This window comes from Akkermansia muciniphila (genome assembly GCF_040616545.1).
Taxonomy (GTDB): domain Bacteria; phylum Verrucomicrobiota; class Verrucomicrobiia; order Verrucomicrobiales; family Akkermansiaceae; genus Akkermansia; species Akkermansia muciniphila_E.
Genome location: NZ_CP156688.1, coordinates 2,592,871 through 2,708,213, shown reverse-complemented (window position 1 = coordinate 2,708,213; position 115,343 = coordinate 2,592,871). Strand labels below are relative to the sequence as shown.

The 115,343-nt window shown below is 59.1% G+C and carries 96 protein-coding genes, 1 tRNA gene, 1 other RNA gene and 1 riboswitch (2 of these 99 only partly in view); of the genes, 53 read left to right on the top strand and 45 right to left on the bottom strand.

All coding sequences use genetic code 11. From position 1 onward, the window contains the following. Window positions 1-335, bottom strand: the beginning of a protein-coding gene (locus ABGM91_RS10980) for a DUF5655 domain-containing protein (protein WP_354832302.1). It extends 592 nt beyond the left edge of the window; 335 of the gene's 927 nt are visible here — the first part of the coding sequence; the start codon lies at window positions 333-335; the stop codon falls past the left edge of the window. 153 nt (window positions 336-488) lie between these two features. Next, window positions 489-563: transfer RNA gene (locus ABGM91_RS10975), tRNA-Val, on the bottom strand. A 213-nt stretch (window positions 564-776) separates the two neighbouring features. Here ABGM91_RS10975 and alr point away from each other — a divergent pair. Next, window positions 777-1,880, top strand: a complete 1,104-nt coding sequence (alr, locus tag ABGM91_RS10970; protein ID WP_295927887.1) for an alanine racemase — start codon at window positions 777-779, stop codon at window positions 1,878-1,880. 104 nt (window positions 1,881-1,984) lie between these two features. Here the strand turns inward: alr and ABGM91_RS10965 are convergent, their stop codons facing one another. The 13 genes from ABGM91_RS10965 to ABGM91_RS10905 form a co-directional block, all read right to left on the bottom strand. Then, window positions 1,985-2,992 (bottom strand): oligopeptide/dipeptide ABC transporter ATP-binding protein, encoded by a 1,008-nt coding sequence (locus ABGM91_RS10965; RefSeq protein WP_354832300.1) that lies wholly within the window; start codon window positions 2,990-2,992, stop codon window positions 1,985-1,987. A gap of 21 nt (window positions 2,993-3,013) precedes the next feature. Further along, the gene (locus ABGM91_RS10960) at window positions 3,014-3,991 is read right to left on the bottom strand and encodes an ABC transporter ATP-binding protein (protein WP_354832298.1); all 978 of its coding nucleotides are present in this window, start codon (window positions 3,989-3,991) and stop codon (window positions 3,014-3,016) included. A 3-nt stretch (window positions 3,992-3,994) separates the two neighbouring features. Further along, window positions 3,995-6,244 (bottom strand): extracellular solute-binding protein, encoded by a 2,250-nt coding sequence (locus ABGM91_RS10955; RefSeq protein ID WP_354832296.1) that lies wholly within the window; start codon window positions 6,242-6,244, stop codon window positions 3,995-3,997. 28 nt (window positions 6,245-6,272) lie between these two features. Next, window positions 6,273-7,880, bottom strand: a complete 1,608-nt coding sequence (locus ABGM91_RS10950) for an ABC transporter permease subunit (RefSeq protein WP_354832294.1) — start codon at window positions 7,878-7,880, stop codon at window positions 6,273-6,275. 5 nt (window positions 7,881-7,885) lie between these two features. After that, on the bottom strand, window positions 7,886-9,274 hold the full coding sequence (locus ABGM91_RS10945) for an ABC transporter permease (protein WP_354832292.1): 1,389 nt from the start codon (window positions 9,272-9,274) through the stop codon (window positions 7,886-7,888). A 188-nt stretch (window positions 9,275-9,462) separates the two neighbouring features. Next, on the bottom strand, window positions 9,463-10,200 hold the full coding sequence (locus ABGM91_RS10940) for a metallophosphoesterase family protein (RefSeq protein ID WP_290565986.1): 738 nt from the start codon (window positions 10,198-10,200) through the stop codon (window positions 9,463-9,465). A 118-nt stretch (window positions 10,201-10,318) separates the two neighbouring features. Further along, the gene (locus ABGM91_RS10935) at window positions 10,319-11,197 is read right to left on the bottom strand and encodes a hypothetical protein (RefSeq protein ID WP_354832290.1); all 879 of its coding nucleotides are present in this window, start codon (window positions 11,195-11,197) and stop codon (window positions 10,319-10,321) included. 56 nt (window positions 11,198-11,253) lie between these two features. Then, on the bottom strand, window positions 11,254-13,215 hold the full coding sequence (locus ABGM91_RS10930; RefSeq protein ID WP_354832288.1) for a DUF2075 domain-containing protein: 1,962 nt from the start codon (window positions 13,213-13,215) through the stop codon (window positions 11,254-11,256). A 44-nt stretch (window positions 13,216-13,259) separates the two neighbouring features. Further along, on the bottom strand, window positions 13,260-14,165 hold the full coding sequence (locus ABGM91_RS10925) for a 2-dehydropantoate 2-reductase (protein WP_354832286.1): 906 nt from the start codon (window positions 14,163-14,165) through the stop codon (window positions 13,260-13,262). Between the two features lie 38 nt (window positions 14,166-14,203). Next, on the bottom strand, window positions 14,204-15,826 hold the full coding sequence (locus tag ABGM91_RS10920) for a formate--tetrahydrofolate ligase (RefSeq protein ID WP_354832284.1): 1,623 nt from the start codon (window positions 15,824-15,826) through the stop codon (window positions 14,204-14,206). A 178-nt stretch (window positions 15,827-16,004) separates the two neighbouring features. Continuing rightward, complete coding sequence (locus tag ABGM91_RS10915; RefSeq protein WP_354832282.1) at window positions 16,005-16,604, bottom strand: DUF1287 domain-containing protein; 600 nt, start codon at window positions 16,602-16,604, stop codon at window positions 16,005-16,007. A 25-nt stretch (window positions 16,605-16,629) separates the two neighbouring features. Beyond that, entirely contained in the window at window positions 16,630-17,886 is a 1,257-nt protein-coding gene (gene purD, locus ABGM91_RS10910; protein ID WP_354832280.1) for a phosphoribosylamine--glycine ligase, read from the bottom strand. Window positions 17,887-18,046: 160 nt separating this feature from the next. Further along, complete coding sequence (locus ABGM91_RS10905) at window positions 18,047-18,553, bottom strand: single-stranded DNA-binding protein (RefSeq protein WP_290565992.1); 507 nt, start codon at window positions 18,551-18,553, stop codon at window positions 18,047-18,049. A gap of 192 nt (window positions 18,554-18,745) precedes the next feature. Here ABGM91_RS10905 and ABGM91_RS10900 point away from each other — a divergent pair, with 192 nt between their 5' ends. From ABGM91_RS10900 to def, 4 genes are read left to right on the top strand one after another with little or no spacing between them, the layout of a single operon-like run. After that, window positions 18,746-19,963, top strand: coding sequence for a hypothetical protein (locus tag ABGM91_RS10900; protein ID WP_354832278.1), 1,218 nt, complete (start codon window positions 18,746-18,748; stop codon window positions 19,961-19,963). Between the two features lie 41 nt (window positions 19,964-20,004). Next, window positions 20,005-20,631 carry a MotA/TolQ/ExbB proton channel family protein gene (locus tag ABGM91_RS10895; RefSeq protein WP_215428218.1) on the top strand — a complete coding sequence of 209 codons (627 nt, stop codon included), beginning with the start codon at window positions 20,005-20,007 and terminating at the stop codon, window positions 20,629-20,631. A gap of 7 nt (window positions 20,632-20,638) precedes the next feature. Then, window positions 20,639-21,067: a biopolymer transporter ExbD gene (locus ABGM91_RS10890; protein ID WP_354832276.1), complete on the top strand. Its 429-nt coding sequence runs from the start codon at window positions 20,639-20,641 to the stop codon at window positions 21,065-21,067. 31 nt (window positions 21,068-21,098) lie between these two features. Further along, on the top strand, window positions 21,099-21,647 hold the full coding sequence (gene def, locus ABGM91_RS10885; RefSeq protein ID WP_215428222.1) for a peptide deformylase: 549 nt from the start codon (window positions 21,099-21,101) through the stop codon (window positions 21,645-21,647). Window positions 21,648-21,812: 165 nt separating this feature from the next. On the opposite strand, the gene ABGM91_RS10880 is transcribed toward def, so the two are convergent. Next, on the bottom strand, window positions 21,813-22,991 hold the full coding sequence (locus ABGM91_RS10880; protein WP_290565995.1) for a glycoside hydrolase family 57 protein: 1,179 nt from the start codon (window positions 22,989-22,991) through the stop codon (window positions 21,813-21,815). A 51-nt stretch (window positions 22,992-23,042) separates the two neighbouring features. Then, a complete protein-coding gene (locus ABGM91_RS10875) occupies window positions 23,043-24,341 on the bottom strand; it encodes a glycosyltransferase (RefSeq protein WP_354832273.1) in 1,299 nt (432 codons plus the stop codon). A gap of 220 nt (window positions 24,342-24,561) precedes the next feature. On the opposite strand from ABGM91_RS10875, the gene ABGM91_RS10870 reads away from it, so the two are divergent. After that, window positions 24,562-26,958 carry a TIM-barrel domain-containing protein gene (locus ABGM91_RS10870; RefSeq protein WP_354832271.1) on the top strand — a complete coding sequence of 799 codons (2,397 nt, stop codon included), beginning with the start codon at window positions 24,562-24,564 and terminating at the stop codon, window positions 26,956-26,958. 31 nt (window positions 26,959-26,989) lie between these two features. Here ABGM91_RS10870 and ABGM91_RS10865 read toward each other — a convergent pair whose 3' ends face one another. Further along, window positions 26,990-28,003 (bottom strand): chorismate-binding protein, encoded by a 1,014-nt coding sequence (locus ABGM91_RS10865; RefSeq protein ID WP_354832269.1) that lies wholly within the window; start codon window positions 28,001-28,003, stop codon window positions 26,990-26,992. A gap of 324 nt (window positions 28,004-28,327) precedes the next feature. Here ABGM91_RS10865 and nrfD point away from each other — a divergent pair, with 324 nt between their 5' ends. Genes nrfD through ABGM91_RS10840 form a run of 5 tightly spaced genes read left to right on the top strand, consistent with a single transcriptional unit; the run spans window position 28,328 to window position 34,458 of the window. Beyond that, window positions 28,328-29,668, top strand: coding sequence for an NrfD/PsrC family molybdoenzyme membrane anchor subunit (gene nrfD, locus ABGM91_RS10860; protein WP_354832267.1), 1,341 nt, complete (start codon window positions 28,328-28,330; stop codon window positions 29,666-29,668). After that, window positions 29,665-30,228 carry a quinol:electron acceptor oxidoreductase subunit ActD gene (locus tag ABGM91_RS10855; RefSeq protein ID WP_354832265.1) on the top strand — a complete coding sequence of 188 codons (564 nt, stop codon included), beginning with the start codon at window positions 29,665-29,667 and terminating at the stop codon, window positions 30,226-30,228. Before nrfD ends, ABGM91_RS10855 begins: the two co-directional genes overlap by 4 nt. Then, complete coding sequence (locus tag ABGM91_RS10850) at window positions 30,225-30,896, top strand: cytochrome c (protein WP_354832263.1); 672 nt, start codon at window positions 30,225-30,227, stop codon at window positions 30,894-30,896. The genes ABGM91_RS10855 and ABGM91_RS10850 overlap by 4 nt, the downstream gene beginning before the upstream one ends. Then, window positions 30,893-32,125, top strand: coding sequence for a hypothetical protein (locus tag ABGM91_RS10845; RefSeq protein ID WP_354832261.1), 1,233 nt, complete (start codon window positions 30,893-30,895; stop codon window positions 32,123-32,125). The genes ABGM91_RS10850 and ABGM91_RS10845 overlap by 4 nt, the downstream gene beginning before the upstream one ends. Continuing rightward, a complete protein-coding gene (locus ABGM91_RS10840; RefSeq protein WP_354832259.1) occupies window positions 32,122-34,458 on the top strand; it encodes a c-type cytochrome in 2,337 nt (778 codons plus the stop codon). The genes ABGM91_RS10845 and ABGM91_RS10840 overlap by 4 nt, the downstream gene beginning before the upstream one ends. Before the next feature lie 125 nt (window positions 34,459-34,583). On the opposite strand, the gene ABGM91_RS10835 is transcribed toward ABGM91_RS10840, so the two are convergent. The 4 genes from ABGM91_RS10835 to ABGM91_RS10820 all read right to left on the bottom strand — a co-directional run bounded on the left by ABGM91_RS10835 (window position 34,584) and on the right by ABGM91_RS10820 (window position 37,478). Beyond that, a complete protein-coding gene (locus ABGM91_RS10835) occupies window positions 34,584-35,015 on the bottom strand; it encodes a VOC family protein (protein ID WP_354832257.1) in 432 nt (143 codons plus the stop codon). Window positions 35,016-35,145: 130 nt separating this feature from the next. Then, entirely contained in the window at window positions 35,146-36,393 is a 1,248-nt protein-coding gene (gene icd, locus ABGM91_RS10830; protein WP_290566398.1) for an NADP-dependent isocitrate dehydrogenase, read from the bottom strand. An 81-nt stretch (window positions 36,394-36,474) separates the two neighbouring features. Further along, window positions 36,475-37,167, bottom strand: coding sequence for a DUF4230 domain-containing protein (locus ABGM91_RS10825; protein ID WP_354832255.1), 693 nt, complete (start codon window positions 37,165-37,167; stop codon window positions 36,475-36,477). A gap of 23 nt (window positions 37,168-37,190) precedes the next feature. Further along, window positions 37,191-37,478 (bottom strand): YkvA family protein, encoded by a 288-nt coding sequence (locus ABGM91_RS10820; protein WP_215428247.1) that lies wholly within the window; start codon window positions 37,476-37,478, stop codon window positions 37,191-37,193. 339 nt (window positions 37,479-37,817) lie between these two features. Between ABGM91_RS10820 and ABGM91_RS10815 the strand changes: the two genes are divergently transcribed. The 4 genes from ABGM91_RS10815 (at window position 37,818) to tmk (ending at window position 41,341) form a co-directional block, all read left to right on the top strand. Further along, window positions 37,818-38,579: a hypothetical protein gene (locus tag ABGM91_RS10815; RefSeq protein ID WP_354832253.1), complete on the top strand. Its 762-nt coding sequence runs from the start codon at window positions 37,818-37,820 to the stop codon at window positions 38,577-38,579. Between the two features lie 86 nt (window positions 38,580-38,665). Further along, on the top strand, window positions 38,666-39,154 hold the full coding sequence (locus tag ABGM91_RS10810) for a GNAT family N-acetyltransferase (protein ID WP_354832251.1): 489 nt from the start codon (window positions 38,666-38,668) through the stop codon (window positions 39,152-39,154). A gap of 139 nt (window positions 39,155-39,293) precedes the next feature. Beyond that, the gene (locus ABGM91_RS10805) at window positions 39,294-40,718 is read left to right on the top strand and encodes an MBL fold metallo-hydrolase (protein ID WP_354832249.1); all 1,425 of its coding nucleotides are present in this window, start codon (window positions 39,294-39,296) and stop codon (window positions 40,716-40,718) included. Beyond that, the gene (gene tmk / locus ABGM91_RS10800) at window positions 40,715-41,341 is read left to right on the top strand and encodes a dTMP kinase (RefSeq protein WP_354832247.1); all 627 of its coding nucleotides are present in this window, start codon (window positions 40,715-40,717) and stop codon (window positions 41,339-41,341) included. The genes ABGM91_RS10805 and tmk overlap by 4 nt, the downstream gene beginning before the upstream one ends. Window positions 41,342-41,375: 34 nt before the next feature. On the opposite strand, the gene queC is transcribed toward tmk, so the two are convergent. From queC to ABGM91_RS10785, 3 genes are read right to left on the bottom strand one after another with little or no spacing between them, the layout of a single operon-like run. Further along, window positions 41,376-42,068, bottom strand: coding sequence for a 7-cyano-7-deazaguanine synthase QueC (queC, locus tag ABGM91_RS10795; RefSeq protein WP_354832245.1), 693 nt, complete (start codon window positions 42,066-42,068; stop codon window positions 41,376-41,378). Between the two features lie 10 nt (window positions 42,069-42,078). Next, the gene (queF, locus tag ABGM91_RS10790; protein WP_290566406.1) at window positions 42,079-42,486 is read right to left on the bottom strand and encodes a preQ(1) synthase; all 408 of its coding nucleotides are present in this window, start codon (window positions 42,484-42,486) and stop codon (window positions 42,079-42,081) included. A 31-nt stretch (window positions 42,487-42,517) separates the two neighbouring features. Further along, window positions 42,518-44,974 (bottom strand): mechanosensitive ion channel domain-containing protein, encoded by a 2,457-nt coding sequence (locus ABGM91_RS10785; protein WP_354832242.1) that lies wholly within the window; start codon window positions 44,972-44,974, stop codon window positions 42,518-42,520. A 218-nt stretch (window positions 44,975-45,192) separates the two neighbouring features. Here ABGM91_RS10785 and ABGM91_RS10780 point away from each other — a divergent pair, with 218 nt between their 5' ends. Next, window positions 45,193-46,506 (top strand): amidohydrolase family protein, encoded by a 1,314-nt coding sequence (locus ABGM91_RS10780; RefSeq protein ID WP_354832240.1) that lies wholly within the window; start codon window positions 45,193-45,195, stop codon window positions 46,504-46,506. Window positions 46,507-46,577: 71 nt separating this feature from the next. Here ABGM91_RS10780 and gltX read toward each other — a convergent pair whose 3' ends face one another. After that, the gene (gene gltX / locus ABGM91_RS10775) at window positions 46,578-47,879 is read right to left on the bottom strand and encodes a glutamate--tRNA ligase (RefSeq protein ID WP_215428266.1); all 1,302 of its coding nucleotides are present in this window, start codon (window positions 47,877-47,879) and stop codon (window positions 46,578-46,580) included. A 152-nt stretch (window positions 47,880-48,031) separates the two neighbouring features. On the opposite strand from gltX, the gene tatC reads away from it, so the two are divergent. The 7 genes from tatC (at window position 48,032) to ABGM91_RS10740 (ending at window position 57,397) form a co-directional block, all read left to right on the top strand. Continuing rightward, window positions 48,032-49,180 (top strand): twin-arginine translocase subunit TatC, encoded by a 1,149-nt coding sequence (gene tatC / locus ABGM91_RS10770; protein ID WP_354832238.1) that lies wholly within the window; start codon window positions 48,032-48,034, stop codon window positions 49,178-49,180. Between the two features lie 24 nt (window positions 49,181-49,204). Further along, the gene (locus tag ABGM91_RS10765) at window positions 49,205-50,041 is read left to right on the top strand and encodes an undecaprenyl-diphosphate phosphatase (RefSeq protein ID WP_215428269.1); all 837 of its coding nucleotides are present in this window, start codon (window positions 49,205-49,207) and stop codon (window positions 50,039-50,041) included. Between the two features lie 146 nt (window positions 50,042-50,187). Further along, on the top strand, window positions 50,188-52,467 hold the full coding sequence (locus tag ABGM91_RS10760; protein WP_354832236.1) for a VWA domain-containing protein: 2,280 nt from the start codon (window positions 50,188-50,190) through the stop codon (window positions 52,465-52,467). Between the two features lie 27 nt (window positions 52,468-52,494). Beyond that, the gene (locus ABGM91_RS10755) at window positions 52,495-54,162 is read left to right on the top strand and encodes a VWA domain-containing protein (protein WP_354832234.1); all 1,668 of its coding nucleotides are present in this window, start codon (window positions 52,495-52,497) and stop codon (window positions 54,160-54,162) included. Between the two features lie 122 nt (window positions 54,163-54,284). After that, a complete protein-coding gene (locus ABGM91_RS10750) occupies window positions 54,285-54,974 on the top strand; it encodes a response regulator transcription factor (RefSeq protein ID WP_354832232.1) in 690 nt (229 codons plus the stop codon). Next, window positions 54,971-57,055: a HAMP domain-containing sensor histidine kinase gene (locus tag ABGM91_RS10745; RefSeq protein ID WP_354832230.1), complete on the top strand. Its 2,085-nt coding sequence runs from the start codon at window positions 54,971-54,973 to the stop codon at window positions 57,053-57,055. Before ABGM91_RS10750 ends, ABGM91_RS10745 begins: the two co-directional genes overlap by 4 nt. Window positions 57,056-57,121: 66 nt before the next feature. Further along, window positions 57,122-57,397, top strand: a complete 276-nt coding sequence (locus ABGM91_RS10740; RefSeq protein ID WP_354832228.1) for a zinc ribbon domain-containing protein — start codon at window positions 57,122-57,124, stop codon at window positions 57,395-57,397. Between the two features lie 142 nt (window positions 57,398-57,539). Here the strand turns inward: ABGM91_RS10740 and ABGM91_RS10735 are convergent, their stop codons facing one another. Continuing rightward, entirely contained in the window at window positions 57,540-58,430 is an 891-nt protein-coding gene (locus tag ABGM91_RS10735) for a hypothetical protein (protein ID WP_354832226.1), read from the bottom strand. Window positions 58,431-58,559: 129 nt separating this feature from the next. On the opposite strand from ABGM91_RS10735, the gene ABGM91_RS10730 reads away from it, so the two are divergent. Continuing rightward, a complete protein-coding gene (locus tag ABGM91_RS10730; protein WP_354832224.1) occupies window positions 58,560-59,393 on the top strand; it encodes a hypothetical protein in 834 nt (277 codons plus the stop codon). A gap of 8 nt (window positions 59,394-59,401) precedes the next feature. Then, window positions 59,402-59,749: a YkgJ family cysteine cluster protein gene (locus ABGM91_RS10725; protein WP_354832222.1), complete on the top strand. Its 348-nt coding sequence runs from the start codon at window positions 59,402-59,404 to the stop codon at window positions 59,747-59,749. Between the two features lie 96 nt (window positions 59,750-59,845). Here the strand turns inward: ABGM91_RS10725 and aroA are convergent, their stop codons facing one another. Next, window positions 59,846-61,153, bottom strand: coding sequence for a 3-phosphoshikimate 1-carboxyvinyltransferase (gene aroA, locus ABGM91_RS10720; protein ID WP_354832220.1), 1,308 nt, complete (start codon window positions 61,151-61,153; stop codon window positions 59,846-59,848). A gap of 335 nt (window positions 61,154-61,488) precedes the next feature. Here aroA and ABGM91_RS10715 point away from each other — a divergent pair, with 335 nt between their 5' ends. The 7 genes from ABGM91_RS10715 to ABGM91_RS10685 all read left to right on the top strand — a co-directional run bounded on the left by ABGM91_RS10715 (window position 61,489) and on the right by ABGM91_RS10685 (window position 68,478). Then, window positions 61,489-61,941, top strand: coding sequence for a hypothetical protein (locus ABGM91_RS10715; protein ID WP_290565866.1), 453 nt, complete (start codon window positions 61,489-61,491; stop codon window positions 61,939-61,941). A 92-nt stretch (window positions 61,942-62,033) separates the two neighbouring features. Further along, window positions 62,034-62,451, top strand: an RNA gene (gene rnpB / locus ABGM91_RS10710) — RNase P RNA component class A. A 139-nt stretch (window positions 62,452-62,590) separates the two neighbouring features. Then, window positions 62,591-63,868: a UDP-N-acetylglucosamine 1-carboxyvinyltransferase gene (gene murA / locus ABGM91_RS10705; RefSeq protein WP_215428290.1), complete on the top strand. Its 1,278-nt coding sequence runs from the start codon at window positions 62,591-62,593 to the stop codon at window positions 63,866-63,868. Window positions 63,869-63,939: 71 nt separating this feature from the next. Next, window positions 63,940-64,209 carry an HU family DNA-binding protein gene (locus ABGM91_RS10700; RefSeq protein ID WP_022398307.1) on the top strand — a complete coding sequence of 90 codons (270 nt, stop codon included), beginning with the start codon at window positions 63,940-63,942 and terminating at the stop codon, window positions 64,207-64,209. Window positions 64,210-64,339: 130 nt separating this feature from the next. Further along, window positions 64,340-65,425 carry a chorismate synthase gene (gene aroC, locus ABGM91_RS10695; protein WP_354832217.1) on the top strand — a complete coding sequence of 362 codons (1,086 nt, stop codon included), beginning with the start codon at window positions 64,340-64,342 and terminating at the stop codon, window positions 65,423-65,425. Window positions 65,426-65,457: 32 nt separating this feature from the next. Then, window positions 65,458-66,354, top strand: a complete 897-nt coding sequence (locus ABGM91_RS10690; RefSeq protein WP_354832215.1) for a hypothetical protein — start codon at window positions 65,458-65,460, stop codon at window positions 66,352-66,354. A 99-nt stretch (window positions 66,355-66,453) separates the two neighbouring features. Continuing rightward, window positions 66,454-68,478, top strand: a complete 2,025-nt coding sequence (locus ABGM91_RS10685; protein ID WP_354832213.1) for a tetratricopeptide repeat protein — start codon at window positions 66,454-66,456, stop codon at window positions 68,476-68,478. On the opposite strand, the gene ABGM91_RS10680 is transcribed toward ABGM91_RS10685, so the two are convergent. Next, complete coding sequence (locus ABGM91_RS10680; RefSeq protein WP_354832211.1) at window positions 68,421-69,011, bottom strand: hypothetical protein; 591 nt, start codon at window positions 69,009-69,011, stop codon at window positions 68,421-68,423. The two genes, ABGM91_RS10685 and ABGM91_RS10680, sit on opposite strands and share 58 nt — an antisense overlap. Window positions 69,012-69,075: 64 nt before the next feature. Next, the gene (locus ABGM91_RS10675; RefSeq protein ID WP_354832209.1) at window positions 69,076-69,870 is read right to left on the bottom strand and encodes a metallophosphoesterase; all 795 of its coding nucleotides are present in this window, start codon (window positions 69,868-69,870) and stop codon (window positions 69,076-69,078) included. 215 nt (window positions 69,871-70,085) lie between these two features. Between ABGM91_RS10675 and ABGM91_RS10670 the strand changes: the two genes are divergently transcribed. Together ABGM91_RS10670 and ABGM91_RS10665 are read left to right on the top strand one after the other, a co-directional pair. After that, window positions 70,086-70,778, top strand: a complete 693-nt coding sequence (locus ABGM91_RS10670) for a hypothetical protein (protein ID WP_102711579.1) — start codon at window positions 70,086-70,088, stop codon at window positions 70,776-70,778. A 45-nt stretch (window positions 70,779-70,823) separates the two neighbouring features. After that, window positions 70,824-71,831 (top strand): GGGtGRT protein, encoded by a 1,008-nt coding sequence (locus ABGM91_RS10665; protein ID WP_215429526.1) that lies wholly within the window; start codon window positions 70,824-70,826, stop codon window positions 71,829-71,831. 128 nt (window positions 71,832-71,959) lie between these two features. Here the strand turns inward: ABGM91_RS10665 and ABGM91_RS10660 are convergent, their stop codons facing one another. After that, complete coding sequence (locus ABGM91_RS10660; RefSeq protein WP_354832207.1) at window positions 71,960-72,550, bottom strand: hypothetical protein; 591 nt, start codon at window positions 72,548-72,550, stop codon at window positions 71,960-71,962. A 118-nt stretch (window positions 72,551-72,668) separates the two neighbouring features. Beyond that, window positions 72,669-73,352, bottom strand: a complete 684-nt coding sequence (locus ABGM91_RS10655; RefSeq protein WP_354832205.1) for a hypothetical protein — start codon at window positions 73,350-73,352, stop codon at window positions 72,669-72,671. Window positions 73,353-73,563: 211 nt separating this feature from the next. Here ABGM91_RS10655 and ABGM91_RS10650 point away from each other — a divergent pair, with 211 nt between their 5' ends. From ABGM91_RS10650 to ABGM91_RS10635, 4 genes are all read left to right on the top strand, one after another. Beyond that, complete coding sequence (locus ABGM91_RS10650) at window positions 73,564-74,697, top strand: DNA adenine methylase (protein WP_354832203.1); 1,134 nt, start codon at window positions 73,564-73,566, stop codon at window positions 74,695-74,697. Window positions 74,698-74,719: 22 nt separating this feature from the next. Next, window positions 74,720-75,607, top strand: coding sequence for a tyrosine recombinase (locus ABGM91_RS10645; protein WP_354832201.1), 888 nt, complete (start codon window positions 74,720-74,722; stop codon window positions 75,605-75,607). Between the two features lie 524 nt (window positions 75,608-76,131). Beyond that, window positions 76,132-77,427: a hypothetical protein gene (locus ABGM91_RS10640; RefSeq protein ID WP_290565876.1), complete on the top strand. Its 1,296-nt coding sequence runs from the start codon at window positions 76,132-76,134 to the stop codon at window positions 77,425-77,427. Between the two features lie 101 nt (window positions 77,428-77,528). Beyond that, window positions 77,529-78,689 (top strand): iron-containing alcohol dehydrogenase, encoded by a 1,161-nt coding sequence (locus ABGM91_RS10635; RefSeq protein WP_354832198.1) that lies wholly within the window; start codon window positions 77,529-77,531, stop codon window positions 78,687-78,689. Here the strand turns inward: ABGM91_RS10635 and ABGM91_RS10630 are convergent. Both ABGM91_RS10630 and crcB read right to left on the bottom strand, forming a co-directional pair. After that, window positions 78,686-79,036 carry a DUF190 domain-containing protein gene (locus ABGM91_RS10630; protein WP_290565877.1) on the bottom strand — a complete coding sequence of 117 codons (351 nt, stop codon included), beginning with the start codon at window positions 79,034-79,036 and terminating at the stop codon, window positions 78,686-78,688. The genes ABGM91_RS10635 and ABGM91_RS10630 overlap by 4 nt on opposite strands. A gap of 11 nt (window positions 79,037-79,047) precedes the next feature. Further along, complete coding sequence (gene crcB / locus ABGM91_RS10625; protein WP_290565878.1) at window positions 79,048-79,416, bottom strand: fluoride efflux transporter CrcB; 369 nt, start codon at window positions 79,414-79,416, stop codon at window positions 79,048-79,050. Between the two features lie 217 nt (window positions 79,417-79,633). Beyond that, window positions 79,634-79,713: riboswitch (Fluoride riboswitch) on the bottom strand. Window positions 79,714-79,796: 83 nt separating this feature from the next. Between crcB and ABGM91_RS10620 the strand changes: the two genes are divergently transcribed. Then, window positions 79,797-80,759, top strand: a complete 963-nt coding sequence (locus ABGM91_RS10620) for a PfkB family carbohydrate kinase (RefSeq protein ID WP_354832196.1) — start codon at window positions 79,797-79,799, stop codon at window positions 80,757-80,759. A gap of 64 nt (window positions 80,760-80,823) precedes the next feature. Here the strand turns inward: ABGM91_RS10620 and ABGM91_RS10615 are convergent, their stop codons facing one another. Next, window positions 80,824-82,140, bottom strand: a complete 1,317-nt coding sequence (locus ABGM91_RS10615; protein ID WP_215429542.1) for a bifunctional UDP-3-O-[3-hydroxymyristoyl] N-acetylglucosamine deacetylase/3-hydroxyacyl-ACP dehydratase — start codon at window positions 82,138-82,140, stop codon at window positions 80,824-80,826. 158 nt (window positions 82,141-82,298) lie between these two features. Here ABGM91_RS10615 and ABGM91_RS10610 point away from each other — a divergent pair, with 158 nt between their 5' ends. Beyond that, entirely contained in the window at window positions 82,299-83,201 is a 903-nt protein-coding gene (locus tag ABGM91_RS10610; protein ID WP_354832193.1) for a sugar phosphate nucleotidyltransferase, read from the top strand. 10 nt (window positions 83,202-83,211) lie between these two features. After that, window positions 83,212-83,955, top strand: a complete 744-nt coding sequence (locus ABGM91_RS10605) for a phosphodiester glycosidase family protein (protein WP_354832191.1) — start codon at window positions 83,212-83,214, stop codon at window positions 83,953-83,955. On the opposite strand, the gene lnt is transcribed toward ABGM91_RS10605, so the two are convergent. Next, the gene (lnt, locus tag ABGM91_RS10600) at window positions 83,928-85,811 is read right to left on the bottom strand and encodes an apolipoprotein N-acyltransferase (RefSeq protein ID WP_354832189.1); all 1,884 of its coding nucleotides are present in this window, start codon (window positions 85,809-85,811) and stop codon (window positions 83,928-83,930) included. The two genes, ABGM91_RS10605 and lnt, sit on opposite strands and share 28 nt — an antisense overlap. A 135-nt stretch (window positions 85,812-85,946) precedes the next feature. Between lnt and ABGM91_RS10595 the strand changes: the two genes are divergently transcribed. The 5 genes from ABGM91_RS10595 (at window position 85,947) to ABGM91_RS10575 (ending at window position 91,920) form a co-directional block, all read left to right on the top strand. Further along, complete coding sequence (locus ABGM91_RS10595; protein ID WP_215429550.1) at window positions 85,947-86,180, top strand: ferredoxin; 234 nt, start codon at window positions 85,947-85,949, stop codon at window positions 86,178-86,180. A gap of 73 nt (window positions 86,181-86,253) precedes the next feature. Continuing rightward, window positions 86,254-86,697 (top strand): DciA family protein, encoded by a 444-nt coding sequence (locus tag ABGM91_RS10590; protein ID WP_354832187.1) that lies wholly within the window; start codon window positions 86,254-86,256, stop codon window positions 86,695-86,697. 352 nt (window positions 86,698-87,049) lie between these two features. Continuing rightward, entirely contained in the window at window positions 87,050-87,802 is a 753-nt protein-coding gene (locus ABGM91_RS10585) for a PEP-CTERM sorting domain-containing protein (protein WP_354832185.1), read from the top strand. 77 nt (window positions 87,803-87,879) lie between these two features. Then, a complete protein-coding gene (locus ABGM91_RS10580; protein ID WP_354832183.1) occupies window positions 87,880-89,850 on the top strand; it encodes a family 20 glycosylhydrolase in 1,971 nt (656 codons plus the stop codon). 21 nt (window positions 89,851-89,871) lie between these two features. After that, window positions 89,872-91,920: a sulfatase-like hydrolase/transferase gene (locus ABGM91_RS10575; RefSeq protein ID WP_354832181.1), complete on the top strand. Its 2,049-nt coding sequence runs from the start codon at window positions 89,872-89,874 to the stop codon at window positions 91,918-91,920. Between the two features lie 58 nt (window positions 91,921-91,978). On the opposite strand, the gene ABGM91_RS10570 is transcribed toward ABGM91_RS10575, so the two are convergent. From ABGM91_RS10570 to ABGM91_RS10555, 4 genes are all read right to left on the bottom strand, one after another. Then, window positions 91,979-92,932: an acyltransferase family protein gene (locus ABGM91_RS10570; protein WP_354832179.1), complete on the bottom strand. Its 954-nt coding sequence runs from the start codon at window positions 92,930-92,932 to the stop codon at window positions 91,979-91,981. 61 nt (window positions 92,933-92,993) lie between these two features. After that, on the bottom strand, window positions 92,994-93,629 hold the full coding sequence (locus ABGM91_RS10565) for an N-acetyltransferase family protein (protein ID WP_354832177.1): 636 nt from the start codon (window positions 93,627-93,629) through the stop codon (window positions 92,994-92,996). A gap of 480 nt (window positions 93,630-94,109) precedes the next feature. After that, complete coding sequence (locus tag ABGM91_RS10560) at window positions 94,110-94,541, bottom strand: hypothetical protein (RefSeq protein WP_290565888.1); 432 nt, start codon at window positions 94,539-94,541, stop codon at window positions 94,110-94,112. Between the two features lie 105 nt (window positions 94,542-94,646). Next, window positions 94,647-95,168, bottom strand: coding sequence for a phosphoribosyltransferase family protein (locus ABGM91_RS10555; protein WP_354832175.1), 522 nt, complete (start codon window positions 95,166-95,168; stop codon window positions 94,647-94,649). A 247-nt stretch (window positions 95,169-95,415) separates the two neighbouring features. On the opposite strand from ABGM91_RS10555, the gene polA reads away from it, so the two are divergent. Together polA and ABGM91_RS10545 are read left to right on the top strand one after the other, a co-directional pair. After that, entirely contained in the window at window positions 95,416-98,250 is a 2,835-nt protein-coding gene (polA, locus tag ABGM91_RS10550) for a DNA polymerase I (protein WP_354832173.1), read from the top strand. Window positions 98,251-98,355: 105 nt separating this feature from the next. After that, complete coding sequence (locus ABGM91_RS10545) at window positions 98,356-100,401, top strand: hypothetical protein (protein WP_354832171.1); 2,046 nt, start codon at window positions 98,356-98,358, stop codon at window positions 100,399-100,401. Window positions 100,402-100,544: 143 nt separating this feature from the next. On the opposite strand, the gene ABGM91_RS10540 is transcribed toward ABGM91_RS10545, so the two are convergent. The 4 genes from ABGM91_RS10540 to pepT form a co-directional block, all read right to left on the bottom strand. Then, complete coding sequence (locus ABGM91_RS10540) at window positions 100,545-101,654, bottom strand: HlyD family efflux transporter periplasmic adaptor subunit (protein ID WP_354832169.1); 1,110 nt, start codon at window positions 101,652-101,654, stop codon at window positions 100,545-100,547. A 27-nt stretch (window positions 101,655-101,681) separates the two neighbouring features. Further along, window positions 101,682-102,137, bottom strand: coding sequence for a YbjN domain-containing protein (locus ABGM91_RS10535; protein WP_354832168.1), 456 nt, complete (start codon window positions 102,135-102,137; stop codon window positions 101,682-101,684). Window positions 102,138-102,362: 225 nt separating this feature from the next. Continuing rightward, window positions 102,363-103,787, bottom strand: a complete 1,425-nt coding sequence (gene purB, locus ABGM91_RS10530; protein ID WP_215429582.1) for an adenylosuccinate lyase — start codon at window positions 103,785-103,787, stop codon at window positions 102,363-102,365. A gap of 201 nt (window positions 103,788-103,988) precedes the next feature. Further along, window positions 103,989-105,251 (bottom strand): peptidase T, encoded by a 1,263-nt coding sequence (pepT, locus tag ABGM91_RS10525; protein ID WP_354832166.1) that lies wholly within the window; start codon window positions 105,249-105,251, stop codon window positions 103,989-103,991. A gap of 116 nt (window positions 105,252-105,367) precedes the next feature. On the opposite strand from pepT, the gene ABGM91_RS10520 reads away from it, so the two are divergent. The 4 genes from ABGM91_RS10520 (at window position 105,368) to ABGM91_RS10505 (ending at window position 114,296) form a co-directional block, all read left to right on the top strand. Further along, a complete protein-coding gene (locus ABGM91_RS10520; RefSeq protein ID WP_354832164.1) occupies window positions 105,368-108,112 on the top strand; it encodes a tetratricopeptide repeat protein in 2,745 nt (914 codons plus the stop codon). Window positions 108,113-108,151: 39 nt separating this feature from the next. Next, complete coding sequence (locus tag ABGM91_RS10515) at window positions 108,152-108,985, top strand: NAD(P)-dependent oxidoreductase (protein ID WP_215429588.1); 834 nt, start codon at window positions 108,152-108,154, stop codon at window positions 108,983-108,985. Between the two features lie 12 nt (window positions 108,986-108,997). After that, entirely contained in the window at window positions 108,998-110,554 is a 1,557-nt protein-coding gene (locus tag ABGM91_RS10510; protein WP_354832162.1) for a hypothetical protein, read from the top strand. A 529-nt stretch (window positions 110,555-111,083) separates the two neighbouring features. After that, the gene (locus tag ABGM91_RS10505; RefSeq protein WP_354832160.1) at window positions 111,084-114,296 is read left to right on the top strand and encodes an autotransporter domain-containing protein; all 3,213 of its coding nucleotides are present in this window, start codon (window positions 111,084-111,086) and stop codon (window positions 114,294-114,296) included. 125 nt (window positions 114,297-114,421) lie between these two features. Here ABGM91_RS10505 and ABGM91_RS10500 read toward each other — a convergent pair whose 3' ends face one another. Next, window positions 114,422-114,622 (bottom strand): hypothetical protein, encoded by a 201-nt coding sequence (locus ABGM91_RS10500; protein WP_354832158.1) that lies wholly within the window; start codon window positions 114,620-114,622, stop codon window positions 114,422-114,424. A 678-nt stretch (window positions 114,623-115,300) separates the two neighbouring features. Between ABGM91_RS10500 and ABGM91_RS10495 the strand changes: the two genes are divergently transcribed. After that, on the top strand, window positions 115,301-115,343 hold the start of the coding sequence (locus ABGM91_RS10495; RefSeq protein WP_354832156.1) for an autotransporter outer membrane beta-barrel domain-containing protein. 3,146 nt of this gene lie beyond the right edge of the window; the window shows 43 of its 3,189 coding nt (coding positions 1-43); it begins with the start codon at window positions 115,301-115,303; its stop codon lies off the right edge, out of view.

The following is a 115,343-nucleotide window of genomic DNA, read 5'->3' as shown; positions in this document are numbered from 1 at the left end:
AACGGCTCGTTCCGGGATTCGTTATATTCCAGAATGAAATCAGCCTTATTGTTAAGCATTACGGAAAGATAGGCGTAGCCCTGGTCGACCACGCTGAAACTCTTGTCCTGCTTGTATTCAATGATGACGAACGCCTTGTTCTTCCTGTCAAAAGCCAGCGTGTCAATTCGCAGTTGCTGAACGGAACCGGAGATCGTGAATTCGGATTTGACGAATTCCAGCCCAAGCAGCGTCTCCAAATTCGCTTCCACCAGATGTTGAATCTCCCGTTCCAGCTTGAACGGAGTTTCCTTGATCTGGTTCAATATTTCCAGTTTTGAATTAAAAAGCGGCATTGCAGAAAATATGGGATATTGAAAACATGCTATCCTTGGAAGGAGTAGATGACAAGACAATCAACATGCAGCAAGACGGGACTGTTTCATCAATCCTGCCCTTACCTGAAAAAAAACGCCCCGGAATACTGGATTCCGGGGCTTTTATAAAGATGGTACGCGGTACTGGTTTCGAACCAGTGACCCCATGCGTGTGAAGCATGTGCTCTACCACTGAGCTAACCGCGCATTTGCAGTGCGGAGGGAATATATCGTTCAAGCAGGAGATTGGCAAGGAGTTTTTTGAAGGCGGGTGAAAAAGAGGCGTTGTTTTTCTTCCGCCAGGGTTTCCGGATTCATTCCTCCGGATGGGGACACATTTTTCCGGGTTCCGTTCCGGAAAGTGGGGAGGTGGCTGATTTCCGGCTTGTACAGCATGGTGCGCCTTTCTACACTCCGGGCATGAGTTGCACAAGCCCTCCCAGAGCCTGGGCCGAGGTTGATACAAATGCGCTGCGGCATAATTTGAGCGTCGTCCGCCGCATTATGCCGGACCAGCGGCAAATGGCCATTGTGAAGGCGGAGGCTTACGGCCACGGTCTTGAGGGAGTGGTGAAGGCTTTGGATAACGAGGGGTGCGCCTTTTTCGGCGTCGCGACCGTGGCGGAAGCCGCCCGGGTGCGGGATACGGGCGTGAAGACGTGCCCTTTTATTCTGGGGCCCTGTTTTGCCGGAGAACGGGAGGAGATTGTGCAGAACGGCTGGCGCGCCGCCCTTTCCAGCATGGAGGAGGCGGAGCATTTCAATTCCCTGGGCGCCCTGTATAACAAGCCCGTACACGTTCATGTGGGCGTGGATACCGGGATGGGGCGCAGCGGTTTCCTTCCCAGTGAACTGCACGGCCTGACGGAGAAACTCAGGAAGCTGGACCACCTTCATCTGGAAGGCGTGTTTTCCCATTTGTCCGCGGCTTCTGATGATATTTCCTTCACGCACGGGCAGATCAGCGGATTCACGGAGGCGGTGAATGAACTTTCCTCCGGCTACCAGTATGAGTTCCGGCACTTGTGCAGCAGCGCAGCCGTGTTCAATTACAAGGTTCCCTGCGCCAACATGGTAAGGCTGGGAAGAATCCTGTACGGTTTTTCCCCCATGCCTTCCCCCTATAACAAGGAATTGAAGCCCACCATGACCCTGTACAGCCGCATCACTCTGATCCGCAGGCTGCCGGGCAACCATGGCGTTTCCTACAACCATTGTTATATCACCAAGGGGAGCACGAAGGTGGCTACCATCGGCATCGGCTATGCGGACGGCTATCTTCAATACCTGTCCAACCAGGGTGCCCGCGTGTATATCAATGGCCAGTACTGCCCCGTGCTGGGCCGCGTGACGATGGACCAGATTATGGTGGACGTCACTTACATGGACCATGTGGAGACCGGAGACCTGGTAGAAATCATGGGCCCGAACGTGAGTTGGGAGGAGCTGACGCGCCGCGCAAATACCATTCCCAGCAACGTGCTGACCAGTATCAGCGCCCGCGTGCCGCGCATTTATGTGTGACGGAGAAGCGGCAGACTTCAGGCGCCCTTGAAAGGCCGCAAATTTTTAAGATGCCGCAGTGGTTTGCGGCGCTCCCGGCGGGAATGGGAAAATTCCGGGAAGGGTTATCGCTGGCGCACCTTGTTCCAGTCCTCCGGTTCCAGGGAGCAGGGGTCCGGGGCTACCCAGTGGCCCGGTTCTATTTCCACGGGGGTGAGGTCCGCCCCCACCGTCTCCGGATAGGAGGGGTGCTGGATGCGGTGGCCGAAGGCGGAGCCGAGCGGCGGGTTGATGGGGGAGGGTACGTCCCCGGGCAAGGGCTGGTGCTTGTTGGCCCTGGCGGGGTCCGGTTCCGGAATGGCATCCAGCAGCGCCTTGGTATAGGCGTGTTTGGGGGATTGGTAGATGGTTTCCGCATCTGACATTTCCACGATTTTCCCCAGGTACATGACCGCCACGCGGTCGGAGATGTGCTTGACCACCGCTAGGTCATGGGCAATGAAGAGGTAGGAGAGCTTGCGTTCTTCCTGAAGCTCCAGCAGCAGGTTGAGCACCTGGGACTGGACGGAGACATCCAGCGCGGAAACGGGTTCGTCCAGAATAATGAGGCTGGGGTTCAGCGTGAGGGCGCGCGCAATGCCGATGCGCTGGCGCTGGCCTCCGGAGAATTCAAAGGGAAAGCGGTCAATGGCGCTGTCCGGCATTCCCACGCGGTCCAGCAGGCCGCGCACCCATTCCCGGCGCGCGGCGGGAGTGCCCATGCGGTGGATGACGAAGGGTTCCGCCACAATCTGGCCGATGGACTGGCGCTGGTTGAGGGATTCCGCCGGGTCCTGGAAAACCATTTGAATGTGCGGCCGCAGGGGGCGCATGCTCCGCTGGGAGAGCCTGGCGATGTTTTTGCCGTTGAACAGGATGGAGCCTCCCGTAGGTTTCAGCAGGCGCACGATGCTTTTCCCGATGGTGGATTTTCCGCAGCCGGATTCCCCCACCAGTCCCAGCGTTTCTCCGGGGTAGATGCTGAAGGAGACGTCGTCCACCGCCTTGACCCAGCCCGCCTGCCGCAGGAATATCCCGGAGCGGACGGGGAAGTACATTTTCAGGTTGTTGACTTGCAAGATTGGTTCCGGCATGGCGAGAGAAGGGGAAAAAGGTTAAAGGTTGGCGCAGCGGGGGCAGGCTTCCACAAAGTGGTCCGGGGATATTTCCACCAGAGGGGGGCGTTCCGTCAGTTCTTCCACGGGGACGCCCTGGCGCTGGCAGAAGCGGCAGCCGGGCACGAAGTCCGCAATGGAGGCCACCTGGCCGGGAATGGTCGGCAGCTTGGTTTTGCGCACGGAGCTTAACTGGGGGATGGAGGCCAGCAGTCCCTTGGTGTAGGCGTGGCGGGGATTGGCAAAGAGTTCCCGGACGGGGGCTTTTTCCACCACGCGGCCGGCATACATGACCACCACGGAGTCACAGCTCTGCGCGATGACGCCCAGGTCATGGGTGATGAGGATGGAGGAGGAGCCCATTTCCGCCTGAAGGTCCTTCAGGAGGGACAGAATTTGCGCCTGCACGGTGACGTCCAGCGCTGTGGTGGGTTCATCCGCAATGATGAGTTCAGGATGGCAGGCCAGAGCGATGGCGATGACGACGCGCTGGCGCATGCCTCCGGAGAGCTGGTGAGGGAATTCGTCCACACGCTGTTCCGGGGCAGGAATGCGGACGCGCTGCAAGAGCTGGATGGCGGCGTCCCGGGCTTCTTTGGCATTCATTCCCCGGTGGAGCATCAGGGATTCCCCGATCTGCCTGCCGATGCTGTGCACGGGGTTGAGCGCCGTCATGGGTTCCTGGAAGATGACGCCGATGTGGCGGCCGCGGATGCCGTGCATGTCCGTCTCCCTGGCCTGGACCAGGTCACGGCCCTTGAAGAGTATTTGCCCGTCCAGAATTTTCCCCATGGGCTGGGGCAGCAGGCGCACGATGGACATGGCCGTAACGCTTTTACCGCAACCGGATTCCCCCACGATGCCTACGCAGGTTCCCTTGGGTACGGTAAAGCTGACGCCGTCCACCGCTTTCAGCAGGCCGGATTCCGTTTCGAATCCGGTGACCAGGTTCTTGATTTCCAACAGGGGTTCGCTCACTTGTTATTTCTCCGTTGCAGAGGGTTCCAGGGGGCTGCCGTTTTCCGGGATGACGGGCACGGACGGCAGTTTGCCGCTCCCTTCCTTGTTGTCAAGGCTGTCGATGGAATCCATGTAACGGTATTGGTCGTACACGGCGTCCACTTCCTCGAAGGTTTTTCCTTCACGCTTGGCTTCCATCGTCTCCTTCTTGATGTCGTTGTCCACCCAGTACAGGTAGCTTTCCATCGGGTCAAACACGACGGGATGGCAGAATTGCGTGGTGGCGCTGTTTGGCCACCTGACCCAGCGCCAGTAGCCCAGCCTGACGAATTCCGTGGTCCAGGCCGGGACCCACAGGGCTTCGTCATGAATTTTCTGCTGTACCTTCCACGTGGCCTTTTGCAGTTCGTCTTCCGTAGCGGCGTTCGTTTCAGCGTCCAGCAGCTTGTCCATCTCCTTGTCCGCGTAGGCGCAGATGTTGTTGGTGTAGGTGATGAGGCTGCCGCGCTCGTCATAGGCGTAGCGGGAATGGAAGCCCTGTTCGTTCATCGGGTGGGGCGGGGTGAAGCCCCAGGCCATGAAGGAGGCCTGAACGCGCTTTTCCATGATCTTGCGGAAGGCCACGGTGGAGTCCAGCGGGTCCAGCTGGATTTCCAGGCCGCATTTGCGGGCGTCTTCCTTCAGCTTGCCCAGCGTGGAGGCCAGGGAGGGGGAGGAGTTGGGAAAGGTAATGGCGGCGGTGAGCCGGGTGCCGTCCGGCTTGCGGAGGATTCCGTCCGGGCACGGGATCGTGTATCCGGCCTTGGCGAAGCAGGCGCGGGCCTGTTCCGGAGAGTAGGGGCGCGCCTTGATGTAGGGGTTGGTGAATTTGCCGAAGCCGGAGTTGTAGGAGTTGAGCCGCTGGTAGTCTCCGCGGAAGGTGATGTCAATGATGTTCTGGATGTTCAGGGCGTACTGGAAGCCCAGGCGCACGTCCAGGTTATTGAAGGGGGCCTTGGAGGTGTTCAGGAAGAGGCCGTAGGGAGGCCGGGGGTAGATGGTGAAAAACGTGCTGCGGTTGATGTAGCCGTTGTGGACTTCCGGAATTTCCATGCGTTCGTGCCACAGCTCCGGTTTTGTGATGTTCATCACGTCCAGCTCGCCGATGCGGAAGAGTTCAATGGCCTTGGACGGTTCCGCGATGAAGTTGTACACGATCTGGTCCACGTTGTACATGTACTTGGTGAACTTTTTGTCCCTGGCCCACCAGTCCGGCACGCGCTGGAGTGTTACCTGGCGCCCGCGGATGATGCCGTCCGGCTTGACCACGTAAGCACCCGTGGTAGGCGGCACGCGCCACTGGTAGCGCTCCACGTAACTGGGGCCGAATTCACAGTAGAAGTGCGGCGGGGACGGGATGAACAGCGTACAGTAGTACGGGAGCAGCGGTTTGGCGAAGGGGAGGGTGATGGAGAAGCGGCTGTCGTCGTAGATGGTGATGTTGGAGGCGTTCTGGTAAAAGAAGTTGTTGTAGAAGACGTCCCGGCTGTATTCCGACGTGCGGATGTACATGTTCACCAGCAGGTCAATGGCCTTCACCCTGGCCCCGTCCGTGTAGCGGGCGTCCGGGTCCAGTTCAAAGTAAACGGTGCGCCTGTCCGCAGTTTCCGCCCATTTGTGGGCAATGCCGGGGATGATTTTTCCGGTGACCGGATGGATGGAGACGAGGCCGATGATGATTTCATCATACAGGGGGCCGCGGAAGCCGCTGTTGCTGTTCGGGCCGTTGGGGCGGAAGGTGTCCGGGTAGGACCCCGGGGCCCACTGGCGCAGCACGCCGCCTTTTTTGGCGGCCGGGTCTCCTATTTCCGGGTTGTCCAGCCCGTCTTCCCATTTAAGGTCCTGGGGGATGTCCGCCGGAGTCTTGAATTTGATGTAGTCCCCTTCCGTCTGCCTGCGGTGGATGACGGAGAGGGCCGCTTCATCCGCAATGAGCTTGCTTTGCAGCTTTTCCCTGATTTTGGGGTCTTCCTCCTTGAAGAATTGGTCACGGAGGCTCTTGATTTCCTTCTGCTTGGCGGCTTCTTCCCTGGCCAGGCGGTCATTGACCTGCTTGTTCCACCGCTCCGGGAAGGAGTCAAACCCCGGAGGAAGCGTACCGAAAGGCACGTTAGGCTGCCAGCCCACCCCCTGGGATTGGGAGGAATCCTTGCAGCCGGCGCCGGCTGTCAGCAGGAGGGACAGCGCCATGGAAGAAAGGAGGGTGCGGAGGATGGTGGACAGCTTGAGCATGGGTATGTGGAGGAACAGGAGTCTTTTATTATTTATAAGTGGTGAATTTCTTGGGATCGAAGGCCTCGCGGATGGCCTCCCCGATGAAGGTGACGAGCAGGAGCGTGATCACCAGGGCGGCGAAGGCGGAGGTGACCACCCAGCTGGCGGAGAGGTCCGCCAGGCCGTCATTGAGCAGGCGACCCCAGCTGGCGTACGTGTCCGGCAGGCCGAAGCCCAGGTAGTCCAGGGAAGCCAGGGCCAGGATCAGGGCGGAAACGCTGAACGGAACCAGCGTGACCAGGATGGCGACCAGGTTCGGAAGGATGTGGATGAAGAGGATGCGGCTGGTGGAAGCGCCCAGCACGCGGGCGGCCGCTACGTAGTCCCGCGCTTTTTCCTTCATAGTGGAGGTCCTGAGCTGGTACGTCATGGACATCCACCCGAACATGATGAGCAGGCTGATGATCAGGAACATGCCCTTCATCTGGAGCGGCACCATGTCTGAAATGATCATGATGATGAACAGGAAGGGAACCTGGGAGAAGATTTCAATGAGGCGCTGCATGCCGAGGTCAAACATGCCGCCGAAGTACCCCATCATCATCCCGAAGGTGATGCCGATGAAGTACACGATGGGGAGATAGAAGATGGCGGCCTTCATGTTCACCTGGAGCCCGCCGTACAGGTACGCCAGGATGTCCGCCCCCTGGGTATTGGTGCCAAGCAGGTGGCCGCCCTTGAGGGGAGGGGCCGGATGGTAGAAGATGCGGCTGATTTTGTTTTCGTCCGTCTGTTTCAGGAAGTCCTCCTTGGTGCCGGGGCCGCTGTAATGTTCCGCCACGATCCGGTTGTTTTCATAGGTGGCGCTGTATACCTCCGTCCGGTCTTCCAGCCAGCCGGTGGCGCGGTCCACCTTTTTCCCCTTGCGGAATTTGTAGCTGATGTGGGGGAGGGCTTCTTCATCCTTGTGCAACCGGGAGGCCAGGCCGGAATACGGCTTGCCATTGGACTCGCACACCAGGCCGTCTTCATTCACCGTCAGGGCTTCTGAACCGGGATTAGTGGAATCCCCCGTGGGATCGTACGGAACCAGGGGCATGATGACCAGGGAGGGCTTGCCGGGCTGTCCGGCCTGCTTTTTCAGTTCGCGGTAATTGGCTTCCGCATCCGCAAAGTCTCCGGTCTGGCCGAAGGTGGAGCCCTGGTACACCTTGCGCATGATGGCGGGGAAGTACCAGGAACCGTCCTGGACTACAAGAAGAGCCCGCTTGCCCACCAGGCACTGGTCCATGCAGGCCAGCAGTGTCAGCGCCAGCAGGATGACCAGGGAAACGTAGCCGCGGGAGATACTTTTAAAGCGCTGAATGCGGCGCTTCGTAATAGGCGTGGGATGGAAGCGGCGCGGGCCTTTCAGCATGATCCAGAAGCCCACCCCGGCCATGACCAGCACGCAGGCCCAGCCGAACCACAGGAATTTTCCCTGAGGCGTCAGGATGCCGCCGTTGTTCTGGTCCGTGCAGACGATGTTGAGCATGCTCATTTCCCGCGAGACGGTGAAGGGCCAGCTCAACGTGGGCAGGAGCAGGCCGCACAGCTCTCCCACGGCAGTGAGGACCGCCAGAATGACCAGAAGGTATGCCAGTTTTCTAACCATGTGTGTTATTCAAATTTAATGCGGGGGTCCACGGCTGCCACGATGATGTCTGAAAGCAGGTTGCCCAGCACCATCAGGAAGGAGGTGAGCAACAGCGTGCCCATGATCAGGGCGTAATCCTTGTCCATCAAGGCCTGGTAGCTCAGCATGCCGAAGCCCTGGATATCAAAGACCTTTTCCACCAGCATGGAGCCGGCCACAATCAGGCTGATCAGGCTCCCCAGCGTGGAGGCGATTGGGATGAAGGAGTTGCGGAAGGCGTGCTTGATCACGGCCCCCTTGAAGCTTACGCCCTTGGCCATGGCCGTCCTGACGTAGTCGGAGGAAAGGTTGTCCATCAGGTTGTTCTTCATCATCATGGTGGTGATGGCGAAGGAGCTGACCACGTAACAGATCAGCGGGAGCACCGTGTGGTGCAGCAGGTCCCCGGCCTGTCCCCAGAAGCCCATGTCCGCAAAGTCCGGCGACGTCAGGCCGCAGAGCGGGAACCATTCCAGCCGCGCGCCCAGATAGACCACCAGCACCGCGCCCAGGGCGAAGCCGGGGACGGAGTACCCCAGGAAAATCAGGACGGAAGAAATGTTATCCACCAGGCTCTTGTGCCGGATGGCCTTCACCACCCCCAGGGGTATGCAGACGGAATACGTGATGATGGCGCTCAGGATGCCGAAGTACAGGGAGACGGGAATGCGCTCCTTAATCATGTCCCACACGGGTTCATTGTACTTGAAGGAGTTGCCCATGGTGCCCTGCAGCAGCCCGTCAAAGCTGGTCTTGTACATCACGGCGCGCCACGCATAGCTCTTGGCCTTGTCCTGGACGGCCGCCGTGTTGTCCGTCTGCCTCATGCGGCGCGCCCAGCGTTCCGCCCGGTCCATGGGGGATTCAATGTCCACGGTCCAGCCTTCCGTGGCGGCTTTCCGGGATGGCGTGCCGGAAAAAAAGGCATCCTTCACGTCGCCGGAATTCTTGTCCGGACGGACGACGACGACCTGTTCCCCGGTTTCATTCAGATTGATCCGGGTGTGAGTATCGGAAATGCCGGAATATTCATCCTCCGTGTCGGACGGTTCCATGCCGCCGATGTCCCCGAACTCCTCGCGGGAAATGAAAATCTTTTTGGGGAGCACCCCCAGCCATTGCAGATAGGCGGTGATGATGGGTTCCTGCAGGCTGTACTGTTCTTCCAACCGCTCCATATCCGCTTCGCTCAGGTTATTGTCTCCGCGCTGGGAGCCCGCCTTCTGACCGGACAGGGCACTCATGCTCTGCTGCTGCATCATCTGTTCAATGGGACCTCCCGGGACAAAACGGGTTATGCAAAAGACGAGGAACGTGACCCCCAGAAGCGTCAGGGGCATGAGAAGGAGTCGTCTGATGATATAGGTCTTCATTCGTCGCGCAGAACTCTACTGGTTTGTGGCATGTGAGGCAAGTAGCAATGCAAATTTGTGAGCCTTTGCTAACATGCAGGCATCCCGGTTTTTCTCAATGCCGGTGCGGATGGGGCGCAGAAACAAGGGACAATGCCGCAGGGTTTCAGAGGCTGAACCCGCATGAACCTGAAAAGGGGAGCGGAACACTAAATGCCTTCCCCCAGGCGGCGTGCCAGCATGTCCGGAAGCCCGGCGGCCAGGATGCGCCTCTGCGCCTCCTCCACGTCGTACTCCACGCGGCGCTGGTAGTAAACCATGCTGTCCACATCCAGCACGCCATAGGCGGCGCGGGGGTCTCCGTCCCGGGGCTGGCCGACGGAACCTACATTGATGAGGTACTTGTTGGTTTTGAGAAGCTGGATGTCCCCGGATTCATATTCCTGGATGCTCCCTTCATGGCGAATGAAAGTGCGGGGGACGTGCGTATGGCCGTTGAAGCACAGGAATTGGTTGTCGCGCAGCATGTTGATGCTGTGCGTGGCCGTATCCACATTCGTGACGTAGGCCCAGGAATTGGGCTTGTCCTGCGTGGCGTGCACCAGAACGATTTCATTGGGCAGGATGCGCTGGAACGGCGCGCGGCGCAGCCACTTCTTCTGTTCGTCGGAAAGCTGCCGGCGCGTCCACATCAGGGCGTTGTACGCTACGGGATTCATGCCTGCGGGATTGTCCTCCCCAATGGCTTCCTCATCATGGTTGCCGCGCACGGTGGGAATCTGGCGTTCGCGGATGAATTCAAGGCATTCGGAAGGATTGGCGTTGTAGCCTACAATATCACCCAGGCAGTAAACGGCATCGCATCGCAACTGTTCTATATCCTTCATTACCGCTTCCAGAGCGGGCAGGTTGGCATGGATGTCACTGATCAGGGCTATTCTACTCATGGTATTGCGGTGAAAAACCATAGCACTTTTCCGGGGCTTTGCCAAGCGCGGCCGGTAAAATAAATACTAAATGGGAAAGACCCCGGACTAAAGTTTTCTCCGTTTAGTATTTTGATTTTCAATCTTTGGTCTTTTCTTCCGGCAAAGACTCCAGCGCCTCCCTCAGGCCGTCCACGGGGTACCTGAGGGAATTGGCCAGGTGGCTGGTCATCAGGTCGCGGGCGATTTCATCCGTAGGGAACAATTCCCGGAAGGGAACGCGGTCCTTCTCCGGCACGTTCAGCCTGTTTTCCAGGACAAAAATGTTGTTCACCAGGCTGGGCGTCCGGTTACGCGGGTCCTTGAACAATTCCCGGCCCAGCTCCAGCGCCTCACGGGATTTGGAAGGAACGCGGACAAGCGCGTAAAACTCCTTGCGGGCCGTCAGGGGCGGGGCTCCCAGCTCCCGGGCCTTGCGGTAGGCTTCCGCGGCCTTTTCAAAATCCGGCTGACGGTAGGTATCACTGTACATGTTGCCCAGCAGGGACTGCAAATACCAGCTTCCGGGGTTGGCGCCGATGCCTTTTTCCAGGAAACGGCGGCCTTTCTGGATGTACTTCCGGAAGCCCTCCCGGCGTTCCATGGGGGAAAGCCGCTTGTTATCCAGGTAGCTGGAGGAGGCATTGTTGCCCAGATGCCACGAACCGTTGTCCCAGTAAAAATCGGAATGGGGGGCGAGAGAAGTAATCTGGTTGTAGCGGCGTTCCAGATTGGCCCAGTCGGAAATCAGGAAACAGTCGAACGCCTCCATGCTCAGCACGGCCGCCACCAGGGAGCGCAGCCCCCCCAGGGAGACCATCGCAAGCTGCTGCTCCAGATAATCGGAAGAGGAAAGCTTCACCGGATCATCCAGCAGCCCCGCCGCCTTCTCCTGTTCCAGGATATGGTTCTGCAAAGGCAGCCGGATCATGCCGAAGCCCAGCAGGGCAATGATGAAAATGATGGTGGTTTTCAGCATGATAATACGCAGAGTTATTTAGCTTTTCATCCCAAGAAAAAGACATCCTGGGATTCTTATAGCTCCTTTATTCCTATTTCTTTTAAATAATAATAAATACCATCATAAAAGGAACATTGCCGAGTCAAATCCGCGTCACAGCCTTCTGGTATAAAGAGCACAAATCCTTGTCGGGCTCGTGTCAATAAGACGCGATAGGTATTTTTAAGATAGAGCTGGGCATCTCTTTGACCTACTGTTTTCCAGCTAGACCCTGTAAAGTTATAAGATTTGAAATGTCCATTTTCAATGCGGTAATCTGCATCCCACGCGACAACGGCCCAATCAATTTCCAGACCTTGAATATCAAATTCCGTGGCCGTATCTTCTAGAAAATAGGAAGATCGGACATCCTCCTTACCATTTAGAAACCAGTTTTCTGCCTGAATGTTACTTTGTACCCAAATTCCAAATTGGCGTAACCGTTTGGCCCCAGAACTGGCAATGATTCCATAACGTTCTGTTCCCCTGGCTTGCTCACGTACCCATTGACGCGCTTTTTGTAGGTTACGAGTAAGCACAATGGGATAGTCAGATGAAAGAGCAGAATAGAGGTGCTGAGCTACTGGCAAGTCTTTGTCTAAAAGAGATTTTACAAATGCTGAAACTTGTTCATTCCGGAAAGAACGGATGGAAACAGAGAGGTGCAGGTCTGTTCTTTCATCAAGAGGTAACCCCTTAAAGAGAGTTTTAAGGGAGGTTCCTCTCGTATATTCCGTATCAGAGATTTGAGGGGATGCATAAACATTCCAATGGGGAAAACGTTCTCTTAATGCGTCAAACCAAGCAGGCAACCCCGCCTCCCCTGTATGGATTTCTTGCCCCCCTCCGATTAAACAGATAATAACCGCCCAATCTTGGTGCCGGTCCATCACACTAATCAAAAATTCAGGTTCCGACATATCCCAGGGAAGGCTGTGACGTTTCAGCATAAACTTGGCCGTTTGTTCTTTTGTCCAGGCACGTTGCGCTTCGTCAAAGATGGCCACTTTCTCTACAGGAGCTTGGGTAGCTGGAGGTAAGCCTGCATTACGAAAGTGATGAATATTCTGAATAAAAGCAGAGACTTTTCTTTTAGATTCTGTTTTTGTAATTTCACCTTTAGAGCGTTTGACTTCATCCCGTGCCAGGGCCTCCCGCAAGACAGAAACTAATGGGCCATTACCAGAAAGAAAAACAGCATGCTCTTGTTCATCATATTGATGCCGTTCATTAGCAATATTAAGGCCTACCAAGGTTTTTCCTGCACCAGGCACTCCGGTGACAAAGCAGATGGATTTTTCATGGTTTTGTTTACTTTGATCAATAATCCTATTCAGTGTCTGTGTGGTGCGGCTCAGATTGTAAGCTCCTGCATCACTTCGTGAAATTTCTTTAACATCATGCCCACGGTAAAGCGCTTGTGCAGCTTCAATAATGGTAGGAGTTGGCATGTATGGTGAAGCTAACCATTGTTCAAAAGAGAACTCCTCATCAAATAACTTATCAGTAAGCTTTCTTAAGGTGGGACCTAAAGTATCAGCATTGCAAAGAAGAGGGTGATATACTCCGTCTTGGTATGCTTTAAGTTCATGCTCCTTAGGGGGGGCTTTCGTGCAAACGACAAGAGGAACAATTTTCCTGTGATGGCTTTCTTGATGAAAATACTTAAGTGCTAAGGCATAGTCTACCACCTGGTCACTGGCGTATCTGGGATAACATGTTTCTCCTACTTTAAATTCAAGGATGTAGAGAACACCTGCATAGGCTATGACCACGTCTATCCGTTCTCCAATACGGGGAATTGTATATTCAAAGGCCAGTGAACCAGTAGGAATATTTTGAAGAACGTGTTGTAGTAATTTGATCTCGTCAACCCATGAATTACGTAAATTTTGCTCTAGGTCAAAGGAGTTATTAACAGCAAGTTGACCTAAAATTTCTTCTAGAGATTGGGTGCAAAATGATTGTATATCATTAGAATAATAGGCTTGTTGCATATTCTCTAGAGTAGTTGAACAAAATCAGGAGAATCAGTCCATGTTCAGGCGCTTGCGGATGTCCCGGTCCAGGCGCTCCCATTCCGGAAGGGAGGCTCCGGCCTGGTGCGCCTTGGCGAGGGGTCACCCCAGATGGCCGTGTATTCAATGGGGCGGCCTGCGTTGTAGTCCACCGCGCTGGACGGGATGAAGGAGCCCATGCTTTCCGTGCGGGAGAGGTGGAATTCCACCAGGTCGTCCGGCAGGGTGTAGCCGCGGGCCTTGGCCGCCTGTACTACTTCTTCCATGATGCGGCGCGCCCGGGCGACGTTTTCCGGGTTTTGATAGAGTTCCGCAATGCTGATGCCCCCCAGCGCCAGGCACAGTCCGTTGAACGGGATGTTCCAGACGAGCTTGTACCACTGGATTTGTTCCGCGGCGTCAAAGGCGCGGGTCTTGATGCCGGCGCTGGCAAACAATTCGGAGAGCTCCCGGGCCTTTTCAGAGCCTTCCGGTGAGGGGACGAAGGGGGCAAACTGAATGTTGCCGCCTTCCAGATGGTTGACATGGCCCGGCTCCGCGCGCATGGCGCAGATGAAGCACAGGCCCACATAGATGCGGTCCGCCGGAATGATGCGGGCAATTTTCTCCGCATTTCCCATGCCGTTTTGCAGGGTCACCACGACCGTGTCCGGTTCCATCAGCGGAGGCAGGGCCTTGGCGAACCCGGCATTTGCCGTGCTTTTCCATGCGACCACGACCAGGTCCACGGGCCCGACTTCCGCGGAGTCCCGGTAGACTTTGACGTGGGGCAGGGAGATGTCTCCGTGCAGGCTTTTCACTTCCAGGCCGTGTTCTTTTAGGTAGCCGTATTCCGAACGTACGATGAAGGAGACGTCCTGGCCCGATTCCTGGAGCCTGGCTCCGTAATAGCAGCCGAGGGCTCCGGCCCCCAGAATGGCGATTTTCATGGTGTGCGGTGAGGTGTTGTGTCTTGCGTTGAGACTGTTCAGAGCCCCTGGACGTTGCCCTTGTTGTCCAGATAGATGTGCATGGCGTTGGGGGAGACGGGCAGGGCGGGCATGCGCATGATTTCCCCGCACAGGGCCACCAGGAAGCCGGCGCCGTTGGCGATTTCAAAGTCGCGCACGGTAACGGTGAATCCGGTGGGGCGTCCGCGCAGGCGTCCGTTGTCGGAAAGGGAGTTCTGGGTTTTTGCCATGCAGACGGGCAGGTCCGTCAGGCGGCTGGCTTCAAACTGGGCCAGCTTCTTTTTGGCCGCGGGCGTCAGTTCCACGCCGTCCGCACCGTAAATGCTGCGGGCAATGATGTTGAGTTTTTCTTCCACTGGCAGGGCGGATTCATACAGGGGCTTGAAGGGGGCGGAGGGCTTTTCCGCGGCTTGCGCTACCATTTGGGCCAGGTCTTTGCCTCCTTCCCCTCCCTGGGAGAAGATGTCCGCAATGGCGCAGGGGATGCCGCGTTCCGCGCAGTGTTCCACGATAGCGTCCAGTTCTTCCCGGGAGTCGTCAAAGAATTTGTTGACGGCCACCACCACGGGCCGTTTGTAGTGGGCAGCGGCGTCCAGATGGGCGTCCAGGTTGGCCAGGCCTTTTTTCAGGGCGGCCACGTCCGTGTTTTTCAGGTCCGCCAGGGCGGTGCCTCCGTGCATTTTCAGCGCGCGCGCCGTGGCTACAATGACGATGGCGGCCGGATCCAGGCCGGACTGGCGGCATTTGATGTCCAGGAATTTTTCCGCTCCCAGGTCAAAGGCGAAGCCGGCTTCCGTGACGGCATAGTCGCCGAAGTGCAGGGCCATTTTAGTAGCCAGCACGGAGTTGCAGCCGTGGGCGATGTTGGCGAACGGGCCGCCGTGCAGGAAGCAGGGCACGCCTTCCACCGTTTGCACCAGGTTGGGCATCAGGGCGTCTTTCAGCAGGGCCATGACGGAACCGGTGATGCCGAGTTCCCGGGCGAATACGGGCTTGTCGTCCGACGTGAAGCCGATCACGATGCGGTTGATGCGGTCTTCCATGTCCTTGTAGGAGGTAGCCAGGCACAAGCACGCCATGATTTCCGAAGCCGGGGTGATGTCGAAGCCCGTTTCACGCGGAAAGCCCTGCTTGTTGAGCCCCACGATGACGGAGCGCAGGGAGCGGTCGTTCATGTCCATGACGCGCTTCCAGGTGACTTTGCGTTCGTCAATGTTCAGCGTGTGGAAGAACATGGCGTTGTCCAGGATGGCGCTGATCAGGTTGTGGGCGGACGTGATGGCATGAAAGTCCCCCGTAAAGTGCATGTTGATTTCATCCGGAGGCGTCAGGGAGCTTTTGCCGCCGCCGGTGGCGCCGCCCTTGCGGCCGAATACCGGACCCATGGAGGGCTGGCGGAGCGCCAGGCAGGCTTTTTTACCGATGGCCTGCAAGCCTTGCGCCAAACCGATGGACACGGTGGTTTTCCCTTCTCCGGAAGGGGTGGGCGTGATGGCGGAGACCAGAATAAGCTTGCCGGGAGAGGCCGGCTTGTTGAGTACATCCAGGGAAATCTTGGCCTTGTTGCGGCCGAAGGGGATCACGTCGTTTTCAGCGACGCCCAGCTTGTTGACACAATCGGAGAATGCAGGTGTGACCATGAATACATGATGACGGAAGCCCCCTCTTTTTGCAAGAAGGTTCATGGGCATTCCAAACCTTGCACAGGGGACCCGCACCGGATGTGCAAATCCGCCTCATGGGCATGCGGCGCTCTTTGCAATTCCGGGGAAAGTCTCCGGGAGCTTGTGGCGGCAGGCTGTGCAAGGACGGGGGAAATCAGGATTGGGAACTCTGTTTCCCCGTGTCCAGTACGGGGCGGTAGTGGCCCGTGATGGTGTAAAGGAACAGGCAGTCTTCCTCCTGCGTGCCGCCGCCGATGTTGTGAATGATCAGCGGCGTGCCTTCCTCCGTCTTTTTGTCGGAAACGATGCCGATATGGGGGACCGAGCCCCCCAGGTTCCAGGTAACCAGATCGCCGGGCTTGTAGTCCGCCGCCGTTTTAGTGATGGGGACGGACCATCCCCGACGGCTGAAGAAGGTGCGGAGGTTGGGCACCCTCCGGTGGTCAATGCTGCGGTCCGTGGTTTTCAGACCCCAGTTTTTGGGGTATTTGGAGAAGTGGGCCTTCATGTCCTCATGCACGGCTTTCTGAAGGTCCAGGCCGAAGGCCCTCATGGCGCGGATGACCACGTCCGTGCACACTCCGGTTTCCTTGGGAACATCCCCGCCAGGGTAGGGGATGGACTGGTAGCCTCCGTTGTAGGAGACCGTTACTCCTATCTGTTCGCGCGCCTTGGCGGCCAGCGCAGCGTTGTCCGCCACTAGGCACGCGGAACAGGAAAGGAACAGGAGGGAGAGAAGGGCAGGGATTTTCATGGGGGCAGTTGGGGGAGGCGAAAAATCAGACGAAGCTGGTGAAGCCTATGTCCGGGCGGCGCTGCATGCCGTCAAATTTGACCTTCTTGGTTTCGTTATGGGCGCGCTGGCGCGCTTCGGACAGGGTTTCTCCCTGCGCCACCACGGCCAGCACGCGGCCGCCGTTGGTTTCAAAACAATTTTTGTCCGCATTCCATTTGGTGCCCGCGTGGTACACGGAGGCGTTCACGACGTCGTTCAACCCCTGGATGCAGTCGCCGGAGTGGGAGGTTTCCGGGTACCCCCGGGAGGCCAGCACGCAGCAGACGCTCCAACCGTTTTGGAAGGAGATTTCTTCCGGGGTGAATTCCCCTTTGGCTCCATGAAGGCAGAAGGAAGCCAGGTCTCCGGAGAGCAGAGGCATGACGGCCTGGCATTCCGGGTCCCCAAAGCGGCAGTTGTATTCAATCACCTTGGGGCCGCCAGGGGTCAGCATCAGGCCGAAGTACAGGAAGCCGCGGTAGGGCAGCCCGTCCTTTTTCAGTCCGGCTACCGTGGGGGCCACGATTTCCTTTTCAATGCGTTCCAGCATGTCCGGCTCCACGAGCCGGCGAGAGGCCACGGCGCCCATGCCGCCCGTGTTGGGGCCCGCGTCGCCTTCCTTGAGGCGCTTGTAGTCGCGCGCCGGGCAGAGAATGAGGTAGTGGTCGTCCACCAAAGCGCCGAAGATGGATACTTCCGGCCCCGTCAGAAATTCTTCCACCAGCAGGCGCCCTTCACCGAAGCGCCTGTCCGTAAACACTTCCTTCAGGAATGCGTCCGCTTCCTCCCTGGTCATGCAGACGGCCACGCCCTTTCCGGCGGCCAGTCCGTCAAATTTCAGCACGGTGGGATAAACGCCGCCAATGAATTGCTGCGCTTCCTCCAGGGTGGCGGCCACACGGGCCTGCCCGGTGGGTATCTGGTGGCGGAGCAGGAACTCCTTGGCAAATTCCTTGCTGGCTTCCAGCTGGGCGCTTTCCTTTACGGGGCCCCAGCAGGGGATGCCTGCACGGGCACAGGCGTTCGCCAAGCCCTCATCCTTCACCAGATAGCTTTCCTCCCCGGCTACGCAGAGGTCCACTTTATTGGAAACCATCCAGTCGATCAGCGTAGGCAGATCCCTGGCAGGGATGGGGGCGGCCAGACGGTTGATGGCGTCGCTGCCCGGAAAACAGTACATTTCCGGGGCGGAAGGGGATTCCTTGAGAGCCTTGACCAGTGCGTGTTCACGCCCACCTTTTCCAATGACGGCTATTTTCATACGCGGGAAGTATGCCGGGACGGACCTGTTTTGCCAAGCTGAAATGAACGGGGAACCGCACTCCGTCAACTGGTGAAGGGCGCCGGGCATTCAGGGCATGAAAAAGCCGCCTGACACGGAGGAAAGGCGGCCTGGAAAAAGAAAGGGAATGCCCTGCAATTTAGAACGGAATTTCGTCGTCCATGTCTCCAAAGTCGTTGGAGGGCTGGTTGTTGGACGGCATGGGGGGAGGGTTGTAGTTCTGGGCCGGGCGGGACTGGGACTGCCCGTAGTTGCTGGAGCGGGGCGCGCCCTGGGACTGCTGGCGCGGAGCGCCGCCCATGTCGCCTTCACCGCCGCGGGGGAAGAGCTGGATGTTTTCACCGATTACCCGCAGCTTGGTGCGCTTCTGGCCGGAGGCCTTGTCTTCCCAGGAGTCCAGTTGCAGGCGTCCTTCCACAAAGACTCCGCGGCCCTTGCTGAGGTAGTTGCCGGCCACTTCCGCCTGACGGTTCCAGAGGGTAACGTCCACGAAGGTGGTTTCTTCCTGGCGTTCGCTGTTGTCTCCCGCATAGTAGCGGTTAATGGCAAGGCGAATGTCCGTGACGGCGGTGCCCTTGGGGGTGTAGCGCAGCTCGGGATCAGCGGTAAGATTGCCCATTAAGAAGACTTTGTTGAGATTGGCCATATGGGTGGGTGTTAACGAGGTGTATATGGTAATAGTATGGGAGGGACGCCTTGCCTGTAGGGGCGTGTGGTTGGTCGCTAGCAACTATGGGCCTGCGCGGGCTCTTGTGCAATACTAAATTGCGGAATCGTCCTTCAATCATGTCTCCTTTCTACATTGCATTTGTCATGGAACCGTGAAAACTTTACCTCCATGAGTTTCAAGCAACGACGGCGAAAAGGGCTGTTCCGGGTTTCCTGGGGCATGTGCCTGCTGCTGTCCGTGCTTGTGCACCTGTTTTTACTGGCGGGGAGCTACCTGGTTCCGGAGGAATGGCTGGCCTCCCCGCGCCCCCCGGCAGCGGAGAAGCGGCAGGTGGTGGTGAGTGCGCGCATGGTAAAGAAGGTGGAGGCCCCGCAGGAGGGCAGGAGACAGGCGCCGGAGGAACGCCTGCCTTCCATCGTGAAGACCAGTGAGGAGCAGGAGAGCGCCACCAGGCCGGAAACGCCCCAATTCCAGAGCAACAGGAATACGCGGGCGGAAGGCGGCCGGAAGGACCCGGACAGCAGCAGGGACATGCCCGCGCAGGACGGCGTGGAGCGTGAGAACGGGGAGATTGTCCTTTTTGACCAGGAGAGGCAGGATGGCGACATGAGCCACGAGCGGGACGGCAACAAGGATGCCGCCCCAGGAGCTTCCGCCAGCGTTCCGCCCCAGCCCCAGGAGCCGTCCATGCCTCCCGCGGGGCATCCGGATTCCATGGACCCTTCCTCCAACAAGACGGGAGCGCCCGGCAAATCAAGCGAGGAAGGGCTGGCCCGGCAGAACCGCCGCCCTGCGCAGGAAAGGGCCGTGCAGCTTCCTCATGCGGTGACGCTGCCCCAGCCCGGCGCGCCGGAAAAGCCGGACCCTCTTGAGGAGCTGGCCAGGAGCATTGCGAAGGGCGCCGAGAATCCTCCCCTGAACCTTCCGAACCTGAACCTTCCCCCCAATACGCGCCCGGTGCAGAAGCAGCCCCTGTATGACCCCATGTTCAATGCGGAGAGCCAGCCCGGCTTCAAGACCCATGAGCAGAAGACCAAGCAGACGGGCAAATTCAGTTTTGGGCGGCGTCCCACGCTGGATGTAGAGGCCACGCCCATGGGCATGTACCAGGCGATGGTTTACCGCGCCATCGGGGAACAGTGGTACCGCCAGTGTGACTTGAACCGGGACCTGATCGTCACCGGGACCGTGCGCATCCGCATCCTGATCGGCAAGAACGGCAAGGTCTCCTCCATGCGGCAGACTTCCCGCGTGGGGGCCAGCGAGGTGCAGAAGTCCTTCACTTTCCTCGCCATCAAGCTCGCGCGGCTTCCCGCGATGCCGCCGGAAGTGAAGAGCGCGCTCATCGGGGAGTCGCTGGAAATGTACTTCGACTTCAATTTCTAACAACCTACCATCCTACAAACACCATTCACTGATACATCATTATGAACTTTATCAAGGATTGCATCATATTCTTCCAGGCAGGCGGCGTCTTCATGTATCCGCTGGCGGCCTGTTCCGTCCTCCTCATTGCGGCCGTCATTTACCGTATGTTCAATATGAAGAGGAGCATCATCTGTCCCGCCAGGCTGATCCGGGCCGTGGAACAGTACACCGGCGGCACCCTGGAGCGCGGTGAGCTGGAGAAGATCGCCGCGGATTCCAATTCCGTGGAAGGCCGTCTGGTGCTGGACGCCCTGAATTCCCCGCTGGAGGATGAAGCCTCCCTGAAGGAGATGATCCAGGTGAAGGCCCGTGAAGAATTCGTGATGCTCCAGGCGGGCCTCCCCCTGCTGGACATGATTGTGATGATCGCCCCCATGTTCGGCATTCTGGGGACCGCCAGCGGCCTGGTGCAGATTTTCAGCGTGTTCGGCATGGATGAGAGCCACGGCATGATTGCCCAGGGGATCGCCCAGGCGCTGAATACGACGATTGCCGGTCTTGCCATCGCCACCCCCGCCGTGATCGCCCACGTTTATTATTCCCGCAAGCTGGAGCGCATCTCGGCCTCCATGGAAGTTCTGCTCACGGAGCTGATTTCCTTCCGCTGCCATCATTCCCAACACTGATCCGGCCATGCAGTTTTACCGCAAGAAAGCAAGGAGCATGGGGGTGCCGATTGTCCCCATGATTGATATTTTAACCATTCTGCTCATCTTTTTCATTGTCCATACCCAGTGGAAAAAGCCGCAGTCCCTGCTGAAGATAGACGTTCCCGGCGCGGAGTTCATGGAAGGGGCTCCTTCCTCGGAACAGCGGGCCGTACTGGCCGTGACGGGGGAATCCTCCATTTCCCTGAATGGTAGCCTGGTGGAGATGAAGGAACTGGCCGCCGCGCTGGAAGCGCTGAAGAAGGAAAATCCGGAGGTCAAATTACAGCTTGATGTTGATAAAAAGGCGGAGTTTGGCGTCATTGTAGGCATTTGGGATGCGCTGACATCTGTGGGTATTGACGCGGGGGATGTTCCTGCCAGAATAGAAATCAACAAGTCCGGCGCTCAGTAAACGCCTTAACATATAACACTTCCTCCTCCCAATGTTATTGGAAATAGCACAGTATGGAAATCCGGTATTGAAGGAAAAATGCCGTCCCGTGGAACATTTTGACGAAGGCCTGAAGGCCCTGGCGGAAAACATGCTGGAAACCATGTACGCCGCGGAGGGAATCGGCCTGGCGGCACCGCAGGTGAGCATTCCCGTGCAACTGGTGGTGATTGATATTCCGCAGGAGGAAGAGTCCGTGACGTGGCTGAAGGTGAACGGGGAAGACAAGAAGTTGTCCGACATCATGCCCCTGATGTTTGCCAATCCCGTTCTGGAGCCTTACGGTCCTATGCACCCCTTCCATGAAGGCTGCCTGAGCGTGCTCAAGATCCGCGCTTCCGTCGTGCGGCCGGATTTTGTCAAAGCCACGGTGCTTCTGATAGACGGCAGGGAAGTGACGATTGACTGCAACGGGCTGCTGGCCAGGTGCCTGCAGCATGAATGCGACCATTTGAACGGCATCCTGTTTGTGGAGCGCGTTTCCTCCGCCCAGAAGATTACCCTGCGCAACAAGCTGAAGCGCCTGGCTGTGGAGTATTAGCCTTCCGGCGCGCTGCAAGCTTTTACGGCAGCCATGAAACCGGATATATCAGAGGAACGGATTTCCCGATGGACCCCGTGCGCTCCGTGAGAACGCACGGGGATTTTTATTGCTGCAAAGGCTTTTGCTGCGCTCCAAACGGGCCAGGGGGCACGGACCAGGAGGTCAGGAAGCTGCCGCGGGAACGGGTTTCCGGGATTCCCGCTTGACCCGGATTTGCAGGTCTGCCAGAGCGTTCATGTAGTAGATGTATGCGTCAAAGGCAGAGGCATACGGGGTGAAGGAGTTTTCCTTCTGCATGTAATGGAAGTGGTCCGCACTCTGAAGCTTGCGCCAGACGTGGGTAAGGTCCTTGTCATCGGCGGCCTTTACCGGTTTTTCCAGCCGGTAGATTTTGCGGATGGCTTCATCCTGCATGACGTTGCCGTTCCAGTGGGACATGGTTCCGAAGGTGGAGCAGGTCATTTCCTGGGTGCATTCACAGACGGAGACGGGCTTGATTTCCTGCGCTACTTCAGACGGGGTCATGAACCGATTGCCTGCTTCCACGCAGGAGAGAATCATGGTGCGCCAGAATTCAAAGACGCCCGTAGCGTCTGACTGGCGTTCGCCAAGCGTTTCATAGTCCATGGACAGGGTGGTGACGCTGCCCTGCTGGTGCGTCAGCCAGTCTGCGAAGGTGGTGGGGGGAAGCGGGTATTCCGGCCATTCCGGATCGGTCCGCATGATCGCCAGGTCATTGGAGAGTTCCCGGTTGCGGAAGATGGTGGTGGTGTTGTACACCCACGGAGCCAGAAATACTTCATTGCTGGTGAATCCCTTGAGCATGGCGGGGTTGCCGTCCGCCATGATTCCCTTGAATCCGAGCGTTTCCGCCTGCGCCGCAATGGCGTTGGAGTAAAGCATTCCGGTGTTCATCAGCACGTCTGATTCCCGGCGGAAGAGTTTTTTGAGAAGCTCCCGGTGTTCTTCAATCTGTTCCGCGAATTCCTGGGGGGAATAGACGGAGGCCAGGGAGTTGTAGTAAGGCATCACCAGAAAGTCCACGCAGCCGGTTTCCGCCAGTTCCTTGAAGGCGGCGATGAGGTCCGGCCTGTGGTACAGGGCCTGTTCCAGAATGACGCCGCTGAGGGCCAGCCCGAAACGGAATTTGCCCTCCGTCAGTTCAATGAGCTGCTTCATCAGCCGGGTGGCCGGGAAATAACAGCGTTCCGCCACCGTGCTGAGCACGCGGGCATTCAGATCGTCATCTTCATAAAAGGCGTGTTCTCCAATTTTGAAGAAATCGTAATGAATCAGCCGGTTGGGCTGGTGTGCCACGAAAGTGAGGGAAATATTGCTCATTGGACGGGGGGAGAGGGCTGTGAGTTATCGTGTGGGTTGAGGGGGGGAGTTTTAGCGGTTCAGCACATGTTCATAAACCCGGATGACCTTGTCCGCGGCGGCGTCCCAGGTGGAGGCCTTAATGTCCTCCGTGCTCTGTTCCACCACTTTCCGGTACAGTTCCTCATCCGTGCAGAGGTGCACGATGTGTTCCGCCATCTTGTTGACGTCCCAGAAGTCCGCTTTCAGGGCTCCCTTCATGACTTCCGCCACGCCGGATTGCTTGGAGATGACGGCGGGAATGTTGAACTGGGCGGCTTCCAGGGCGGAGAGGCCGAAGGGTTCCGAGACGGACGGCATGCAGTAGATGTCCGTGATGGAGAGCAGGTCATTCACCTTGTCCTTGTTCAGGAATCCGGTGAAGTGGAATTTGTCCCCCACGCCCTTGAACGCGCCGGATTCAATCAGCTGGCGGAGTTTTTCTCCGGTACCGGCCATGACGAAGCGCACGTCGTCCGTCTGCTCCAGCACCTTGGCGGCGATTTGCAGGAAGAAGCCCGGGCCTTTCTGGGCCGTGAGGCGCCCCAGGAAGAGCACGAGCTTTTCCGGGAATTTTTTCTTTCCCTTGAACACCTTGACGGGGTCCGCTCCGTTGTGGATGGGGAAAATCTTGTGGGGGTCAATGGCATAGTGACCGCTGGCGATGGTGCCCGTGTACTTGCTGACCGGGATGACGGCGTCCGCCTGTTCCATGCCGAATTTCTCAATGTCGTAAATCCAGCCGCGGGCGTCCGCTCCGGCGCGGTCAAACTGGGAGGCGTGCAGGTGCACCACCAAGGGCTTGCCCGTGGCTTTTTTCACTTCCACCCCGGCCAGGTAGGTCATCCAGTCATGGGCGTGGATGATGTCAAAATCCTGCTGCATGGCCACTTTCACCGCTATTTTGGAGAACTGGATGACTTTCAGGGCCAGGTCTCCGGCATAGAGGTCTTCCTTGTTCTTGAAAAGCTGGAGGTCCGCTTCATGAGTCTTGGAGAAGGTGATGCGGCCTTCCTTGGTGAACTGCACCGTGCCGGACTCCCCTTCCACCGTGGTGTAGGGGTCCAGTTCAATGGGGGCGTGCTCCACCAGGGCGAAGCTGTCATAGGAATATTTCTGGTCCACCTGCTCCACTTCCCGGTAGGAGACATTGTTGAGGCCAGTGAGCTGGAACCCGTCGAAAAGGGCGGAGGGATCGGCCTTGGGAACGATCACCCTTAAATTCACTTTTTTTGCCAGTGCCTTGGAAAGGCCAAGGCAGGCAATGCCCAGCCCCCCGTTAACCAGGGGTGGGAATTCCCATCCTAATGTAAGAACTCGGATTGTGCTCATTGGTTGATGTGGGTTGTCGGTGTCGGGAAGGAAGCGGCGCCATGCCGTGTTGTGCACCAAGGCAATAAAATCAGATTTTTCATGTGTGGTCTAGACGAATATTAGTAATTTTGTCTTAATAATGAAAAGAAAAGCGCTGGTTTAGTTCAATCTTGCGTTCGTCATAAAATGGGTTTAATCTAAACCGAACACCCTTGATACTTTCTTCTGTTTGGCTTCCATGCGTTCCTTTTCCAACATCCCTGAAAAGCGGAAAACGCCTCCTCTCCGGGGGCGTCTGGTCAAGTGGGAATACACGAATGCCGTTTCTAAAATAACTCTCAGCGTGTGCATTGCGGACGCCGGAATTGTCCGTGTGACGTACTTCACCGGACCGGTGCCGGAGGACGAACCCAGTTATGCCGTGAACCCCGCGTACGAGGCCCCGGGAGCGGAGATCCGGGAGCATGACGAAGCGGGAGTGCATGTCATTGAAACGTCCCTGTTGCGGATACGCATCCGCACGGAGGAGCAAAAGGTGGATTTTTACGATCTTGTCACTGATGAACCCCTGCTGGCGGATGAAGGGGGCTTTGGCCGGGAGTCCAAGGACTGGACGGGGGACGCCCGCGTGTGGATACGGAAAAAACTCCAGGAAACGGAGCACTTCTTCGGCCTGGGGGACAAGCCCTGCGCCCTGAACCTGCGGGGCAAGTATTTTTCCATGTGGGGGGCGGACCATTATGATTTTCATGAGGAGTCCGACCCCTTGTACAAGAGCATCCCGTTTTTCCTGAGCCTCCGGGACGGGAAGGCGTACGGCCTGCTTTTTGACAATACGTGCCGCTCCTACTTCGACTTCGGCGCCACGGATGAAAAGGTGCTGACCTTCGGTTCATTCGGGGGCCTGATGAATTACTACTTCATTTACGACCGCCGCCCGCTGGACATCGTGGCCGCCTACACCCGCCTTACCGGCACGCCGGAACTGCCGCCGCTGTGGGCCCTGGGCTACCACCAGTCCAAATGGAGCTATTACCCGGACAAGGCCGTGTACAACCTGGTGGAACGGTTCCGGGACCTGGGGATACCGTGTGACGCCATCCATCTGGACCACCATTACATGGAGAAGAAGGAGGGGTTCACGTGGGACAAGTACAATTTTCCGGATGCGGCGGGAATGGTCCGCTCCCTGGAGGAAGACGGGGTGAAGACGGTCCTGATCGTGAACCCCGGCGTGAAGATCAACCCGGCCAATCCGGTCTGGGCGCAGGGCCTGGAACGGAATTATTTCTGCCGCCGGGCGGAGGGCGCCCTTTTGTCGGAGGAGGTCTGGCCGGGGCTCTGCAATTTCCCGGATTTTACGGCCCCTGCCGTCCGGAGCTGGTGGGCGGACCTGTTGAGGCATGACCTTCAGGAGGTGGGCGTGCGCGGACTTTGGAACGACATGAATGAGCCGGTCATTTTTCCGGACCGCACGTTCCCGATGGATACGCGGCATGAATATGACGGCATGCCCTGTTCCCATGAGAAGGCCCACAACATTTACGGGCAGTGCATGGCGGAGGCCTCCTGGCTGGCCATGAAGCGCCACGCGCCGGACAGGCGCCCCTTCCTGCTGTCCCGCGCGGGTTTTGCCGGACTTCAGCGCTTCGCCGCCACCTGGACGGGGGACAACCGTTCCAACTGGGAGCATTTGAAGCTGGCCAACTTCCAGTGCCAGCGGCTTGCCGCCTCCGGCATTTCCTTTGCGGGGGCGGATGCGGGGGGATTCATGGGCCACCCCACGCCGGAGCTGTTCTGCCGCTGGATGCAGATGGCCGCGTTCCAAGGCCTTTTCCGCAATCATTCCTCCGGGGAATTCGGCGGGCAGGAACCCTGGGTGTTCGGCCAGGAGGTGACCGGATACGTGAAGGCCGCCATTGAAGGGCGGTACCGCCTTCTTCCCTATATTTACACCCAGTTCCGGCGTTATGCGGAAACGGGCATGCCCGTGCTGCACTCCCTGGCGCTCCAATGCTTTGAGAACCGGGATACCTACTGGCGCGGAGCGGAATACTTCCTTGGAGACCATTTGTACGTTGTCCCCATTCATGAGCCGCAGGAGGGAGGGCGCTTCCTGTACATTCCGGAGGGCGTCTGGTATTCCTACCACACGGACAGCCTGATGAAGGACACCGGAAAGGACGTGTGGGTGAAGTGCCCGCTTTCCTTCCTCCCCGTGTACGTCCGCGGCGGGGCGGTAGTGCCTCATTGGCCCGTCCAGCAGCACGTGGGCGAGCTGTCCAGGCCCCCGCTGGCGCTGGACGTCTGGTGGGCGCCGGAGGAGGAAACAGCTTCCCACCTGTATGAAGACGCGGGCGACGGCTACGGGTACAGGAACGGGGAATGCGCCGTGCATGAATTCCTTTACCGCGGCGGCTCCAGTTCCCTGGAACTGGACTGGAAGTGCGAGGGGGATCCCTGCGCGTTCCATGAGTCCGCGGAGGTGGTCCTGCACGGCCTGCCGGCGGGGATTTTCGTCAGCGCGCTGATGGACGGTATTCCGTGCAGCGGCGTGGCCAGGGATGGCCGGGTGTGGAGAATCCCGGTGAGGGCCAAATTTGAAACTCTTTCCGTAAGCTGGACGGAGGAATAAGCCCTTTCCGCAGGAAGGGCGGACGGAAAGCTCACGGAAGCTGGAAACTGTGCCTGACGGTGTCCCTCTTTAATTTCAGCTCACGCCATTCATGCGTCAGCGTGGAGGAGGCCACTACGCCGCCCCCGGTGCAGAGCGCCAGCCGCTGCCCCTGCCAGTACAGGGACCGGATGCCCACCAGGCAGAAGAAGTCCCCGTCCTCCAGGAATCCGAACGGGGCGCCGAAATGGGCCGGGCAGCGGAGGCGTGAACGCCAGTCGTCCAGCTGGGCCAGCGTCTTCTCCGTGCGGGGCTGGGACCCCAGGGCCGGGGTGGGGTGCAGCAGCCGTATCCAGTGGTCCGGGGGCATGGGGGCGTCCGCCTCCAGGGTGAGGTACGTGACGAAGTGGATCAGGGTATCCAGGTTCAGCACGCCGCGGGGCGTTCTGGTGACGCTTCCGTACGGGGACAGGCGGGAAAGGATGCTCCCGGCCACGATTTCATGTTCGCGGATTTCCTTGTCGTCATTGATGAACACCCACTCGTCCTCCGGGCGCGCCGTTCCTGCCAGGGCCATGGTCGTCAGGCGGCGGTCCTGCTGGTGGAACAGGGTTTCCGGAGTGGCCCCGCAGAAGCCTTCCCGCTCCGTCCACCAGGCATAGGGGTAGTGCACCGTGGAGCCGTTGATGGCCCGCAGGATGAGCTCACGGGGAACATGGGGTGCCTCCATTTCTCCGAACTGGGGCGTGGCGGGAACGCTTTTCACCAGATGCCCGGAAGCGATCTGTTCAATGATTTCCGCAAAAACCTGGGCGTACGCGTCCGGTGACGGCTCCGTCCACCGGATTTCCGGAGCGGGGGGCAGGGCGCCCTCCGGTTCAGGAATGGAATGCAGGGCGGAGGGTATCTTCCAGGGCCGCGGGTCGTCCAGCCGGAACGTGTTGACGTAAAAGGCGGTACCGTCTTCCGGGGGCGCGGCTGATTCCCGGAACGGCCCGGTCCCGAGGAGCAGTCCGCGAGCAGGGTGTCTGATCAGGGCTCCGGAATTCAGCGTGCTTATGTCCATGCGCGGCCCATCTTAAAATGCCGTCTGGGGGAATTCCAGCCATTTGAATGTTTGTGAGGGCGGGAAGGGAGGATTGGAACTTCAAGATTTTCTTTCCGTCCAACTGCAAAGGCGGTTTCCGGGCCTTCGTGCCTGAATTGTTACCGCAGCGCAGCGGAGGCATGACGAGTAACAGATTTTTTGAAAGAATCCGGGCTTTCACTCCGCATGATATTCCGTAACGCCGCCATTGACGGGAACCGCGCGTCATGTCACGTGCCTTCCCCTTTTGAATTGACGGAAAAACGCACTCAAGTAAGCTCTAACGAGCTTCCGCCCATGCAGATGATGACCAGACCAGCACCAGCCGCTTCTTCCGCCGCCGTTCCGGTGAAGACCATGCTGGCGGAGGTTCGCAAGCCGCTGGGGCCTGTGTGGTGGTGCGTGTTCCTCGCCAGCGCCTTGCTGGCGGCGTGGGGCGTGGGGTGGAGTTCCTGGCGCATTGCCGCGGAGGGCGTGGGGGTGCTGGGGTTGAACAATAACGTGGTGTGGGGGCTGGACATCGTTCATTTTGTCTTCTGGATAGGCCTCGGCCACGCGGGCACCCTGATTTCCGCCGTCCTGCTGCTGACCCGCCAGTCCTGGAGAAGCCCGATCGCCCGCGGAGCGGAACAGATGACCCTGTGCGCGGTCATCTGCGCCGCCGTCTTTCCCGTGGTGCACGTGGGGCGCGTCTGGATGGCGTGGATGGCCTCCCCGCTGCCGGAGGTGAGCGGCGTCTGGCCGGACATGGCCTCCCCCCTGATGTGGGATGTGATGGCCGTCAGCACCTATTTTCTGCTCTCCGTTTTGTACTGGTACATCGGCCTGGTGCCGGATTTCGCCCTGCTGCGGGATTGCTGCACGGGGCGCCTGCGGCGGCGGTACGGCCGGCTGGCGCTGGGCTGGCAGGGAACGGGCCGCCAGTGGCGCGCCTATGAAAAGGCCAGCCTGCTTTTTGCGGCTGTCCTGACTCCCCTGGTGGTATCCGTCCATTCCGTGGTGAGCTTTGACTTTTCCGTGACGCAGGTGCCGGGCTGGCACCAGAGCATTTTTCCCCCTTATTTCGTAGGCGGGGCCATTTTAAGCGGCATGGCCATGGTCCAGCTGATTTTGCTGGGGGTGCGCCGCCTGATGTCCGGCAGCGGCGTCCGGCAGGCCATCACCCCCGCCATTCTGGATTTGAGCTCCCGGTTTGTCCTGGCCCTGAGCCTGGTGATGGGGGCCATGTATCTGTGGGAGCACATGGCCGTTCTGCTGAACGGAGGCGGTCCGGAGCTGTTCCCGGGCAGGAATCCTGTCAATGCCGTATTCATGGCCGCCATGATCGCCGGGAACGTGCTGCTGCCCCAGCTGTTCTGGTTCCGCTCCCTGCGCACCAGCCGCTGGGTGATTGCCGCCGTGGCCCTGGGCGTGCTGGCGGGCATGTGGATGGAACGTTTCTGGATTGTCGTGAATTCCCTGAAGGCGTCCCTGCTGGCCGCCAACATAGGCGATTATTCCCCCAGCCTGACGGATCTGGCGATGATGGCCGGGAGCGCGGGGCTGTTCACGGCCCTGTACATGGTGCTGGTGCGCGTGACGCCGTTCTTCTCCCTGTGCGACGTGCGGGAACAGCAGTCCCTGAACAAGGAGGGCGGCGCATGAAGAAGGAGCGCATCACCTCCGGCTGGGTGCTTTCTTTCCGGTCGGAAGAAGACCTTTACCAGGCCGTCAGGAAGCTGGTGAAGGAGGAAGGCGTTCACTGGGAGGTTTGCGCGCCCTATCCCTGCGCCGCCGTGCGGCTTGCCAACCGCCATGCCGGAAGGGCCGTGGGCGCAGGCGTGCGCCTGTGGGCCGTGGCGGGCGCCCTGTGCGGGTTCCTGGCCGTGGCGCTGTGGCTTTACTGGACGCAGTTCCGTGCGGACCCCCTGGTGACCCAGGGCAGGGTGCAGGGCTGGGATAACTGGCCCGCGTACGTTCCGCCCCTGTTTGAAGGGACGCTGCTGGGGGCAGGCCTCCTGACCGCCGCCGGATTCCTGAAAGGGGCCGTTCTCCCCAGGTGGAACGACTGGGCGTTTGAATGTGATTTTTTCAGAACAGACGAGCACGGGGACGGTTACTTCATTCTGCTGGAAGGCGGCAGGGAAGAGGCTTCCGCCGCCCTGGCCGCGTCCCTGTTGCCGGAGGCGAGCGAACATGTCCATGCGGAAGGGGGGCCGTCATGAGAGGCGGCGTGGTGGCGGTCGCCGCCCTGGCGGTGCTGGGGGCGGCCTGGTTTCTGGTGCGCGACGGCGGCGGCAGGAATCCCGTTCCCCATTTGTTTGACAATATGAACGAGCGTCCGCTGGCGGACGCCCAGCAGGTGCAGGAGCCCGTCTTCACCCCCGCAGGCCGCAATGTGCGCCTGACGCCGCCCCGCGCCGTGGCCCGCTCCCTGGGCGGGGTGCCCATGGAGCGCGGGGGCGGCCGGGATTCCTTTGCCGCGGACGGCTCCTATTTTTCTTCAGGCCGCATGCAGGGCGGGGAGGAGGATTCCATGCCTCTGGAACTGGGCGGCGTTTCCCGCAGCCGTGACGTGCTGGCGGAAGGCCGCGCGCTGTATCTGGTCCACTGCGCCGTCTGCCACGGAGCGGACGGCAGCGGGCGCGGCAGCATGGCCGCCTATGAAACCTACCCGCAGATAGGCTCCTTCCGGGATGAAAAGTATGCCGCCTATTCTCCCGGAAAGATGTTCCGGAGCATCCGGCTGGGACAGGGGAACATGCCCGCGTTCGGGAACATTCTCACGGCGCGGGAAATCTGGTGCCTGGTGGCGTTCATCCGCCAGCTTCAGGCGCTGCCGGGGCCCCCGGAGGAGCAAAACTTGGTTAAACAGGAGGAACACCGTCCATGAACAGAAATACATCGTCAACCGGAACGGAACGCCGGGACAGGCCGGGATTCGGCTGGGCCGGGCGTTCCGCCGCCCTCGCCCTGTGGATCATCTCCGTCCTGCTCTGGTGCGTGCTGATGCGCCAGTCCTTCACGGCCATGCCGTGGGATGACATGACGGTGGCCGGGGAGCGGCTTCAGGAATTGAGAAAGCCGTTTGCCATTGCCGGAATGGCCGTGGGCGTCCTGGGAACCGGAGTGTGCCTGGGCACGCTGTTCTGGCTCTGCCTGTCTTCCGTGACGGGCGCCCGCTGGGGCATTGAACTGAGGCGCGTGCTGGCGGCGGGATGCTGGGGCTTCCTGCCCGGCGTTCTGGTGCTGGCGGGTACGGCCGGCTGCCTGACCACCGTGATTTTTCCGGAAGCGGCGCGGTACTGGGGCGTGGCGGATGTTTCCCTGCCCGGCGTCCAAGCCTTCGGCGTGCTGGATTTGACGGATGCCTCATGGTGGAATCCGGCTTGGCTGTATGTGCGCATGGGCGTCATGGTGGTGCTGGCCTGGAGCATGGCCCAGGTGTGGGCCGTGCTGGCCGCGGAAAAGGAGGTATGGCAGCCCTCCTTCCACAGGGGAGCGGCGGCCTTCTGCATGATTGCCGCCGTCATGGTGCTGGGCGTGCTGGGCTTTGACCTGCTGGGAGGCGTGGGGAACCCCGTTCTTTCCATGTTTCCCGTGTACATGATTGCCTGCGTCCTGCTGGTTTCCCTGGCCTTCTCCGTGCTGGCCGCCGCGGGATTGAGGAAACTGGACGGGGGGAAAGGCCTGCCGTGGCCCCGCCTGGGCGGCATGCTGATGGCCATGGTGCTGGTAAAGGCGTACATCACGTACTCCCAGTACATGATTACCTGGTACGCCTCCATTCCTGATGAAATGGCCTTTTATGACGCCGCATCCTCCGGCTGGTCCGGGCTTCTGTCCGTGGCGCTGGGGCTGGAACTGCTGCTGCCCTTCCTGGTCCTGCTCTTTCCCGCGTTGAGGCGCCGCCCGTCTGCGCTGGCCGCCGTCTGCGCCTGTATTCTGCTTGGCTTCCTGCTGGAAGCGTGCTGGATGTTCGGCCCCGGACTGGGGCTGGCCCCGGATGCGTGGGGAACGTGGGTCCCCCTGGTCCTGCTCCTGGGGGTAATGGGCTCCATCTGCTGTTTTTCCTTCCTGGGGGCCTTGAGCGTCCGCAGGGTATTTCCCGAATCACGATGAACCTTTCCGCCTCCGTTTCCTCCCTGTTCCGCCGCCGTCCGGGCGAGTGGCTGCCCCTGTTCTGGCTGGCGGCGGCCTGCGTGCTGGGGCTGGCGTGGTCCCTGGTCCATGCCTCCGGACTGGTGGCTGGGGAACCGCTCCCCTGGCCGGCGGGGCGGCTCATGTTTTCCTTTTACGGCGCCCTGGTGTACGGCTGGGCTCTCCCCGTCCTGTTCTCTTTCATGGCGGAACCTGGGGGGCGATGGCTGAAACCCGCGGAATGGCTCTGGCATGCCTGTGTCCTGCTGGGGCTGGGGACGATAGCCGCGGGAGACGGGAGCGGCCTCCTCCTGATGCCTTTTGACTGGTGGGTTTGCCCGGTTTTTGCCCTCCTTTCCGCCGGGATGGCGTGCGCCGCGTGGTTCAAGCCCTTTCCATGGCCCGTGCGCCTGCTGTTCAGTTCTTCCGCGGGTTGCGTGGCGGCGGCTCTCCTGATGCTGGGGGATACGCAGGCCCTGTCCATGAACGGCTTGCTGGACGCCTCCTCCCTGGGCGGCTCCCTGTCCTGCGGGCTGATGTTTGCCGCGCTGGGTGCGGCGGCCCTCCGCATGAACATGGCGCAGGGCCGGATGTTCGGCATTTTGTCTGTCTGGATGGCCGTGGTGTTGCTGGCGGCTCCGGTGATTGGCGGCCTGGCGGGGCTCCGCGGTTTTCCGGTGCCGTGGGCGCTGGTGGAGGCGGGAGCGGTCTGGGCCTGGTGCGCCGCTCTTCCCGCCGTGCTGATGGCTGCAAGGCTTTGGATGAAACCCTGTCCGGAACCGGGAATGGGAACGTGGCTGAAAGCCGGCTGCTCCGTGCTCGCCTTGCTGGCGGCGTGGAATGTTCTCTCCGGCTCCTGGCCGGAACTGATGCAATTCTCCCTGTCCGCGTGGCATGAGGCGGAATTGTGGGTGCTGCTGGGCGCGGGCGTGCTGATGATGGCCGGGAGGAAAGGCCCCGCACGGTTTCCCGTGGCATGGTGGCTGTTTTCTGCGGGCGTTTGCGGCGTGCTGCTGGCTTATGCCGTGGGCGTGGTCGCCGCGGTGGATGTGCAGGCCTTTCCCGTGGCCCGGAGAGCGGAATTGATGAGCGGCTGGGTGGGCATGGCGGCCTGCGTCCATGCCGCCGCCATGGCGCTGTGCCTGGCGGGGAGTCTTTGCCTGTGGCGTCCGGCGCGTACGGAGGCCGGAGCGCCGGAAACGGGAACTCCGGTGACCGGGCGCCTTTTTTCCGTCTTTACCGTTTTTGCGGCGCTTGCGCTGGTGACGGCCGCCGCCGTGCTGCTGCATGCCCCGGCTCCGGATTCCCTGGAGGTGAGGCGCCCCGTCCAGGACGCGGAAGGAGCCCGGATTTATGCCGCGGAGGGGTGCGCCCTGTGCCATACGCAGATGATCCGGCGTTCCATGTCCGGCAGGGACTGGCAGACGGCGATCGACCGCGGGACGGACCCGGATTTTCCCTACCGCGTCAGTGAACCTGAAGACATGGATGCCGAATTCAACAGGGAGGGGGCCCCGCAGGCCGGCGTGGCGGCCATAGGCCCAGACCTGAGCAATGCGGCGGAATACGCCGCCGGAAGGCTGGAATATGAAGACGCCGTATCCGGCGGCACGCTCCGTGCCGCGCAGGTGCGGGAATGGCTGGCCCTGCATCTATACAACCCGCGGGAAGCGCAGTTCAAAAAGCCCTGGACCGTGTGCCCCGCCATGCCCGGCCTGTTTGAGGAACGCCCGGTGGAGGGGAATGCCCCTTCCACGGCTGCCCTGCCTGTCCGGATGGAGAAGGGCCGGGAGCTGGTTCCGTCCCCGCGGGGAGAGCGGCTGCTGAACTACCTGGCTTCCCTCCGGAGGGTGGAGCCCTCCGTGAAGCGCGACCGGATCCATTCCTTCCCGGCCTTGTCACACATTCATCCGGATTATGCCGCCCATCCTCCCGCCGTGGACATGGAACGCCTGAAAAAGGCCCGTGCCGCCGCTGTCATGGAAAAGGGCAGGGGCGTGTACCTTTCCAAATGCGCCATCTGCCACGGCAACGACGGCATGGGGGACAAGGTGACCTATCCGCCCCTGGCCGGGTCCGAATGGCTGAAGGAAAAACCTGACGCGGAAATCGTGAAGATCGTCCTCCAGGGGCTTACCGGACCGATCACGGTGAACGGAAAGGAATGGGATTCCACCATGCTGCCGCCCGGCGTTACTGACTCCCGTGACCTGGCGAACCTGCTCACGTTCCTGCGCCGCCAGTTCGGCGGCCTGGAAAAGGCGGCTTATACGCCGGAACAGATAGACGCCATCCGCCGGAACCCTATGAACTGACGGAAAAGGAGAGCGGCTGGACAAGAGCGGCGGCCTTGAAGGAATGACGCCGTTCCTCAGGAAACATTGCGGTCTGCCGTTGCCTTGATATGGAGCGGCAGCCCTTTTATTTAAATAAATTCCGGTTACAGGACGAGCATGTCCCGGTCGTCAAATTCATCGTTCGGCCCCCAGGCGACCTCCCAGTAATAGCCGTCCGGGTCCGCAAAATAGCCGTGGAAGCCGCCCCAGAAAACATCCTGGGGTTCCTTCACGATCCTGGCCCCCGCATTCCGGGCCAGTTCAATGACTTCAATCACTTCCTCTTTCGTTTTTGCGTTATAGGCAAGCGTGATTCCTCCGAATCCGGAACCGATGGGGGGAGGATTCTCCCCGTTGATGTCTTTTGCCAGCAAATCCAGCGGATACAATTCCAGCTTCGTGCCGGGAGTGCTGAAAAAGACAACGTCCGGGTGGTCGCCCGTCTCGTCCGTTTTAAAACCGAGCCCGTCACGGTAAAATTGCAGGGCCTTCTTCATGTCCCTGACTCCAAGGCAGATGATGTTCATTCTGTTCATGCTCTTCTTCATGGGGTGGTATTTGAAATGTTTGATGGGAATGGCACGGATACTGGTTCCCCTGCAAAAAAGGGCTGCCCTCCGCACAGTGTGCCGGAAGGCAGCCGGATGAAAGCGGCCGGGGAAAAGGTCAGCTCAGGGCTTCCACCAGCTTGTCGCCATAGGCGGAGCAGGAAAGTTCCGTGGAGCCGGGAATCATTTCCGCGAGGTCGAACGTGACGGTTTTTGCGGCAATCACCCGGTCAATGGCCTGAATCAGCAGGTCCGCCGCTTCCGTCCAGCCCATGTAGCGCAGCATCATTTCCGCGGACAGGATGACGGAACTGGGATTGGCCTTGTCCAGTCCGGCCAGTTTGGGGCCGGTGCCGTGCGTGGCTTCAAAGATGGAATGGCCCGTCAGGTAATTGATGTTGCCGCCGGGGGCGATGCCGATGCCGCCCACCTGAGCCGCCAGGGCGTCGGAAATGTAATCCCCGTTCAGGTTCAGCGTGGCGACCACGTCAAAGTTTTCCGGATGCAGCAGGATTTCCTGAAGGAAGGCGTCTGCAATGCAGTCCTTGACCACGATTCCGTTGGGAAGCTTCATCCAGGGGCCGTCTCCGATGGGCTGGGCGCCGTATTCCCGGCGCGCGACGTCGTACCCCCAGTCGCGGAAGCCGCCTTCCGTGAACTTCATAATGTTGCCCTTGTGCACCAGCGTGACGCTCTTGCGGCCGTTCTCCACGGCGTAATCAATGGCGGCGCGCACCAGGCGCTCCGTGCCTTCCCGGGAAACGGGCTTGATGCCGAAGCCGGAGCTTTCCGGGAAGCGCACCTTCTTCATGCGGTCCGGGAAGATGCGGTTCATGGTGTCGAAAAACAGCTTGGCTTCCTCGGAGCCTTCCTTGAACTCGATTCCGGCGTAAATGTCCTCCGTGTTTTCCCGGAAAACGACCATGTCCACCTTCTCCGGGGCTTTCACGGGTGTTTCAATGCCGTTGAAATAACGCACCGGGCGCAGGCAGACGAACAGGTCCAGATCCTGCCGCAGCGTGACGTTCAGGCTGCGGATGCCGCCGCCCACCGGGGTGGTGAGGGGCCCCTTGATGCCTACCAGATACGTGCGGAAGGCTTCCACCGTCTCGTTGGGAAGCCAGGTTCCCAGGTTGTCAAAGGACTTCTGCCCGGCAAAAACTTCATACCAGGCGATGGAACGCTTGCCCCGGTACGCCTTCTTCACAGCCGCGTCAATCACCCGGGAAGCCGCCGCCCAGATTTCAGGCCCGGTTCCGTCACCGATGATGAAGGGGATGACGGGCCTGTCCGGAACGCAAAGCCTGCCGTTCTGCATGGTGACGGCTGCGCCGTCCGTGGGAGGGGTGAATGTTAAATGGGCCATGACGTGCGTTCCTTTATAGGACGCGGACTGTTTTGGCAAGATAAAAGAACGGAATGAGGAGCTGCGCTCCATGAGCATGCATCAGAACCAGCGGTCTTTTCCTGATTGCTCTTCCGGCTGCCGTGCTTCTTCCCGGAGGCGGCGCATGAAATTTTCTTCCGCCTGGCGTTTTAAATCGCTCTCCATGATGTGCTTCCGGGCGCTTTCATTCAACTGGTTGACGGCGATGGCGGAGTCCTCCGGGGTCAGCCTATTCCAAATTCCGGCGTCATCCCTCACGACGCGGAGGGAGCCTTCCACCATCTCGCAGGAAATCAGTTTTCCGTGAAGACCTTCTGCGGTGATGGGACCCTTGTTCTCCGCGGGAATGATGATCCGGAGCGGCTCGGGGCCCTCCAGGTCGATGCCCCCGTGGGCGCGGTAGGCCGCTTTCAGGACCAGCGTCTTTTTGCTCCACCACCAAGTGGTGGAATAGCGGTATTCGTACTCAAACGTCCGTTCCACGGTAACCAGGTTGGCTACTTTTTCATCCTTCTGCACGATCAGGGCCACGCCGCCGTGGTCTGTGGAAAAACCCTTGTTGATCAATGTCAGCCCCAACTCCCTGCCTGCCTCAATCAATTTTCCCGCCACCTCCATCGGTTTTTCCACCGGAGCCGTCAGGCAGGAACGCACCCCCCAGACCAACACGGCCAGCGCGCCAATCAGGACGGCTCCTTTCACCAGGGCGATGACGGAGGGGGAATGGAGGAAGGATGGCGGGGAATCACTCATGAAAAGCTGTACGGGCGGTAAGCTCAGGGTTCCGGGTCTTCATGGGAGCCGTCCTTCTTGATGGGGGGCAGGAACATGGCCAGGAACGCAAAGGCGATGACGGTCAGGTCATCTATCTGGCCTACTCCGGGGATGAAGTCCGGAATCAGGTCAATGGGGGAAAAGGCATAGAGCGCCGTCAGGATAAGAAGAACAAGCTTGCGTTTGGTAAACAGGCGCGGTTCTCCTTCCCGGCTGCGGAAATAATTGACGGCCCTGGCCAGCAATTGCTGTTTGGGGCCTTGGGGCGGAATGGGAAGCTTGCTGCTCATGGGGGCTTGGAAGGGTGACATAAAAATTATCTCATGCGCTCCCGGCGGCGTCCAGAGCAATTCCCGGATGCCGCAGGAGCCAGGTTTTCCATTGTTCGGCAGGGGCTGGGTTGTTGACGGCAATTACGTTGCATCAGGAAAGAACCTTTCCCTGATGCCCTTCTCATGACATGCAAACCGGTAGAAAGGAACGTGATTCAGGCAAATTCCGGAAGGCATGGACGGTATGATCTTCCATCGGAGAAAGCAGCGACAAGGGAAAGGACGGGTTGCGTGCGGAATTTTCGCGCCTCACCGAATCTTGTTGCGTTTTACTTTCCGGTATGCTGGAATTACCTGATGAACAAGTGGCTTTTGTTTTTCCTGTGCATGTTGTCCGGAACGGCATTGCCGCCTTTGCAAGCCGGAGAGAATGGGAGCAACGTCCCTGAAGGACTCAAGGAACGGATTGACTCTTCCGTGTATGGCGAATCTCCGCACGTGGCTCCCGCCTATTTTTCAGGAACCATCCGCAAACGGGATACATGGGAAATAGATATTCTTTCTCTCAATGGCCATAAGCTGCCTGTACCAATAACCGTGGCATTTGAAAGGAAGTCTGTAGAGTTCACTCCTGCAACGGGGATGGGATGCTCCGGGATTATCCCTGTGCTGATTCCACGGGGAAAGGCAGGGTATCCTAAACACTGGCGTGATGCGGGAGCTTCTCCATCCGTGATCGTGGAGGACAAGCCAAGAAATCTTTCTTTGTTGCAGGAGGCCGTCTTGCAGAGCTACCAGCATCACCTTATTAAATCCATGAAAATGTCCATCAAACTTCTGGAACAGATGAAGGATGAGCATCAGGCGCTGGCTCTGGAGAAAAACTGGGCATATGAAATCATGGATTATGTGTTCTGGACGTCTCTGGAAAGCAGTGTGCCTCTGGAGGCAAGAATGGCTTATATCAAAAACCATCCGTCAGTTCCGGAACAATCGCAGAAGGAAGCGGATGCCTATCTTGAAAGGATGCGTGTTCTCCGGAGCAAACCTTGGAGCGCCAAATTACGCTTGCTGCAAGATAAGGAGAATGGTTTCCGTCCCTTACAAGGGAATTTTTAAGTTTGACTTGATTAACGAGCTTTATCCGGAAAAAAGAATGGTTTGGATTCCCGTGAAAATAACGGAATATTGATCAAGGAGGCGCCATGGACATTCATTTCAGAAGAGTGAGCGAGTTTAACCGCGGGATATTGCTTGAATTATTGTCGGACGCCTATTCCTTTGACTCCCGGTGGCAGGATCGCTGCGGGGCGGACTGGAAGGAGTTTGACGACTTTTTCTTTGATAACCCCCGGATTGCAGATAGGTATGGTTTTATTACTGTTTGCAATGGCAGACCCGCCGGGCTGGCGTCATGGGACCCCAGGAAGATGCCCGAATACGTGAAAGTAGGCCATAATTGCATCATATCCTCCCATAAGGGCCGTGGTTACGGCGCGGTACAGCTCCGGGAAGCGCTCCGCCGGATCGCCCGGCAGGAGGCGCGGAAAATAGTCGTCACCACGAATGCCCGGATGCTTCCCGCCCGGCGGATGTATGAAAGCGTGGGGTTCAAGGCCTGCGGGAGAAGGAGGAACGAAAGCCATACCGCCTTTTTCGGGGACTACATTGATTATGAAATGATACTGCCGTAGGAACGTTTGTGCGGAATGGACGGGCCAAACGGGTTCCGGAATTCTTGGGGCCGGACGATTCCTCGGAATAGGGAGCAGGGCGGTTCTTCCCTTGATCCGCGGTCATTTCCGGGAACGGAAACGTCCTGCTCCCGCAAACATGAAGGCGGCATTGACACGGCGGAGGGCACGGGGTACTCTCCTGCGGCATATAATGATCAGTTTTACGAATATCAGCGGGGCCGAGGAAATTGGGGCCAATTGCTATTTGCTTGAGATGGACGGCACCCGGATCATACTTGACAGCGGGATGCACCCCAAGAGGGAGGGGCTGGCGGCCATGCCGGATTTCGATTCCATGGAGCCCAATTCCGTAGAAGCCGTTTTTTTAAGCCATTCCCACCTGGACCACCTGGGAACGCTGCCCGTGCTTCAGGAGAAGCAGCCGGCGGCGGATGTGTTCATGACGCCCGCCGCCGCCGCCCTGTCCGAGGTGATGCTGCACAATTCCGTGAATGTGATGAGCTCCAAGAGGCTGGACCTGGGCATTGTGGAGTATCCCTTTTTCACCCATAACGATCTGGACAGGCTGAGCGACGCCTGGCATGCCAAGTCCTGCAACGAGGTGTTCCGCGTGGGGTTCCGGCAGAACGTGCTGGCCACGTTTTACGATGCCGGGCACATCCTGGGTTCCGCAGGCGTGATGCTGGAGGGCGAGAGCGGCCACACCGTGTTTTACACGGGGGACGTGCAGTTTGAGGACCAGAGCATGATTCCCGGCGCGGATTTTCCGGAGTCCGGCGTGGATACGCTGATCATGGAGTGCACGCGCGGCGGCTTCCAGCGCAGCGCCCATTATTCCCGCCCGGAGGAGATGGTGCGGTTCGGCAAGGCGATTGCGGAGACGCTGGAACGCGGCGGCGCGGTACTGATTCCGGTATTCGCCATCGGCAAGAGCCAGGAGATGCTGTTCAATATCCACCGTTTCAAGCAGCAGGGGGTGATTCCGGCCAATACGCCCGTGTACTTCGGCGGATTGAGCGCCAAGGTTTCCCTGCTGTACGACCGTTTTGCCGGGCTGACCCGCAGGCATGACCATGAGTTCAAGCTGAAGGAGGAGATCAAGACCATGCCCCTGCCGCGCAAGGGCAAGGCTCCCCTGGTGTGTTCCCCCGGGAATATTTACGTGGTTTCCAGCGGCATGATGACGGAGAATACGCTCTCCAACGTGATGGCGGAGCAGGTTCTTCCGCATGAGAAGAACGCCATTCTTTTTGTGGGGTATGCGGATCCGGATTCCCCGGCAGGCCAGTTGAGGGCCGCCCCGGCGGGGGAACTGGTGAAGATGCGGCCCAAGGGCCAGCCGGTGCGCCGCAATTGCACGGTGGATTGTTTTGATTTTTCCGGGCACGCCACCCGTGACGCCCTGGTCAATTATGCCGTGAAGCTGAATCCCAGGCAGGTGGTTCTGGTGCACGGCGACCCGGACGCCGTGGAATGGATGCACGATACGCTTTCCGCCAGAATGCCGGATTCCACCATCATCGCACCCGTGCCGGGACAGCGCTATACGTTTGAGTCATGAGTTTCACCGGAGAGAGAACGGGCCGCCTGATCGTCTTTGAAGGCATTGACGGCACCGGCAAGTCCACCCACATCGGCCGGTTGCGGAAGCATCTGGAAGGGCAGGGCCTGGAAGTGGTGCAGAGTTTTGAGCCCACCCGCGGACAGTGGGGGCGGATGCTCCGGGATTCCGCCGTGACGGGCCGCCTCTCCGTGGAGGAGGAGGTAGAGTTATTCCTGAAGGACAGGCGGGAGCATGTGGAGACGCTGATTGCCCCTGCTCTGGCGCGCGGCGCGTGGGTGCTGCTGGACCGCTATTATCTTTCCATGATGGCCTACCAGGGCGCGCGGGGCGTGGATACTTCCGTCATCCGCGCCGCCAATGAGGAGTTTGCCCCCGTGCCGGACGCCGTGGTCTGGCTGGATATTCCCGTTTCCGTGGCGCTGGAGCGCATCGGGAGCCGCGGGGAACGCGACGCGTTTGAAACGGAGGCGGGCCTGGCGGCCTGCCGCAATGTATTCGCCTCCATCCATGAACCCTGGATGCTCCGCGTGGACGCAGACGCCGGGAAGGAGGAAGTGGCGGCAAGAGTCCGGAAAGCACTTTCCGGGCGTTTTCCTGAAGTGATGGGTAATCAGGAATGAGATGTCTTCAAGGCCGCGAATTCCCCTTTGAGGTTCAGTCTGCGGTATTTGGCCGCTGCGCCGCAGGCGCATAAACCGTCGGGTCCGGGATTCCGGCTTCCCTGAAGGCTTCCCGCCGTTCCATGCAGGTGGAGCAGGTGCCGCAGTGGACGGCGCCGCCCTTGTAGCAGGAGTAGGTGCGGGAGAAGTCCACGCCCAGTTCATGGCCCATGGCGGCGATGCCGCCCTTGGAGGTGTGGATGAAGGGGCGCAGGATGCCCAGCCCGGCATAGGTCCCCAGGCGGACGGCTTCCGTCATGGCGGCCATGAATTCCTCCCGGCAGTCCGGATAAATGCTGTGGTCCCCGGAGTGGGCCGCAATGACGAGCTGCTGCGCTCCGCAGCTTTCCGCCACTCCGGCGGCAATGGACAGGAAGATGCCGTTGCGGAAGGGGACGACGGTCTGCTTCATCAGCTCCTCGTCATAGGAGCCGTCCGGGATGTCTTCCGCGCCGGAGAGGAGGGCGGATTTCAAATGGGCGGAGATGGAGGAGATGTCAATGACGCGGTGCTCAATGCCCAGGCTGGCGGCCTGCCACGCGGCGCATTCCAGCTCCCGTTCCGCGTGGTTGGAGGCGTAGTCAAAGCTGAGGGCCACCCGCACGCGGTGGTTCCGGTACGCCCAGTGCAGGGCCACGCTGGAGTCCAGCCCTCCGCTGAGCAGCACGGCGGTTTCCATTGTTTCCATGGCAGAACGGTTAAAGAGGGCGGTTTTCCGGGTTGTGCTCCGCCATGGCGGTAAGCTGGATGCCGCCGCGGGGGGAGAAGCGGCCTTCCACCTTCAGCCACCGGGGGGAGATGGCGGCCGCCAGGTCATCCGTGATGCGGTTGACGATCTGTTCATTGAAGGCCGGGTAGTTGCGGTAGGAGGCCAGGTAGTATTTAAGGGATTTGGTTTCCACGCATTTTTCATCCGGCACGTAGGTGATCATCAGGTGGCAGGAGTCCGGCTGCCCGGTGACGGGGCAGAGGGAAGAGAATTCATGCGTGTCCAGCGTGATGGTGTAGGGACGCGTGCCGCGGTTGGGGAAGGATTCCAGCTTGGCGTCGTCAGGGCTGGTGAAGAAGGAGCTTTGTGAGCCGAGGAGAGTCAGAGGTTCGGACATTGGATGGTTGATGTTGTGTTATAGTGGAGATTCAGTTTTCCTGCGCGGGGCCGTCTTTTTCCCGAACGGGTTCCCTGCCGGGGAATTCCTTCACGTACAGGTCCTGCTGGGGGAAGGGGATGGAAATGCCGTGTTCGTTGAACGCATTATAGATGTTTTCCCGCACGGTGGAAAGGCTGGATGCCTTCGTCATGACGGGAACCCATACCCACACGCCCAGATTGACGGAGCTGTCCCCAAAGCTGTCCAGCACCACGCTGGTTTTCTTCACCTTGGAAAGGAAGGTCAGGGAGGAGAGCGTTTCCAGGATGATGCCGCGCGCCCGCTCCACATCCGTTCCGTAGGAGATGCCCACTTCCACCTTGGAGCATTCGAACTTGTGGTTGCGGGTCATGTTGCGGAAGTTTTTGTTGAAGAGCTGGGAGTTCTGGAAGGCGATGATGGAGCCGTCCAGCGTTTCAATCATGGTGGAGCGGTAGCCCAGGGAGGAGACGCGCCCCCGGTAGCCGTCGCATTCAATCATGTCCCCCTGGCGCAGGCGCCCCAGCATCAGGGAGAGGCCGCTGATGATGTTTTCAATGGTGTCTTTCAGGGCAAAGCCGATGCCCATGCTCAAGCCGCCCATGACCATCAGCAGCCCGTTGTAGTTGGCGTCCATGATGATGAGGGCCGTGAAGACGAAGAGCCCCCACAGGAACAGGGAGGAGAGGGTGATGAAGGTGGGGATGATGCCCACTTCATACTCCTCCCCGTAGATTTCATACAGGGTGTTTTTACCGATGAAGATCAGGTAGTTGAGCACAATGGCAATCAGGATGACCGTGATGAGGTGGCTCCAGCTGAAGGTGAGCAGGTCCTTGACTTCCGTGGTGGCGAAGATTTTGCTGACGATGAGGTCTCCCATGTCGAAGGTGGCGGCGGGCCAGATGAGGCTGAACAGGATGAGGAAGATGGCCAGGCACGGGAGCACCAGCTTGGAGACGAAGGGGCGGAACCACAGGATGTCCTTTTTATTCCGTTCCTTGCGGTGGTTTTCATAGTGGTGCAGCAGGTCCCAAAGCCCCACCAGGAGCAGGATGCTGGTCATCAGCATGATCCACGTCATCAGCACCAGGAAGGCCATGAAGCTGAACCCGGCCCAGCACAGGCCGCTGCCCAGGATGGTGAGCACCAGGGAGATGGTGGCGAAGAAGCGGTCCAGCCGGGGCAGCTTGTGCCTCTGGCGCACCCAGGTCAGCAGGGAGAAGAGGGAGACCAGCGTGAACAGGATGGGCATGAAGATGTCCACGATGATGTTGGGGGCCATGAACATGCGCAGCAGCATGAAAAAGCCTCCCAGGAGCAGGTAGGGCATGTAGATGCGTATGCCGGCGTTGATGGTGCCGTATTTGAGGCGCGTCACCAGGGAGAACAGGATGGCGCTGACCAGCAGGAGGAATTCCGCGCCCAGGGAGGCCGCGCTTTTCAGCAGGTAGTCCGGCGTGCGCAGGGAGGAGATGACGAGGACCAGCGCCACGATGAGGATGGTGGTGACGTTGGTGAAGGCGTGGCGCTTGTTGACGTGGCCCGTCTTTTCCAGCGTTTTTTTGAAACCAAGAAAGACGATGAAGCGGGAAAGCCAGTAGGAACAGAAGATGATGCCCAGCAGGATGAGGCCGTAATGCTTGAGCGTCTGCGGGTCCGACGGGAGCTGAAACTTGCTGTCCGCGGAGGTTTCCCACGCCGCCATGCACACTTCATAAGTCTTGACCGGCTTCAGGAAGATGTATTTGGCCGCATTGGACGGGGTGTAGAATACCCGGTTGAACAGGGAGGTGAACAGCTTGCCGCTCTCGTTGTTCAGGATTTCTATTTTTACGGTCAGGCTGTTGAACAGCTCCTTGAGGTAGCTGATCTGCTCTTTTTCCTTTTGAAGGGCTTCCTCCAGGGCGCGGCAGGTGTACAGGGCTTCATCCCTCTGCACCAGGGACGGTTCCGAGAGGTTGTCCGTATTGACTTCCTCCAGGGATTCCACCAGTTTTTTGATGCGCTCTATTTCCTTGTCCAGCCGCTCCTCCTGTCCCTGGAAGTCCGGCCTCTCGGAGTAATACTGCTTCACCAGGCTGGTGGCGGCCTTGCAGTAAAAGGCCAGGGTAAAGATTTTCTGGTCGTCCAGCGCGTAAAGCACGGCGGACATTTCATAAACCCTGGTGTCAAAGTAATTGTAGGTGTCGTCAGCCTCCTTCACCAGCGTGTCCCGGATGGCCATCCTCTTTTCTTCATTCTTTTTCAGGATGGCTATTTCATGGCACAGGGCCATGATGACGGTGTCCATTTCCGTATGGTCCGGTTCCGCCTGCGGCTCCGCCGGGGCCGGTTCCTGCGCCTGTTCCGGAACGGCGGCGGGCTCTTCAGCCTGCTGTGCCGCAGCATGGCCCAGGGCCAGGAAACCCGCCAGGAGGAAGGCGGCGCAGCAGCGGAAAAACGTCCGGTAATCAGGGATGCTCATGAACGGTTCCAGTTCTAGGGGCTGGGGGCATTACGGTCAAGGTTATATTCCCGCGCTGCCTGAGACGGCTTTGCGGGGGAAGGCTCGCGCTTTCCGGCGCAGCCCCAGGGTGTTTTTTCGGGACCCGGCTTTCCGTGCCCGGCGTCTGGCCCTTATTGATTTCATGATTGATTTTTTAACGGAATATTGGCTAATATGAGAATAATTCCATGATTTGTATGAAGGAACCGGAAATTTTAACCATAGACGCCCATTGCCATTTGTTTAACCACGAGGTTCTCTCCTGGAGGCTCCTGGCGGATTTCATCCTTTCCCGGATACGCCGCCGGGGAATGCAGGCCCGTCTGGAAACGGCGGGAGGCATCGGCGAACTGAAGAGGATCATCCGCTTTTTCAGGACGGGGTTGATGGACACGGAGGATATTTACGGCAAGCTGCTGGCGGAAGGCGCCTGCAATGCCGTTGTGCCGTTGATGTTTGACCTGGATTACTGCATGAAGGGCGCCGGGTATTCCAACGGGTTCCGGCGGCGCAAGGCCTGCAAGAAGAATATAAAAAGGGCGGCGCGGCAGGAATGGGCCGCGCTCCGGAAAGAACTTGATGAACTGGCGGCGCACGCCGGGAGGAGGGAAAGAAGGGAACTGGGGGAGATGAAGCAGGCCCTCCGCCGCCTGTCCGGAAAGACGGAACGGCTTTCCCTGGGAAAACGGGATGCGTTCCGGATGCAGGAGGAGGCGTTGCTCAAACTGGCGGCGGCGCATCCCGGCAGGGTGCTTCCGTTTTACGCGGTGGACCCGCGCCGCCCCGGCAACTGCATGCACGGTCCGGACGGGACGATTGACATTTCCCCCTTGACGGACAGATTGCTTCCCAGGCTGGGAGGGAAGGGCGGTTTTTACGGCTTCAAGCTATACTGCCCCAATGGCTATTCCCCTACGGACCCCGTGCTGATGGCCCTGTACGAGTATTGCGAACGGCACGGGGTTCCGCTGACGGCCCATTGTTCCGGCGGCGGCTTTGCCAGTTTTTCCCCTTCCATCATGGTGCACGGGCACGTTTACCGGAATGGAGAGGTTGTTCCGCATGACGGCGTTCTGGAATTCAGGCACTACCGCCTGACGGACAAGCTCCGGGTGAAGGAGAAGGCGGAACTTCTGAACCATCCGCGGCTGTGGAAGAAGGTGATGGAAGCTTTTCCGCGCCTCCGGCTGAACCTGGCCCACTTCGGCTGCCGGGACGAGGGCATGGAATGGACGGAACTGATTTACGGCATGATGGAGCAGTTCCCAGGCCTTCATACGGATTTGTCCTGCATCACGGAGGCGCCCAGGCTCAGGGAGATGCGGGAGTATTTCCTCAAGGCCCCGGAACAGGTGCGCCGCAAATTCCTGTTCGGCAGCGATTTTTATCTGAACCTTCTTTTCCTGGACGGGATGAAGGTGTACATGGAGAATTTCCGGAACACCTTTACGGAGCAGGAAAGGCATGAACTGATGACGGCCAATCCGTCTGAATTCTTGGGGCTGCCCTGACGGGGACACGGAAAACGCTCCGGACATCCATCCGGAGCGTTGGAAAGGAAAGCTGTTCCCGGAAGGGGGAATCAGTTCAGGGAGAAGGAGCGGATTCTCTTCACGGATTCCTCCCGGCCCAGCAGGGAGAAGACGGAGGAGAGGTCCGGGCCGCCGCTCAGGCCGGTGAGGGCTACGCGCGCCGGGAACATCACGGCCCCCATCTTCACGCCGTTTTCCTTGGCAAAGGCTTTTAGCACGCCAATGAGTTCATGGCCGTCCCATTCCGGTTCCTGTTCCAGCCTGTCCGCCAGTTTGGAAAGCAGTTCCAGGGCTTCCGGCTGGACCTTGGCGACGGCTTCCGGGTCCATGCTGAGGTCAAAGAAGAAGCGGATTTTGTCCGGCACTTCCGCCAGCGTCTGCACCTTCGTCTGTACGGTGGCGATGGCGTCATCCAGAATGGGGGAGTCCGGCAGCCCGGCGTTCAGGCAGAAGGGCCGCGCCTGGGCCGTGAATTCTTCCGCAGGCAGGGCAATGATGTGCTGCTGGTTGACCCAGCGGCACTTGGTGATGTCAAATTTGGCGGCGGAGTGGTTGACCGCTTCCAGGGAGAAGCGTTCAATGAGCTCCTGCGGGGAGAAGATTTCCGTGTCGTCCTTGGGGGACCAGCCCAGCAGGGCCAGGAAGTTCATCACGCCTTCCGGCAGGAAGCCTTCTTCCGGGTACGTGCCCAGGGCCGCTCCCACGTCGCGCTTGGACATCTTGGAGCCGTCCTGGTTCAGGATCAGCGGCATGTGGGCGAAGACCGGGGGAGTGACGCCGAAGGCCTCAAACAGCTGGATGTGCTTGGGCGTGTTCATGATGTGGTCTTCCCCGCGGATGACGTGGGTCATCTTCATTTCAATGTCGTCCACCACGTTGACGAAGTGGAAAATGTAGGAGCCGTCCGCGCGGCGGATGGCCATGTCCGGCGTGTTGGAGGCGTCCCGGTAGTCAATGGTGATGTCTCCGCAGATCAGGTCATGGAAGGTGACGGGCTTGGAGCGGTCAAAGCGGAAGCGCCATGCGCCGCCGTCCTCGTACACGCGCCCGGCGTCCTGGAGCTTCTTGAAATAGGCGTCGTAAATATCATTGCGCTGGCTCTGGAAGTAGGGGCCGCAGTCGCCACCCTTCATGGGGCCTTCATCCCAGTCCAGTCCCAGCCATTCCATGCCGGTGAAGATTGCGCGGGTGGCTTCCTCCGTGTTGCGGGCATTGTCCGTATCCTCAATGCGGAGGATGAAGGTGCCGCCCATCTTGCGGGCAAACAGCCAGTTGAACAGGGCGGTGCGCGCGCCGCCGATGTGGAGGTAGCCCGTGGGGGAAGGTGCGAATCTTGTTCTGACGTGACTCATGATGGGTAAGAGAGTAAGGGCCTGCCTGCCCGCGTCAAGCAGATACAGGGGGTGCATGCCAAAAAAGGACGGCGCGGGGGACGGGCGTTTTTTACGGGTGTTGTCGGCCTTGCGGCTTGCCTGGAAAGGGTTTTTAGGGTTCATTTAACGCCGTGTTCTTTTTAAAGCACATATTCCGCCTGCGGGAGAAGTGGCAGATTGAGCGGGAGGACGAGGAAAAGCCCTTTCTGGAGCATCTGGACGACCTGCGCACCATGCTGCTGAGGATGGCCCTGTGCCTGACCGTCAGCACGATTCTGTGCGCCGGGTTCGCGTCCAATCTGATGGACATCCTGCGGCGTCCCGTCAACCAGGTGTGGGACATGTTTGAGGAATCCCACCTGCCCGCGGGAATAGGGCTGGACGCCTGGGGAAAGGCCAAGGAAACGGCCACGGCCATGATGAGCCTGGACGGCGCCCAGCGGAAGCTGCTTCTCCGGCAGATTTCCCCGTCCCTGGCGGATTTGACGGAGGCGGCCCTGGTGCTCCGGGGAGCGGAACCTCTGCCGGAGGACAGGAAGGAAATTTTTATCCGGGAGGGAAGCCCCAGCTCCACGGTGCGGGAACTGGCGGAATCCCTGTTTGCCAAGGAGGCCATTCTGACGGACGGGACGGGACGGGGGGCCCTCAAGATGATGAGCGCGTTCCAGCCCGGGGAGGCGTTCATGCTGACCATCAAGCTTTCCCTGTATGCCGGGGTGGTGATCTCCTTCCCCCTGCTGCTGTACTTCCTGCTCCAGTTTATTATTCCGGGGCTGCTGGAGCATGAGCGCAAGCTGCTGTACAAGTGCATGGCGGTCGGCTTCGGCCTGTTCCTGGCCGGAACGCTGTTCTGCTACTTCATCGTGCTTCCCAGGGTGCTGACCTTCTTCTATACGTACTCCCTGGAATTCGGCATTTCCAATGAATGGCGCATCGGCTATTACCTGTCTTTCGCCACGCAGATGATCCTGATGTTCGGCCTGGCGTTTGAACTGCCCGTGGTGGTGATGCCCTTCGTCAAGCTGGGCGTGCTGACCTACGACATGATGAAGGCCACGCGCCGCTACGCCATTGTGGCGATCGCCATTCTGGCCGCGGTCATCACCCCCACGCCGGACGTAGCCACCATGATGCTGATGGCCGTCCCCATGTATGCGCTGTATGAAATATGCATCATCCTGGCCTGGATGCATGAGCGCAAGGAGGCCGCCCGCGCCCGGGAGGAAGTCGCCCGGTTTGAAGAAGACTTCAACAACGACAATTCTCCCTACAACCATTAAACACATCCAACCGACGCTAGTAACATGAATCTCCTGGACATCATCATCCTGGGCATTGTGGAAGGCCTGACCGAGTACCTGCCGGTCAGCTCCACAGGACACCTTCTCCTGACGGAATCCCTGCTGAACATGTCCCAGAGCAAGGAGGCCCTGGACGCCCTGGCCGTCTGCATCCAGGGCGGGGCCATCCTGGCGGTGCTGAGCCTGTACTTCCCCCGGGTGAAGTCCATGGCGCAGGGCTTGCGCGGCAATAATCCCGCCGGGCTGAAGCTGCTGGTGAACCTCATTCTGGCCTTTCTCCCCGCCGCCGTGGTGGGCCTGTGCTGCGCCTCCCTGATCAAGGAGTACCTGTTCAATACGTACACGGTGGCTTATTCCTGGATTGTGGGCGGCGGCGTGATTCTGGCGTACTGCGCCTGGCGCGCCAGGCAGGGGCGTTCCAATGAGGGGAACGCCGGGGCTTCCATTGAAAGCCTTACTCCGGCCAAGGCCCTGACGGTGGGCGCGCTCCAGTGCGTGGCCATGGTCCCCGGCACCAGCCGGAGCCTGATGACCATGCTGGGAGGCATGTTCGTGGGGCTGAGCGTGGAGGCCGCCGTGGAATTCAGCTTCCTGCTGGGCCTGATTACCCTGGGCGCGGCCACGGCGCATGATGCGTACAAGGATGGAGCGCTGATGCTGGAAGCCTTCGGATGGGAGGCCCTGGCCGTGGGAACGGTCGTGAGCTGGCTGTCCGCATGGCTGGCCGTAAAGTGGATGGTCTCCTACCTTCAAAAGCACAGTTTCGCCGTGTTCGGCTGGTACCGCATCGCCATCGGCATCGTGACCCTGGTTCTTTTGGGAGCGGGGCTGATGCATTAAAATTTTATTCCTCTTTGTTGAATGTCAAGAGCCGCTGCCCGGTCCGGGAAGGCGGCCCTTTTATTTTTCCGGCCGCGGGAAAAGAGGTTTTGAAAATGTAACCTGATTGTAACACACGGAATTGGTTTTTCCGGCATCATGGAGGCATGAACATCATGTGGTGCCTGATAGCCGTATGGGCGGGAATAGCCGTTCCGGCGCATTCCCGGGAGGCTGATGACGGGCTGGCTGCCCGGAACATCATCCTGCCGCAGAGGCGCGTCATCCCTCCGGCGGACCGGATGGTCCGGCAGGCGGTGGGCATGGAAAAGGTGAATGCCCGCGTTCTGGTGAACGGACGCAGTGCCGTGACCACCCTGGAGCTGAATGTGCGCAATGACGGTTCCTCCCCCGCGGAGGCGGAGCTGCTGCTGCCCGTGCCGGAAGGCGTGGTGGTGAAGGGATTTTATTACGGTGACGGAAAAACGGCCTGGCAGGCGTCCCTGATGCCCGCGGCGGAAGCCCGCCGCCTGTATGACCGCATTGTAGCGGGCAGAAAAGACCCGGCCCTGCTGGAATTTGCGGGCTACGGCGTCATCCGGACCAGCGTGTTTCCGGTGCCTCCCCGGTCTTCCGTGAAACTGGGCATTGTTTACGAACAACTGCTGGTCCCCGCGGACCACCGCCTGGATTACGTCCTGCCCAGAACGGAAGCCCTGTCCGGCGGCGTGCCGTGGACGGTGAGGGTGGAGCTGGCCCCCGGAAAGGACGGTCCGGGCAATGTTTTCACCCCCTCCCATCAGATGGAGCGCCGTGAGCTGGAGGATGGAACCGTGGTTCTGACCCTGGCGGAGGAGAGGATGAGCCCCGGACCCTTCCGCCTGTCATGGCTGGAAGCACGGGGGCAAAAAGGGCAGGGCCACGCCGCTCCGGATACCAGCATTTACGCTTCTCCTGACGCGGAAGGCGGCAAAAACGGCTACTTTCTGGCGATGGTGGGCAAGGACGGCCCTCCCGGCGCAAACTCCATCCTCCGGGAAGTCACGCTGGTGCTGGACAGGTCCGGCAGCATGCGCGGGGAAAAGCTGGCCAGCATGAAGGAGGCGGCCAAGCAGATCGTTTCCGGCCTGAATCCTGGAGAACGCTTTAACATCATCACTTATAACGAAGGGATCAACCTGTTTGAGGCGGCCCCGGTGGAAAAGAGCGGAGAGTCGGAAAAAGCGGCCCATGCGTGGCTGGACGCCGTGGTGGCGCGGGGCGGCACCAATGTGCATGAGGCCCTGTCCGCCGCGCTGGCCCAGCCCTCCCATGAGGGGATGCTGCCCGTGGTGCTTTTCCTAACGGACGGCCTTCCCACGATTGGCCGCACTTCTGAAAAAGACATTGTGGCCCTGGCGGGAGAGAGGAACAAGGAGGAAAGGCGCATTTTCACCATCGGGGTGGGGGAAGACGTGAATGCCCCCCTGCTGAGGCGCATGGCTGAAATTTCCGGAGGGCTGCCGTCCTACGTCCTTCCCGGGGAAAGTCTTGAGGTCAAGCTGGGGCAGGTATTCCGGCAGTTGTACGGCCCCGTTTTCCGGAAGGTCCGTTATACCGTCTGCTCTCCGGATGGCAGGGAACAGCCGGGAAGGGTGCAGGACGCCATTCCCTCCGGGACTCTGCCGGATATTTATTCCGGAACCCCCGCCGTGCTGGCCGGCAGGTACATAGGCACGGAACCTTTCCTGGTCAAGGGAACCTGCGTGGACCGGAATAACGCGGAACGGGCTTTTTCCATCACTGTGGACCCGCGGCGCATCGCCAGCATGAAGGATGATTTTGTGGCCCGGCTGTGGGCCGCCCGTAAAATAGGCAGTCTGGAAACGGCCCTGATGGATATGGGGGAAGATTCTTCCGGTACGGAAGAGATGAGGAATTATCCCAAAACGCTGGAATTGGCGGAGGAGATCATGCGGCTTTCCCGGGATTTCGGGATCATGAGTTCAGCCACCGCCTTTTTTGCGGATGACGGCAGTTCCGGTTCATGGCGCGTTCCGGGGACTTCCCCGCGGGGCGGACAGATGGGAAGAGTGATGCGGGAGTCGCGTGAAGGTCTGGGTGCGATTGCCCTGCAGGAGAATGCCGTAGCCAAGAAGAAGGAGCTGGCCGTTAACAAGTACAACATTCAGATGGACCGCCGGGGCCGCGCCGTTTCCTTCCATCACACGGCGCAGATTGCGCAGAACGGATATTTTAACAGGAACGGCGTCTGGATGGAGAGCGCCGTGCTTTCCCTCCCGGACGCGGGCCGCGCCGTGAGGACGGTCCAGGTGGGCACGCCGGAATATGCCGCCGTGGCTGACAAGCTGGTTAAGACCAACCGCCAGGGGCTCCTGGCCCTGGATGGCTCCGTGATGCTTCTCCTGGATGGAGAAACCGTGCTGATGCAGAACAGTTTTCCGTAAACAAACAATAAATACTAATCAACAATCATGAACCATATTATTGCATGTACATTGGGGCTGCTGGGCGCCGGAGCATTCTGCGCGCATGGCGAATCCCCGGCCATTCCCGCGGCCGGGCAGCCCGTTCCGCAGGAAAAGGGTAAATCCTCCCTTACTCCGGGACAGCAGGGGAACGCGCAGGAGGTGAAAAAATCCGTGTCTTCCGCTACTGTAAGTTCCGCTGCGGGGCACGCTTCCTGCGTGGTCATAAGCGCGGCTGAACCGGAAAAGGCCGGGGAGATTAAGGGAGCCTCCTATTCCGTCACGGCCAGGAACGGGGCCGTCCTCGGAGAAATGGAGATCAGCGTAACCCCGAAGATGGAAGCTGCCTATTCCATAAGGACCACGGGGAAAGGCAGCTCCGGCATCATCATAAGTACGGTGAAAGCGGAGAAGGCTGACGGTGTGAAGGAGGCCGCGTATTCCATCACCACCGCAAAAGGCGCCGTTCCGGGCGGCATGGAGGTCAGCGTGGTTCCGGTGAAGGAAGAAGCTTCTTGCGGAACGGCCGCCGCGCCGGAGCAGGCGGCTGTAAAAAAGGAAGACCGCGCCGCGGTCCAGATTGCCCTTTTGCTGGATACCTCCGGCAGCATGACCGGACTCATCAACCAGGCGCGCACGTACCTGTGGAAGATTGTCAATGACATGACGCTGGCGCGCCAGAACGGTAAATTGCCCGATATCCAAATTGCCCTTTATGAATATGGAAACGACGGGCTGTCTTCCAAAGACGCGTGGGTCCGCCAGGTGCTTCCGCTCACGGATGATCTGGACAAGGTCTCCGAGGAATTGTTCAAGCTGAAAACCAACGGCGGCACGGAATGCTGCGGCGCCGTCATTGACCGGGCCGTGAAGGAGCTGAAATGGAATACGGAGGACCCCAATGCGCTGAAACTGGTGTTTATTGCCGGCAATGAACCCTTCAACCAGGGCAATGTGCCGTATGCGGAATCTATCGCGCGGGGCCTGGCGAAGGGCATCACCGTCAATACCATTCATTGCGGGAATGCGGGGGACCGGGATACGGCCCTGTGGAAGGACGGCGCCAAGAAGGGGGACGGCAGCTTCCTCAACATTGACCACAATGCCACTCCCCCGGACCCGGAAACGCCCTATGACGGGGAGCTTGCCAAGCTGAGCTCCTCCCTGAACGGGACGTATCTGGCCTACGGTTCCCAGGAAGTTCAGGCTGAACGGCTGAGCAAGCAGGAGGGCCAGGACAGGCTGGCGCGGGAGCTGTCATCCACGGCTTACGCGGGCCGCGTCAAGGCGAAGGCCAACAAGGCGGCGTACCGCAATACCTCCTGGGACCTGGTGGACCTTTACGAACGGGACGGAGCCAAGGCTCTGGGCAAGTTGAATGGCGCCGGACAGCTTCCCAAGGAACTGGAAGGCAAAACCCCGGAAGAATTGGAGGCCGTGGTGAAGAAGAAGGCGGAAGAACGCGGAGCCCTGCAGAAAAAGGTGATGGAGCTGGATGCCCTGCGCAGCGAATGGCTGGCCAGGTGGAAGGCGCAGCAGAGCGTTTCCGGGAATGCCGGGCCGGACAGCCTGGATGACGCCATTATCCAGGCCGTACGGAAGCAGGCTTCCAAAAAGCAGTTTTCCTTTGTGGAAGAGAACGGAGCGGAAGGAAAAAATTCCCCTATGAAATAACAGAGTGAAGAAATGAGTGCCCTGCGGGGCTGCCCGGGAGTACGGGCGGTCCCGCAGGATTGTTCTTTCTGAAAAAACCGGTTTTACCGGAACGTTTATATTTGATAGATTACTCTGCATACATGCACCGCTACCGCATTCTGGTCGTAGAAGACGACCATGCCATCAGAAACGGCCTGGCGGACGCCCTCTCGGTGTCCGGCTATGACGTTTTGTCCGCCGGGGACGGCTATGAAGCTCTGGAAATGATCCACGCAGAAGAGTATGACCTGGCCCTGCTGGATGTAGTGCTGCCCGGAGCGAACGGATTTGACCTGCTGAGGCGCATCCGGGAAGACCGGGCCACGGTTCCCGTGCTGATGCTTACCGCCAAGGGGGCGGAGGCGGACAAGGTGAAGGGGCTGAAGCTGGGGGCGGATGATTACGTGGTGAAGCCCTTCAGCCTGCTGGAGGTTCTTGCCAGGATAGAGGCCGTGCTGAGGCGGTCCCCGGAAAGGCCCAGCGCCGTCAGCCGCGTCATGCTGCCGGAAGGGCACCTGGATTTTGCCACCCGCGCCCTGGTGCTGGAGGAGGGCCCCGTGACGCTGACGACCAAGGAATTTGACCTGGCGCGCCATCTGGCGGCCAATGCCGGAAGAATCATCACCCGTGAGGAAATCCTGGCGAGGGTCTGGAAGATGGACCCCCGGCTGGTGGAAACGCGGAGCATTGACACCACGATCGCCCGCCTGCGGGAAAAAATGGGGAAAAGGAATGCCGCCGTCATCCGCACCCTCAGGGGGCAGGGCTACGTTTGGGAGGATGATGCATGAGCAGCCGTTTTTCCTTCCATTTGCTGCTGTGGTCCTGCCTGCTGATTCTGCTGGGGGTGATGGGGTGGCTCAGCCATTCCATGCTGGACGCAGAGAAGCGCAGGCTGGCGGAGACGCACCAGATACGCCTGGTGGAGCAGAGCCGCCTGGCCCTGTGGCGCATGGATTCCCTGCTGGCCTCCATGATTGCCGGGGAAAACAACCGTTCTCCCGGAGAATATTTCCAGAGGGGCGCTCTGGCGGAATCCCTCAGGAAGGAGGGCTCCATGCCGGATTTATCCGAGTTTGCCAAACTGTATTTCCAGATAGACCCGCAGGGGAAGGTTTCCTCACCCCAGAAAGGTGCGGAGCGTCTGGAATATGTCATCCAACTGGGAAAATCCGGGTGGGGCAGCCATGTGGTGGACGCCATGAAGAATTTGCCGCAGCCTTCCTCCATTTCCAGGGAAGAAGTGACGCAGCCGCAGCCGGATACTTTCTCCGCCCCTCCGCCGGCAGAAGCGGTACAGATATCTTCCGTGACCATCGTGGGCGGAAAGGAACAGCAGAAGAACGGCATGCCGCAGGAACTGGCGGTGGAAAGCCGGAAAGCCTTCCAGCAGGGAATGGAAGACTACAACATGCGCAAAAACCTTTCCAACAGCCAGCAGGAGTACAATGTCAGCGTCAAGGTAAAAAAGAAGGCCGTGGAATCCCTCCAGCGCGGGAAAAGGGATGTTGAGGGGGAAGGCCGGATGACCGTTTCAGGGTCGGTGAATGGCATGGAAAATCTGGAACACAAGGGCCAATGCCTGACTTATGGAGGTCCCTTGAAGACCGGAAAAAAGCAGAAAAGCAAGTCCGGAGATATTGTGGCTCTTCTGGATACCGGAGCCGGGGAATTGACCCTGGACGGGAAGAGGCTTCAGTTTGAAGTCCATGAAGAAAAGGCGCCCCCGGCAAGCGCGCCGCAGGAAAATTTGGCGGAGATAACCGTTCCCCGCCGTGAAAGGATGGCCGGCGCCCCGGAAAGTTACAGGGAGCTCTCCATTTCCTCCCTCCAGCCCAGGTGGCAGGAGGGGAGTGAGTGCTTCCTGACGCGCCGCATTTCAGACCACGGCCAGGTATGGGTGCAGGGCATCTGGCTGGATTGGGACAAATTGTCCGCCTACCTTCTGGAATCCGTGGCTGATATTTTGCCGGATGCCACCCTGGCGCCGGCGGACGGCCGGGAGGAAAGCTATCTGACCCTGGCTGGCATTCCCGCCATGCTGAACCCGGGGAATCTGCCTCCCATGCCTGCCAACTCCCTGCGCACGGTGTGGAACTCCATCGCCATGGCGTGGTTCTGCGGCATTCTGGCCCTGTGCGGGGTCATCGGCTTCATGATTGGCCTTATCCGGTTGAGCGAACGCCGCGCCGTCTTTGTTTCCGCCGTAACCCATGAGCTGAGAACGCCGCTGACCACCTTTAACATGTACACGGAAATGCTCTCCTCCGGCCTGGTGCCCAAGGGCAGGGAAATGGACTATGTGGACATCCTGAAAAACGAGGCAGGCAGGCTGACGCATCTGGTGGATAATGTGCTGAGCTATGCCCGGGTGGAGAAAAATTCTATTTCCCTCCATCCGGAGAAGATTCCCGTGCCGGAGCTGGCCGCCTCCGTCATTGCCCGCATTTCCCCCCGGATGACCGCAGCCGGCATGGACTCCCAGCTTTCCGTGGCGCCGGAGTTGCAGCAGGAGAGCGTGATGGCGGACATGACCGCCGTGGAGCAGATTGTGTATAACCTGGCGGACAACGCCGCCAAGTACGCGCGGTTTGACGGAAGCATCCTGAAGGTGGAGCTGAAAATGGAGAAGCGTTTTCTGGTTATCCGCGTGGAGGATGAAGGGAAAGGCATCTCCGATTCCCTGAAAGGCAAACTGTTCCGCCCCTTTTCCAGGTCTGCGGAGGAAGCCGCCGGAAAACAGCCGGGCGTGGGGCTGGGGCTGGCGTTGTCCCGGGAGCTGGCCAGGAGCATGGGCGGGGATTTGTGCCTGGAGGAAAGTTCCGGACACGGATGCCGGTTTGCCCTCAGGCTCCCTTTTTCCAGGGTGTGAGCCCACCGTTCCGCCAGGAAACATTTTTCTTCAAAAAAGCGGCCGGATAGGTTTTAATCCTTTTTCATGAATACGCCATTCTGCCAAAGCTGCGGCATGCCCCTGAAAAGCAAAGAGGATTGCGGCACCAGTCATGACGGAAGCGCCAGTGAGGAATACTGCTGCTATTGCTTTCAAGGCGGAGCCTTTACCTCAGACTGCACCATGGAGGAGATGATTGCGCATTGCGCCGGATTTGTGGAGGAGTTCAACAAGGAAAATGGCTCTTCTTTTACCAGGGAGGAAGCCGTTGCTCAAATGACCCGGTATTTTCCCACGCTGAAACGCTGGAAAAAGCAATAGGGCGCCCTGCCGTCTTCCAAGCCGTTCACGGTGGGAAGCCCCATTCTTGCCTGTCTTTCCCGGGTAAAAGGCGGGGCTGTCTTTTCCCGGTTTATCAAACCCTTCGCAAGACAGCCCCGCAGGAAGAACCTTGCAGAGGCGGCTATCTCCTGTGCGGACCATGGGCTCCGCCCGGAGCGGAAGGCCGGGGGGAGGGACGGGACGGAGCGGCAGAAGGAGGAGAGGACGGCCTGACAGGCGCGCCGGCGGACGGCGGCGGGGAAGAAGGCCTGGAGACGGACGGCGCGCTGCCGGGACGGCTCATGCCCGGATTGGACGGGGCTGGCCGTGATGACGGCATGGAAGGACGGCCGGAATCCGGTCTGGATGGGCGGCTGCCCTCCGGGCGGCTTATGCCCGGACGATGCGAACCGCCGGGATTATTGCCGCCGGGACGGTGGGGATTGTTTGCGGAAGGGCGTGAAGGACGGCCGGGTTTTCCAAAGTCCGGCTTCCCGTGGCTGCCGCCGGGCTGGCTGATTCCGGGACGGTCCGGGCGGTTGTGGCCGCCGCCGGGATGAATCACGGGGGGACGGGAGGGACTGCCGGGTTTGCCGAAGTCCGGACGGTGGCCCGGCCTCCCTGGCTGGGGAACCGGCCTGTTGTTCCCCGGACGGTGGTCCGGACGGAAATGATCCGGCCTGTACTGGGGTTTCATGGGCGGACGCGCCATGGGGCGGCAGTAATGGGGCCGGATGTAGTGCCCGCGGTAATAGGGAGCGGGGCCCCACGTGGGAATGTAATAATTGGGCCGGATCAGGCTGATGGAGTAAATGGGGCTGCCGAACGTGTCATAGGCATAAATGGGCCTGCCCCCGTAGTACCCGTAAATGGGATAGCCGGCATTGTCATACATGTAGGACGCGCCGGAGCCGCCGCTGCTGTAGGATCCCGATACGCTGAAACTGTCATAATAGGGATCATAGCAACTGGACAGGGCGCAGCCGATGGCTGCCGCCAGCAGAGAATTCTTTAAAATATCGTATGCTTTCATGATGTTGAAATGGAGTGGGCGTTTTTTCCCTTTGCCTGGAAAGCGGCGGGAGAAATGTACATTTGTTTAAAATTATTTTGCTTGGAAACGGGCTTCCTCTTGTCTTAGACTGCAAAAACGTTCTACGTGATGGGAATTCTCTATCAAGATAAAAAAGTTGGTCTGGCCCTGCTGTGCGATAATGCCCCGTATACGCTGGCCATGACGCTGGCGTCCTATGACAGGGCAGGCCTGCTGGAATATTTTGATGAGGCCTGCATCGTTTTTCCGGAGAATGCCACCAAGGTGTGCGAAACGGCCCTCTCCTACGGGCTTTCCGCGGAGGCATCCCCCGCGGACGGCGGCTTTATAGGAACGCTCCACACGGCGGTCAACTCCCTGGATACGGATTATATCCTGCTGGCGGAGGACGACTGCATGATCTGGGAGCATCTGCGTGGGGAAACCCTGGAGAAGCAGTTGAAGCGGGCACTGGAGCTGCTGACGTCCGGCCAGGCGGACATGGTGCGCCTGCGCCATGCATGGCGGGGCAGCACGCGTTACAAGGCCGCCTACACGTACTCCTACTTTTATCCCGTGGAACAGCTGGCTACCATGTGGGTGCATGCGGAAGGGCTGTCCGAGGCCCCGGACTGGGTCAAGAGCCTCCGGCGCTTCTTCCATCCTTTCCGCTCCAAGCGCTCCATCGGCCGCTGCGTTTACGTGGAGCAGAACCCCCACCTGCGCTTCCCCAAATACATCACCAAGATTGATGAAGGCTATATCATTGACAGTGAAGTGTTCCAATGGACGAACCAGCCCACCCTCATTTCCCGCTCCAGGCTCAAGCAGATCCTGACGGGGCTGGCGCAGGCCCCCGGCACCATCGGGAAACTGCCCCAGGACTTTGAAACCGCCGTCAATAATCCGCGGTGGAGGGACGCCCACATGAACATAGGCGTTATCCGGGGAATTTTCACTTAAGGAGGCGCATGACGGAAAGCGGAAAGGCGGCGCGGTATGAATGCGCCCGGTGCGGCGCGTGCTGCCGCTGGGCGGGGGACGTGTGCATAGAAGAGGATGAAGTGCGGGAAATCTCCCGTTTCCTGCACATGGAGGAACAGGCGTTTATCGACGAGTGCTGCCGTTTACGCGCCAACAGGCAGGGATTATCCATCCGGGACGCGGAGGACGGCGCCTGCATGATGCTCACGGAAAACGGCTGCCGGATCAATCCCGTCAAACCGCGCCAGTGCCGGGGCTTCCCAAGCCAATGGAATTTTCCCGGCTGGCGGGAACTGTGCCGCGCCAGGGAAGTGAAGGAGGGACAAGGGGAATAACGTGCCCGGCGACGGGGAGAAAGCCTCCGGGCCTGCGTGAATGAAATTTTTTCCGAAGTACGGCGGAGGGAAATTTTAATGAGAGAGCTTGCAGGATTAAATAAACTGCCCTAAATCCTGTTCAAAACCCGGGTAGGACGTATTAATGCACTCCGCATCCGTCAGCACGGTATCCCCCTGGGCGCTGAACCCGGCCACCAGGAAGCTCATGGCGATGCGGTGGTCCCCGTAGCTGGGAAGTTCTGCGCCTTTCAGCGCGGTGCCGCCGTGAACGATCATGCCGTCGTCAAATTCCTCCACGTTTACGCCCATAAGGCGGAGGTTCGCCGCCGTGGTGGCGATGCGGTCCGTCTCCTTGACGCGCAGTTCATGGGCGTTGCGGACGATGAAATCTCCCTGGCCCAGGGCTCCGGCCACGGCCAGGATGGGAATCTCGTCAATCAGGTTGGGAATCTCCTCCGGAAGCAGGCTGGTTCCGTGCAGGGCGTCCGAGCCGTATACGGTGATATCCCCGTACGGTTCCCCCGCATCCTCCGGGGACGTGGTGGCAATATCCATTCGCACGCCCATCCTCTTCAGCGCGCTGATGACGGCGTTCCGGGTATCGTTCAGGCCCACCTGGCGCAGCGTCAGCCGGGAGCCGGGACGGCTGGCGGCGGCCACCATCCAGAAGGCGGCGGAAGAAATGTCTGCGGGGACCGTCAGGTCATGGGCCATGGGAAGCGCTGGACCTTTTGTACTCACGGTCAGGCCGTCCACGGTGCAGGGCACGCCAAAGTGGCGGAACAGGCGTTCCGTGTGGTCACGGGTGACGGCGGGCTGGCGCACGGTGGTAACGCCGTCCGCAAACATGGCGGCCAGCAGGATGGCGCTTTTCACCTGGGCGCTCGCCATGGGCAGCGTGTAGGAAATGGGGTGAACGCGGCCGCCATGGATATACAGGGGGGCGCAGCCCGGCTTGGCGCCGCGGGCTTCAATCCGCGCGCCCATCTGTTCCAGCGGCTGCATGATGCGGCCCATGGGGCGGGAACTCAGGGAAGCGTCTCCGAACATCTCGGAATCAAAGGGGCAGGCGGCCAGCATGCCGGCAAGCAGCCTCATGCCCGTGCCGGAATTGCCGCAGTCAATGGGCCGGGCGGGGGCCGCGGGCTTCATGGCCACGCCCGTCATGCGGAAGCGGACGGGGCCGTACCCCTCCCGTTCTTCCAGCACCTCCACCTTCGCTCCCAGCTGTTCCATGGCGCGCAGGGTATTCAGGCAGTCTTCACTGCACAGGAAATTATCCACCTCCGTCACCCCTTTCGCCAGACCGCCCAGAATGGCGGCGCGGTGGGAGATGCTCTTGTCTCCGGGCACGGTCAGTACCCCTTGCAGGGAGGGAATGGAATGGGAGTGAAGGTTCATGGCGGCGTCCCGGAAGAACTAACCTGTATTGGCGGCTGAATCAAGCCAATTACGAGAAGCCGGGAGGCGGAATGGATGGCGCCGGGCTTCCGGAAAGGCGCTGGAACTGGAGCGGTGGACGCCCCATAATGGAGTTGATTTTCCGGGGCGGTGACGTATATTTCAACCCGTTATCGGCTGCGTCCTCCGGAAAGGAAGGAGAGAGCCTTTCCGGATCAATGGATCAAGCTGGTTTTCATAGGTAGTAAGTTGGAGCGGCCACGGGAGTGGTCTTGTGGCCGCTCTGCCTTGTTTCAAGGATTGACATTCAAGAGAATGTGAAATAGAAAAGGCCGGTGAGTTTCATTGTCCGGACTGTCATTCTCTGTACCGCGCTGGGCGTCATGGCCGCCTGTTCCCAGCGCCAATCCGTGCAGCCTGTTTCTGAAGCGGCCGTGCATGTCAGCATCGGCGCCCTTGTGTACGACGTCACGTTGAAAGATGACGGAGTGGAGGTGAAGAGACGCCCGTTCGCCTTGTATGCGGATGCGCTGGGGAAGCAGTACCCTGTTAAAAAGGTATTTCTGAAAGGCGACGCCTACAAGGTGGAATCCCTGGCCAAAACCCTCTTAAAGGAAGGATGGACTAAAGGCGCCTCTCTTCAGCCGGAAGAACCGGCCGTTTTCCTGCACGCCGCGGGGGAAAAGAAATTTCATCCGGTACCTGCCGCAAGCGGCAATACCGCCGTCTGCAAGGCTCTTAACAAAGCGTGCTATGAGGCCTGCCTGAAGGAGCCCGGCATTTCCTGAGTCCGGAGGAGAACAGGGAAGGGGAACAAAATGCCCTCCGTACCCGCTTTGGGCTTTACCGCGCGCCGCTGAAGGCGTATGTAGTCCGTGCCGATCAGGTTCGGGTGGTCGCTGTTCCGGTCTTCGGGCCGGGGTAGAGGAAAGTCCGGACATCACAAGGCAGCGTGTCCCGTGAAAGCGGGAGACGGGAACCTCCCAAGGGTTCCCGGACGGAAAGTGCCACAGAAAACAAACCGCCCGGACGGGGTTTACCCCCGTTCAGGCAAGGGTGAAAAGGGGAGGTAAGAGCTCACCGCTCCGAGGGCGACCAAGGAGGCATGGTAAACCCCGCGCGATGCAAGACAAACAGGGGAAGGGTTGCCTGCCCGCCGGATCCCCGGGTATTAGTCGCACCCGTTCCGTAAAACGAACGGGCGCGCGGAATGCTTCACCGCAGTCCGCGTGAGAAAAATGGCCACACAGCCGGCCTGCGCCGGTGGACAAAATCTGGCTTACAGAACCTGATCGGCATCTGTCTTTTTTGCCCCGCGGCTTTCCGCCGCCTTTTCCGGGAAGGGAAACGTCCGGGAAATTGTCCGGTTCCGGGGTCTCTTTGGGGTTGCATGGATGTCTCAAATGTGTAGAATCCGTCACCTAATTGCCACCCACTATGGAGAAGCTTGTTGTACACGGAGGTTTTACGCTGAGGGGAGCCGTCAATATCAGCGGGTCCAAAAATGCGTCCCTGCCCATTCTGGCCGCGTCCCTGCTGACGGATGAGCCTGTGGTGGTGCGCCGTGTGCCGGATGTCTCCGATACCAATTTCATGGTGCAGATCATGGGCCAGCTTGGCGCTTCCGTGGAGAGGTCCAGCGGCAACGTGCGCGTGGAGGCCAGGAACCTGCATTCCGAAGCCACCTATGAACAGGTGCGCAAGATGCGCGCCTCCATCTGCCTGCTGGGGCCCCTGATGGCCCGCATGCAGCGGTGCGTGATTCCGTTGCCGGGCGGCTGCGTCATCGGCGACCGGCCCGTGGACCTGCACATCAGGGCCATCCAGGCGCTCGGCGCCCGGGTGCAGATTGAGCGCGGCAACCTGATTATTGAGGCCCCCGGGGGCCTGAAGGGCGCCACGGTGGATTTGAGCGGGGACCACGGCCCCACCGTTCTGGGAACGGACAACCTGATGATGGCCGCCGTGCTGGCGGAAGGCACCACCGTCATTGAATCCGCCGCTTCCGAGCCGGAAGTGGTGGACCTGGCCAACTTCCTGATCAAGCTGGGCGCCAATATCCAGGGCGCCGGAACGCGCCGCATCGTCATTGAAGGGGTTGAAAAACTCCGCGGCTGCAACCACACCGTCATTCCGGACCGCATTGAAGCTGGCACCTTCATGGTGGCCGCCGCCATGATGGGGGACGGGGTGACCCTGAGGCGCGTTTGTGAAGAGCACATGACCGTGGTGACGGACCTGCTCCGGAAATGCGGGCACCACGTGGAATTCAACGAACGCGGGGACACCGTCACCATCATTGCCGGTAATACGCCCAAATGCGGGGAAATCAAGACGGCCCCTTATCCCGGCTACCCCACGGACATGCAGGCCCAGATGACGGCCCTCTTCGCCACCACGCCGGGCATTTCCGTGGTGAAGGACACCATCTTCCCGCAGCGCTTCATGCACTGCTCTGAGCTCAAGCGCATGGGCGCGAACATCAAGGTGGACAACGGCACCGCCGTCATCTCCGGCGTGGAAACCCTGAGCGGCGCGCCCGTCATGGCGTCCGACCTGCGCGCGTCCGCCGCGCTGGTGCTGGCGGCCCTGAAAGCGGAAGGCACGACGGAAATACACCGTTTGTACCACATTGACCGCGGCTATGAAATGATTGATGAAAAGCTCCTGGCGATCGGCGCTGCCGTGGAAAGACAGCCGGATGACGACAATTAACGCCGTTTTGGGCTTGTGTACCGCATTTTTTCTTTACTGTCAGGATTCCGTATGATATTCACCGAAGTCCTATGAACAAGGCTCAACTGATCGAATTGATTCAAAACAAGCTGGGTGCCGATACCACCAAAAAGCACGCTGAAGAAGCTCTGGCCGCTGTGCTGGAATCCATCAAGGAAGGCGTGCAGGAATCCGGCAAGGTGCAGATCATCGGCTTTGGTACGTTTGCTACCAAGACCCGTGAAGCCCGTACCGGCCGCAACCCGAAGACCGGCAAGGCGATCAATATTCCCGCTTCCAAGACGGTTGCTTTCAAGGCCTCTTCCGCTCTGAAGGACTAAGAAGGCAGTTGCTTCTAAAAATAGCACTTTTCTTTCAGCACCCCGTCCTCCGCGGACCGGGGTGTTTTTTATGTCCCGCTGGGGTTGTCCACGGCTTGACCGGATGCGGTCCGCCGTCTAGAATGCCGCCATGTCCAGCAGTTTTGGTCAGGTGTTCAGAATCTCCACCTGGGGTGAGTCCCATGGAGCCGGGGTGGGTGTGGTGATTGACGGCTGTCCGTCCCTTGTCCCGGTGACGGAAGAAGACATTCAGCGGGAGCTGGACCGGCGCAGGCCGGGGCAGAGCGACATCGTGACCCCCCGCAAGGAGGAAGACTGCGCGGAAATCCTTTCCGGCGTGCTGGACGGCAAAACCCTGGGAACGCCCATCGCCATCAGCGTGCGGAACAAGGACCACCGTTCCTCCGCCTATGATGAAATGGCCCACACGTACCGCCCCTCCCACGCAGACTACACGTATGACGCCAAATACGGCATCCGCGCCTGGGCGGGCGGGGGCAGGGCCTCCGCGCGGGAAACCATCGGCCGCGTGGCCGCCGGAGCCGTGGCCAGGGCCGTGCTGAAGCAGGCCTTTCCGGACATGGACGTCCTGGCCTGGGTGGACCAGGTGCACCAGGTGAAAGCCTCCGTGGACTGGGAGGCCGTCACGGCCTCCGTCATTGAAAGCAACATCGTCCGCACGGCGGACCCCTCCGTGGTGGAGGCCATGATTGCCGCCATCAAGGAGGCGCGGGATGCCGGCAACTCCCTGGGCGGCGTGGTCAAATGCGTGGTGCGCGGCTGCCCTCCCGGACTGGGGGACCCCGTCTTTGACAAGCTGGACGCCACGCTGGCCCACGCCATGATGAGCATTCCCGCCACCAAGGCCTTTGCCGTGGGCTCCGGCTTTGAGGCGGCGGAGATGACCGGGCTGGAACACAACGATCCTTTTTACATGCGGGACGGCCATGTGCACACCGTCACCAACCACTCCGGCGGCATTCAGGGCGGCATCTCCAACGGAGAAGACATCCTGATGCGCATCGGCTTCAAGCCCACCGCCACGCTCATGATTGACCAGCAGACGGTCAACCAGGCAGGGGAGGATGCCCGGCTCAAGGGCAGGGGACGGCATGACGCCTGCGTTCTGCCGCGCGCCGTGCCCATTGTGGAGGCCATGGCGTGGCTCTGCCTGTGCGACCACTACCTGCGCCAGCGCTGCCAGCGGGCGCTGTAACAATCGGTTCCGCGGCTTCTTTCCTGTCATTCATGGACTCCTCCCTCACATTCTACCTGGTACTGGGCGCGCTGCTGGTCGGCTTCATCGTGCTCGGCATGCTGAAAGGGATGATTAAGATGCTCCTGTTCGGCGCGGCGGTGCTATCCGCCGTGGCGGCTTACTTCTGGCTGTCCAAATACGGTTTTACCTATCTCTCCTTCATCACCAGCGACCCACGGGAATGGATGGTCACCGTGCTGTCCGTCGGAGGGGCGGCGGCGGTCTTCTTCATCTTCATGCACGGCCTGTTCTGGTTCAGCGACGTCTTCTCCTGGGGGCGGCGTATGGGCTTCGGCGGGGCCAAAGGCATTGTCACCACCATTCTGATGGCGGCGGTCGTCTGCTGGGTGGGCGTCATGTGCATCTTCTACTACGGCTCCATGGCGGAAATGACGCGCGCCCGTGAACTGGCTCTGTATCACATGGACCCCAACCGCACCATCTCCCTGCCCGCTATTTATTCCGTCAAGAAATCCATCACGGACAATCCCCACCTGAACTGGCTGGTGACCATCTCCCCGGAGCATGATCCGGAACGCCTCTCCCTGGCAAAAATGATTGCCTACCTGGTGACGCTCAGCCCGGAACTCTCCGACCAGCGCCGCACCCAGCTGGACTGCTACATGCCCCGCTCCCGCATCACCAGCCGCGTGCTGAGCCTGAAAAGCCTGAGTGAAGACCCCGCCATCCGCCTGCTGGTGGAGAAGGGGGACATGCAGGGCCTTTACAACGACGTCAAGCTTACCCGCTTCCTGGAAGACCAGGACGTGCGCTCCGTCCTGTCCCAGTTGGACGTGGACCGCGTCCTTGGCTTCGTCACGGAAACCCGCCAGACGGCCCCCTCCGGGAATGAATACATTCCCGAAGCCACGCCTATTGAGGAATAAGCGGCTTCTTCTCTCCACTGAATTACTTTCCTTTCTATTATCTGCTTTTCAAAGGTTTTTGTTTTGGATAGTATTGGATATATTCAAGTTTGATTTGGCATGGATGAAGAAAAGTTGCAGGAGGAATTGGAAAAATGGGAGCGTGAGATTGTTCTTGATCCTGAAAATTTCACAGCTTATGTGAAGAAAGGAAATGTTCTGGATGATCTTGGACGGAGCAGGGAAGCGCTGGACAGCTACAACAAGGCGCTGGAAATCAATCCTGCTTACGATAAAGCCTATTGTAACAGGGGCATTGTGTTGAAAAAATTAGGAAGGCAGGAGGAAGCGCTGTCCAGCTACGACAAATCATTGGAAATCAACCCTCGGAATGATGCTGCCCATTACAATAGGGGATATATTCTGAATGATCTCGGTCGGAAGGAGGAAGCGTTGGTAAGCTATGGCAAAGCGTTACAGATCAACCCTGAGGATTATGCAGCCTATTATAATAAAGGAAATATCCTGAATGATCTCAAGCGGAAGGAAGAAGCGCTGGATAGCTACGACAAGGCGTTGGAAATCAAACCTGATTATGATAAGGCTTATTGTAATAGAGGAATTATCCTGAAAAGTTTAGGGCGGAAGGAGGAGGCTCTTTCCAGCTATAACAAGGCGCTGGAGGCCAATCCTGGTTACGATGCGGCTTATTACAACAGGGGAAACGTCCTGGATGATTTGGGGAGAAAGGAGGAAGCTCTTGCCAGTTACAATAAGGCCCTGGAAATCAATCCTGACTATGGGGCGGCCTATTACAACAGAGGTAATGTGCTGGATGACCTGGGCCGAAAGGAAGAAGCTCTTGCCAGTTACAATAAGGCCCTGGAAATCAATCCTCATCATGATGCATCCCTAAACAATAAAGGACTTTTGTTATCCGGTCTTGGTAAAAGGGAAGAGGCGTTAGCGTGTTATATTCAAGCCATTCAGATTAACGCCAATAACGAAATAGCAAAACGGAACCGAAGGTCTCTGGTAGGAAGCAAGGAATTCTGGGATAGCCTGCCTGAAAATAGCCAGGTGGATTTATGGAGTGGAGACGATGATTTCAATATCCTGGCAAACAAGGAACAACTGGAAGGATGTTCCGGAAAAGATTTATTCCATATCCACCGTCTATGGGTGGAACAATATCGACTCTTGTATCTGCTTAACGCTGATCTTGAGCAAGTGGGGCATTATACATCCTCCATGGTATTTGAGACCTTGCTCCAAAAGCAGACGAAAGCGAACGGGAAAGCAAGCCCCTTGTTGTTATGCAGTCTGGCTGCGGCTAACGATCCTACGGAAGGCACCGTTTTTCAGGCCTTTCTGACGCAGGATTGTCTACCTTCCCAAAGAATCCAGAGTCATCTTGCCGTATTGCAGGCTTCCTTTTCTTCTGCAATTGATTCCCTAAACCAGTTTCGTCTTTACGGAAAGAACAAGGGGGAGGAAGGAACCGGGCTGTGCCTGGTATTTAACCGATCCTTTTTCGCCAAGCCGGGAGAAACGTCCATGATTGCCGTTCAAAAAGAGGACGACGACTCCTCTAAAAAAGAGGCTAACATGTGCCGCAAACTGCCTCTTTACTGGGTATTGTATTATGAATGCTCTTCCGGTCGAATGTATTATACCCCTGCATGTTTTGAATATTCCTTAAACAAGGATTTTGACGTTTGTGAAGACACATTGAAAGAATCTGAGAGGAAGAAATTTCAGGAGATCGGTAAATCATTGAGGAAAATTAGGGAGCATTTTGAGCATATCAGCGAAAAGGCTCAAAAGGCCGCTCTGGAAATGCTTATTTACCTGAGGCATTTAGTAAAGGATGCCGCCTTCAAAGATGAAAAGGAATTGAGGATTCTGTCTTTGCATTCTTATCATGACCAGAATTCTCTCCTCAAGGTATTGCCGGGCAAAAACTGTCTGTCGGTAGGCTATCTGCCGGTCATTCATGATGGGGAGGAATATCTGGAGAAGGTGATTGCCGGACCCAAATTAAGGGATTTTGCCAATCTGGTGGATGTGGCCAAATTCAGGCTTCATCATTTGGGAGGAAAGAAGAAGGTAGTGTTTCGCCAGTCCCAGGCGCCTTTGAGCTGAATTTGAGAGTTGGGTAGAAAAGTCTTCTCCGCCTGCCGGACCGTCAACGTGTGCGGGTGCTGTGGAAAGGTGAAGCACCAGCCGAAGAGGCGTACAAAGCGGTAGTAAAGTCCCTTGCGGCTGGCGTGCTGGGTGGTCATGAGGTCGTAGAAGGCCAGGTCTATCTGGCTTCTGGCGATGGGGGCCCCGTTCATTTTGGCGTGCAGCATGGCGTCGTGGAACAGGGAAGGAAGGAGCATGTCCGGCGGGGTGGTTCCCCAGGTGACGCCGTCCCAGCCGTAGCCGGGAGAGATGGTGAATGTACCGCCCTCCGCTTCCAGGCGGATGGAGGAGTCATACACGCTGACGGCGGTCCAGTCGCCGAAGTCCGCCTTTTTCCTACCGCTGGTCCAGCTGATGGCGTTTTTAGTAATGTAGAAAGGCTTGCCTTCATAAAGGGTTCCTTCATACCATCCGGCCACGGCTTCCGGAGCAGGGGAGGGCGCGGAGCACGATTCCAGCAGCACCGCAACGCACGCCGTTGTGAATAACATGAAAATATCATGTGAATAAAAGGGAGAGGGCATAGGCTGGCAGGGAGGGTTCCGAACGGTTGTTTTATTGGATTTCCAGCACGATGATTTCCGGAGGGCAGCAGAAGCGGAGGGGGAGAACGCTGCATCCTAGTCCGCGGGTGATGAGGAACGGCGTGCCGTTCAGTTGGGACCAGGGATAGGAGAATTTGGCCTTCTCCCGGGAGATGTTTGCCAGGGGTTTGCCTCCGGGCAGGCAGATCTGTCCGCCATGGGTGTGGGCGCTGATAACGGCGTCCGCCGTGCCGGGAGCCAGCAGGGGAAAGATGTCCGGCACGTGGGAGAGCAGGATGTGGGGAATGTCCGGGGAGAAGCGCAGCGGCAGTTCCTCCGGCCTGATTCTCAGGTGGTAGTCATCCCGGACGGAGGAAAGCTGCAAATCCCTGCCGCCGGGGAGGTGCAGCAGCAGGGAATCGTTCCACATGGGCAGGATGCCCAGTTCTGAAAACATGTTCCGCCACAGGTCCCAGCCATAGTACTGGTCATGGTTGCCCTGCACGGCAAAGATGCCCAGGGGGGCCTTCAGCATCTTGAAGTATTCCCGGGCGGTGTCCGGGCTCATGCTGCTCTCCCGGGTGTGGCCGTTGGCATAGTCCCCCATCAGGAAAATCATGTCCGGCTGGGCCTCCATGATTTTTTCCATGTACCGGTGCGCCTGGTCGCCGCCGTTCGGGCGCAGATGGAAGTCTCCGGCAATCACGATCCGGAGCGGGGAGGCGCCTTTTTCCTTCCACTGCGGCACTTCCAGCGCGGTTGTGACGGTTTCCACGCGCCTGGGTTCCACCTGCCACGCCCACATGAATAAGGAAAAGCCGATCATCAGTACTGAGACAGAGATGATTGCAAGTTTGTTGAGAAGGGGATGACGCGGGCGTGACTTCATGCGGGGCGGGCTCCGGACTGATGATGAAGCATTTCGCCCGGTTTTCAATCATTCGTGTTTGCCAATCGGGATTTTGCTGGTATGATCCGTCCCGCTCAAGGTGGGGCTGTCCGATGACTGCAGGCCCATCTTCATATTAACATCCTAATACCATGCAGTTTACACACGAAATCGAACAAATGTGTTGCGTCAAGAAAGGCTGCAACCATGGTCCGGCCCCCATCCCGCAGGAAGGCAACTGGACGCAATCCAAGGAGATCACGGATATTTCCGGCCTGACCCACGGCGTGGGCTGGTGCGCTCCCCAGCAGGGCACCTGCAAGCTGACGCTGAACGTCAAGAACGGCATCGTTGAAGAAGCCCTTGTGGAAACCAGCGGCTGCTCCGGCATGACCCACTCCGCCGCCATGGCCGCGGAAATCCTGCCCGGCAAGACCGTGCTGGAAGCGATGAACACGGACCTCGTGTGCGACGCCATCAACACCGCCATGCGCGAACTGTTCCTGCAGATCGTGTACGGCCGCACCCAGAGCGCTTTCTCCGAAGGCGGCCTGCCCATCGGCGCCGGCCTTGAAGACCTCGGCAAAGGCCTCCGCTCCCAGATCGGCACCCTGTACGGCACCCGCGCCAAGGGCCCCCGCTACCTGGAAATGGCTGAAGGCTACATCACCAAGCTGGCTCTGGACGAAGACGGTGAAATCATCGGCTACGAGTTCGTCCGCATGGGCCCGATGATGGAAATGATCAAGAAGGGCATGGACGCCAATGAAGCCCTCGCCAAGTGCACGGGCAATTACGGTCGTTTTGACGAGGCCGCCAAGTACATCGATCCTCGTCACGAATGAGATTGAATTAAGAAGAGAATATCAACTTCAAGCACTATTACCATTATGCCTCTTTTCGAATCCTACGACCGCCGCATCAAGCAGATCAATGAAGCCCTGGCCAAATACGGCATCGGCTCCATTGAAGAAGCGGAACAACTCTGCCTTTCCAAGGGCATCAACGTTCGCGAAATCGTGAACGGCATCCAGCCCATCGCGTTTGAAAACGCCGGCTGGGCCTATGTGGTGGGCGCCGCCATCGCCATCAAGAAGGGCTGCACGAAGGCCGCCGACGCCGCTGAAGCCATCGGTGAAGGCCTCCAGTCCTTCTGCATCCCCGGTTCCGTTGCGGACGACCGCAAGGTGGGCCTGGGCCACGGCAACCTGGCCGCCATGCTCCTGCGTGATGAAACGGAATGCTTCTGCTTCCTGGCCGGGCACGAATCCTTTGCCGCCGCTGAAGGCGCCATCGGCATTGCCAAATCCGCCAACCGAGTCCGCAAGCAGGACCTCCGCGTCTGCCTGAACGGCCTTGGCAAGGATGCCGCGTACATCATCTCCCGTATCAACGGCTTCACGTACGTGCAGACCAAGTTCGACTACGCCACAGGCAAGCTGAACATCATCCAGGAGAAGGCTTTCTCCAAGGGCCCGAAGGCCGCCGTGCGCGTGTACGGTTGCGACGACGTGCGCGAAGGCGTGGCCGTCATGTGGAATGAAGGCGTGGACGTTTCCATCACCGGGAACTCCACCAACCCCACCCGCTTCCAGCACCCGGTAGCCGGCACCTACAAGAAGGAATGCAACGAGAAGGGCAAGAAGTACTTCTCCGTGGCTTCCGGCGGCGGTACGGGCCGCACCCTGCACCCGGACAACATGGCTGCCGGTCCCGCCTCCTACGGCATGACCGATACCATGGGCCGCATGCACTCCGACGCCCAGTTCGCCGGCTCCTCCTCCGTGCCCGCCCACGTGGAAATGATGGGCCTCATCGGCATGGGCAACAACCCGATGGTCGGCGCTTCCGTAGCGGTGGCCGTGGCTGTTGAAGAAGCCGCCAAGGAAAACGCCTGAGCGCTCCGTTAAAAATTCACAGAGCCGCTTCCCTGATGTGGGGAAGCGGCTCTTTTTATGGCTTGGTAAACAAGGGAAGGACGGAAAAGGGGGAATTACAGGCTCCCGCTGCTATTTCCTTCCGAAAATCAGCTCCCGATGCGGAACCGTCCGTCCCGGTCCGTGCGCGGAGGCAGCCCGCGTGAAGGCGCGGATCTTCTGGAAACAGTCGCCGGTCTGGCTGCGGACGGCCTGACCACGCGTATTTCCGTCCGCCCGGTAGCAGCGGGTACAACAGTTTTCCCGGGTTCCGCGGCATGGACCGGAGCAGGGGCGGGGACTGTCCCGGTCACCAGTTTTTGCTGTTCATGGGCCTTGTAGGCGCGCTGCAGGGTAAAATCTCTCTGTTCCCCGGGTTTCAGGGAGTAGTCCGCCTTCTTGGATTCCCCCGCTTTCCGGGCCAGGGGCTCCACGCGTTGCTGCAATTGCGCGGCGGTTTCCAGCTTGCCGTCCACCCATTCAGGATTCCATTCCGGGGTTGAACTTTTCAGGGATTGAAGGAGTTCCGCGGCCTTTTTGCCGCTTTCCATGGCAGCCTTGTAATCGCCTTCCTTTTCCAGCCGCGCGGCGCGCGTCAGGGAAAGGTTGGCTTCGTAAAACGTGTCTCCGGGATCGCCGAAGGCCGTCATGGACGCCAGGATCATGCAGAGCAGGGAGCAGGGTAGAAGATGTCTTTTCATGATTGTTGGAACTATAGCATGCGGGTCCGTTTTGGAAAGGCCTTTCTTCCGCCATGTCCACATGGAGCAGGGGAAAGCCACGGCCTGGAGATGAGCGGGAGGATGGATGTTTCCTCTTTTATGAACGAAGCCTATCTAATTTGCGGCGAAGCATTTGAAGAATTTCCTGCGGGGTACGGCCGGGTTTCCTGATCCAATCGTAAAACTTTTCCCCATTGACCGGAATCCTCACGTTCCCCAGCTGTTTCAGTCTAATGTCTATGTGTTCAGACCAGCAATTGTTACGATATACCCCTCCGCTTCCAACGCCAAAAAAGTACCTCATTATCATGCTTATTTTAATGTGGAGCATATTCTGCTCTTTTGCTTTCAATATTCTCTTATTGATGGATATACGCCACTCCTTCTCTATTTTGGTCAGATTTCTCTTCCGCCATGTATCAGCATAGAAACGGCATTCATTCTCACTGATGATCTTACTATTTAAAGCTTCCCGCAGGCACGCCGGATTAAAAGGCTTAGTGATGTCTTTCCGGACCCGGCGGATGGCATCAAAGTGTTTTGATATATCAAGGTTCATGAATTTTTTCACACAGTGATTACCTACGGTTAGTTTTTTTCTATTGATCATGTTTTGAATGATACAGTTCTCTTTAATAACGTGCCCGCAAATGCATGTACCTTCTTCCTCCTCCAAAAATGTTTCCACATGTTCCCATTCCCTCAACGCGGACAGGAACCATTTGGATTCGGAATTAGCTACCAGCTCTGAGCAGAATTGATCCATATATGAATTATTCATGATTTTATTTTCTATTCATGAGGCGTGCGTGAATGCGCCCTCACCATTCAGGGAAATTTTCAAAATGGATTTCCCCTTCTATATGTTTCCCCCTCGTCTCTTTCAGCAGGCGCGGATTTCTTCCTTATTCCAAGGGCATATCTTCCATTTCCGTACCCGGCACAACTTGACGGAAAGGCGGGAGTGCCGTATGATGGTTTAGACCTGATATATGACCCGGAACGAGCCATCATCCACTCCCGCTCTGCCGATGGAGGAAGACCCCAGATACCTGACGGAACAGATTGTGACGTATCTGGGCAACAAGCGTTCCCTGCTGCATTTCCTGGGTACGGGGCTGGAGGAGGTGAAAAGTCGCCTGGGGAAGGAGAAATTGAGGGCAGGAGACCTGTTTTCCGGCAGCGGCATTGTAGCCCGTTTCCTGAAGAAGCATTCGGAGGAATTGATTGTCAATGATCTGGAGGAATACAGCCGCATCGTCAACACCTGCTACCTGAGCAACCCGGAGGAAGTGGAGAATCTGGAGCTGGAGAGGCATTACCGGCGCCTGCTGCGGTATATGGAAGAGCATGAATACCAGGGCTTCATCACGGAATTGTACGCTCCCAAAAATCCGGACAGCATCACGCCGGAAGACCGCGTTTTTTATACACGCCGCAATGCCGTGTACCTGGATACGGCCCGGCAGACCATCAACCTGCTTCCGGAAGAAGTAAGGCCGTATTTCATCGCCCCCCTTCTGGCGGAAGCCTCCGTGCATACGAACACGTCCGGCGTGTTCAAGGGGTTTTACAAGGACAGGCAGGGCGTGGGCAAATTCGGCGGCACGGGCGGCAACGCCCTCGCCCGTATCCTGGGGGATATTTCTCTGCCGTTTCCCGTGTTTTCCAGATTTGAATGCCAATATTCCATCCATTGCCGGGATGCCAATGAACTGGTTGCGGAATTGCCGGAGATGGATGTGGTGTATCTGGACCCCCCTTACAACCAGCATCCGTACGGTTCCAATTATTTCATGCTGAACCTGCTGTCTTCCTATGAAAAGCCGGAGGAAACCAGCCGCGTTTCCGGCATTCCCACGGATTGGAAGCGTTCCACGTACAACAGCCGCCAGCACGCCCCGGCGGCCCTGTTCCGGCTGCTGGAAGAGTGCCCGGCCAGGTTTATCCTGCTTTCCTACAGCTCGGAGGGGTTCATCAGCTATGAGGAGATGACGGAGTTCCTGGGGCGCCTGGGCCGCATTGTGACGCTGGAAACGCCGTACGCTACCTTCCGGGGGAGCCGGAATTTGAGGAACCGCCCGCAGAACGTGACGGAGTTCCTGTTCCTGGTGGAACGTTTTTAACGGGAAGGAGAGGTAGAAGGTCATGCAAGCCCATCTGGAACGCTTCATCCGTTTTCTAGCCGCAGAGAAGGGCTTGAGCGCCGCCTACCAGCTTTCCGTGAGGCAGACGCTGGAGGAATTCGCCCGGTTCCTGGGAACGGAGGACGCCGACCTTTCCCAGGTGGACATCGGCAGGCTTACGGAGTTCCTGCGGCATTTGCAGGCCCGCGGCATGGCCCGCAGTTCCATGCGGGTGGAAATGGTGCATTTGCGCATTTTCTTCCGCTGGCTGGCCGGGATGGGGATGCTGGAAAAAGACCCTTCCGCTTTTCTGGAAATGCCCCGGCAGGGGCTGTCCCTTCCCCATGTGCTGGATCAGCAGACCGTTTCAAAATTGCTTGAAAGCATTGACGTTCAAGATGTTTCTCTTGGATGCAGAGACAGGGCGCTGCTGGAGATGATTTATGCCTGCGGCATGCGGGTGAGTGAAGTAATTAACTGTAAATTAGAGAGTTTTGATGCTGATGACGCGTTCGTCAGAGTTCAGGGGAAGGGGGACAAGACGCGGCTGGTTCCCGTGGGAAGATCGGCTCTGGAGGCGTTGAAGGCGTATCTGGAGAAAGGAAGGCCCAAACTGGTCAAGCCGGGAACGAAGAGCCATATTTTCCTGACGGTGCGCGGGAGGCCGCTGACCAGGGAACGGGTGCGCCAGATTCTTCAGGAGCGCGCCAGGGCCGCGGGAATAGACCAGCACGTTTTCCCGCATATTCTGCGGCATTCCTTTGCCACGCATCTGCTGGAGAATGGCGCGGACCTGCGCATCATTCAGGAGATGCTGGGCCACGCGGATATTTCCACCACGCAGATCTACACGCATCTGGAACAGCAGCGGCTGAACGCCATTCATCACCGTTTTCATCCCAGGGGGTGAAGGTGCGGGTGCAGGATTCCTGCATGAGGCATGGCCGGGGGATGGTTTGGGAAGTATCCTGTTTAAAGACAGTATTCAACGGGCTTTGTTCACTGGTTCTATATTTTGCATTACATATATTATGCGAAGTATTAAACAGGGGTATTCTCCAGCCCGTTTTTCTTTTCCACAGGGTTTCCCGGACTGCCCCGTTCATCAGAACCGGCAAGAGGGAGCGCCGCCAGACTTTTGCGGTCATTCGAATCAATATAACTCGGCCCGAAAGGCAGGTTCTCTTTCCAATTGCCTCCTTGGCTCCCATCCAGTCAATTTCTAGAACCCCGCGCGCTCCCTGGATGCCTTCCTTCTTCCCGTTTCCAAGCAGCCAGCCGGGCACTTCCATTCAAACCGTGGGCCCCTATCTTGGCTATCTTGGTAGAACTCTCCCGATCTTCTCTGGGGAAGATAACTACCGGTATTTAGATGTCCCTTCCCTGCGCTTCTCTCTTGCCAGATCATCTTTCATCCGTCATAATGAAAAAAGCATGAATACTTTCGTCTCTCTTTGCCTTATCGGAGGCCTCAGCCTGGGGTCCCTCTGCTATGCCCAGCACATGGATAATGATGCCAAGAAGAAGGTGATCAAGGATTTGGAGAATCTCCTCGCCCTGAACAGGTCTGCGGAAACCAAGGTGATCAATGCCGCCATCAGCAAGCTTAATTCCGCCGGCAGAGACCCCAGCGCCGCGTACGACCTGCTGATCCAGTCCAAGAAGTTCCTCATGGAGGCGGAAAAGGAGAAGGACAAGAGCCAGGGAAAGAGCGCGAAGATCGCCTCCAATTCCCTGAAGGACTGGATGGACCGCGAGGCCAAGAAGTACCAGGACAAGAATGCCCGCAAAGGGTTGATGCTTCAATATCAATGGGGCGTGCTGGTGCTCAGGGCCCGGCTTAAGGAGAACCTGATGAATGCCACGTCAAGCGCCACCAACGGAGCGGAGGAGGAGTCCCTGGACGTGACGGAGTTCCAGAAGCCCGCCATGGATTTGCTGAACGCCTACCTTTCCGCCTGTGCGGACCCGGATTTCATTGATCCCTCCGCCACGGCTTCCTCCAAAAACAACGGAGGAGGAGCCGGCAAATCCGGCGCCCGCATTGCGGAACAGTCCGTCCTGAATACGGAGGTGGGAGAAGCCCTGGGCATCAGCAGCATGTCCTCCAAGGCCTTCCCTGATTCCATGAAGAACCGTGACGAGATTTTTGACAAGCTGTTCTTTACGGGCTACCGCAAGACGCGCAACCTTCCCGCCCTCAGGCAGGCATGGAGCAAGAGAATTTCCATGGAAGTGGCCCTGGGCAAGGTCAGCCATGCCATTTCCACCGGCAAGAAGTCCGGCATGCAGGGCCGCATTGCCAATGCGTCTGAAGACGAGTTCGACGAGCAGGATTCCTCCATCCTGGACCGTTTGCGCTGGCGTTGTGAACTGGATTGCTTTGACCTGGGCGACCAGGCGAACGCCACACGGAACATGATGACGCTGATCCGGACCACGGTGGACCCCGTGCGCCGGGAACAGGGAATCCGGACGCTCCGTGACAAGCTGATCCAGAGCATGAAGAGCATGGTCACAGCCTCGGAGGATGAGAGCATGGCGGACAGTTCTTCTTCATCTTCATCCGCCGCGCCCCGCCCCGCAGTGCGGCCGCCCAGAAGGAAAACCCCTCCCACCACGATCACGACCAGCCGTGAAATGGATGATCCCGGCGCCATCGGTACGGACGTGCCTAAGCCGCCCAAGCCGGACCCCACCCGGAGCGACGATTTTTTTGAAGACGCGTAACAGGTTTTAGCCAAGTCTGTTGCCTGAACGGTGGCTCCGGCGTCCATGGAATGCACAGAGCATCCTTGACGTTTGGAGCCGTCCTTTTATACAGTAGGGGCATGTATCAGCCATTTCAGTTTTTCATGCCCGCGCAGATTTTCTTTGGCGCGGGTTCTTTGGACAATCTTGGTTCCGCCCCCCTGCCCGGCGCCAAGGCCCTGATCGTCATCGGCGGCACGTCCGTCCGGCGTCTCGGTTATCTGGACCGCGTTCAGGACCTGTTGAAACGGCAGGGAGTGGACAGCGTCGTTTTTGACAAGGTCCAGCCCAATCCCGTGGTGGAGCACGTAATGGAAGCGGCCGCCCTGGCCAAGGAGACAGGGTGTGATTTCGTCATCGGCCTGGGCGGAGGCAGCAGCATGGATTCCGCCAAGAGCATTGCCGTGATGGCCGCCAATCCGGGAACCTATTGGGATTACATCCAGGGCGGTTCCGGCAGGGGTTTGCCTATTCCCAACAAGCCCCTTCCCATTGTCTGCATCACCACCACGGCAGGCACGGGAACGGAAGCGGACCCGTGGACCGTCATCACGAAGGAGGATACGCAGGAGAAGATCGGCTTCGGCTTCAAGGGCACCTTCCCCACCATGTCCATCGTGGACCCGGAGCTGATGCTTTCCGTTCCGCCCAAATTGACGGCTTACCAGGGCTTTGACGCCTTTTTCCACGCCGTGGAGGGGTACATGGCCACGATTGCCTCTCCCATGGGGGATATGTTCGCGCTCCAGGCCATTGAATACGTTTCCAAGTATCTTCCCCGCGCCGTGCATAACGGGGATGACCTGGAGGCGCGCGCCTACGTGGCGCTGGCCAATACGTATTCCGGCTTTGTGGAGACGATTTCCTGCTGCACCTCGGAGCATTCCATTGAACACGCCCTGAGCGCCTTCCATCCGTCCCTGCCCCATGGCGCGGGGCTGATCATGATTTCCTGGGCCTATCATGAAGCTTATGCCCCTTCCTGCCCGGAACGTTACGCCAGGGTAGCCGCCGCCATGGGGCAGGGAGCTTCCGTGGACGGCTTCCTGAACGGGCTGAACAAGTTGAAGGAGGCCTGCGGCGTGGACAAGCTGAAGATGTCCGAGTACGGCATTACTCCGGATTTGTTTGAGGAGTACGCCAAAACGGCCTTTTCCACCATGGGCAACCTGTTTGAGCTGGACCGCTGCAAGTTTACTCCGGCGGATGTCGTCAGCATCCTGGAAAAGTCCTATTCCTAAGAGCGGGAACCGCCTACGGAACGAATGCGGACAGGCTGCGTGCACGCCAGGCAGCCGTGCGGCAGCCTGTCCAGCCAGCAGGAGATTTTTTCCAGGAACGTTTCAATGCGTTCGGAGGTGTCCATGATCTCAATGATGACGGGCACCTTCTCGGTAATTTCCCAGAATTTGGGGCTCATCAGGCGCGTATGCCGGCCGAACCCCATCAGTCCCTTGTAAACGGTGCAGCCGGCCATGCCGTAGCGCCGGGCGGCATACGCTACAGCTTCGTGAACGGGGGTGTGCCTGACGGCGTCAGTGCTGCTGACGTAGATGCGCAGCATGAGGGTTTCTTCCGGAGTATTCATCAAGTTGTTTCCTATCTGGCGGCCAGGTATCCCAGGCCAATGGCAATGAGGCCCCCGGCAAAGCTGAGGAGGGTGTAAAGAAAGAAGGCGGGGAAGTTCCCTTCCTTCAGCAGAAGGAAGGATTCATTCATCAGCGTGGAAAAGGTGGTGAAGCCGCCGCACAGCCCCACGGTAAGGAAAAGCCGTGTTTCCGTATGCAGCAGCAGGCCCCGGCTGAACAGCCCGTAGAGAACGCCCAGGACCAGGCATCCCAGCAGGTTGACCGCCGCCGTTCCCCACGGAAAGGAACTCATGGAGCTGGTCTGGACAAAACGGGCCAGCAGGAAGCGCAGCACGCCTCCCGCAAAGCTTCCCAGCCCTACCATCAGCAGCATTTTCATGATAGCGGCTTTTCTCCGGTTGAATGGGAATAAGGCTTCGGGCGCGGTTCCAAAGAGGCCGTGGCCGGATGGTTCAGGAAAAGACGGCGGGAGGCCGGGGAAAACGGCCCGTTTGCTTGAACGGAATGGCGGCGTCCGGCGTTTCCGGGAATGGGTTTAAAGGCGTTCATGTTCGTATGGGGATGTCCTTTACCGGGTACAAGGCTTCTGCATCCGGTGTGATACAGAAGCCATCAGCCTGCCGTGCAGGCGGTTTAGGGAGCGTTCCCAGGGAAGAGCCTCATTTCCTTTAAGCGCGTGCAGGTAAAATAACCCGTTTTTTCCATATCTCCAGCCTTTTATTCTTGATCACGGGTTTAAATCCGTATTCCCTTTCTTCCATGTCCCAGCCCCTGCTTGTCACCGGAACCATCGGAATTGATACCATCCTCACTCCCCACGGGCGTGCGGAGGGCGTGCTGGGCGGTTCCGTTTCCTTTGCGGCCGTGGCGGCCCTGATGTTCGCGGACCGGGTGGACGCCGTCAGCATCATCGGGGAGGATTTTCCCACCCATTATGAAGAGGCCCTGGCGGCCAAGGGATTGCGCATGGACGGCGTGGAGAGGAAGAAGGGGCCGTCCTTTTCCTGGACCGGGGAATATTTTGACAATATGAACAAGCGCAGGACCGTCTGCGCCAATGATTCCGTGATGCTGGAATGGAACGTTCACGTGCCGGAGCCTCTCCGGAACCACCCGGTGCTGGCGTGCTGCTGCATGGTTCCGGCCCAGCAGCTCAAGTGCATGGAACAGTGCCCGGACTCCTCCCTGGTGCTTTCCGATTCCATGGACAAGTGGCTGCGCCGCCAGCCGGAGCTGCTGGACGCCGTGATCAGCCGTTCCCACATCACCATGATGAATGAGGATGAAGCCAAGGAGTACGCCCATGCGTCCACCGTGCTGGAGGCCGGGGAGTTCCTTCTTTCCAAGGGGGCCGTTTATGCGGTGGTGAAGCAGGGGGAATACGGCGCCACGCTCCTCGGACGCGGGCCGGAGGGAGGGACGGACATTTTCCGCTGCCCGGCCTACCCGCTGAAAACCCTGGTGGACCCCACCGGGGCGGGAGATACGTTCCTGGGCGCCCTGGCTGGTTATCTTGCCACCCTGCCGCCGGGCCTTCCTTCCTTTGAGGAGATGAAGAGAGGCATTATTTACGGCACGGTAGCCGCCTCCTTCACCTGCGAGTCCTTTTCCGCGGACGCCCTTCTTTCCATGACGGCGGAGACTTTCTGCAAGCGCCTGGAAGAGTATGTGGCCATGTGCCGCATTCCCACAGGCTGTGTTTCCATACGGGAAATTGATTAAGGAGAAACCCCGGCGCGGGCATGCACACCGGGGTTTTGTAAAGACGGGGCTGCGTTCAGGCAGGTCAGATGTCCTGAAGACCGAATTTGAGCTCTGCTTCCGATACCACCTGGCCGTTCACCAGGCAGCGGCCGAGGGCCTGGCCGATGTTGCCGCGCATCTTGGTCATCTCCGCTTCAATGATGAGCGTATCACCGGGGACCACGGGCCGGCGGAATTTGATCTTGTCCGCGCTCATGAAGTAGCCGAGCTTGGTGGCGTTGCCGGGCTGGCGCAGCATGACGATGGAGGCCACCTGGGCCATGGCTTCCAGTTGCAGGACGCCCGGCATGACCGGATGCCCCGGGAAATGGCCCTGGAAGAAGAGTTCATTCATCGTCAGGTTCTTCAGGCCGCGGCACTTGGTTTCCCCTTCAAAGCCGATGATGCGGTCCACCATCAGGAAGGGATAGCGGTGCGGCAGGAGGTTCATCACTTCATTGATGTCCAGCACGGCGTCTCCGTACGGCACGTTGACCGGGTTGGGGGCCATTTGCTGGTTGCGGCGGTGTTCCTTCTTCAGCTTGGCGGTCAGCTCCGTGTTCGGGCCATGGCCCGGCTTGATGGCGATCACGTGGCCCAGGATGGGCTTTCCGCACAGGCTGAGGTCACCGATGAGGTCCATGGCCTTGTGGCGGGCGAATTCATTGATGAAGCGCATGGGCTCCTTGCTCATGAGTTCCTCTCCGCGGATGACCACGGCGTTTTCCAGGCTGCCGCCCTTGATGAGGCCTTTTTCCAGCAGGGGCTTGATGTCCTCGTAAAAGGTGAAGGTACGGGCCGGGGCCAGTTCCTTTTCATACGTTTCAGGCGTGATGACCGCGTCAAAGTACTGGGTGATGCGGTTTTCCGGGCCCACGCAGGTGACGGAGACGCGGAATTGCTTGGAGGGGAGAATGGTCAGGATGGAACCGCCCTTGGTTTCAATGGTGACGGCTTCCCGCACTTCCAGATAGCGCCGCGGCACATCCAGTTCCACGATGCCGGCGCTCTTGATCAGCTCCACGTAGGGGGCGGAGGAACCGTCCCCGATGGGCGGTTCATTGGCGTCCATTTCAATGACGGCGTTGTCAATCCCCATGCCCGTGAGGGCGGAAAGGATGTGTTCCACGGTGTGTACCTTGACGGAGCCTTCCGCCAGGCTGGTGGCGCGCTCCACGGTCTGCACCTTTTCCACGTCCGCGTTGATGAAGGGCTGGTCCGGAATGTCCACCCGGCGGAATTTAATGCCGAAGTCGGCAGGGGCCGGCTTCAGCGTCAGGGTCACGGGCTGTCCCGTATGCAAAGAGGTACCGGCCAGGGAGGCCGGAGAGCCGACAGTTCTTTGGTTTCCACATGCCATATGCGGGGAATGCTAGTTAATGAGCTCCCGTTTGGAAAGCACGAAATCACGGATTTTCCTGTAAATTCAGGGAATGGACGGTATTCCGGCGTGTCATCCGGAGAGGGAGCGGAGAAAGGGCGCTTGAAAAAACGCCTTTCTCCCGGTAGTGATGTTCCATGCACATCACAGCAGGTCCCGGCATTTCCCGCGCATTCATTCTTGGCGCCGGGCTGGGCACCCGTCTGCGGCCCCTGACCAGCGTGCTTCCCAAGCCGCTGATTCCCTTTTTCCATGAGCCCCTGGTGCTGCATTCCATGCGCCGCTGTTATGACTGCGGCATCCGGGAGTTCATTATCAACACACACCATCTGGCGGAAGCCTGGGACCGCGTGTTCCCGGACCGTTCCTGGAACGGGTGCCCCGTTCATTTCAGCCATGAAGCCGTACTGCTGGATTCAGGCGGCGGCGTCAGGAAGATCAAGCCCTGGGCCTCCGCGGAGGAACCCCTGCTGGTGATGAACGGGGACATGGCGGCCACCTTTGACCTGTACCGGCTGCTGGAGGACCATCTGCGGAACCGCCCCGCCGTGACGCTGGCCCTCCGGACTGCCGGAGACAAGAGGAATGTGGGCTTTGACCCTTCCTCCGGACTGGTGACGGATATGCGGCACGCCCTGGGGCGCGATCCCGGTTCCCGCCAGTTTACCGGGGCATACTGCATGGAACCGGAGGTTTTCAGCCATATCCCTCCCCATGGGGCCGTTTCCATCATTCCCGTTTTTCTGGACTACATCCGCCAGGGACGTCTGCGCGGCGTGCCGGCGGACGACGGCCTGTGGATGGACATGGGCACTCCGGAGTCCTACATCCAGGCCCATCTGGACTTTCCCTCCCCTGCTCCGCGCATTCATCCGGACGCGGAAGTGCCTCCCGGGGCCTCCGTGGACGCTGCCAGCGTGATCGGGCCCCGCGCCGTTGTGGAAGAAGACTGCCGCCTGCGGGAATGCATCGTTTGGCCCGGCGTCCGCGTTCCCGCCGGCACCCGTGCGGCACGGCGGATTTTTCATCTCTCTCTTTGACTGCCCACCCATGCCTTTCCTGCGTTTTCTCCTTCTCCTCTCATTCTTCTGCGGCACGGTCCAGGCGGAACACCGCGTGTTCACCAGAAAAGACGGCTTCCTGTCCATGCGGGACAAGCTGAACGTCTATTTTTTCCAGTCCGGCACGCACCGCCTTCTGGTGCGGGATGAAGGGAGCGTCAGGGCTCCCAGGTACGGCTCCCTGGACAAGGCCATGCGGAAAAGCCCCTGCGTGGCCGGAGTCAACGGCGGATTCTTTGGCGCGGACGCGGAGGGAACCCCGCTGGGCCTCGTCGTCCAGGACGGCAAGCGCCTTTCTCCGCTGGCCACGGGTTCCTTCGTCGTTTCCGGAGTCGTTTATGAGGACGGTAAAAGCGATCTGGCCCTTGTCCGCAGTTCCGTGCTGAAACGCATGAAAAAACTGCCCGCCATGCAGGCGGCCATTCAGGGCGGCCCCTTTCTGGTGGAGAACGGTTCAGCCGTAAAGGGGCTTAACGCGCAGAAGTCCACCTACCGCACCTTCATCGCCACGGACGGCGGCAAGCGATGGTGCATAGGCGTTTCCTCCTCACTGACGCTGAAGGAACTGGCCGACTGGCTGGCTTCTCCCGGAGCGCTGGGGGATTTCAGGGTAAAGACGGCGCTGAACCTGGACGGAGGCTCTTCCTCCGCCTTCTGGTGCCATGAGTCCGGCATTTCCTACCCCGCATTCAAGCAGGTCAGGAATTACCTGGGCGTAGCGCCGCGCCGGTAAACGCCGTCCTTCACGGGGCCGGCGTTTCTCTTTCCCTTATTCATCCTGCGCAGGAGAAGAGCTGCAAACAGCAGGAAACAGGCCAGGACGGCCCAGTCCCCCAGCAGGGCGTACAGGGTTATCTCCGTACAGCCTACGGGCAGCGTGGCGTTCATCACCCCCCGGGTAAACGGGGAACCGGAGGAATCCCTCAAATCCGCAATGACCGCGCCGTTGGGCGCCAGGGCCACGCTGACACCGGTATTGGCGGCACGGACCATGGAGCGGCGCAGTTCAATGCACCGGAACGCCGCATTGCGCCAATGCTGTTCATTGGCGCTGGAGCGGTTGAACCAGCCGTCATTGGTGACGTTCACCATCAGCTGGGGCCCCTGCCGCACGAAGCGGCGCACCCAGCCCCCCACCACGTCCTCAAAGCACACCAGCGGGATGACGCCCACCGTGACGGAGCTTCCCGGCCGGATGGGAACGGGAACGGGCTCCGTGGAGGCGCCCGGCGTGTAATTCAGTCCCATGGCCGTTCCGGCGGAAGCTTCAAAGGCCTTTTCCAGGAACGGGAAGGTTTCGCGCATGGGAATGTATTCTCCGAAGGGGACCAGCATGGCCTTGGCGTGCGGCCTGGCCGTGGAATAGTCCCCCTCAAACACGGTGAGGCAATTGTAGGCCCGTGCCACGCGGCCTTCATCGGAAAGGTAAATGTCATCCGTTCCCGTGAGCAGGATGAAGTTGCCCAGATTGTTCCGGATGGCCTGCACGTAGTCCTCCTCCGCGCTCAGGAAATTGACGTTGTCCTGTTCCGGAAAGAGCTCCCCTGTGGAATCACGGTAAAAGGTGGAGATGGGGAAAGAGCTCTCCGGCCAGATCACCCAGGACGGCAGGTCCAGGGAGGCCTCCGTCCCGTTTCTGGCGGCCTCTTCCAGGGTCCGGGCTTGAAGGTCCAGCAATCCCTGCTCCGTCGTATCCAGCAAAGCCCTGTAAACGGCGCCCCTGTTGGCGGCGTCCCATTTTTCCTTCTGGCTCAGGTTGAGCTGCACGGTCATGACGGGAACGGTCCATTTGCCGTTCCCGGTAACTGCGGAGGAGTGGGGGGAGTAGCGCGCCGTCCAAAGCACGCCCACGACAAACATGACCAGCAGGACGGAGACCAGGGAGAAGAAGTCCCAGGGCACCGTGCGCCTGCCTTCATGCACCACCATGGTTCCGGCCCGGCGGCAAACGCGCCACAGCCAGATGGAAAAGACTACCGGCATAAAGGCCAGGGCCGTCACCCCCGTGTATTCCGCCCACTGGGCCAGGGGATTGCCGTACAGGGCCACGCCCAGGTTGTTCCAGCCGAAGCCCGGTATCAGCCAGCCCCGCACCCATTCCAGGCACACCCACAGGGCCGCTCCGCCCAGCGCGGCGGCGGCGCTGGGCAGCATGTCCGCCATGGCCCAGGCTTTCCAGGCGGCCCGGCGGTCCGTTCCCGTCTGCTGCGCATCCGGCAGGGGCTGGCCGTCCGGGCGGAAGAACACGCCCATGACCAGTGCCCAGACGCCGGGAAACAGGCCCCCGTAAAAAATCATCAGCGGAATGTAGCCCAGCGTGCTGACCTCATTCACCCACCAGAAGGAGATGCCGTAATACGCCACGCCGAAGAGCCAGCCGTACAGGGCATAAGCCAGGGCCCCTTTCCTCCCCTTCCGGCGGGGGCCGTACCACAGCGCCGTGAGCAGCGGCAGGAAGCCTATCCAGACGCAGCCGCTCCAGTCCACGGGAATAAAGGAACAGGCCGTCAATACGCCGGAAAGGGCGGCCAGCAGCAGCCCGGCCCAGACGGGCAGGAGGCGGGGGGGGGAGGGGGAAGCGGTGTTCATGGTAAAAAGCCTTCTTTTCCGGAAAAGGCACGCCGGCATTCTTCCTTATGCTGACTCATTCCTGCAACAAAAAAGATTGCAAAATTCGGCCAAATGCGGAAATAGTGGGAGCAGTTCATACAACCCATCACACATATGGCAGATATCGACGAAAAAACACCTCTTAACGTCCCCGGCAAGTTTTACGTGGACAGCTCCTGCATTGACTGCGACCTTTGCCGTGAAACGGCTCCGGAAAACTTTGGCAGGGATGATGACGAAGGCGTCTCCTACGTCAAGAAGCAGCCTGACAACGACGAAGAAACGGCTGCCTGCGTGGAAGCCATGGAAGGCTGCCCCGTGGAAGCCATCGGTGACGACGGCGAATAATATAATTTCATATTATTTTTCAAACCGCCCGGGGCTGTTGACATTCAACGCTCCGGGCTTTTAATTGATATTCATGCCTTTTCCGCAGTCTCCATACGTCCCTGACCGGGACCGTCCGGATCCCTACGCCTCCCCTGTCCGGTATGAATACCTTTCCCGTGACGAACGGGAGGTGCGGCAGGCGCTGGCGGACTGGTTCCAGGTTTCCCCCGGAACCAGTGAGACGCGGAATCTCCATACGGCGGAGTCCCTGCTGGGGGATATTCTCGCCAAACTGCCCCTGGATGAAGAAGGGATGGATCCGGAACTTCTCCGGAAAGGCTGGATGGCCGCCGCAGGGCCCTTCCTGGGCCAGCAGGCCAACCTGCTGTCCATCGTCAAGGGAGTGGCTACCGTGCAAGTGCTCCAGCCCGCCATGCGCTACCACCTCCAGCAGTGGCAGGGCGCCCTGCTGGGGAAACTGAAGGAGCAGTTCGGCAAGAATGCCGTCCATTCCATCCGCATACGGATAGGATAATTTTTCCTCCGGACAGGCGCCCTACCCTGTCAATCTCCTGATCTTCATTGCGTTAACGGAGATTGGAAACATGTTCGGGATTTGTAATCCGCTGTCAAACGGATTTTTTTCTTTCCTGATTTACGGTCAGGACCTTCCCGCCGTTTCCCGCGGCTTTCCCAAAGGTGAAAGTCGCAGGAAAATAAATGGTGGATATTTTTATCATCATCTTTTAATCAGTAAATTAACCATTTTGTTGCCGTTAATGTTTCTTTAGCGGATTACAAATCCTGTAGCTTCATCATGAACCAAGTGAAATACGCGCCATGGCGGGCGCGGCCCTTTCCCTTTCCAGCAGCAACTTAATATACTGATGAACACGACCTTCTTTCTGGCATTATCCACAGCGGCAGCCCTGGCGGCATCCGGAGCGGAAACATGGAGCTCCCTGGACGGAATCATTCCGGAACTGAAGATGGGGGAAACCGCGGTCACCCGCATTAATTATTCCTCCGGAAGCGCTCTGATCGCGAATGGAGGGCCCTCCGCAAATAACGTGCAGTCCGTCCTTGGCGCCCTGGACGCCGGATGGTATTCCGGCACCAGGAATAACAATACCGGTACGCTTGCTTCCGTGACGGCGGACGGCACTACCAACCTGGTTTCCGCCACCGGCGCAGGCGGAGGGTTTACCGCCGTCAAATTCCATGAAGTGTCCGCAACTACCCTGGCCGGATATGAAGCCCTGAGGATTTCCTTTGATACGGGAGGGCTTTACGACGCCAGCAGAACGGGACAGCCCCAGAATTTCAGCCTTTGGTACAGCCTGGGGGGAGAGGCAGATTCCCTTCTCCAGGCCGGGTCCACGATTTCCGGGCTGGCGGGGAATGTCAGCAACAATTCCTATGGCTGGACGATTTCCAAAGAGGAGTACGGCAGCTTGTTTGACCGGGGAGCCACCTTTTACCTGGTGATGAATACCGGCGTTCTTAATACCAGTTACGCTTACCAGGAGCTTGCCGTGAGCAATTTCAGCATGGAGGGCCTTTTGGTTCCGGAGCCTTCCTCCGCTGCCGTCACGCTGCTCGGGCTTGGTGTCTGCGTCCTCAGAAGGAAAAGAAGGTGAGACAACAGAAAAGACCAGTGTTCCGCGCCATTTAAAGTTTGATGAAAGAGAGGCTTTTATTTAAGTGTATTACTATTATGCGACTGGCATCCTCCCTCCTTTTGCTGGCATCAGGCCTGATGCTCTGTTCCCCCTCTTCCTACGGAGACTGGACTTCCCCGCACCCCCTCCAGCAGGAAAAAGCCGCACCGGTGCCCCTCATCCCCTTCCCGGCCCAGGTAGACTGGAAACCGGGAACATGCCCTAAAAAAGCGCCCGTTTCCGTGAAAAAGAACGCCGCCCTGGCTAAAACGCTGGGCAAGGAAGGCTACGAGCTCCAGATCCGCCCCAACGGCATCCTGATCAGGGCGGCTGCCGACGCAGGCGTTTTTTATGCCCGCAGGACGCTGGACCAGCTGGGCGCCAAGGGGGATTACCCGTGCTGCGACATCAAGGACAGCCCGGCATTCGCCATCCGCTGCTTCATGCACGACGTAGGCCGCAATTTCCGGCCCATTGAAACGCTCAAGGCGGACATTGACGAGATGGCCCGGCTCAAGATAAACGCCTTCCACTGGCACCTGACGGACTACCCCGCATGGCGCATCCAGTGCAAGAAGTACCCTGTTTTAAATGATCCCTCCAAGAGGATCAAGGGGCGGGACGTCAACGACACTTATACCTACGACCAGATCCGGGACCTGTTCCGGTACGCCAAAAAGCGCCACATCCAGATCATTCCGGAAATCGACATGCCGGGGCACAGCACCTATTTCCAGAATTGCTTCGGCTTTCCGATGCACGACCCCAGGGGCGCCAAGATTCTGGAGGAACTGCTGGAAGAATTCTGCCGGGAAATTCCGGTGGAAATGTCCCCCTACCTCCACATAGGCGCGGATGAAATCCACATCCCCAACGGGAAGCAGTTTGCGGACCGGATGGCGGCCAAGGTCAAATCTTTGGGACGCCAGCCCATCCAGTGGGCGGGCAATAACGACCTGCCCGTTTCCGGTGACAGTTACGCCCAGTTGTGGAATGACGAGAATTCCGTAGGCCTGCCGAACCCCGCCAAGCAGAAGAATCCCTATTTTGACTCCACGGCAGGCTACATCAATTCCTTTGACCCCGGCATCCTGGTGCGCAGGAATTTCTTCCGCCAGCCCTGCGGAACGGCGAAGAGCGACGACCATTCCCTGGGCGTCATCCAGTGCCTGTGGCCGGATACCCGGGTGGAGGACAAGAAGAACATCCCCATCCAGAGTCCCCAGTGGCCGGCCATGTTCGCCATGGCGGAACGCAGCTGGAAGGGCATTCCGGAGGACGGCTCCCGCTTTGCCGGAAAATTGCCGGAAAAGGATACGGAGGCCTATCAGGCCTTCTCCCTGTTTGAAAAACGCATGGAAGCCCTGGCCGGAAACAAGCCCTTCCCCTACTGGCGGGATTCCTTTGTGGAATGGACCGTGTCCGGCCCCGTTCCGAAAGACAGGCAGGAGGAAGTGAGGAACGGCCTGCTGGCCGCAAAATCCCCCGCGGGCGTGGAGCAGATCCAGGCGCGCGGCGGCAACCTGTATTTCCGCACGCGTGCGGGAGCGGAAGGCCTGTTCTCCAAGACCAAGCCGGGCAATACCGCCTGGGCGGAGACGACCTTTTACGCGCCCAGGGCAGGCACCATGTACGCCATGGTAGGCTTTGACGCTCCGGCCCGCTCCACACGGCGCTGTTCCGGCGTTCCAGCTGCCGGGGAGTGGTCCCAGTGCGGCACCAGGATATGGGTGAACGGCAAGGAAGTGAAAAACCCCCAGACCTATAAGCTGGCAGGACAGCGGCGTTATGAAAAGCACACCTGGAATTCTCCTGCCAATGAAATATCCTTTGACAATGAGGAATTCTGGTGGGCACGGCCTCCGGTCCCCTTCCAGGTAAAGGCCGGGGAAAATAAAATCCTGATTGAACAGCCGTACACGGGCAGCTTCCAGTCCTGGGGAGTCAGCTTCATTCCGGTGAAAAAATCGGGAGACCGCTGGGTTGCCGATCCAAGCTATTACGTCAAGGCCAGGGGGGAAAAGTAGGATTCCAGCTTTCCGGTTGCCATGAGAAGTAAACATTTATTCCCCCTGCTGGCTTTTCTGCTGGCGGTTCCTTTCGCCACGGCCGCCCAGCGGCCCAATGTCATTCTCATCCTGATGGATGACATGGGCTGGGGGGATCTGCCCTCCTGCCAGGACCAGCGCATGAAGGAGGGGCTTCCCGCCATGGACAACCCCGGCCTGCGCTCCCTGGCCAGAGAGGGAATGACGCTGACGCGCCATTATTCCTCCGCCCCGCTCTGTGCCCCCGCCCGGGGCTCCCTGTTCACGGGCGTGCACCAGGGCCATGCCAAGGTGATCCGGGACAGGTCCTTTGACCTGCCCATTGAAAATGCCCCCACCCTCGGCACGGTCATGCAGTCCGCCGGGTACAGGACGGCTCTCATCGGCAAATGGGGGATAGGCGGCGGCCGGGAGCATGCGGGCACCCCGCAGGAATCCACGGCCTACCCCACCAAACGCGGCTTTGACTATTACTTCGGCTACCTGGACCACGTCAGCGGCCACCACCATTATCCCAAGGAAGACCCCAATCCCATTTCTCCGACCAAAAGAAGCGGCATCTGGGACGGGGACAAGTGCATTACGGCGGATTGCGACAAGGCCTATTCCGTGGACCTGCTGACGGCCCGCGCCAAAAAATGGATGATAGACACAAACCGCCAGAATCCCCGCCAGCCCTTCTTTCTGGCGCTGACCCACATCGCCCCCCACTCCCAGCTTCAAATACCCACCGGCCCGTATCCGGAAGGCCGGGGCGTGAAAGGCGGCGTGCAGTGGCTGGGGAAGCCCCACAAACTGGTCAACACCGCGGAGGGCAAGATCAACTCCTACATCTATCCGCGCTATGCGGACAAGAAATGGCCCATGGCGCAGAAGAGGTACGCCACCATGATCGCTCGCCTGAGCGATTCTTTTGAAGACCTCATCCAGACCCTGAAGGACCTGAACATTGACAAGAACACCGTCATCATCATGACGTCCGACAACGGGCCCCATGACGAGGGCGGCCAGAATCCGCAGTTTTTCCGCAATTACGGGCCTTTTGACGGCATCAAGCAGGATGCGTGGGAGGGCGGCTTCCGCGTTCCTGCCATCGTGCGCTGGCCCGGCCACGTTCCGGCCGGTTCCGTAAGCGACCATCCGTCCCAGTTCCACGACTGGATGGCGACGCTGGCCGCCATCGGCGGCGTCAGGGCGCCCTTCCGCAGCGACGGCGTTTCCCTGCTCCCCACTCTGCTGAACAAGGGGGCCCAGCCGGAAAGCCGCCTGTACATGGAGTACAGCGCCAAGATGTCCCAGAGCAAGAAGACGACGCCCGGCTACAAGGACTTCCTGCCGTCCAGGAGGAACGCCGTCCGTGGTGACGAACAGATGGTTTACATTGGCAAATACAAGGGGGTGCGCACCAACATCCAGTCCCATGCGGACCCGTTTGAGATTTACGATACCGCGAAGGACCCGGCGGAACGCCATGACCTGAAAGACACGCCGGAAGGCAAAAAGATGCAGCCCGTCATGCATGACAGGGTGCTGAGGATGCGGCGCATTTACGATTACACCCACCCGGAACGCGGCACCTTTGCCCAGCGGCCCTATGATGAAGAACCCGTTCCGGCCCTCAGGAAGGAGGAGATGCCCGGAAAACTGGTTCCCCTGACGGCGCAATCCGCCCAGGGCGTCCTCCGGAAGGGCGGCAGCATGAAAAGAGTGCTTTACCTGAACGTTCCGGAAACGGGGAAATACGTCTTTTTCATGAAAACTCCGGCCAAAAAGGGGGCCATGGCATTCGTCAGGCTGCACGACGCTCACCTGCTGGATGCGGAATACGGCTACAGGCCCGGCGCGGAGGTATCCTCCTCCATGGGGGAAAATACCACGGAAGGCGCGCCTGACCAAACGGGCCGGAAACCCATCCCGCTGGAAAAGGGCTGGCATCCCCTCCTGGTGGAGACGGAAGGCTTTTCCGAGCTTCCCACCCTCTTCTGGCAGAAGGAAGGCGGCAAAAAAGAGGCCATTCCGGCCCGGGCCTTCCGCGTGGCGGCCCCCTGAATCTGTGATGCGGGGACGGCCTTCCCTCCCCGCCGCTTTTCCCCTGCGGCCCCGGAAGTCATTTCCCCCCGGTCATCAGGATGAGGGCGCGCGGGAAATACCGCTTGATGAACAAATAAACGCCACGCGCCAGCATGTAAACCACAGGCGCCAGGCACCACCACGCCCAGGCGGGCCATGGAGACGGGAAGCACATTTCCACGCCCGTCAGGGCAATCAGCACAAAGATATGGGAGCAATACACGAAGAAGCTGCCGGAGGCCCATTCTGCCATGCGCCGCGCCGCTCCTGAATTGACGGTTTTCAGCACTATCCCGAAGCTCAGGAAGGCCAGCACGGCCAGCCCTGAAAAAGCAGCGGCCGGAACCGGGAAGGTATCCGTACAGCTTGCCCAGACCAGCGCAGCACAGGCCAGCAGAATGGAGCCGTGGACGGCCAGGGGCAGTTTTTCCCAGCGGTTCAGGCAGTCCGGCACGGAAGACGCCAGCAGGAGGCCGAGCACAAAATCCCCGAACATGTAGGGGCTGGGCCATGCCAGGGAATCATCCCACCGGTTCAGGAAAAGGCACAACAGGCCCAGCGTGTAAAGAGCCCAGCGGACCCTGGAAAGAAGAAACGCGGCCAGCGTGAATATCATCAGGTCACGCAAAAACCACATGGGGGTGAGCATGGGGCACGCCCCCAGGCCGAATACGGAAGCCAGCGCGCCGGGAGAAACGGGCATTCCCGCCAGCAGCCAGTAGGCCGCACACCAGAACAGGTACGGGCGCAGCAGGGACATCAGCCGCCCGGCGGTCCATTTGGCCGCGCCCGCCCCCAGCAGGCGTGGCGCGGAAAAATACCCCGCCAGCAGGAAAAACACCGCCAGCGCAGGCCCGATCAGCCATTGGTTGGGAGGGAATCCCGCGGAAGGGATATGCTGCATGACAACCACCAGCGTGGCCAGCAGGCGCGCAATCTCCACCCAGGGCAAACGGCCCTGAAAGACAGGGGTGGCGGGGAGAGCGGTCATGGCGGCGCCATTCTGGACGAACCGTGCCGCAAAAGCACTATTTTTATTGCCCGTCCGTTTTTTAGCATCCTTCCAGTATCCTGCCGGCCGCGGGTTCAATTTCTCCAAAGCTTTTGACTCCGGGCGGGTTCTCCACATGAAGGCCGAGGTGCTTTTCCATCCAGACCACGTGGTACCAGCGGTGGAATTTATACCCGCACCGGTGGAATTTGCCCGCCATGTGAAAACCCAGCTTTTCATGAAACCTGATGCTGTCCGCGGCAAGGTATTCATCCTCTTTCTCCGGACAGGCAATGCAGGCGTACAGGTTCAGGATTCCCTGCTCCTTCAGAATGAGTTCCAGGGCTTCATACAGCCTGGAGCCTATGCCCAGTCTTTTTCTGTCCGGAGCCACATAGACGGAAAGCTCCGCGTCCCACTCATAAGCCGCCCGTTCATGAAAGGCGCCCGCATAGGCATATCCCAGAATTTTCCCGTCCGCTTCCGCTACCAGCCAGGGATATTTTTCCTGCACGCGCCTGATCCGTGCGGCAAATTCCTCCGTGGAGGGAATTTCATATTCAAAGGTAACCGCCGTAGCTGCCACATAAGGCGCGTAAATGGACAGGAGCGCCTCCGCATCCCGTTCCGTTGCCGCCCGCAGGCTGATTCCGTGCCTGTGTCCGGCAAGAGGCTGTGAAGGCGTGCACGTATCCATGGCCCTTTCTTCATACCGTGCCGGGGCCGTTCTGTCACTCTTTCTATTGACGGAAGACCGCAACTTTTGCGGCGCTCCATGGATTGTTTCCAGCCGCGCCGGAGAATAGGTCCTCTTCCATGTTTTTCTATGGCCCTCCTGCTGGGAACAAGGGGACTTGCCCCCCTTGGAAATTCCCAATGAAAATGGGGAGAGGAAAATTTCCCTCCGCTCCGCTTCGGAACAATTTCCTGGACGAAGGCCGGAGGCCTCCGCTCCCAGCCGGCGGATGAAGGACCATTCCCGGGAACATGCCCTTCCCAGCATTTTTTCACAGCCACCTTGCCGGAAACAAGGGGCCTGATTCATCTCCCCCTGCGGACCTATGCCTCGCATTCCTGTCCAACCGGGAATCCCCGCATTCCCGTCCCATAAAAAACGGCCGGATTCCCGACGGGACCCGGCCATTGGAAAGGATGCCCCGTGCACCAGGGCCTGCGTTCAGGAATAAAAACCGGTGTCCGGTTCCCGTTCCTGCCGCCTGCGCTTGAAGTAGGGGTTGCGGTAGCGGTGGATGCAGTTCCTGGGGGCGCCCGGGGTATAGTGGAGCGGGTCCGCCTCCCTGGCGGCTTCCCGGCTCAATATCTCCACAAAGTCCTTCAGGGACATTTCCAGGTCCGCATCATGGCATGCCAGAGCGGCGGATATGCGCACCATGCCGTTGTCATAATCCACATACATGGCGAACAGCGTGGTCTGGTACAGATGCCACGGTTCGTCATCCGTTTCTCCGGACTGGTGGCCGCTGATGGCCTCCAGCAGCCACGTCAGCGCGTGTTCCAGTTCCAGATTGTCCAAAACATCCCGTATAAGGGACGTTTCATGGCCAAAGACGGCCACACTTTCCTGTTGTCTTGCCCTGTTGATTTTCATGTCTTGGTTCTCCTTTCCGGCTTGCGGGACGGCGGATCATCCTACCGCTCCAACGTACTTGGACACTTTTATTCAGCAGGTTGTTCAATTTGAAACGGGATTATTTCAATTCATGTCCACTTTTCCGATATAGGGCAATTCCCGGTAACGCCCGTCCAGGTCCATTCCGAACCCCACCAGGAAGTCATTTCCCCAGGTAAAAGCGACGTAATCAGCCTCAAAGGGCACTTTGCGGCAGCAATGCTTGTCCACGGCCACGGCGGTGAGCACCCGCTTCACGCCCCTGTTTTTCAATTCCCGGCAGACTTCAGCAAGCGTGGCACCCGTGTCCAGCACGTCGTCCACCACCAGAACGGGTTCCTCCGGATGGAAGGAACCGCAGTCACCCTCCCAGACAATGGAGCCGGAGGCCGCCATTCCCGCATAGCTGGTGACTTTGACGGCTTTCACCGCAGGACGGGATTTCAAATGCCCCGTCAGCAGGGTCGCGAAAGGAAGGGCGCCTTTCAACAACAGGAGCAGGACGTAGTTCCGCCCCGCCATGTCGGCGTCAATGGAAGCGGCCAGTTCCTTGACGCGGTCATTGATGGCCTGCTCCCCAATCAAGGGAGTGATGGTGTAAGTCATGGAAGCGGAGGAATGATAACGCCCCGGACATGGAAATCAACCTTGGAAGAAGAATGATTGGCGGGCGGAAACGCTTCCGGCATGGGTCCCTTCCCGCCTGAACGCGGCGGCGGCCGTTTCTTCCGCTTTCCGCTTACAGGAGTTTGCCCATGAATTTTATGCGTTGTCCAGGGTTTGCGGAAAGTGGCGGACGGGGGCGCATTTAACGGTAGCGTCCCCCTGCACCGCATGGTAAAGTGGGGCAGAAATGACTGATTCCCCTTCCAAACGCCTTTTTATTCTGGATGGAATGGCTCTGGCTTATAGAGCCCATTTTGCCTTTTTCTCCAACCCCATCCGCAATTCCAAGGGAGTCAACACGTCCGCCGTGTACGGCTTTGCCAATACGCTGCTGGGCATTCTGGAGCATGAGCGGCCCACGCACATCGCGGCCTGCTTTGATACTTCCGCTCCCACGGAGCGCCACCAGCTTTACCCGGCCTACAAGGCCAACCGGGAATCCATGCCGGAGGATCTGAGCGCGCAGATGCCGCTGATTTTCCGGCTTCTGGAGGCCATGAATATTCCCATCCTGCGTTATGAGGGATATGAGGCGGACGATACGATAGGCACGCTGGCGCGCCTGGCGGACGAGACAAAGGAGTTCCAGACCTACATGGTCTCCCAGGACAAGGACCTGGGGCAGCTCATTTCCCCCACCTGCTTCCTGTGGCGTCCCGGCAAGCGGGGCAATGACCATGAGGTGATTGACCTGGAAAAGCTTAAAGAGAACTGGGGTATTGAACGCGCGGACCAGGTGATTGACATCCTGGCCCTGATGGGGGACAGCTCCGACAATATTCCGGGGATTCCCGGCGTGGGTGAAAAGACGGCCAAGCTGCTGATCGGGGAGTTCGGTTCCGTGGAAAACCTGCTGTCCAACACGGACAAGCTGAAGGGGAAACGCAGGCAGATGGTGGAGGAGAACGGCGCGCTGGCCACCCTTTCCAAGCAACTGGCCACCATTGACCGGGAAGTGCCCCTGACGGTAAGCCTGCCTGACCTGGTGAAGAAGGAACCGAGCCCGGAGGACCTGCTGGCCCTTCTCCAGGAGCTGGAATTCCGTGCCATGCAGTCCAAGCTGTTCGGTAAAAAAGCCCCGGAGGCCAGAAAAGCCCCCCTCCCCGCGGATGATCTGTTTGCTCCGGCCGGGACGCCGGAGCCCGCGGCGGAAGCGCCTGCCGCTCCCGCCCAGCCCAGGCAGCAGCATGAAGCGGGCCAAATGGATTTGTTTGAGGAACGCCATCTGAAAACGGCGGATGATTTCAAGCATGAATACCTTATTGCGGATACGGCGGAAGCCCGCGCCGCCATGGCGGTGGAACTGGAGAAGCATGATTCCTGGTGTTTCAAGGCGGAGGCCACGGGCCAGAATCCCCTGACGGACGAGCTGCGGGGAATCGCCTTCTGCGCGGAACCGCGCAAGGCATGGTACCTGCCCGTTTCCGGTCCGGAGGCTCTGGAAGCGGTGAGGCCGCTTCTGGAAGGCACTGCGGAAAAGATCGGCCACCACCTGAAGTTTGACTTGGAAATCCTGCGCGCCAACGGCATCCGGGTGAAGGGGCCCTTTTTTGACACGATGCTGGCCCATGCCCTGATCGCCCCCGGCATGAAGCATGACCTGGACCTTCTGGCGGAGAGCTTCCTGCAATATTCCACCATCAAGCTGAAGGACATCGCCGCGCCGGGAGCCAGGAAGCGGGAACTGGATACCAGCGGCATTTCCGTGGAAGTCATGGGCAAGTATTCCGCGGAGGACGCGGATATTACCCTCCAGCTTTCCGGCATCCTGAAAAAGCAGGTGAAGGAGAGCGGCATGCAGGAGCTCTTCCGCACGGTGGAACTGCCCCTGCTGCCCGTGCTGGCGGATATGGAGTTTACCGGAATACGCGTGCTTCCGGAGTCCCTGGAAAAGGCTTCCGTGAAGGTGGGCGCCATCATTGACGGCCTGCGGGAGAGGATTGAAGAAGCCGCGGGCCACCCCCTCAACCTGAATTCCCCCAAGCAGCTCGGAGATTTCCTGTTCGGGGAGCTGGAGCTGGTGAAGAAGCCCAAGAAGACGCGGACGGGCCAGTTCGTGACGGATGAAGACACCCTCTCCGCCCTGGCTCCCGGCCACCCCATTGTGGCGGATATCCTGGCCTACCGGGAGAACATGAAGCTGAAAAGCACGTACCTGGACACGCTGCCCAAGTACATCTGCCCGCGGGACGGCCGCATCCACACCCAGTTCCACCAGATGCTGACCACCACCGGGCGGCTGGCTTCCCAGGACCCCAACTTGCAGAATATTCCGGTAAGGACGGAACAGGGGCGCCTGATCCGCACGGCCTTCGTCCCCGCCTCTGATGAGTACACCATGCTTTCCGCGGACTATTCCCAGATTGAGCTGCGCATCATGGCGGCGCTTTCCGGAGACCCCGCCATGTGCGAGGCGTTCCAGGCCGGCAGGGACATTCACACGGAAACCGCGGCCAGGGTGTACGGCATTTCCCGCGACGAGGTGGAGGTGACCATGCGCCGCGCGGCCAAGACGGTGAACTTCGGCATCATTTACGGCATTTCCGCCTTCGGCCTTTCCCAGCGGCTGGGATGCTCCCGCAGTGAGGCCGCCACCCTGATTGAAAATTACTTCACCCAGTTCCCGGTGGTCAAGTCTTTCATGGAGAACCTGGTGCACAAGGCGGAAAAGACCGGTTACGCGGAAACGCTGCTGGGCCGCAGGAGGATGATTCCGGAAATCAATTCCGCCAACAAGACCATCAAGTCAGCCGCGGAGCGCACCGCCATCAACACCCCCATCCAGGGCACCGCGGCGGACATGATCAAGATAGCCATGATCCATGTGAACAAATTGCTGGAGGGAACCAGGTCCCGGCTGATCCTCCAGATTCACGATGAATTGCTGGTGGACCTGCACAAGGATGAAACGGACCTCATCCCCAAGATTGAGGAGGCCATGATCGGCGCCCTGCCCCTCCCCAACGGCGTCCCCATCCTGGTGGAGGCCAGAACGGGGAGCAACTGGCTGGAAGCCCACTGACCCATTTGCCCGGTCCAGGGGGAACGGAGATGCCGCCGGGTCTTCTCCGTTCCTCCCGTATTTTTAAATTGACGGATGCTTTCAGATGGTGGAAGTTTTCACATCATGCATGTATCATCCCTTCCCGTGATTGCCCTGGCGGCCTGTTCCTGCGTTTGCCTTCAAGACGCCGCCGCGTCCGTCATCTATCCGGGAACGGCCCCCGGAGCTCCCGCCGCCCATCGGGAGGGAGATGTTTACACCTTGAGCAACAAGGTGCTGACTGCCTCATGGAAGGTTTCCGGCAGCAGGCTGGTTCCCCTGGGGATCGTGAACCGGGAACGGGATGGCAAGGGAGAGAAGAACGACGCTTCCGGCGGACAGGCTCCGGAGTTGTTCCGTCTTTCCACGGAGAAGGAAGGCTACAACCTCCCCTCCTCCCGGTTTGTGATGGAGGGAACGCCCACCATCAGCGCGCTGAAAGGCCGCGCCGCGAGTCCCCGGCTGGGGGAACGGCTGGAGGGGGCGGTGATTTCCGCCGTCTTCAGGGACAAGCAGAGCGGGCTCACGGTTTATTGGAAGGCGGAATTGAGGGAAGGTTCCTCCTACGTCAAGGAAACCTACAGGATTGAAGCGTCCAGAGAGGTGGATTTGAAGAAAATCCAGCTGATTGATTTGAAGGACCCCGCCCTGGCCGTGAAGGGCTCCGTACCCGGCAGCCCCCTGGTCAGCGGGAAGGAGGGCACGTTTGCCGGCATAGAACTTCCCGTAGCCAGGGCGCATGTTAGCGGCGGAACGGGGACCGTAGGGTTTGACTGCAACCTGCCCATGGGGCCGGGAAGCGCCCAGACTTTCACCACGGTGCTGGGCGTATGGCCGGAAAACCAGCTGCGCCGCGGCTTTCTTTATTATCTGGAACGGGAGCGGGCCGCGCCCTACCACCAGTTCCTGCATTATAACGGCTGGTATGACGACGGCCTGGACCCTACGGAGGAAACGCTCGTCAAGACCGCCGGAGAATACAGGAAGGAGCTGGGTTCCCGCCAGGTGAAGCTGGACGGCTTTGTCCTGGATGACGGGTGGGACGACGTGAATGAAGACCTCTGGCAGCCATCCACCAAAAAATTTCCGCACGGATTTGGACCTGTGGTCAAGGCGGTGGGGCGGATTCCCTCCGGGTTCGGCATCTGGATTTCCCCGCTGGGCGGGTATTTTGGCCCGGAAAAGCGGGTGCAGCACGCCAAGGAAAAAGGCATTCTGCCCGCGGACGCCGCGGGGTTCGACCTCTCCTTCCCCAAGTATTACGAGTGGTTCAAAAAACGCTGTTCCGACCTGATGAAGAAAGACAAGGTGACATATTTCAAATGGGACAAGGCCGGGGACGGCATCAGCCCCCATTTCATGGCCCTTCTTTCCATCGCCAGCGAGCTTCGCCGGGAAAATCCCCGCCTGTTCATTAATACGACGGTGGGTACCTGGCCCTCCCCCTTCTGGCTCAACCATGTGGATTCCACCTGGCGCAGCGGCACGGCGGACGTGGGCTGGACCGGCAAGGGAAATGACCGTGAACAGTGGATCACGTTCCGTGACGGCGCCTGCTACAACGTCATTGTCAAGCCGGGTCCCCTTTACCCGCTGAACTCCATCATGCACCATGGCATGGTGCTGGGCACCAAGTTCCAGGCGGAGCGCGTCAGCAAGGGGCAGGACGGGAAACAGGATAACAGGGACCTTAAAAACGACGCCCGCATTTATTTTGGTTCCGGAGCCAATCTTCAGGAGCTTTACCTTACCCCTGCCATGATGGACAAAAAGGCATGGGATGACGTAGCGGCGGGGGCACGCTGGGCGCGGCGCTTCCAGGACGTTCTGGCGGACGCGCACTGGGTGGGCGGCAATCCGGACCAACTGGAACCTTACGGTTACGCGGCCTGGAGCCCGCGGGGCTGCACGCTGGCCCTCCGCAATCCGGACGACAGGCCACGGTCGATTGAGCTGGATGCCGGGACCGTCTTTGAGCCCGTTCCAGGGCAGCCCGCTGTTTTCTCCATGAAAGCCTCCTACCCGGACCAGCGCGTCAAGACGCTGAAACTGGAACAGGGCAAGCCCGTGAGCGTGGAGCTCCAGCCCTTTGAGGTGCTGGTGTTTGACATGAGAACGGACGGACGCTGACACATGGGAAGCCCCCATGAATGGAATACCATGCCTTCCCCTCCGGCCGGCATGGTTTTTTACGGGCTGGCTCCGGTGACGGAAAACGTGTTGAAAGAACGGCTTTTCCGGGTGAAGGGAGTGAAGAAATCCTCCCGCGAGCTTTAAAGCACCAGGGCGTCCCCTTCCTGAAATTCCGGGATGGTGACCAGGGATTTGCCGTCCTTCAGCGCCACCACGTGCACCTTGCGCTCCTGCACGCCTTCCGGGGTTTTCACCCGGATGGAGCTCCCATCCCGGACGGCCTGGGAGGGAATCCATACGGAGGCGGGAACGTGAACGTTGATATTCACCTGAAGGGCCATGTTGACGGGGGCCACCTGCCATTCGGAAACGTGGGAGCCGTTAGGCTCCAGGGAGGCGATCAGCACGGCGGAGTTGCGTTCGGAATCCAGCGCGGAGTCTACCGCCGTCACGTGGCCCAGCCATTGCAGGCGTTTGCCGTTGTTCAGCACGCAGGAGGCGGTCAGGGCCGTATTGATTTTACCCTGCTCATCCCTGGGCAGCGCGGAAAATTCTTCCAGCGGCACGGGGACGCGTATCATCCGCTCCTGAAGGGGGATCACCTTTCCCACGGGTTGCCCGGCAACTACGCGGGCCCCGGCGCCTACGGAACATTCCACTACCTGGCAGGTATAGGGGGCTTCCAGCACCGTATCCCGGAGGGCCTGCTCCGCCTCAGCCACGTACGCCTCCGCAGCGTTCAGCCGCGCGTTCACGGCCCGGCGCTGCGGCACCCGGAGCACCAGCTCGGATTCCTTGCCGCTTTTGGAGACGGAGCTGTACGTCTTTTTAATGGCTTTCAGGGCTTCCGCCTGTTCCGTGGAGACGTCCAGGCGAGCCTGTTCCAGTTCCGCTTGGGCATTCGCCAGCCGGGCGCGGTATTCAAATTTTTCCAGCTCCAGCAGGGGGGTTCCCTTCAGGATGATTTCCCCCGCGTTAAAGAGGGGGTGCACCTTGTCCACTTTTCCGGAAACACCGGGAGAAAGCATGGTCAGGTGGGAGGCCTTCACCACGCCGGGCGCGGAAATGGTCAGGACATTTTCCTGCAAATGCAGGGGTTCCGCCGTTCCGGCGGAGGAGGCCTTGTCCCTTTCTCCGGAGGAGGAGAAAGACGGGTCCGTGATAATGGCCGTGCCGATCAAGAGGGCGACGATCCCCAGGCCGATGCCTATGGACCATGATGTTCCCTTTTTGTGAGGGGCCTCGCTCATGAACAGCTCCGGGGGGAACGCGGCCCGTTATTTGGGGTATTCCGTCTCCATGATGTGGGAGTAGGCTTCCGCCGTTTCCACAGCCACGGTTTCAATGTTCTTCATCAACTGGGCAAACTGGGCTTCCGTAAGGTCCATGCCTTCCAGAACGAAGGACTGGCGGTAGTAGACGTATCCGCTGTCGGGGTCCAGCTGGAAGGCGCCTGCCGTCTGGTCCGCATTCAGTTCACTGAGGATGATGCTGACTTCCACACGGCGGTGTTCAGGCACCTTGGCGGCGAAAAGCACGTCAATGACCAGCGTCTCCGGATGATCAATCATCGTGTACAGGAGGCTCACGGGCGTGAACGTATCACAGGGGACGAACGCGATGCCCGTTCTGAGATTGAGGTTGTCTGCGGAAGTGATCCATTCCGTTTCTTCCCCTCTCTTTCTGAGAACGGTGTACACACGGTCCAAAAGGCTGAGCTGCTGGTTTTCCATATTGAAAATTGGTTAACAGGAGGGTTGCTTGCAAAGGCGCATGCAACGTACGCGCCCGTTTACTGGATTCAAGCTTACTGGCAACCTTCTGATTCGTCAAGCTCTCCTGACGCAAAGAAATTGAAAAAGAATGTACGCATCCGGCATGAAAACAGACGCCGCCCGGATGGACGGCGTCTGAAAATACAATGGGTGCCGCAGCGCACGCCTTCTTCCGGCGTTCGCTTACAGGATGTCTCCCGGCATGTAGCAGGCGCCGTCCGGGAACCTGCCCGTCAGCTCCCGCACCATGGCCTGGAATGCCTCCACCTGGGCGTCGGCCATGCCCGTGGCAGAGGAGTTGGAGTCAAAGATGTCCTGGAGAGCCTCCCTGCCGATGCCCAGGCGGCCGTCTGCCGCCAGGCGGTCCAGCAGGTTGTTTTCCATGATCTTTCCGGCCCGCAGGTCGTTGGAGACGGCTACGGCGTGCTCCTTGATGACCTCATGGGCGGTTTCACGGCCAATGCCGCGCTTGACGGCCTCCATCAGGATGGTGGTGGTCATCAGGAAAGGCAGGTAGCGGCGCAGTTCCGCGGCCACCACGGCTTCATACACGCCCATCTGGTTCAGGACGGTCAGGAAGGTTTCAAACAGGCCGTCCGCGGCATAGAAGGAATCAGGCATCACCACGCGGCGCACCACGGAGCAGGATACGTCTCCCTCGTTCCACTGCTCCCCAGCCAGGCCGGAGACCATCATCAGGTAGCCTTTCAGGATGACGTGGAAGCCGTTGACGCGTTCGCAGGAGCGGGCGTTCATCTTGTGCGGCATGGCGCTGGACCCGGTCTGCCCCTTGGCAAAGCCTTCCGTAGCCAGTTCATGGCCGGCCATCAGGCGCAGGGTCTTGGCAAAGGAGGAGCAGCCGGAGGTCAGCTCCACCAGGCCGGAAACCACGGAGAAGTCCAGGGAGCGGGGATATACCTGCCCCACGTTCATCCACTTGGAGGGGATGCCCAGGTGGGCGCACACGCGGTCCTCCAGTTCCAGGACGCGGGCGGCATCCTTCCCGAAGAGGGAGAGCTGGTCAAGCTGGGTGCCCACGGCGCCTTTCAGCCCGCGGACGCTGTAACGGTCCATCAGGGAAATCCAGGTTCCCAGGCCGTGCACGATGTCTTCCCCGAACATGGCCACGCGCTTGCCCATGGTGGTGGTCTGCGCGGCCACGTTATGCGTGCGCCCGGCAATGGTTACGTGCTTCCACTGTTCGGACAGGGCGCTCATGCGGTTCAGCACGGCCACGGCCTTGTCACGGATGATCTGCATGGACTTCCAGATCTGAAGCTGTTCCACGTTTTCCGTCAGGTCGCGGGAGGTCATGCCCTTGTGGATGTGTTCGCACCCGGCCAGCTCGCAGAATTCTTCAATGCGCGCCTTCACGTCGTGGCGCGTGACGCGTTCGCGGGCGTCAATGGCGGGCAGGTTCACCTGGTCCTTCACCCGTTCATAGGCCTCAATCACGCCGTCCGGAATATCCAGCCCCAAATCCTTCTGGGCCTTCATCACGGCAATCCAGAATTCGCGTTCCAGAATGATGCGGCCCTCTGCGGACCAGATGGATTTCATGGCGGAGGATGCGTACCTTTCAGCCAGGACATTGGGAATCACGCTCATATCAAAATGTGTGTATGCGGGGGTTATAAAAAACGGTGGACCGCCATGATCGTGACGAAAGGGAAAAAAGCAAGCACTTTCCCCTTTCAGGAGGCTTCCGGGTTTTACGGTTCATTCCCGGCAACGGGCGGAAAAACCGCCTCTTTACGGGGTTCTTTCCCAAAGGCCGGGGAACCGGGCTTCTGCGGGAAAAGCTCCCCGTTATTCCTGTTTTTCCCGCGCCGGGGGCTCCAGCCCGTACCTGGCGTATCCGGAAACGATTTCCTGAAGGATGGCGGAAATTTTCTCCAGGGACTGGACCGGAACGTATTCATGCCTTCCGTGGAAGTTATGGCCTCCGGCGCACAGGTTGGGACACGGCAGCCCCATGAAGGAAAGCCGGGCGCCGTCCGTGCCGCCCCGCACCGGAATGATTTCCGGCTGCACGCCCACGGCCTCCATGGCCCTGCGGGCGTGTTCCACCAGGTGCATGTGGGGGAGGATTTTTTCCTTCATGTTGTAATAGGAATCCTTTACCTCCACCCGTACCGTTCCCTCCCCGTATTTCCGGTTCAGCAGGGCCGCGCACTCCCGCATGAATTCCTTCTTGCGTTCAAATTCCTCCCTGCCGTGGTCCCGGATCAGGTATTCCCCGGTTGCCTGCTCCACATCCCCGCGGAGGGAGTCCAGATGGTAGAAGCCTTCATAACCTTCCGTAAAGGCCGGGTTCTGGAACACGGGGAGCATCCCCTGGAATTCCATGAGAACCAGGCACGCGTTCAGCATCCGGCCCTTGGCGCTGCCCGGGTGGATGCCGGCGCCCCGCACCGTCACCACGGCGGAGGCCGCATTGAAATTCTCGTACTCAATTTCCCCCAAGGCTCCCCCGTCCACGGTATAGGCAAAATCCGCGCCGAAGCGCGCCACGTCAAACGAGTCCGCGCCGCGGCCTATTTCCTCATCCGGCGTGAAGGCGATCCGGATTTCTCCGTGAGGGCGTTCCGGATGCAGCAGGAAGGAGGCGGCCATGTCCATGATCTCCGCCACTCCCGCCTTGTCGTCCGCGCCCAGCAGGGTGTTCCCGTCCGTCACCACCAGGTCCTGGCCGGCATACCTGCCCAATTCCGGAAAAACGGACGGGGAAAGCACGATTCCCTGTTCCCGGTCCAGAATAATGTCTCCGCCGTCATAGGAGTGCACGATGCGGGGCTTTACGCCGCTGCCGGAGACGCCCGGGGCCGTGTCCACATGGGCCACCCAGCCGATGACGGGCACCTGCCCGTCCACGTTGGACGGGATGGAGGCGTACACGATGCCGGAAGCCCCGTCCAGTTCCGCGTGCGCCCCCAGTTCCTCCAGTTCCGCAACCAGCATCCGGGCCAGGGCCGTCTGGCCGGGCGTGGACGGAACGGCGGCGGAATCCGCATCAGACTGGGAATCTACGGAAACATACTTCAAAAAACGGTCTAAAACGGAGATATTCATCAGGAAAATCAAGGATTGGAAGGAGTCTAGCACCCGCCCCCGCGAACACAAGCACAAGACACGGTTTATCCTTGCGATTCAGGATGGTTTACAGTATGTAAACAAAGCTTCTCCCCATGATGACTCCTCTCCCTCTTGGCATTACCCTGGCTTTGTCCCTGACCTGCGGCGCCCTGCCCCTTCTGGCCCAGGGCACTTATGTGCCGGGTCCCATGCCCGTCTCCGCCGGGGCCAGGCAGGATCCTGCGGACATGTATCTGGAAGCGTTAAAGCTGGTGACCAGAGCCGCGGACCTGGTGGAAAAACGGGACTACATAGGGGCTATCCGCCTGACGCAGCAGGCGGAAGAAAAATTCGGCCGCCTGGTGAAGGAATACCCCCAATGGAAGCCCAACATGCTCCAGACGCGCCGCCAGCTCAACAGGGAGAATCTGGACAAGTGGCAGAAACTGGCCCAGCGGCAGGCCGCCGCCGCGCCCTCCGGCCCCGGGCTGGAACTGGAACGCCCGGCCCGCGCGCCGCGCCCCAGGCCCAATATTGCCCTTCCCCCCGGCTACAAGGGAGTGGAATTCCCCAACCGCCCCGGCGAGCCCCTGGTCAACACCATTCCGTCCTCCTCCGTTGCCCCGGGCGCGGCCCCGGAAGTAGTGGAAAGCAATTACGAGCGCATCCGCAGGCTGCTGGACAAAACCACCATGGAGAACAAGGCCCTGGTCCAGGCGCTCAAGCGCACCCGAAAGGAACAGGAGGACATTCTGGCAAAACTGGCCGTTGCGTCCGCCGGAGAATCCGTCTACCGCGATGAGCTGCTCAAGGTCAAAAAGCAGATGGACGACGAGAGGAAGACCAGCAACAAGCTTCTCAAGACCCTTACCAAGCGCGTGGATGAACTGGAACTGACTGTCGCCACCCTGAGCCGGGAAAAAACCCAGTACCTGGAGCAGATAGCCTCTTTGCAGCTTCAGCTCAAGGAGCATCAGGACAAGCTGGCCCAGGTCACGGATGACAGGAACGCCCTCAAGAAGGAACGCGACCAGCTCGCCGCCCTGGTGGAACTCAACAGCCCGGATAAAACCAAGAACCTGCTGGACCGCAACCTGACGCTGGCGGCCCTGCTCAAGGACGCGCAGAATAAAATAAGCGCCCTGGAGACGGCCAAGTCGGACTCGGAAGAACAGCGGAAGGCCAACCTGAAAGCCCTGGAGGAGGCGCGCGGCGAATCCGCGGACCTGAAGCAGAAGCTCATTGCCATCCGGGATGAAAACATTGGCTACCGCAAGCGCATCACGGAGCTGAATACCAAACTGATCAATGCGGACGTGGAGCTTTCCAAGCTGGAAGCCAATCCGGACAAAAGCCCCCTGCTGCTGGAAGAAAACCAGTTGCTGCGCTCCACCATAGCCAAGCAGCTCCGCATCCTTTCCGTGCAGGACCAGAGCCGCTCCCTCCTCATCAGCACATATAAGCGGCTGCACCAGGAGAACCCGGAAACGGCGGAAATAGCCGCCCTGATGGACAATGAAGAGGCCATCAAGCTCACTCCGGCGGAAAAGCAGATTGTCAACGCCATCGCCAGCGACAACAAGATCAACATCCCCCTGACGGACCAGCAGAAGGAAAAAATCAACAAGCTGGCCCTGGCTCTGTCCGCAGAACGGGACAAGGCCGCCCAGCTGGCAAAGGACCTGGAGCAGGCGCGCACCCAGCCGAAGACCAAGGCGGCCAAGTCCGCCAAAAATGACAAGGCCCAGGCGGAAACCCTGGCCCGCACCCAGAAGGCCCTGGAACAGAAAAACCTCCAGGTGGAGGAACTTACCCGGCAGATGGATGAGCTGAAAACCCGGTTTGCGGAGCAGGCGCGCCTGGCCGCCATTTCCGCCGGAGCCATCACGCCGGACCAGGAAAAAACGCTGAACCGGAGCATGGAAACCACCGTGCGCAGAAAGCTGGAAGCGGAGGCCCTGGGACAGGGCGCCGCGGAAGCCTTCGCCAAAAAGCGTTACGCCGCCGCAGAACAGCTTTACCGCACCCTGCTGGACTTCCAGCCGGCCCACGTTCCGGCCCTGGTCAACCTGGGCACCATCCTGCTCCAGCGCAACAAGGCGGAGGAAGCCATAGAATACCTGAAAAAGGCCACAGAGCTGGACGCATCCTCCTCTCCCGCGTGGTTCATGATGGGCGTGGCCCAGTACCGCTCCGGACAGGACCAGCATGCCATCGCCTCCCTGACGGAAACCGTCCGTCTGGACCCGGCCAACGCCCCGGCCCTGCTTTACCTGGGCAACCTGGAAACCAGCGCCGGCAATTATGAAAAAGCGGTGGGCCACTTTGAAAACGCCCTGAAAATCCAGCCGGAATCATCAGACGCCCATTTCAACCTGGCCTGGACTTATTCCCGCCTGGGCCGCACGGCGCAGGCGCGCAAGAGCTATGATGCCGCCATCCGCTGCGGCGGACTGCCGGATTCCGATCTGGAACTGGCCATCACCGGCGCCACCACCCTCCCCGTCAAAAAAACGGCTCCCGGCAACGCCCCCGCGGGCGCCGCAAATGAACAGGGCATGCAGCTGGCGGCTGTGAGTAATCCGGCGGACATTCCCCATGACGGCCATGAGGTGCCCGCCAGCGTGGCGGAAGACCCCAATGCCGTGGAAAAACCGTCTGCGGGCCCCAAGCAGGTCGTCGTCAGCCACCGTCCGGAAACCGCGGCCGCCTCCCTGGAAACCCAGGTCCGGGAAACAGGCTCCGCGGCTATTCCCACACAGCCGCAGGCGGAGGCCGCGACCGCCGCTGCGGAACAGCCCAGGCCGGAAAAACAGGAACCGCCGCGCAGGAGAAGCCGCTTCCGCATCGGCTCCTGACGCCCGTTTCCCTCCCCACCCTTTTTTCTGAAAACCGCCATGTACCAAGTTTCCATTTTAGGCCTGGGCCTCATCGGCTCGCGAATTGCACGCCACATGACCAGCCTGGGCGACAAGGTTACCGTATGGAACCGCACGCCCCGGGAGGACTTTCCGGAGGCGGTTGCCACGCCGGCGGATGCCGCCCGCGCCTCCAAAATCATCCAGCTCTATCTCAAGGACAGGAACGCCTGCCTGGAAGTGTTTGAACAAATGAGGGGTGCGCTGACCCCGGAACACATCATCCTGAACCATTCCACCATTGACCTGGCCACCGTAGGGAAACTCTCCCTGATGTGCTCCGCCATCGGCTGCACGTATGTGGACTGCCCGTTCACCGGCTCCCGCCTGCCTGCGGAAAAAGGGGAGCTGGTCTATTACGCGGGAACGGATTCCTCCACCCTGGACCGCATACGGCCCATTCTGGAACACAGCTCACGGGACATCCTGCACCTGGGCGGCATCGGGGCCGGCACCGTCGTCAAGCTGGTCACCAACATGGTCTCCGCCACCATGGTGCAGAGCCTGAGCGAGGCCCTGTCCATCACCCAGGCATACGGCATTTCCCCGGAACTGCTGGGCCAGGCCATCTCCCGGAACGTGATCGCCTCCCCGCTGGCGGCCTTCAAGCTCCCCCTGATGGCAGAGCGTGACTTCAGCACTCATTTCTCCCTGGACAACATGAGGAAAGACAGCATCTACGCCCAGGAACTGGCCGCGGAAAAGGGAATCCACCCGCCCGCCGCCGCCCTGGTCTCCTCCATCATGGGGAAGCTGTGCCGTGAAGGGCATGCGGAAAAAGACTTCGGCTGCCTGGCGGAACAATTTGACTAACCTCCCCTGTTCATGAAATTCAGAGGAACATGCGCCGCCCTGCTGCTGGCCCTTCTCCCGCCGCCCGTCCTGGGCCAGGAGAAGAAGGAAGCCCCGGCCGCGGAACCGCAGACGCCTCAGGAAGCGCCTTCCGTCCCCGTTCCGGACACCTCCCTGATTGACGACGCTTCAGACCGGGCCGTTCCGGAGGGCAGCTCCAACGTCAGTCCCGTTCCCCCTGCCCCGCAGCAGCCGGCGGCCCCCCCCGCCGGAGCCGGCAGGGAGGAGCCTTCCATCAAACGCCAGCCATTCACCAGCGTTTCCGCGTCCAAGCAGTTCCACGTCATCGGGATGGACGCCCTGCTTGCCGGAGCCATTGCCACGCGTGCGGATTCCATACGCGCCGCCCTGGTGAAAATCCTCAAGCAGCCTGACGAATGGAAAAATAAAATCATCATCCGCCTGGTGGGGGAGCCGGGAAGCCCCGTTCCCGCCAATCCCATCCGCCTGCAAACCCTGATTGTGGGAAGCAGCCTCTCCTACAACATCTTCATTCACCTGGGCCGCGGCATCAACCAGGACAGGCTCCGCCACGGCATCGTCTCCACCCTGCTTTATGAAATGATGCTGCGTGCCGTGGACGCGGAGGGGCTGCCGGATGAAGTGACGCTCCCCCCGTGGCTCATTTCCGGACTGGAACAGGCCGTCCTATGGCACAATAACGAGGCGGACCGGGCCATGTACTCTACGCTGTTCCAGCAGTCCGGCATCATGACCCCGGAAGAAATCCTGAACTGCAAGGAACCGGAAAAGGAACTGGACGCCACTTCCTACGCCGCCTATCAAACCTCCTGCGGGGCCCTGGTGCTCTGCCTGCTGAACCAGGAAAACGGCCCGGAAGGGATGAAACAGCTTCTGGACCAAGCCATCCTGGGCAATGACGACCCCAAAAACCTTATCAGGCGACATTTTCCGCAGCTCAACCTGACCCCCTCCTCCCTTCACAAATGGTGGACGCTCCAGCTCTCCCGCATGGCCACCCCTCCCCTGACGGAAACCCTGACGATCACGGAAACGGAACGGCACCTTCAGGAAGCCCTCACCCTGGTGAAGTATGACCCGGACACCCGGACCACCGCCACCTTTCCCCTGGATGACCTGGAACAGGCCCATTCCCTGACGGACCTAAACAGGCAGCTCTCCAACATCTCCGGCAGCCTGCTCAATCTCAGCCGCCGCTGTTTCCCGGCTTACCGCCCCGTCATTGTGGAATACGCCAAACTCGCCGCCCTGATGCAGACGGGCAGGATCCACAGCCGGGAAGCCGCACCAAAAATCAGCCAGCTCCGGGAAATCAGGGAACTTTCCATGAAAACCGCCCGGCGCGTGCGGGACTACATGGACTGGTATGAGATCAATACGCGGACCGGAACCGGCAAGACCTTTGCCTCCTACGCGGCAGCCGTCAAGCTGCTCCGCGAACAGGACCAGCCGGCCAACACCCCCATTTCCCGGTACCTGGACGATATTGAGAAATTATACACCCTCCCGGCCAGGGCTCCCATCCCGTCCCTGCACGGAAAGAATTGACGGAAAAACGTTCCATCGCATGGGACATCCATTCTTTCCATGCGAAGCTTCAAAAAGCCGTTCATGCAGCATGGAAGAATTTCTTTCAAAAAAACAGGGGTATTCTTGATATGTTGACTTATCAATCTTGTAACCCATGATTATTTAATTTATTATAAGTTATTCAAGAATAATTGGATAGACTTACGTCGAATTCCTAATCCGTAGTCAAGCCCTTAGCTTGAGGAAGAATGATTTGAAGGAAAAACTCCGGATGGTTCCTGGGCATCCAGTTGGGAACGGAAGCCTTCCCGCTTTCATAGATCATATAACATCCGGGGCGGAATTTCATTTTGGAAGTATGGTTTCTCAAGGGCAGGGAAGCCTTTGTTCCCACCTGGTTATGCCGTGAAGTAACGGGGAAGTTCTGTTGATTCGACGTCTTGGGAATAGCTTCATCCTCCATACTGTTCATGAACACTCCGCGTCGAACGGATTAGGAATACGCTATTTGGGATTGACCACTTATTTACAATAATTATTATTTCGTATGCGCCTAGTCCTCCCCGTATTGTTACGCCGTATTCTGCTGGCCTCCCTGTTGGTTCCCGTGTCCTTGTCCTTCTCCGCCTCCGCTGCGGATTTCATAGTAGACGCCGCCCAGACTTCCGACCCGGCCCATAACATCTATACCACTCTGGATGATCTGGCCCGCTCCGGCTCCCTGGCTGCCGGGGATACGGTGGTTCTGAATAATGACGACGCTTCCTTGACGACCGGCTTGACCGTTCCGGTCAACTTCCGTTCGGATGATCCGGACACGCCGCGCACGGTGGACTTATCCGGACTGGGGAAAAACCCCATGTACAATCTTGCAGAGGGAGAGTACACGCTGGATATGGATTTCGTCATCTGGGCCAATGGCGCCGGAAAGGTGATTCAGGCGCAAGGCGGCGATATATCCCTGGAACTCACCGGTCATGTCCAATTCCTCAATAATAGCGTTTTACTTGATTCTGCCAACATCGGCGGCGGAGCTATTTATATGAGTGGAAAACATTCAAGACTGACTTTTGGGGACCATGCTTCCTTTTCCGGCAATCATGCCCACGGCTCCAGCTATGGCGACGGTTACATCCTCAACAATGGCGGAGCGATTCATTTGAGTGGAAGCAATTCAGCAATAATGACTTTTGGGGACCATGCTTCCTTTTCCGGTAATTATACCTTAACCAACATCTCCGGCAACATCTTCAATTTCTACAACAGCTATGGCGGAGCGATTTATTTGAGTGGAATCAATTCAGCAATAATGGAATTTGGAGACTATGCTTCCTTTTCCGGCAATTATGTCAACGTCAGCAACATCTCCAACAACGACGTCAATCTCTACACCTGCTATGGCGGAGCTATTTTTATGAATGGATCCGATTCAATACTGTCTTTTGGAGACTATGCTTCCTTTTCCGGCAATTATGTCAGCTACAGCAATGTCTCCATGATCTCCAGCAGTGGCGGAGCGATTCATTTGAGTGGATTCAATTCAGCAATAATGGCTTTTGGAGACCATGCTTCTTTTTCCGGCAATTATGCCTATGGATCCAGCAATGGCGGAGCGATCTATATGAGTGGAGGCAATTCAACAATACTGGCCTTTGGAGACTATGCTTCCTTTTCCGGCAATTATGCCCACAGCTCCTCCGATGATGACAATAGAATTGGCACCGGCGGGGCGATTTATATATATAGCACATCCCTAACTATCAGGAACGGAGCCACGTTCACCAATAATTATGCTTCCTCTCACGGCGGAGCTATTTTCCTGGATGGGGACAATACCGACAAGCTCAGCCGGTTTCTGGCCTTCACTCATGACGTCCTCTTCAGCGGAAACATGACTGGGGGAACGTTCACTCAACACAATGACGGCTCCTTCTCCGTGGAAAACGGCGTTGCCAACGCCATTCATGTATACGGAACCAGCCATCTTCAACTGGCAGCCGCCCAAGGAAGGGAGGTTCGCTTCAATGACCCCATCACCAGTTCAGTCAATTTCAGCGACAAGGAAAACATCTCCCTTTCCCTCAACCAATACACGGACGATGAAGGAAACTCCCACGCTACGGACGGCACCGTCATCTTCAGCGGGGAACTCTACCAGGGGGAGGACGCCCACCTCGTGGCCAGCCGCTACAATGACTTCAAGGGACAAACCACCCTCTACGGCGGCACCCTCATTCTGGAACACAATGTCGTCTTCGGCAATGCCGACCTGCGGGACGATACGTCCATGACCCTGGAACACGGCACTCTGGAAATCATAGGGGGCAGCGTCATCAACGCCTCCTCCTTCACCGTCGCCAACGGGGATGTCGTCCTTCGTCCCGGGACCAGCGCCTTCATCAATGCCAAGGACGTGGATCTTTCCCACGGCTTCGTCTTTGACATGCAGAAGCAGGCGCAAGAAGCCGCCTCCCTGGCAAACACCAACGGGCTTTCCATCTCCGCCTCCGGTTCCTTCACCCTGGGCGGCTCTATAGGGATTATGGACACGGGCGTCTCTGCGGACTATTTCTATGCGGATAATTCCTGGGCACAGCAGCGCGCCTTCATCGTCCTGACGGACTCCAACCAGACCCACACGGACGACTTCTCCGGAGCTCATTCCCTGGCTACCGGCTCCAACCGGGTGGATTCTCCCTATACTTATACAGGAGCATGGAGCCACCAGTGGGTGGATGCGGACGGCGACGGCTTCCCGGAACAACTCCAACTGGTCTGGACGCCCAGTGAAGAGGGTGGCATCGGGGACATCCTTCCGGAACTGGCAGGGACCCTGGCCATGAACTCCATGTGGTCCAGCGCCGCCAACGCGCTTGGGATGTCCCGGGCCGCCCTGGGCCATCTGGATGCCCTGCGCTTCATTGCCGGACCGGAAAACAACTACTGGGTCAAGGGCATGGGGGATTTCCTCAACCACGCTTCCGAGGGAACCCGTGACGGCTTTGACTACAACGGGGGAGGTTACTCCGTGGGAGCGGACAGGAAAATCACTTCCCACACCGTCCTTGGCCTGGGCTTCGGTGACCTGTATGGCAAGATGCGCGGGCGCCACTTTGCAGGAGACATTGACCAGCAGACGCGCACCGGCATGCTCTACGGGGGCTGGCACAAGGTTCTCAACCGGAAGAATACGTTGCTGGTGACGGGAACGGCAGGCTATGGCTGGACGGACAACAAGATGAATTCCTTCCACACGGGCGGCCGGTCCCATGGCAAGTGGACCAACGAAACCCTGTTTGGAACGCTGACCGGGAAGTGGAGCCGCCGGGTCAACGAGACCGTGGCGATGGACTTCATGCTGGGGCTGGAGTATACGGACGTGACGCAGGAGGCGTTTACGGAAACGGGCTGGGACGCGAGGCGCTTTGAAAAGGGGCATATGAAGAACCTGAGCGTGCCTGTAGGGGTGGGCCTGACGCACCGCAGTGAGCTGAAAGGGAGGGAATGGATTAACAGCGCGATGGTGAGCTACGTGCCGGACGTGTACCGTAAAAACCCAAATGCGCAGGCGGAGCGGCTGCTCAACGGGTACCGGTGGGAAGCGCAGGGGACGTCTCCGGACCGGAATGCGGTGAGGGTGAACGTGAACAGCGCATTACAGCTGAATGCGCGCTGGAGGACGTATGCGGGGTACGAGTTTGAGGGAAGGAGCAAGGCCACGGCGCACCGGTTTAATGCCGGTGTCAGTTACGCTTATTGACAGAGCCTGATTGCAGGCGCCGGAAAACCGCCGAAGCTACTTTATCTTTGACGGGAGGCCAGCAGCAAAGAGGCTGTGCAGTTGTTCTGCACAGCCTCTTTTTAACGTTAACGGGGAATGTTATTTTACTTTCCGGTCCATTTGCCCAGGAATTCCGCCGCATCCTTCCCTTCTGCAATGTGCCTGAGCAGGGCGCTGCCGAGAACGGCGGCGTCCGGGCGGGCGTCCAGCTGGTCCGGCGTCTGGAAGCCGAAGCCCAGCGCCAGCGGCACGTCAAATTGACCAGCGTGGGGAACGGATGGGGGCACGGCTCCGCACGGACGCATCCGTCTGAAACGCACGAAAAGTGAATGATGATGAAGCCGAACGAATTCTTACAAGGTCTTACAAGGGCTGGGAGACTTTGTGCCCGGCAGCGTACCTGTCAAGGGGTGCGGCGGGGTCAATATGCCACGGCTTGAATGGAATACGGCCAGCAGGGAACGGAGGTTTGATTCGTGCCTCTTTCAGATTCACTCACCCTGCGGGCTTCAAGATCCGCTTCTCTTCAACCGGATGAACACGTTTTCCGGCCTCCATCAATGAATCTCTTACAAAGATCAACATAAGTAACTTACCTGTTCATCCCTTCCGGGGGCCAAGGACCATTTTCTCCGTCTCCTGCATGTGACGGATTTAGAATCCGCATTTTTTCTTCAGTCGTAAAGAGAGACTGAAACAGGTATCAATCGGAGGAATAGGGGCAGTATGATTGATGCTTGGAAATATGAATTTCTCTGTAAGTAATTATTTTTAAGTTCTTAAAAAGTTTGCCGCATCAAAAAAGAAAAGATCCGGACACAGGGCTCTGAAAGGGGAGAGAGGTGCCGTTCAGTGTTCTATTTTAAAAGAGGAATTTACCTTAAATTAATCCCTATCATAATAGTAGGATTGACATCGGATTCTAAATCCGCTACTAGGTTCGTGCTGTTACAGCAAATTCACTACTGATTATTATTATGAGAATGACCATACCTTTGCCGCTGCGCCGCAGCCTGCTGGCCTCCC

Bases quoted from the DNA above. Each gene is read 5' to 3' on its own strand.
- alr (WP_295927887.1), top strand. From the start codon at position 777: ATGAGTTGCACAAGCCCTCCCAGAGCCTGGGCCGAGGTTGATACAAAT.
- ABGM91_RS10965 (WP_354832300.1), bottom strand. From the start codon at position 2,992: ATGCCGGAACCAATCTTGCAAGTCAACAACCTGAAAATGTACTTCCCC.
- ABGM91_RS10955 (WP_354832296.1), bottom strand. From the start codon at position 6,244: ATGCTCAAGCTGTCCACCATCCTCCGCACCCTCCTTTCTTCCATGGCG.
- ABGM91_RS10950 (WP_354832294.1), bottom strand. From the start codon at position 7,880: ATGGTTAGAAAACTGGCATACCTTCTGGTCATTCTGGCGGTCCTCACT.
- ABGM91_RS10945 (WP_354832292.1), bottom strand. From the start codon at position 9,274: ATGAAGACCTATATCATCAGACGACTCCTTCTCATGCCCCTGACGCTT.
- ABGM91_RS10940 (WP_290565986.1), bottom strand. From the start codon at position 10,200: ATGAGTAGAATAGCCCTGATCAGTGACATCCATGCCAACCTGCCCGCT.
- ABGM91_RS10935 (WP_354832290.1), bottom strand. From the start codon at position 11,197: ATGCTGAAAACCACCATCATTTTCATCATTGCCCTGCTGGGCTTCGGC.
- ABGM91_RS10930 (WP_354832288.1), bottom strand. From the start codon at position 13,215: ATGCAACAAGCCTATTATTCTAATGATATACAATCATTTTGCACCCAA.
- ABGM91_RS10925 (WP_354832286.1), bottom strand. From the start codon at position 14,165: ATGAAAATCGCCATTCTGGGGGCCGGAGCCCTCGGCTGCTATTACGGA.
- ABGM91_RS10920 (WP_354832284.1), bottom strand. From the start codon at position 15,826: ATGGTCACACCTGCATTCTCCGATTGTGTCAACAAGCTGGGCGTCGCT.
- ABGM91_RS10915 (WP_354832282.1), bottom strand. From the start codon at position 16,604: ATGAAAATCCCTGCCCTTCTCTCCCTCCTGTTCCTTTCCTGTTCCGCG.
- purD (WP_354832280.1), bottom strand. From the start codon at position 17,886: ATGAAAATAGCCGTCATTGGAAAAGGTGGGCGTGAACACGCACTGGTC.
- ABGM91_RS10905 (WP_290565992.1), bottom strand. From the start codon at position 18,553: ATGGCCAATCTCAACAAAGTCTTCTTAATGGGCAATCTTACCGCTGAT.
- ABGM91_RS10900 (WP_354832278.1), top strand. From the start codon at position 18,746: ATGAGTTTCAAGCAACGACGGCGAAAAGGGCTGTTCCGGGTTTCCTGG.
- ABGM91_RS10895 (WP_215428218.1), top strand. From the start codon at position 20,005: ATGAACTTTATCAAGGATTGCATCATATTCTTCCAGGCAGGCGGCGTC.
- ABGM91_RS10890 (WP_354832276.1), top strand. From the start codon at position 20,639: ATGCAGTTTTACCGCAAGAAAGCAAGGAGCATGGGGGTGCCGATTGTC.
- def (WP_215428222.1), top strand. From the start codon at position 21,099: ATGTTATTGGAAATAGCACAGTATGGAAATCCGGTATTGAAGGAAAAA.
- ABGM91_RS10880 (WP_290565995.1), bottom strand. From the start codon at position 22,991: ATGAGCAATATTTCCCTCACTTTCGTGGCACACCAGCCCAACCGGCTG.
- ABGM91_RS10875 (WP_354832273.1), bottom strand. From the start codon at position 24,341: ATGAGCACAATCCGAGTTCTTACATTAGGATGGGAATTCCCACCCCTG.
- ABGM91_RS10870 (WP_354832271.1), top strand. From the start codon at position 24,562: ATGCGTTCCTTTTCCAACATCCCTGAAAAGCGGAAAACGCCTCCTCTC.
- ABGM91_RS10865 (WP_354832269.1), bottom strand. From the start codon at position 28,003: ATGGACATAAGCACGCTGAATTCCGGAGCCCTGATCAGACACCCTGCT.
- nrfD (WP_354832267.1), top strand. From the start codon at position 28,328: ATGATGACCAGACCAGCACCAGCCGCTTCTTCCGCCGCCGTTCCGGTG.
- ABGM91_RS10855 (WP_354832265.1), top strand. From the start codon at position 29,665: ATGAAGAAGGAGCGCATCACCTCCGGCTGGGTGCTTTCTTTCCGGTCG.
- ABGM91_RS10850 (WP_354832263.1), top strand. From the start codon at position 30,225: ATGAGAGGCGGCGTGGTGGCGGTCGCCGCCCTGGCGGTGCTGGGGGCG.
- ABGM91_RS10845 (WP_354832261.1), top strand. From the start codon at position 30,893: ATGAACAGAAATACATCGTCAACCGGAACGGAACGCCGGGACAGGCCG.
- ABGM91_RS10840 (WP_354832259.1), top strand. From the start codon at position 32,122: ATGAACCTTTCCGCCTCCGTTTCCTCCCTGTTCCGCCGCCGTCCGGGC.
- ABGM91_RS10835 (WP_354832257.1), bottom strand. From the start codon at position 35,015: ATGAACAGAATGAACATCATCTGCCTTGGAGTCAGGGACATGAAGAAG.
- icd (WP_290566398.1), bottom strand. From the start codon at position 36,393: ATGGCCCATTTAACATTCACCCCTCCCACGGACGGCGCAGCCGTCACC.
- ABGM91_RS10825 (WP_354832255.1), bottom strand. From the start codon at position 37,167: ATGAGTGATTCCCCGCCATCCTTCCTCCATTCCCCCTCCGTCATCGCC.
- ABGM91_RS10820 (WP_215428247.1), bottom strand. From the start codon at position 37,478: ATGAGCAGCAAGCTTCCCATTCCGCCCCAAGGCCCCAAACAGCAATTG.
- ABGM91_RS10815 (WP_354832253.1), top strand. From the start codon at position 37,818: ATGAACAAGTGGCTTTTGTTTTTCCTGTGCATGTTGTCCGGAACGGCA.
- ABGM91_RS10810 (WP_354832251.1), top strand. From the start codon at position 38,666: ATGGACATTCATTTCAGAAGAGTGAGCGAGTTTAACCGCGGGATATTG.
- ABGM91_RS10805 (WP_354832249.1), top strand. From the start codon at position 39,294: ATGAAGGCGGCATTGACACGGCGGAGGGCACGGGGTACTCTCCTGCGG.
- tmk (WP_354832247.1), top strand. From the start codon at position 40,715: ATGAGTTTCACCGGAGAGAGAACGGGCCGCCTGATCGTCTTTGAAGGC.
- queC (WP_354832245.1), bottom strand. From the start codon at position 42,068: ATGGAAACAATGGAAACCGCCGTGCTGCTCAGCGGAGGGCTGGACTCC.
- queF (WP_290566406.1), bottom strand. From the start codon at position 42,486: ATGTCCGAACCTCTGACTCTCCTCGGCTCACAAAGCTCCTTCTTCACC.
- ABGM91_RS10785 (WP_354832242.1), bottom strand. From the start codon at position 44,974: ATGAGCATCCCTGATTACCGGACGTTTTTCCGCTGCTGCGCCGCCTTC.
- ABGM91_RS10780 (WP_354832240.1), top strand. From the start codon at position 45,193: ATGAAGGAACCGGAAATTTTAACCATAGACGCCCATTGCCATTTGTTT.
- gltX (WP_215428266.1), bottom strand. From the start codon at position 47,879: ATGAGTCACGTCAGAACAAGATTCGCACCTTCCCCCACGGGCTACCTC.
- ABGM91_RS10765 (WP_215428269.1), top strand. From the start codon at position 49,205: ATGAATCTCCTGGACATCATCATCCTGGGCATTGTGGAAGGCCTGACC.
- ABGM91_RS10760 (WP_354832236.1), top strand. From the start codon at position 50,188: ATGAACATCATGTGGTGCCTGATAGCCGTATGGGCGGGAATAGCCGTT.
- ABGM91_RS10755 (WP_354832234.1), top strand. From the start codon at position 52,495: ATGAACCATATTATTGCATGTACATTGGGGCTGCTGGGCGCCGGAGCA.
- ABGM91_RS10750 (WP_354832232.1), top strand. From the start codon at position 54,285: ATGCACCGCTACCGCATTCTGGTCGTAGAAGACGACCATGCCATCAGA.
- ABGM91_RS10745 (WP_354832230.1), top strand. From the start codon at position 54,971: ATGAGCAGCCGTTTTTCCTTCCATTTGCTGCTGTGGTCCTGCCTGCTG.
- ABGM91_RS10740 (WP_354832228.1), top strand. From the start codon at position 57,122: ATGAATACGCCATTCTGCCAAAGCTGCGGCATGCCCCTGAAAAGCAAA.
- ABGM91_RS10735 (WP_354832226.1), bottom strand. From the start codon at position 58,430: ATGAAAGCATACGATATTTTAAAGAATTCTCTGCTGGCGGCAGCCATC.
- ABGM91_RS10730 (WP_354832224.1), top strand. From the start codon at position 58,560: ATGGGAATTCTCTATCAAGATAAAAAAGTTGGTCTGGCCCTGCTGTGC.
- ABGM91_RS10725 (WP_354832222.1), top strand. From the start codon at position 59,402: ATGACGGAAAGCGGAAAGGCGGCGCGGTATGAATGCGCCCGGTGCGGC.
- aroA (WP_354832220.1), bottom strand. From the start codon at position 61,153: ATGAACCTTCACTCCCATTCCATTCCCTCCCTGCAAGGGGTACTGACC.
- murA (WP_215428290.1), top strand. From the start codon at position 62,591: ATGGAGAAGCTTGTTGTACACGGAGGTTTTACGCTGAGGGGAGCCGTC.
- ABGM91_RS10700 (WP_022398307.1), top strand. From the start codon at position 63,940: ATGAACAAGGCTCAACTGATCGAATTGATTCAAAACAAGCTGGGTGCC.
- aroC (WP_354832217.1), top strand. From the start codon at position 64,340: ATGTCCAGCAGTTTTGGTCAGGTGTTCAGAATCTCCACCTGGGGTGAG.
- ABGM91_RS10690 (WP_354832215.1), top strand. From the start codon at position 65,458: ATGGACTCCTCCCTCACATTCTACCTGGTACTGGGCGCGCTGCTGGTC.
- ABGM91_RS10685 (WP_354832213.1), top strand. From the start codon at position 66,454: ATGGATGAAGAAAAGTTGCAGGAGGAATTGGAAAAATGGGAGCGTGAG.
- ABGM91_RS10680 (WP_354832211.1), bottom strand. From the start codon at position 69,011: ATGTTATTCACAACGGCGTGCGTTGCGGTGCTGCTGGAATCGTGCTCC.
- ABGM91_RS10675 (WP_354832209.1), bottom strand. From the start codon at position 69,870: ATGATCGGCTTTTCCTTATTCATGTGGGCGTGGCAGGTGGAACCCAGG.
- ABGM91_RS10670 (WP_102711579.1), top strand. From the start codon at position 70,086: ATGCAGTTTACACACGAAATCGAACAAATGTGTTGCGTCAAGAAAGGC.
- ABGM91_RS10665 (WP_215429526.1), top strand. From the start codon at position 70,824: ATGCCTCTTTTCGAATCCTACGACCGCCGCATCAAGCAGATCAATGAA.
- ABGM91_RS10660 (WP_354832207.1), bottom strand. From the start codon at position 72,550: ATGAAAAGACATCTTCTACCCTGCTCCCTGCTCTGCATGATCCTGGCG.
- ABGM91_RS10655 (WP_354832205.1), bottom strand. From the start codon at position 73,352: ATGAATAATTCATATATGGATCAATTCTGCTCAGAGCTGGTAGCTAAT.
- ABGM91_RS10650 (WP_354832203.1), top strand. From the start codon at position 73,564: ATGACCCGGAACGAGCCATCATCCACTCCCGCTCTGCCGATGGAGGAA.
- ABGM91_RS10645 (WP_354832201.1), top strand. From the start codon at position 74,720: ATGCAAGCCCATCTGGAACGCTTCATCCGTTTTCTAGCCGCAGAGAAG.
- ABGM91_RS10640 (WP_290565876.1), top strand. From the start codon at position 76,132: ATGAATACTTTCGTCTCTCTTTGCCTTATCGGAGGCCTCAGCCTGGGG.
- ABGM91_RS10635 (WP_354832198.1), top strand. From the start codon at position 77,529: ATGTATCAGCCATTTCAGTTTTTCATGCCCGCGCAGATTTTCTTTGGC.
- ABGM91_RS10630 (WP_290565877.1), bottom strand. From the start codon at position 79,036: ATGAATACTCCGGAAGAAACCCTCATGCTGCGCATCTACGTCAGCAGC.
- crcB (WP_290565878.1), bottom strand. From the start codon at position 79,416: ATGAAAATGCTGCTGATGGTAGGGCTGGGAAGCTTTGCGGGAGGCGTG.
- ABGM91_RS10620 (WP_354832196.1), top strand. From the start codon at position 79,797: ATGTCCCAGCCCCTGCTTGTCACCGGAACCATCGGAATTGATACCATC.
- ABGM91_RS10615 (WP_215429542.1), bottom strand. From the start codon at position 82,140: ATGGCATGTGGAAACCAAAGAACTGTCGGCTCTCCGGCCTCCCTGGCC.
- ABGM91_RS10610 (WP_354832193.1), top strand. From the start codon at position 82,299: ATGCACATCACAGCAGGTCCCGGCATTTCCCGCGCATTCATTCTTGGC.
- ABGM91_RS10605 (WP_354832191.1), top strand. From the start codon at position 83,212: ATGCCTTTCCTGCGTTTTCTCCTTCTCCTCTCATTCTTCTGCGGCACG.
- lnt (WP_354832189.1), bottom strand. From the start codon at position 85,811: ATGAACACCGCTTCCCCCTCCCCCCCCCGCCTCCTGCCCGTCTGGGCC.
- ABGM91_RS10595 (WP_215429550.1), top strand. From the start codon at position 85,947: ATGGCAGATATCGACGAAAAAACACCTCTTAACGTCCCCGGCAAGTTT.
- ABGM91_RS10590 (WP_354832187.1), top strand. From the start codon at position 86,254: ATGCCTTTTCCGCAGTCTCCATACGTCCCTGACCGGGACCGTCCGGAT.
- ABGM91_RS10585 (WP_354832185.1), top strand. From the start codon at position 87,050: ATGAACACGACCTTCTTTCTGGCATTATCCACAGCGGCAGCCCTGGCG.
- ABGM91_RS10580 (WP_354832183.1), top strand. From the start codon at position 87,880: ATGCGACTGGCATCCTCCCTCCTTTTGCTGGCATCAGGCCTGATGCTC.
- ABGM91_RS10575 (WP_354832181.1), top strand. From the start codon at position 89,872: ATGAGAAGTAAACATTTATTCCCCCTGCTGGCTTTTCTGCTGGCGGTT.
- ABGM91_RS10570 (WP_354832179.1), bottom strand. From the start codon at position 92,932: ATGACCGCTCTCCCCGCCACCCCTGTCTTTCAGGGCCGTTTGCCCTGG.
- ABGM91_RS10565 (WP_354832177.1), bottom strand. From the start codon at position 93,629: ATGGATACGTGCACGCCTTCACAGCCTCTTGCCGGACACAGGCACGGA.
- ABGM91_RS10560 (WP_290565888.1), bottom strand. From the start codon at position 94,541: ATGAAAATCAACAGGGCAAGACAACAGGAAAGTGTGGCCGTCTTTGGC.
- ABGM91_RS10555 (WP_354832175.1), bottom strand. From the start codon at position 95,168: ATGACTTACACCATCACTCCCTTGATTGGGGAGCAGGCCATCAATGAC.
- polA (WP_354832173.1), top strand. From the start codon at position 95,416: ATGACTGATTCCCCTTCCAAACGCCTTTTTATTCTGGATGGAATGGCT.
- ABGM91_RS10545 (WP_354832171.1), top strand. From the start codon at position 98,356: ATGCATGTATCATCCCTTCCCGTGATTGCCCTGGCGGCCTGTTCCTGC.
- ABGM91_RS10540 (WP_354832169.1), bottom strand. From the start codon at position 101,654: ATGAGCGAGGCCCCTCACAAAAAGGGAACATCATGGTCCATAGGCATC.
- ABGM91_RS10535 (WP_354832168.1), bottom strand. From the start codon at position 102,137: ATGGAAAACCAGCAGCTCAGCCTTTTGGACCGTGTGTACACCGTTCTC.
- purB (WP_215429582.1), bottom strand. From the start codon at position 103,787: ATGAGCGTGATTCCCAATGTCCTGGCTGAAAGGTACGCATCCTCCGCC.
- pepT (WP_354832166.1), bottom strand. From the start codon at position 105,251: ATGAATATCTCCGTTTTAGACCGTTTTTTGAAGTATGTTTCCGTAGAT.
- ABGM91_RS10520 (WP_354832164.1), top strand. From the start codon at position 105,368: ATGATGACTCCTCTCCCTCTTGGCATTACCCTGGCTTTGTCCCTGACC.
- ABGM91_RS10515 (WP_215429588.1), top strand. From the start codon at position 108,152: ATGTACCAAGTTTCCATTTTAGGCCTGGGCCTCATCGGCTCGCGAATT.
- ABGM91_RS10510 (WP_354832162.1), top strand. From the start codon at position 108,998: ATGAAATTCAGAGGAACATGCGCCGCCCTGCTGCTGGCCCTTCTCCCG.
- ABGM91_RS10505 (WP_354832160.1), top strand. From the start codon at position 111,084: ATGCGCCTAGTCCTCCCCGTATTGTTACGCCGTATTCTGCTGGCCTCC.
- ABGM91_RS10500 (WP_354832158.1), bottom strand. From the start codon at position 114,622: ATGCGTCCGTGCGGAGCCGTGCCCCCATCCGTTCCCCACGCTGGTCAA.